This window comes from Staphylococcus sp. ACRSN (genome assembly GCF_022346615.1).
In the GTDB taxonomy this organism is placed as follows: domain Bacteria; phylum Bacillota; class Bacilli; order Staphylococcales; family Staphylococcaceae; genus Staphylococcus.
The window spans coordinates 1-115343 of sequence record NZ_JAKRNS010000007.1 but is presented as its reverse complement, the minus strand read 5'-3'; the positions used below and the strand labels follow the sequence as shown (position 1 = coordinate 115343).

Annotated in this window: 108 protein-coding genes, 1 rRNA gene, 3 pseudogenes and 1 other annotated feature (1 of these 113 running past the window's edge); of the genes and pseudogenes, 24 read left to right on the top strand and 88 right to left on the bottom strand. The window is 33.3% G+C overall.

All coding sequences use genetic code 11. The features are described 5' to 3' along the window. A protein-coding gene (gene tadA, locus MHZ36_RS08325) for a tRNA adenosine(34) deaminase TadA (protein ID WP_239231025.1) crosses the window boundary here: on the bottom strand, positions 1-400 show its 5' portion. Its footprint begins 92 nt before the window's first position; only the first 400 of its 492 coding nucleotides appear in the window; the start codon lies at positions 398-400; its stop codon lies off the left edge, out of view. 62 nt (positions 401-462) lie between these two features. On the opposite strand from tadA, the gene MHZ36_RS08320 reads away from it, so the two are divergent. Next, complete coding sequence (locus MHZ36_RS08320; RefSeq protein ID WP_239231024.1) at positions 463-1080, top strand: deoxynucleoside kinase; 618 nt, start codon at positions 463-465, stop codon at positions 1078-1080. Next, complete coding sequence (locus MHZ36_RS08315) at positions 1073-1735, top strand: deoxynucleoside kinase (RefSeq protein ID WP_239231023.1); 663 nt, start codon at positions 1073-1075, stop codon at positions 1733-1735. Before MHZ36_RS08320 ends, MHZ36_RS08315 begins: the two co-directional genes overlap by 8 nt. Positions 1736-1932: 197 nt before the next feature. Here the strand turns inward: MHZ36_RS08315 and MHZ36_RS08310 are convergent, their stop codons facing one another. The 5 genes from MHZ36_RS08310 to MHZ36_RS08290 form a co-directional block, all read right to left on the bottom strand. Next, positions 1933-2322, bottom strand: coding sequence for a hypothetical protein (locus tag MHZ36_RS08310; protein WP_239231022.1), 390 nt, complete (start codon positions 2320-2322; stop codon positions 1933-1935). A gap of 88 nt (positions 2323-2410) precedes the next feature. Beyond that, complete coding sequence (locus MHZ36_RS08305) at positions 2411-3103, bottom strand: HAD family hydrolase (RefSeq protein ID WP_239231021.1); 693 nt, start codon at positions 3101-3103, stop codon at positions 2411-2413. A gap of 194 nt (positions 3104-3297) precedes the next feature. After that, positions 3298-4374 (bottom strand): branched-chain amino acid aminotransferase, encoded by a 1077-nt coding sequence (locus MHZ36_RS08300; protein ID WP_239231020.1) that lies wholly within the window; start codon positions 4372-4374, stop codon positions 3298-3300. Between the two features lie 249 nt (positions 4375-4623). Next, positions 4624-5664 carry an NAD(P)-dependent alcohol dehydrogenase gene (locus MHZ36_RS08295; RefSeq protein ID WP_239231019.1) on the bottom strand — a complete coding sequence of 347 codons (1041 nt, stop codon included), beginning with the start codon at positions 5662-5664 and terminating at the stop codon, positions 4624-4626. Positions 5665-5957: 293 nt separating this feature from the next. Next, complete coding sequence (locus MHZ36_RS08290) at positions 5958-6917, bottom strand: NAD-dependent epimerase/dehydratase family protein (RefSeq protein ID WP_239231018.1); 960 nt, start codon at positions 6915-6917, stop codon at positions 5958-5960. 503 nt (positions 6918-7420) lie between these two features. On the opposite strand from MHZ36_RS08290, the gene isaB (MHZ36_RS08285) reads away from it, so the two are divergent. Further along, positions 7421-8014 carry an immunodominant staphylococcal antigen IsaB family protein gene (gene isaB / locus MHZ36_RS08285; protein WP_239231017.1) on the top strand — a complete coding sequence of 198 codons (594 nt, stop codon included), beginning with the start codon at positions 7421-7423 and terminating at the stop codon, positions 8012-8014. Between the two features lie 275 nt (positions 8015-8289). Here isaB (MHZ36_RS08285) and MHZ36_RS08280 read toward each other — a convergent pair whose 3' ends face one another. Then, a complete protein-coding gene (locus MHZ36_RS08280; RefSeq protein ID WP_239231016.1) occupies positions 8290-8763 on the bottom strand; it encodes an SRPBCC domain-containing protein in 474 nt (157 codons plus the stop codon). A gap of 96 nt (positions 8764-8859) precedes the next feature. Then, positions 8860-10260, bottom strand: coding sequence for an amino acid permease (locus MHZ36_RS08275; RefSeq protein ID WP_239231015.1), 1401 nt, complete (start codon positions 10258-10260; stop codon positions 8860-8862). Positions 10261-10862: 602 nt separating this feature from the next. Here MHZ36_RS08275 and MHZ36_RS08270 point away from each other — a divergent pair. Further along, a complete protein-coding gene (locus MHZ36_RS08270; protein ID WP_239231014.1) occupies positions 10863-11867 on the top strand; it encodes a fatty acid desaturase in 1005 nt (334 codons plus the stop codon). A gap of 59 nt (positions 11868-11926) precedes the next feature. Here MHZ36_RS08270 and mmuM read toward each other — a convergent pair whose 3' ends face one another. From mmuM to MHZ36_RS08225, 9 genes are all read right to left on the bottom strand, one after another. Then, a complete protein-coding gene (gene mmuM / locus MHZ36_RS08265; protein ID WP_239231013.1) occupies positions 11927-12841 on the bottom strand; it encodes a homocysteine S-methyltransferase in 915 nt (304 codons plus the stop codon). Further along, positions 12842-14152 carry an amino acid permease gene (locus tag MHZ36_RS08260; protein WP_481867130.1) on the bottom strand — a complete coding sequence of 437 codons (1311 nt, stop codon included), beginning with the start codon at positions 14150-14152 and terminating at the stop codon, positions 12842-12844. It lies immediately after the preceding gene. A gap of 943 nt (positions 14153-15095) precedes the next feature. Beyond that, positions 15096-16988 carry a BglG family transcription antiterminator gene (locus MHZ36_RS08255; protein ID WP_239231011.1) on the bottom strand — a complete coding sequence of 631 codons (1893 nt, stop codon included), beginning with the start codon at positions 16986-16988 and terminating at the stop codon, positions 15096-15098. A gap of 38 nt (positions 16989-17026) precedes the next feature. After that, positions 17027-18412 carry a glycoside hydrolase family 1 protein gene (locus MHZ36_RS08250; protein ID WP_239231010.1) on the bottom strand — a complete coding sequence of 462 codons (1386 nt, stop codon included), beginning with the start codon at positions 18410-18412 and terminating at the stop codon, positions 17027-17029. A 9-nt stretch (positions 18413-18421) separates the two neighbouring features. After that, positions 18422-18739: a PTS lactose/cellobiose transporter subunit IIA gene (locus tag MHZ36_RS08245; RefSeq protein WP_239231009.1), complete on the bottom strand. Its 318-nt coding sequence runs from the start codon at positions 18737-18739 to the stop codon at positions 18422-18424. A 6-nt stretch (positions 18740-18745) separates the two neighbouring features. Next, positions 18746-20041, bottom strand: coding sequence for a PTS cellobiose transporter subunit IIC (celB, locus tag MHZ36_RS08240; RefSeq protein ID WP_239231008.1), 1296 nt, complete (start codon positions 20039-20041; stop codon positions 18746-18748). Positions 20042-20054: 13 nt separating this feature from the next. Further along, positions 20055-20369: a PTS sugar transporter subunit IIB gene (locus MHZ36_RS08235; RefSeq protein ID WP_239231077.1), complete on the bottom strand. Its 315-nt coding sequence runs from the start codon at positions 20367-20369 to the stop codon at positions 20055-20057. A 585-nt stretch (positions 20370-20954) separates the two neighbouring features. Further along, positions 20955-21845, bottom strand: coding sequence for a DNA/RNA non-specific endonuclease (locus tag MHZ36_RS08230; protein WP_239231007.1), 891 nt, complete (start codon positions 21843-21845; stop codon positions 20955-20957). A 235-nt stretch (positions 21846-22080) separates the two neighbouring features. Further along, positions 22081-22392 carry an ArsR/SmtB family transcription factor gene (locus MHZ36_RS08225; protein ID WP_239231006.1) on the bottom strand — a complete coding sequence of 104 codons (312 nt, stop codon included), beginning with the start codon at positions 22390-22392 and terminating at the stop codon, positions 22081-22083. A 217-nt stretch (positions 22393-22609) separates the two neighbouring features. On the opposite strand from MHZ36_RS08225, the gene MHZ36_RS08220 reads away from it, so the two are divergent. From MHZ36_RS08220 to MHZ36_RS08210, 3 genes are all read left to right on the top strand, one after another. Further along, positions 22610-23854, top strand: a complete 1245-nt coding sequence (locus MHZ36_RS08220; RefSeq protein WP_239231005.1) for a Glu/Leu/Phe/Val family dehydrogenase — start codon at positions 22610-22612, stop codon at positions 23852-23854. Positions 23855-24079: 225 nt separating this feature from the next. Further along, positions 24080-25027, top strand: a complete 948-nt coding sequence (locus MHZ36_RS08215; protein ID WP_239231004.1) for an agmatinase family protein — start codon at positions 24080-24082, stop codon at positions 25025-25027. A 16-nt stretch (positions 25028-25043) separates the two neighbouring features. Then, complete coding sequence (locus tag MHZ36_RS08210; RefSeq protein ID WP_239231003.1) at positions 25044-26267, top strand: Nramp family divalent metal transporter; 1224 nt, start codon at positions 25044-25046, stop codon at positions 26265-26267. Between the two features lie 227 nt (positions 26268-26494). On the opposite strand, the gene MHZ36_RS08205 is transcribed toward MHZ36_RS08210, so the two are convergent. The 4 genes from MHZ36_RS08205 to MHZ36_RS08190 are packed head-to-tail and all read right to left on the bottom strand — an operon-like array spanning position 26495 to position 31614. Further along, positions 26495-27814, bottom strand: a complete 1320-nt coding sequence (locus MHZ36_RS08205; protein WP_239231002.1) for an MFS transporter — start codon at positions 27812-27814, stop codon at positions 26495-26497. A 31-nt stretch (positions 27815-27845) separates the two neighbouring features. Next, on the bottom strand, positions 27846-29216 hold the full coding sequence (locus tag MHZ36_RS08200) for a protoporphyrinogen/coproporphyrinogen oxidase (protein ID WP_239231001.1): 1371 nt from the start codon (positions 29214-29216) through the stop codon (positions 27846-27848). Positions 29217-29246: 30 nt separating this feature from the next. Further along, positions 29247-30116, bottom strand: coding sequence for a 4-hydroxy-tetrahydrodipicolinate synthase (gene dapA, locus MHZ36_RS08195; RefSeq protein ID WP_239231000.1), 870 nt, complete (start codon positions 30114-30116; stop codon positions 29247-29249). Positions 30117-30120: 4 nt separating this feature from the next. Then, the gene (locus tag MHZ36_RS08190; RefSeq protein WP_239230999.1) at positions 30121-31614 is read right to left on the bottom strand and encodes an aldehyde dehydrogenase family protein; all 1494 of its coding nucleotides are present in this window, start codon (positions 31612-31614) and stop codon (positions 30121-30123) included. A 173-nt stretch (positions 31615-31787) separates the two neighbouring features. Here MHZ36_RS08190 and MHZ36_RS08185 point away from each other — a divergent pair, with 173 nt between their 5' ends. Further along, complete coding sequence (locus tag MHZ36_RS08185; protein ID WP_239230998.1) at positions 31788-32654, top strand: MurR/RpiR family transcriptional regulator; 867 nt, start codon at positions 31788-31790, stop codon at positions 32652-32654. A 264-nt stretch (positions 32655-32918) separates the two neighbouring features. Here MHZ36_RS08185 and MHZ36_RS08180 read toward each other — a convergent pair whose 3' ends face one another. Then, positions 32919-33257, bottom strand: a complete 339-nt coding sequence (locus MHZ36_RS08180; RefSeq protein WP_239230997.1) for a winged helix-turn-helix transcriptional regulator — start codon at positions 33255-33257, stop codon at positions 32919-32921. A 90-nt stretch (positions 33258-33347) separates the two neighbouring features. Between MHZ36_RS08180 and hxlA the strand changes: the two genes are divergently transcribed. Continuing rightward, entirely contained in the window at positions 33348-33980 is a 633-nt protein-coding gene (hxlA, locus tag MHZ36_RS08175; protein ID WP_239230996.1) for a 3-hexulose-6-phosphate synthase, read from the top strand. A gap of 2 nt (positions 33981-33982) precedes the next feature. Next, positions 33983-34531 (top strand): 6-phospho-3-hexuloisomerase, encoded by a 549-nt coding sequence (gene hxlB / locus MHZ36_RS08170; RefSeq protein ID WP_239230995.1) that lies wholly within the window; start codon positions 33983-33985, stop codon positions 34529-34531. Between the two features lie 104 nt (positions 34532-34635). Here the strand turns inward: hxlB and MHZ36_RS08165 are convergent, their stop codons facing one another. Continuing rightward, on the bottom strand, positions 34636-34989 hold the full coding sequence (locus tag MHZ36_RS08165) for a winged helix-turn-helix transcriptional regulator (RefSeq protein ID WP_239230994.1): 354 nt from the start codon (positions 34987-34989) through the stop codon (positions 34636-34638). Between the two features lie 124 nt (positions 34990-35113). On the opposite strand from MHZ36_RS08165, the gene MHZ36_RS08160 reads away from it, so the two are divergent. Then, on the top strand, positions 35114-36070 hold the full coding sequence (locus tag MHZ36_RS08160) for an NAD(P)H-dependent flavin oxidoreductase (protein WP_239230993.1): 957 nt from the start codon (positions 35114-35116) through the stop codon (positions 36068-36070). A gap of 660 nt (positions 36071-36730) precedes the next feature. On the opposite strand, the gene MHZ36_RS08155 is transcribed toward MHZ36_RS08160, so the two are convergent. Next, on the bottom strand, positions 36731-36826 hold the full coding sequence (locus tag MHZ36_RS08155; protein WP_239231076.1) for a type I toxin-antitoxin system Fst family toxin: 96 nt from the start codon (positions 36824-36826) through the stop codon (positions 36731-36733). Between the two features lie 288 nt (positions 36827-37114). Between MHZ36_RS08155 and MHZ36_RS08150 the strand changes: the two genes are divergently transcribed. The 3 genes and pseudogenes from MHZ36_RS08150 to MHZ36_RS14320 all read left to right on the top strand — a co-directional run. Continuing rightward, positions 37115-37963 carry a M23 family metallopeptidase gene (locus MHZ36_RS08150; RefSeq protein WP_239231075.1) on the top strand — a complete coding sequence of 283 codons (849 nt, stop codon included), beginning with the start codon at positions 37115-37117 and terminating at the stop codon, positions 37961-37963. Positions 37964-38180: 217 nt separating this feature from the next. Then, a complete protein-coding gene (locus tag MHZ36_RS14325) occupies positions 38181-38522 on the top strand; it encodes a recombinase family protein (RefSeq protein ID WP_275432181.1) in 342 nt (113 codons plus the stop codon). Between the two features lie 84 nt (positions 38523-38606). Then, positions 38607-38765: pseudogene (locus tag MHZ36_RS14320) on the top strand (helix-turn-helix domain-containing protein); the annotation flags it as partial. Positions 38766-38769: 4 nt separating this feature from the next. On the opposite strand, the gene nfsA reads toward MHZ36_RS14320, so the two are convergent. The 3 genes from nfsA to MHZ36_RS08130 form a co-directional block, all read right to left on the bottom strand. Further along, positions 38770-39510: an oxygen-insensitive NADPH nitroreductase gene (gene nfsA / locus MHZ36_RS08140; RefSeq protein ID WP_239230992.1), complete on the bottom strand. Its 741-nt coding sequence runs from the start codon at positions 39508-39510 to the stop codon at positions 38770-38772. 69 nt (positions 39511-39579) lie between these two features. Next, a complete protein-coding gene (locus tag MHZ36_RS08135) occupies positions 39580-40170 on the bottom strand; it encodes a TetR/AcrR family transcriptional regulator (RefSeq protein WP_239230991.1) in 591 nt (196 codons plus the stop codon). 127 nt (positions 40171-40297) lie between these two features. Beyond that, the gene (locus tag MHZ36_RS08130) at positions 40298-41128 is read right to left on the bottom strand and encodes a LysR family transcriptional regulator (RefSeq protein ID WP_239230990.1); all 831 of its coding nucleotides are present in this window, start codon (positions 41126-41128) and stop codon (positions 40298-40300) included. A gap of 119 nt (positions 41129-41247) precedes the next feature. On the opposite strand from MHZ36_RS08130, the gene MHZ36_RS08125 reads away from it, so the two are divergent. Both MHZ36_RS08125 and MHZ36_RS08120 read left to right on the top strand, forming a co-directional pair. After that, positions 41248-42399, top strand: a complete 1152-nt coding sequence (locus tag MHZ36_RS08125; protein WP_239230989.1) for an MFS transporter — start codon at positions 41248-41250, stop codon at positions 42397-42399. Between the two features lie 622 nt (positions 42400-43021). Next, positions 43022-43705: pseudogene (locus tag MHZ36_RS08120) on the top strand (hypothetical protein). A gap of 199 nt (positions 43706-43904) precedes the next feature. Here MHZ36_RS08120 and MHZ36_RS08115 read toward each other — a convergent pair. The 7 genes from MHZ36_RS08115 to MHZ36_RS08085 all read right to left on the bottom strand — a co-directional run bounded on the left by MHZ36_RS08115 (position 43905) and on the right by MHZ36_RS08085 (position 48695). After that, positions 43905-44000, bottom strand: a complete 96-nt coding sequence (locus MHZ36_RS08115) for a type I toxin-antitoxin system Fst family toxin (RefSeq protein ID WP_107547012.1) — start codon at positions 43998-44000, stop codon at positions 43905-43907. Positions 44001-44189: 189 nt separating this feature from the next. Then, positions 44190-44609 carry an organic hydroperoxide resistance protein gene (locus tag MHZ36_RS08110; RefSeq protein WP_239230988.1) on the bottom strand — a complete coding sequence of 140 codons (420 nt, stop codon included), beginning with the start codon at positions 44607-44609 and terminating at the stop codon, positions 44190-44192. Between the two features lie 4 nt (positions 44610-44613). Continuing rightward, the gene (gene rpiA, locus MHZ36_RS08105) at positions 44614-45357 is read right to left on the bottom strand and encodes a ribose-5-phosphate isomerase RpiA (RefSeq protein ID WP_239230987.1); all 744 of its coding nucleotides are present in this window, start codon (positions 45355-45357) and stop codon (positions 44614-44616) included. Next, on the bottom strand, positions 45335-46036 hold the full coding sequence (locus tag MHZ36_RS08100; RefSeq protein ID WP_275432180.1) for a FadR/GntR family transcriptional regulator: 702 nt from the start codon (positions 46034-46036) through the stop codon (positions 45335-45337). The genes rpiA and MHZ36_RS08100 overlap by 23 nt, the downstream gene beginning before the upstream one ends. A 102-nt stretch (positions 46037-46138) precedes the next feature. Next, entirely contained in the window at positions 46139-46897 is a 759-nt protein-coding gene (locus tag MHZ36_RS08095; protein ID WP_239230985.1) for an SDR family NAD(P)-dependent oxidoreductase, read from the bottom strand. 14 nt (positions 46898-46911) lie between these two features. After that, positions 46912-47859 carry a transketolase family protein gene (locus tag MHZ36_RS08090; RefSeq protein WP_239230984.1) on the bottom strand — a complete coding sequence of 316 codons (948 nt, stop codon included), beginning with the start codon at positions 47857-47859 and terminating at the stop codon, positions 46912-46914. Further along, a complete protein-coding gene (locus MHZ36_RS08085; protein ID WP_239230983.1) occupies positions 47856-48695 on the bottom strand; it encodes a transketolase in 840 nt (279 codons plus the stop codon). The genes MHZ36_RS08090 and MHZ36_RS08085 overlap by 4 nt, the downstream gene beginning before the upstream one ends. 253 nt (positions 48696-48948) lie before the next feature. On the opposite strand from MHZ36_RS08085, the gene MHZ36_RS08080 reads away from it, so the two are divergent. Further along, positions 48949-50292: a gluconate:H+ symporter gene (locus MHZ36_RS08080; protein WP_239230982.1), complete on the top strand. Its 1344-nt coding sequence runs from the start codon at positions 48949-48951 to the stop codon at positions 50290-50292. 148 nt (positions 50293-50440) lie between these two features. Then, a pseudogene (locus MHZ36_RS08075) lies at positions 50441-50784 on the top strand (HTH domain-containing protein); the annotation flags it as partial. A gap of 104 nt (positions 50785-50888) precedes the next feature. Here the strand turns inward: MHZ36_RS08075 and MHZ36_RS08070 are convergent. The 10 genes from MHZ36_RS08070 to eda form a co-directional block, all read right to left on the bottom strand. Further along, the gene (locus tag MHZ36_RS08070; RefSeq protein ID WP_239230981.1) at positions 50889-52322 is read right to left on the bottom strand and encodes a YhgE/Pip family protein; all 1434 of its coding nucleotides are present in this window, start codon (positions 52320-52322) and stop codon (positions 50889-50891) included. A gap of 183 nt (positions 52323-52505) precedes the next feature. Continuing rightward, entirely contained in the window at positions 52506-52928 is a 423-nt protein-coding gene (locus MHZ36_RS08065; protein ID WP_239230980.1) for an Rrf2 family transcriptional regulator, read from the bottom strand. 78 nt (positions 52929-53006) lie between these two features. Next, the gene (locus MHZ36_RS08060; RefSeq protein WP_239230979.1) at positions 53007-53810 is read right to left on the bottom strand and encodes an oxidoreductase; all 804 of its coding nucleotides are present in this window, start codon (positions 53808-53810) and stop codon (positions 53007-53009) included. Between the two features lie 831 nt (positions 53811-54641). After that, positions 54642-54734, bottom strand: a complete 93-nt coding sequence (locus MHZ36_RS08055) for a type I toxin-antitoxin system Fst family toxin (RefSeq protein WP_239230978.1) — start codon at positions 54732-54734, stop codon at positions 54642-54644. Positions 54735-55070: 336 nt separating this feature from the next. Beyond that, entirely contained in the window at positions 55071-56792 is a 1722-nt protein-coding gene (locus tag MHZ36_RS08050) for an ABC transporter ATP-binding protein (protein WP_239230977.1), read from the bottom strand. Between the two features lie 227 nt (positions 56793-57019). Continuing rightward, a complete protein-coding gene (locus MHZ36_RS08045) occupies positions 57020-57841 on the bottom strand; it encodes an SDR family oxidoreductase (protein ID WP_239230976.1) in 822 nt (273 codons plus the stop codon). After that, positions 57841-58872, bottom strand: coding sequence for a mannonate dehydratase (locus tag MHZ36_RS08040; protein ID WP_239230975.1), 1032 nt, complete (start codon positions 58870-58872; stop codon positions 57841-57843). The genes MHZ36_RS08045 and MHZ36_RS08040 overlap by 1 nt, the downstream gene beginning before the upstream one ends. 2 nt (positions 58873-58874) lie before the next feature. Next, positions 58875-60281, bottom strand: a complete 1407-nt coding sequence (uxaC, locus tag MHZ36_RS08035; protein WP_239230974.1) for a glucuronate isomerase — start codon at positions 60279-60281, stop codon at positions 58875-58877. Positions 60282-60419: 138 nt separating this feature from the next. Beyond that, positions 60420-61394: a sugar kinase gene (locus MHZ36_RS08030; RefSeq protein WP_239230973.1), complete on the bottom strand. Its 975-nt coding sequence runs from the start codon at positions 61392-61394 to the stop codon at positions 60420-60422. Further along, positions 61391-62011 (bottom strand): bifunctional 4-hydroxy-2-oxoglutarate aldolase/2-dehydro-3-deoxy-phosphogluconate aldolase, encoded by a 621-nt coding sequence (eda, locus tag MHZ36_RS08025; protein ID WP_239230972.1) that lies wholly within the window; start codon positions 62009-62011, stop codon positions 61391-61393. The genes MHZ36_RS08030 and eda overlap by 4 nt, the downstream gene beginning before the upstream one ends. A gap of 144 nt (positions 62012-62155) precedes the next feature. Between eda and MHZ36_RS08020 the strand changes: the two genes are divergently transcribed. Beyond that, positions 62156-63100, top strand: a complete 945-nt coding sequence (locus MHZ36_RS08020) for a LacI family DNA-binding transcriptional regulator (RefSeq protein ID WP_239230971.1) — start codon at positions 62156-62158, stop codon at positions 63098-63100. A 672-nt stretch (positions 63101-63772) separates the two neighbouring features. On the opposite strand, the gene cidR is transcribed toward MHZ36_RS08020, so the two are convergent. The 3 genes from cidR to isaB (MHZ36_RS08005) form a co-directional block, all read right to left on the bottom strand. Beyond that, positions 63773-64648, bottom strand: coding sequence for a cidABC operon transcriptional activator CidR (gene cidR, locus MHZ36_RS08015; RefSeq protein ID WP_239230970.1), 876 nt, complete (start codon positions 64646-64648; stop codon positions 63773-63775). Between the two features lie 83 nt (positions 64649-64731). Continuing rightward, the gene (gene bla / locus MHZ36_RS08010; RefSeq protein ID WP_239230969.1) at positions 64732-65592 is read right to left on the bottom strand and encodes a class A beta-lactamase; all 861 of its coding nucleotides are present in this window, start codon (positions 65590-65592) and stop codon (positions 64732-64734) included. A gap of 186 nt (positions 65593-65778) precedes the next feature. Next, positions 65779-66339 (bottom strand): immunodominant staphylococcal antigen IsaB family protein, encoded by a 561-nt coding sequence (isaB, locus tag MHZ36_RS08005; protein WP_239230968.1) that lies wholly within the window; start codon positions 66337-66339, stop codon positions 65779-65781. 502 nt (positions 66340-66841) lie between these two features. On the opposite strand from isaB (MHZ36_RS08005), the gene MHZ36_RS08000 reads away from it, so the two are divergent. Continuing rightward, positions 66842-68227: a GntT/GntP/DsdX family permease gene (locus MHZ36_RS08000; RefSeq protein WP_239230967.1), complete on the top strand. Its 1386-nt coding sequence runs from the start codon at positions 66842-66844 to the stop codon at positions 68225-68227. Between the two features lie 62 nt (positions 68228-68289). Here MHZ36_RS08000 and MHZ36_RS07995 read toward each other — a convergent pair whose 3' ends face one another. The 9 genes from MHZ36_RS07995 to MHZ36_RS07955 form a co-directional block, all read right to left on the bottom strand. Then, entirely contained in the window at positions 68290-69132 is an 843-nt protein-coding gene (locus MHZ36_RS07995) for a sialate O-acetylesterase (protein ID WP_239230966.1), read from the bottom strand. Between the two features lie 99 nt (positions 69133-69231). Then, positions 69232-70146 carry a 5'-nucleotidase, lipoprotein e(P4) family gene (locus MHZ36_RS07990; RefSeq protein WP_239230965.1) on the bottom strand — a complete coding sequence of 305 codons (915 nt, stop codon included), beginning with the start codon at positions 70144-70146 and terminating at the stop codon, positions 69232-69234. 199 nt (positions 70147-70345) lie between these two features. Further along, positions 70346-71299: an ornithine cyclodeaminase family protein gene (locus MHZ36_RS07985; RefSeq protein WP_239230964.1), complete on the bottom strand. Its 954-nt coding sequence runs from the start codon at positions 71297-71299 to the stop codon at positions 70346-70348. Positions 71300-71311: 12 nt separating this feature from the next. Then, complete coding sequence (locus MHZ36_RS07980) at positions 71312-71731, bottom strand: hypothetical protein (RefSeq protein WP_239230963.1); 420 nt, start codon at positions 71729-71731, stop codon at positions 71312-71314. An 83-nt stretch (positions 71732-71814) separates the two neighbouring features. Next, positions 71815-72591: a 3-hydroxybutyrate dehydrogenase gene (locus tag MHZ36_RS07975; RefSeq protein WP_239230962.1), complete on the bottom strand. Its 777-nt coding sequence runs from the start codon at positions 72589-72591 to the stop codon at positions 71815-71817. A 9-nt stretch (positions 72592-72600) separates the two neighbouring features. Further along, complete coding sequence (locus MHZ36_RS07970; RefSeq protein WP_239230961.1) at positions 72601-73248, bottom strand: 3-oxoacid CoA-transferase subunit B; 648 nt, start codon at positions 73246-73248, stop codon at positions 72601-72603. After that, a complete protein-coding gene (locus MHZ36_RS07965) occupies positions 73241-73945 on the bottom strand; it encodes a CoA transferase subunit A (protein WP_239230960.1) in 705 nt (234 codons plus the stop codon). Before MHZ36_RS07965 ends, MHZ36_RS07970 begins: the two co-directional genes overlap by 8 nt. 426 nt (positions 73946-74371) lie before the next feature. Continuing rightward, positions 74372-74878: a GNAT family N-acetyltransferase gene (locus MHZ36_RS07960; protein WP_239230959.1), complete on the bottom strand. Its 507-nt coding sequence runs from the start codon at positions 74876-74878 to the stop codon at positions 74372-74374. A 22-nt stretch (positions 74879-74900) separates the two neighbouring features. Next, entirely contained in the window at positions 74901-75476 is a 576-nt protein-coding gene (locus MHZ36_RS07955; protein WP_239230958.1) for a GNAT family N-acetyltransferase, read from the bottom strand. Between the two features lie 282 nt (positions 75477-75758). Here MHZ36_RS07955 and MHZ36_RS07950 point away from each other — a divergent pair, with 282 nt between their 5' ends. Continuing rightward, the gene (locus tag MHZ36_RS07950; protein ID WP_239230957.1) at positions 75759-76220 is read left to right on the top strand and encodes a hypothetical protein; all 462 of its coding nucleotides are present in this window, start codon (positions 75759-75761) and stop codon (positions 76218-76220) included. A gap of 94 nt (positions 76221-76314) precedes the next feature. Here the strand turns inward: MHZ36_RS07950 and MHZ36_RS07945 are convergent, their stop codons facing one another. Next, positions 76315-77505, bottom strand: coding sequence for a glycine C-acetyltransferase (locus MHZ36_RS07945; protein ID WP_239230956.1), 1191 nt, complete (start codon positions 77503-77505; stop codon positions 76315-76317). Positions 77506-77694: 189 nt separating this feature from the next. On the opposite strand from MHZ36_RS07945, the gene MHZ36_RS07940 reads away from it, so the two are divergent. Next, entirely contained in the window at positions 77695-78876 is a 1182-nt protein-coding gene (locus MHZ36_RS07940) for a M20 family metallopeptidase (RefSeq protein ID WP_239230955.1), read from the top strand. A gap of 372 nt (positions 78877-79248) precedes the next feature. On the opposite strand, the gene tuf is transcribed toward MHZ36_RS07940, so the two are convergent. The 28 genes from tuf to MHZ36_RS07800 all read right to left on the bottom strand — a co-directional run bounded on the left by tuf (position 79249) and on the right by MHZ36_RS07800 (position 110722). Further along, positions 79249-80436, bottom strand: a complete 1188-nt coding sequence (gene tuf, locus MHZ36_RS07935) for an elongation factor Tu (protein ID WP_239230954.1) — start codon at positions 80434-80436, stop codon at positions 79249-79251. 200 nt (positions 80437-80636) lie between these two features. Then, complete coding sequence (fusA, locus tag MHZ36_RS07930) at positions 80637-82727, bottom strand: elongation factor G (RefSeq protein ID WP_239230953.1); 2091 nt, start codon at positions 82725-82727, stop codon at positions 80637-80639. A gap of 119 nt (positions 82728-82846) precedes the next feature. Further along, complete coding sequence (gene rpsG / locus MHZ36_RS07925) at positions 82847-83317, bottom strand: 30S ribosomal protein S7 (RefSeq protein ID WP_042737969.1); 471 nt, start codon at positions 83315-83317, stop codon at positions 82847-82849. A 70-nt stretch (positions 83318-83387) separates the two neighbouring features. Then, positions 83388-83801, bottom strand: coding sequence for a 30S ribosomal protein S12 (gene rpsL / locus MHZ36_RS07920; protein ID WP_042737968.1), 414 nt, complete (start codon positions 83799-83801; stop codon positions 83388-83390). A gap of 95 nt (positions 83802-83896) precedes the next feature. Continuing rightward, positions 83897-84151, bottom strand: a complete 255-nt coding sequence (locus MHZ36_RS07915) for a ribosomal L7Ae/L30e/S12e/Gadd45 family protein (RefSeq protein ID WP_239230952.1) — start codon at positions 84149-84151, stop codon at positions 83897-83899. 163 nt (positions 84152-84314) lie between these two features. After that, complete coding sequence (rpoC, locus tag MHZ36_RS07910; RefSeq protein WP_239231074.1) at positions 84315-87911, bottom strand: DNA-directed RNA polymerase subunit beta'; 3597 nt, start codon at positions 87909-87911, stop codon at positions 84315-84317. A gap of 160 nt (positions 87912-88071) precedes the next feature. Further along, positions 88072-91623 carry a DNA-directed RNA polymerase subunit beta gene (gene rpoB, locus MHZ36_RS07905; RefSeq protein ID WP_239230951.1) on the bottom strand — a complete coding sequence of 1184 codons (3552 nt, stop codon included), beginning with the start codon at positions 91621-91623 and terminating at the stop codon, positions 88072-88074. A 199-nt stretch (positions 91624-91822) separates the two neighbouring features. Continuing rightward, the gene (locus tag MHZ36_RS07900; RefSeq protein ID WP_239230950.1) at positions 91823-92431 is read right to left on the bottom strand and encodes a class I SAM-dependent methyltransferase; all 609 of its coding nucleotides are present in this window, start codon (positions 92429-92431) and stop codon (positions 91823-91825) included. A 257-nt stretch (positions 92432-92688) separates the two neighbouring features. After that, positions 92689-93057, bottom strand: coding sequence for a 50S ribosomal protein L7/L12 (gene rplL, locus MHZ36_RS07895; protein ID WP_239230949.1), 369 nt, complete (start codon positions 93055-93057; stop codon positions 92689-92691). 37 nt (positions 93058-93094) lie between these two features. After that, entirely contained in the window at positions 93095-93601 is a 507-nt protein-coding gene (rplJ, locus tag MHZ36_RS07890; RefSeq protein ID WP_239230948.1) for a 50S ribosomal protein L10, read from the bottom strand. 72 nt (positions 93602-93673) lie between these two features. Further along, positions 93674-93821, bottom strand: a sequence feature (ribosomal protein L10 leader region). A gap of 97 nt (positions 93822-93918) precedes the next feature. Then, on the bottom strand, positions 93919-94608 hold the full coding sequence (rplA, locus tag MHZ36_RS07885; protein WP_239230947.1) for a 50S ribosomal protein L1: 690 nt from the start codon (positions 94606-94608) through the stop codon (positions 93919-93921). Between the two features lie 227 nt (positions 94609-94835). After that, positions 94836-95258, bottom strand: a complete 423-nt coding sequence (gene rplK / locus MHZ36_RS07880) for a 50S ribosomal protein L11 (protein WP_239230946.1) — start codon at positions 95256-95258, stop codon at positions 94836-94838. A 282-nt stretch (positions 95259-95540) separates the two neighbouring features. Continuing rightward, positions 95541-96089: a transcription termination/antitermination protein NusG gene (gene nusG / locus MHZ36_RS07875; RefSeq protein ID WP_042737959.1), complete on the bottom strand. Its 549-nt coding sequence runs from the start codon at positions 96087-96089 to the stop codon at positions 95541-95543. Positions 96090-96103: 14 nt separating this feature from the next. Then, a complete protein-coding gene (gene secE, locus MHZ36_RS07870; RefSeq protein ID WP_042737958.1) occupies positions 96104-96283 on the bottom strand; it encodes a preprotein translocase subunit SecE in 180 nt (59 codons plus the stop codon). A gap of 129 nt (positions 96284-96412) precedes the next feature. Further along, positions 96413-96574, bottom strand: a complete 162-nt coding sequence (gene rpmG / locus MHZ36_RS07865; protein ID WP_275432178.1) for a 50S ribosomal protein L33 — start codon at positions 96572-96574, stop codon at positions 96413-96415. Between the two features lie 112 nt (positions 96575-96686). Continuing rightward, the gene (locus tag MHZ36_RS07860; protein WP_239230945.1) at positions 96687-97259 is read right to left on the bottom strand and encodes an RNA polymerase sigma factor; all 573 of its coding nucleotides are present in this window, start codon (positions 97257-97259) and stop codon (positions 96687-96689) included. Positions 97260-97332: 73 nt separating this feature from the next. After that, entirely contained in the window at positions 97333-97860 is a 528-nt protein-coding gene (locus tag MHZ36_RS07855) for an NYN domain-containing protein (protein ID WP_239230944.1), read from the bottom strand. Continuing rightward, positions 97857-98606: a 23S rRNA (guanosine(2251)-2'-O)-methyltransferase RlmB gene (gene rlmB, locus MHZ36_RS07850; protein ID WP_239230943.1), complete on the bottom strand. Its 750-nt coding sequence runs from the start codon at positions 98604-98606 to the stop codon at positions 97857-97859. Before rlmB ends, MHZ36_RS07855 begins: the two co-directional genes overlap by 4 nt. A 4-nt stretch (positions 98607-98610) precedes the next feature. Continuing rightward, positions 98611-99000 carry a Mini-ribonuclease 3 gene (locus tag MHZ36_RS07845; protein WP_239230942.1) on the bottom strand — a complete coding sequence of 130 codons (390 nt, stop codon included), beginning with the start codon at positions 98998-99000 and terminating at the stop codon, positions 98611-98613. Position 99001: 1 nt separating this feature from the next. Beyond that, complete coding sequence (gene cysS, locus MHZ36_RS07840) at positions 99002-100402, bottom strand: cysteine--tRNA ligase (RefSeq protein ID WP_239230941.1); 1401 nt, start codon at positions 100400-100402, stop codon at positions 99002-99004. Beyond that, on the bottom strand, positions 100386-101027 hold the full coding sequence (gene cysE / locus MHZ36_RS07835; protein WP_343237211.1) for a serine O-acetyltransferase: 642 nt from the start codon (positions 101025-101027) through the stop codon (positions 100386-100388). Before cysE ends, cysS begins: the two co-directional genes overlap by 17 nt. 351 nt (positions 101028-101378) lie before the next feature. After that, positions 101379-102833, bottom strand: coding sequence for a glutamate--tRNA ligase (gene gltX / locus MHZ36_RS07830; RefSeq protein WP_239230940.1), 1455 nt, complete (start codon positions 102831-102833; stop codon positions 101379-101381). A 431-nt stretch (positions 102834-103264) separates the two neighbouring features. Next, entirely contained in the window at positions 103265-104323 is a 1059-nt protein-coding gene (locus MHZ36_RS07825; protein ID WP_239230939.1) for a PIN/TRAM domain-containing protein, read from the bottom strand. 66 nt (positions 104324-104389) lie between these two features. Beyond that, positions 104390-105760 carry a DNA repair protein RadA gene (gene radA / locus MHZ36_RS07820; RefSeq protein WP_239230938.1) on the bottom strand — a complete coding sequence of 457 codons (1371 nt, stop codon included), beginning with the start codon at positions 105758-105760 and terminating at the stop codon, positions 104390-104392. A gap of 448 nt (positions 105761-106208) precedes the next feature. Further along, on the bottom strand, positions 106209-108671 hold the full coding sequence (locus MHZ36_RS07815) for an ATP-dependent Clp protease ATP-binding subunit (RefSeq protein ID WP_239230937.1): 2463 nt from the start codon (positions 108669-108671) through the stop codon (positions 106209-106211). A gap of 13 nt (positions 108672-108684) precedes the next feature. Next, entirely contained in the window at positions 108685-109695 is a 1011-nt protein-coding gene (locus MHZ36_RS07810; RefSeq protein ID WP_239230936.1) for a protein arginine kinase, read from the bottom strand. Beyond that, a complete protein-coding gene (locus tag MHZ36_RS07805) occupies positions 109688-110239 on the bottom strand; it encodes a UvrB/UvrC motif-containing protein (protein WP_239230935.1) in 552 nt (183 codons plus the stop codon). Before MHZ36_RS07805 ends, MHZ36_RS07810 begins: the two co-directional genes overlap by 8 nt. A 21-nt stretch (positions 110240-110260) precedes the next feature. Next, the gene (locus MHZ36_RS07800) at positions 110261-110722 is read right to left on the bottom strand and encodes a CtsR family transcriptional regulator (RefSeq protein ID WP_042737947.1); all 462 of its coding nucleotides are present in this window, start codon (positions 110720-110722) and stop codon (positions 110261-110263) included. 156 nt (positions 110723-110878) lie between these two features. Between MHZ36_RS07800 and MHZ36_RS07795 the strand changes: the two genes are divergently transcribed. Then, entirely contained in the window at positions 110879-112093 is a 1215-nt protein-coding gene (locus MHZ36_RS07795; protein ID WP_239230934.1) for a NupC/NupG family nucleoside CNT transporter, read from the top strand. Between the two features lie 43 nt (positions 112094-112136). On the opposite strand, the gene pdxT is transcribed toward MHZ36_RS07795, so the two are convergent. Then, positions 112137-112712 carry a pyridoxal 5'-phosphate synthase glutaminase subunit PdxT gene (gene pdxT / locus MHZ36_RS07790; protein ID WP_239230933.1) on the bottom strand — a complete coding sequence of 192 codons (576 nt, stop codon included), beginning with the start codon at positions 112710-112712 and terminating at the stop codon, positions 112137-112139. 1 nt (position 112713) lies between these two features. Beyond that, a complete protein-coding gene (gene pdxS, locus MHZ36_RS07785; protein WP_239230932.1) occupies positions 112714-113601 on the bottom strand; it encodes a pyridoxal 5'-phosphate synthase lyase subunit PdxS in 888 nt (295 codons plus the stop codon). Between the two features lie 98 nt (positions 113602-113699). Here pdxS and pdxR point away from each other — a divergent pair, with 98 nt between their 5' ends. Continuing rightward, on the top strand, positions 113700-115088 hold the full coding sequence (pdxR, locus tag MHZ36_RS07780) for a MocR-like pyridoxine biosynthesis transcription factor PdxR (protein ID WP_239230931.1): 1389 nt from the start codon (positions 113700-113702) through the stop codon (positions 115086-115088). A 136-nt stretch (positions 115089-115224) separates the two neighbouring features. Here the strand turns inward: pdxR and rrf are convergent. Beyond that, positions 115225-115339 (bottom strand): 5S ribosomal RNA (gene rrf, locus MHZ36_RS07775). Positions 115340-115343 lie beyond the last annotated feature (4 nt).

Genomic DNA, 115343 nt, shown 5'->3' with positions numbered 1-115343 from the left:
CTAATACACCTGATATAACATTTGCCCTATGATTAAATCGTGATTCTTGCAATAAATTCATTAAACTTTCTGCACAACCGCCTTTTGGATCTTGCGCGCCATATACCACTCGTGGTATACGACTCATAACAATCGCCCCTGCACACATTACACAAGGCTCTAAAGTAACGTATAATGTACAATCTTCCAATCGCCAGCTACCTAATTGCTTAGCTGCGCTTTCAATAGCTATGTGCTCAGCATGAGCAGTTGGATTTTGTTCTTTTTCTCTCAAATTATGTGCACGAGCAATAATTTCATCATTGTGCACAACAACAGCCCCTATCGGTACCTCTCCGATAGCACCTGCTTTTTTCGCTTCCTCAATTGCGAAATTCATATAATATTCATCAGTTGTCATGTGTCTCACACCCTATATATGGTACAATACTTATTGTCTATTTTAACATTGGAGCGGTATATATGAAAAAACCTTTTATAGCTATTGAAGGGCCAATTGGTGTTGGCAAATCATCATTAGCACACAAACTTAGTCAGTCACTTAATTATTTCGAAGAAAAAGAAATCATTTCTGAAAATCCCTTTCTTTCGGATTTTTACGAAGATATTTCAAAATGGAGTTTTCAAACAGAAATGTTCTTTTTATGTAATCGTTATAAACAATTTCAAGATATTGCTAAAATGCATTCTGGCATTGTTAGTGATTACCATATCTATAAAAATAAGATTTTCGCGAATAACACTTTAACTAATAAGGAATTCGAAAAATTTTCCAGAATATATGATATTTTAACTGAAGATTTAGAAATGCCAAATGTCATTATATTTTTAGATGCTAAATTAGATATCTTAAAATCACGTATTGCGCATCGCAATAGAAGCTTTGAGCATCAAATAGAAGATGACTATTTAATCAACTTAAAACGCGATTATCAAGCCTATTATGAATCTTTAAAAGCAGAAGGACAACATGTGATACGCATCGATACAACAGATTTAGATTTCGTAAATAATAATGAACATTATCAATATATATTAAACTTAATTGAACCATTGATTGGAGGAACAAATAATGAATAACTATGGAATCCCTCAAGATGCCATCATTACAATTGCAGGCACAGTTGGCGTTGGTAAATCTACATTGACAACAGCTTTAGCAGAACGACTAAACTTTAAAACATCATTTGAAAATGTTGACCAAAATCCATACTTAGATAAATTCTACAGTGATTTCGAACGATGGAGTTTCCATCTACAAATCTATTTTTTAGCCGAACGTTTTAAAGAACAAAAACGCATGTTTGAATATGGTGGTGGCTTTATTCAAGATCGTTCAATTTATGAAGATGTCGACATTTTTGCTAAAATGCATGAAGAACAAGGTACAATGAGTCCTGAGGATTTCAGTACATACTCAGAATTATTTAATGCCATGGTTATGACTCCTTATTTCCCTAAACCGGATGTTCTCATTTATTTAGAATGTGACTATGACGAAGTAATTGAACGTATCGAACGTCGTGGACGTCAAATGGAAATTGAAACAGATCATGACTATTGGAAAAAACTTTTTAAACGCTACGATGATTGGATAAATGAGTTTAATGCGTGTCCTGTCGTTCGTGTAAACATCAATGAATATGATTTACATGAATCACCAGATTCTTTAAATCCAATTATAGATAAAATACGTAATATTATTGAAGCTTATCGTAAAGTCGATCAACGTTAAACCAAAACATTGCGCATAATATAATCCAACTAGGCTGGGACATTACTAATGTCTCAGCCTATATCATTATTTGAGTGGCAAAAAACTGACTTAATAACACTGTTGAATCAATAATTTTTATCTTCTACTCAATGTTTCCAATATCATATTTAAAAACATTTTAATTGAACTCACTTTAAATCCACTCTTTGCCAGTTTTATTCTATATGACTTCGGTAAATAATTTTCTCAATATCAGCTTCATCCACAAATTTGCTAAAATATTCATCATCTGTTTTAGATAAACCAAAAGTACTTGCTTTATCTTCATCTTCGGTCCCTATATAATAAGCACCTTCTGTATCTTGATATAAATCAAATATAGCACCTTCATAACGCGCTTCTTGAAACAACTCATATAACTCATCTAACTCGTCTCTACGTACACGTTTAAAATATAGTGTGTGATTCACATAATTAGCTGTTTGTGCTTCAAATCCTTGTTCAACTGCACTTTCATCTTCTGTTACGAGCATCACCTCGTGACTAACAATTTCCACTACTTTATATGTCTCACCTTTATAATCTGCATACTTACCATCTATCATGTTAACACCCCTTACAGCTAAATCTATTATAAATAAAAAAAGTCATAATATACGTTGTGTATATTATGACATAATTTATGTAATGCGCCTATCTATTTAATAAGGTTGTAACTTCAGTTGCATTTTCCACGATATAATCAGCTTCGGTCAGCTCCTCTTTCAATCCAACACCTGTAAGTACAGCAACTTTTAATCCAAGTTTAGCATTGATACCTGTTTGGATATCATTCGCATTATCTCCTACAATTGCTACATTTTCTGGTTTCACATCATATCTATAGAATAATGGATTGAGTACTTCTGGATTCGGTTTTTCTACTGCGTCTGCTTCAGTTGAAATAATTAAATCAAAAAAGTGATCAAATTTTGTAACTTCTAAAAACTGATCTACTCCCACTTTAGAATCACTTGTTACAATACCTAATTTATAACCTCGTTGCTTTAATGTGTCTAAAGTTTGCTCAATGCCTTCAACAAGTACATTTTCAGGGACACGTTGATCTACTAACGTTTGACTACGTTGTTGTGCCCATCTCGATACATCTTGTCCTGCAATCTCACAAAATGCATAAATCATCTCATCCAAAGCACCAGACGCCATAACCGTCCCCGGTTGTATTTCTCCATCTATAACGCCTAATGATTCATATGCTTGATTAATATCAGCAATATCCGATTTATAAGTCTCCATAAAATCATCTACTAATTGCAATCCTATTTTCATCCAGCTTTTATCAAAATATATTAAAGTACCATCTTTATCGAATAATATCCATTCCATCTAGTTAACAGCTCCCGTATTTTAACTCTTTCAACTAACGCTTACTATTTTAATATATTTGCTATTACTTAAACAAATATTGAAATTGAAATACTATAAAATAGCGATTTCATCTAAACACCTTTATTTTCACACTATAAAAAGACTTCCTAGAGCATCTATTGCTCGAGCAAGTCTTCGTATAATACTACATATTAATATCTTGGAACTACAACTCTCCAACCTTCTGGATCATCTAATTTACCGCTTTGGATACCAATATAATTTTCATATAATTTTTGTGTTACTTCGCCAGTTTCATTATTATTAATGATAATTTCAGTATCTTCATATTTTAGTTTTCCAACTGGTGATATAACAGCAGCTGTACCTGTACCAAATACTTCTGTTAAGGCTCCACTATTATGTGCTTCAATTAATTCATCAATTGATACACGTCGTTCTTCAACTTCGTAACCTAATTTCTTGGCCAATTCAATAATAGTTTTTCGCGTAATACCTGGTAAGATACTACCATTTAATTCTGGTGTTACAAGTTTGCCATTCTCTACGAAGAAAATGTTCATGCTGCCAACTTCTTCAACATATTTTTGTTCCACACCATCTAACCATAATACTTGATCGTAGCCTTGCGCTGCAGCATTTGTTTGTGCAAGTAGACTTGCAGCATAGTTACCAGCTACTTTAGCATGTCCAACACCGCCACGCACAGCACGGACATATTCATCCTCTACATAAATCTTAGTAGGTTGTAATGATTCCCCACCATAATATGACCCTGAAGGTGATAATAAAATAAGTAATTTATAAGAATATGAAGGTCTTACACCTAAGATTCCTTCGGTAGCAAATACAAAAGGTCTAATATATAATGATTGTCCTTCTCCTTCTGGTACCCAATCTCTTTCAACATCTACTAATTGTTTTAAGCCATCTAATACTACCGCTTCATCAATTTCAGGCATATCTAAACGAGTTAATGAATGATTAATACGTTTAAAATTTTCAGATGGTCGGAATAAATCAACTTCTCCATTATGTTTGTATGCTTTTAATCCTTCAAACACTGCTTGTCCATAATGTAGTACTTGCGCTGCAGGTGAAATTTCAATAGGGGCATAAGGCACAATCTTTAAATCATGCCATCCCTGATCAATATCATAGTCGAAACTTAACATATAATCAGTGAAGTATTTCCCAAATCCTAAATCACTTGGATCCGGCTTTTCTTTTAAGTTTTCACGTTGTACGAATTTAATTTTATCTGACATGATTTTTCCTCCCAAGGCTCATTTAAGTATTTATATTAAATTATACCAATAGCAGATACGCTGTTCAATAATTTTCAAAAAATTTAAAATATATCAATTATTAATAAATGAAAATCAATTCAATTGTGTGTAGCGATTTTATATTTAAACATCCAGCTATGTCAATTTGTTTTAAAGTAAAAAAGAACAGGCTGAAACATCAAAAATGTCTCAACCTGTGTCAAAGTTAATCAATAAATGAATTATCGATTACATTGTGCTTGTATCAATGACGAATCGATACTTAACATCAGAAGCTAATACTCTCTCATACGCTTCATCAATTTGATCAGCAGTTATCAATTCAATTTGTGGTTCAATTTCATGTTTTGAACAAAAATCTAACATTTCTTGCGTTTCTCTTATACCACCAATAGCTGAACCCGCGAACGATCTTCGATGTCCAATTAAGTTTGCAACACGTAGTGATATAGGTTCTGCAGGCGCACCAACGTTGACGATTGTGCCGTCTAATGCTAGTAATTTTAGATAATTATCTAATTTCAAATTAGCACTTACTGTATTGATAATTAAGTCAAATGAACTTCCAAGTTGCTCAAATGTCGCTTCATCACTTGTAGCATAATAATGTTTAGCGCCAAGTTTTAAACCGTCTTCCTTTTTATTTAATGTTTGTGATAAAACAGTTACCTCAGCACCCATTGCATGTGCGATTTGAACTGCCATATGCCCAAGTCCACCCATACCTATGACTGCAACTTTTTTACCTTCATATGCTTTCCAATGATTTAGTGGAGAATATGTTGTAATACCTGCACAAAGTAATGGTGCAGCAACATCCAAACCAATATTATCCGGAATACGTAACACAAAATCTTCATGTACAACGATATGCGTTGAATATCCACCTTGTGTCGGTTCTCCATATCTATCTGTACTGGCATATGTGCCTACATTACCTTTTAAACAGTATTGTTCTTCACCATTTTGACAATGTTCACATTCACCACATGAATCCACCATACAACCTACACCAACACGGTCATCGGTTGTATATTTACTTACTTCTGGACCAACTTCTTTTACAATACCTGCAATCTCATGACCTGGCACCAATGGGTAATTAACCGGGCCCCATTCTCCATGTGCAGTATGTATATCAGAATGACATATACCTGCATATTTAATTTCAATCAATACATCATGTTTATCAAGGTCTCGTCTTTTTATTTCAGTAGCATGAAAATCAGTGTCTGGACCATTAACCGCTCTAGCTTTTGCGTTTATCATATTAATTTCCTCCATTACTTAATCAATAGAATATCCTATAATATATTCTTTAAATTTAATAATAAAACCTGGAGTGAACTCTAGGTCAATGAAAAAGACTTTTAAATTTTTATATTTTAAAGCGTATAGAATATAAATACTAAAAAAAGACACTTTCATCCATCACTCTAACGATTGAACTATGGACTACATTCAAGAGAACTAAATGATAGTACCAATCAATATTAGAATGATTGTAAAAGTGCCTTTTATCATACGATTGAGTAATTTCTTATATTACATATAGTCTTATTTTATTGGCTAACTTTTTCCTTTTTTTGAATTGCTGTTAGCATAATTTCAGTCATTTTTTGTAAATCATGTTTTGGATTAAAGCCCCATTCAGCACGTGCACAACTTACATCAATACTATTTGGCCAACTGTCAGCAATGCTTTGGCGAACAGGATCAACTTCATAATCTAAAGTGAATTCTGGTTTAAACTCTTGAATCGCCGCTTTAACCATTTCAGGTTCGATACTCATTGCACTTAAGTTATATGCATTACGATTGATTAATTTCACGCCATCAGCTTCCATCAATTGAATAATTGCATCAATCGCATCGTCCATAAACATCATATCCATATAAGTGTCTTTTGCGATATAACTCGTGTAACGTCCTTCACGAACAGCCTTAAAGTATATATCAACAGCATAATCTGTTGTACCGCCGCCAGGTTCTTTAATATGTGAAATTAATCCTGGAAATCTTACACTGCGTGTATCAACGTTAAATTTATCAAAATAATATTGACATAACAATTCACCTGCAACCTTGTTCACGCCATACATCGAAGTTGGACGTTGAATTGTAACTTGTGGTGTATTCACTTTTGGTGTTGATGGTCCAAACGCTCCAATTGAACTTGGTGTAAAGAATTGTAATTGATATTCACGTGCTGCTTCTAAAGCATTCATTAAACCACCCATATTTAATTCCCAAGCAAATAAAGGATTTTGTTCTGCCGTTGCTGAAAGTAAAGCTGCCATATGCATAAATGTATCTGGTTGAAAAGATTCAACTAATTGAAACATACGTGTTTTGTCTGTAACATCTAAAATTTCGAAAGGTCCATTCATAATTGGTGATTCAGCTTCTGGTTCTCTAATATCGGTTGCCAACACATTATCGTTCCCGTATAATGCTCTACATTTCACAACAAGCTCCGTTCCAATTTGTCCTAATGCCCCAGTAATCATAATCTTTTTCATAGTAATTATCTCCCTTGTATATTACAGAAATCGTATTGTATTTCTCAAGTGCACAAATTCATTATTATTAATCTAATTATAGTATAAAACGTCGTTTTTGTATACTATGAGTGTACAAAAAGATTTATAAGTGTAATATTACTCATTGATTATATATCCTTTTTCCTCTTTTCAACACTTTTTTCTTAATTATAGTTATTAATATTTTATGCCTAAAAATGATAGTTGTTCTTTTGACATTCTTAAAAATAGGTGTATGATTAAGGTGTAAATATACACCTTAACATTTCACGTTTTTCATGTTCACCTTTATGCTAAATTACAGATTATTCAAAGTTTAACTTGTACAGCTTTGTTAAACTAATCAAGATTGAGTTGTTTGATATACCACACTTAGATACAAATCTAGTATTTAGCAGTTAATTTGCAAATAATGTTTCTATTCCATTAACGTGCTTCAATCACTTTGCTTAGCGAAATTCAATAATTCTGGAGTGATTATTATGTATAAAATTGGAAAAGTTATTTCTGCAACTTTCGTAGTATCGACACTTGTTATAGGATCTTCTGTCGCATATGTTTCAACCGACACTCAAAATGTACAAGCGGCTGAAAAAGTACAAAAATGGGGACATGGTGAAGGTGGTTCTGGTGGAGAAAGTAGTGAAATTGGAAAGAATTTAAAAGCAGAAACGCCTTGGTATAAATATGAAGGATATACTACCTACGATGCCTCATTCACGCAAGATTACAACTTTGTTCGAGCACTTAAATATGACAATGTAACGATTGATGGCTATAAAGTGAAAACAAATGTTAAAAACGACAACTTAGACCATACCAAAGAAGTTTACGATACAACTGTTGAATACAATAGTGATAATGAAGTCATAGGTCTCTCATTCTTAACTAAGCCCGATTCAGTATCTAAAGCTACATTTAAAAAGGCTCATACTTCAAATGAAATTATCGATGAAGGTACAATGGAAGGCGAAGACCAACATGGCACATATATAAAATACGCTACCAATGATGGCTCTTATGTGGCATACTTTGACGAAAATGATAATCTAATGCAACTAAGAATTGATCAATAACAAACATTGCTTCTTTACACCATAACAATTATCAAAAAAGTAAATACAACACTTTAGCTATAATAAAGCTCCTTCTTACTTATAATAAGTATAAGGGGCTTTATTATATACGTTCAATTGATAAATTTTTGAAATATATGATTGTCTTTTCACCTACTAAAAGTAAACTAACAAACATTTGATTTAATTTAGTATTAGCTATTTTCACATTAGACAATGTATTATTTTCATTTTGTTTAAACGATTGCAATATGCCCTATTTCAGCTCAAAAAGATCACAAACGTAATTTCCCTTTAATTTCTTGTTGATTTGATTCAAAGTCAAATTCAGATTGTTCAATTATTTCACCTTGCTCAATCAGTTTTTTTAAACTCTCCATTTGATACTGCCATCCTGAAAAATCAATAATAATATGTGGAAACTCATAAGGTAAATATTCCTTTAATGTCAATATAGTTTGATTATGTTTTTCAGCCAACTGAAATCTCACGGTACCTGTATCCCAAGTAAACTCAAATGTTTTAGGTTCATCAAATTGCAAAATATCCATTTTTAAATCTTGGTCGTTTTCTATATGAAAATATAAATTCCCATGTTCGCTACGATTTTCTACATATAATTGAGGAAACCACTGCTGAATACCTTTTGTCGTAGTTAAATAATTAAAGACAGTACTAGGTTGTTCATTTATTAAAATTTCAATTGTTTGATAGACGCCTTTGTCATTCTTAATATAATTTACTACCATATCATTTTCCTCCTTGATATAAACAAGCCAGAAATAGCATTAATTGAGTATCTTCAGACACTTTTAGCGCTATTTCTGGCTCATGGTAGTTATACTCTACCCGTTTTCTTTATTGGATAGTTGGATATTTTGTTTTAAATCTCTACTTTGGTTTGACTTTTGTAACCGCCAATAAAGTAATCCTAAAATAATAAACCAAATCGGTGATAACACAACACCCATTCGTGTGTCTGGCATCACAAACAGTACAACAAGTACAAAAACAAAGAATAGTTGCACTAATCTTGCAGTATGCACACCACCTGGCAATTTATATATACTTTTTTTATGTGCATTTGGATTTGCTTTAATATATTTTGCATAAGAATGCATAATAAACATCCATACAATAACAAGTAAAATCGTTGAAATTGCAGTTACATAGAAAAATACTTGTGTTGCATTAGGTATAAAGTAATTTAATAATACTGTAATGGATAACAATGCACATGTCACAATAATAGCGATGAATGGCACACCTCGTTTGTTTGTTTTCATCATTAATGGATGTGTTTGCTCTTTTTCTGACAATCCAAATAGTATTCTACTATTTGCAAATATACCACTGTTACATGCTGAAGATGCTGCAGTTAACAATACAAAGTTCATTAGACCTGCAGCAAATGGTACGCCTATTAACGCAAACAAACTAACAAACGGACTATCGTCTGCTTTAATGTTTTGCCAAGGAATAATAGACATCATCACAACTAACGCCCCAACATAAAATATTAAAATTCTTATTGGTACACTATTAATAGCTTTCGGTATTGTCTTTTCCGGATTTTTTGTTTCTCCAGCGGTAATACCTAGTATTTCAATTCCAGTAAATGAAAAAACAACCATCTGAAAGGACATTAAAAATCCATTCATACCATTAGGGAAAAAACCTTCTTTTGTTACCATATTTCCAAGTCCTGTCGTACCAAAAGGTGTCTGTATTGCAAAAGTAATCATCACTATACCAATAACAATTAGTGCTACAATCGTTAAAACTTTAATGATTGCGAACCAAAACTCTAGTTCTCCAAACATTTTTGTACTCGTTAAATTAAATGACATTAACAATAAGATACAGGCAAGTGAAGTAATCCAATTTGGTAAATCTGGCACCCAATATTCAACATATTTAGCAACTGCAGTAATCTCTGCCATTCCTGATGTAATCCAAGTCAGCCAATATGTCCAACCAGTCATAAAACCTGCTAATGGACTAATTTGATCATGCGCAATATCTGCAAAAGTTTTATATTTCGTATTCGCTAATAACAACTCTCCCATTGCACGCATAAACATAAATAATACAAAACCTACAATAATGTAAGTCAGTAGAATTGATGGACCTGTTAAACTGATTGACTGGCCAGCCCCTAAAAATAGACCAGTCCCGATAGCGCCACCAATCGCAATCAGTTGAATATGTCTATTACTCAATTCTCTACTTAATGAATTCGACATAACAAATTGCTCCCATTCATTTGGTTTAAAGCACAATCAACATAAAAATTGATTTACATACCCCTTTGTTTTTATGTAAAAAATCAATTAATTTGGATAAAAATGTAATATTCAGATTGAATAGCAAGTAAAAATTCATGGTTATACTTGCTGTCATTATACCTTTGAATCCAATACTAAAACTGCTTAACCACGCCTTTCTCAAGCCTTTAATTAAATAATATATCCATATCCAAATTAAATCTTGATAATGCTTGTTTGTATAATATTCCTTTTATCAGAAAATTACAACTAATTATGCTAAAAAATTTAAATTATATTGCACTCTTTAATTATTCACCATTTTAATGTGTTAAATTATTTAGAAAATAAAAATCACTATCAAAATTATTAAATATACATTTTTTTAAATATTAATGTATTCTTTTTTGTCTTCTTCTATAATCCCAAGTAATATTGTTAAATGTTTTTAAATAAATCAGTTAATTTACACTTTTATTCAAGTATCTTTTGTAATACTACTCGTTTTTATATACAATTGATTAAATGCTTTGTAAATGAATCTTTTGATTTGAATACAAAGTAAAGAAAGTATGGTGAATATGGAAAAAGAAAAAAAGAAATTATTACGCAAGATGGTTAAACCGTTTGAAAAGACAAGCTATACGAAAAGTACAATACAAATTATAAATACTTTGTTACCGTTGTTTGCATTGTTGATAGCAAGCGGATTGTTATATCAAGTCCATTGGTCATTGACAATTATTTGCAGTATATTTGCATCAATATTTTTAATTAGAACATTTATTATTTTTCATGATGCTTGCCATGGATCTTATCTTAAAAAGCAAAAGCATAATGATTTATTGGGAAATGTCACTGGTTTCTTGACGTTCTTCCCCTATAGAAAATGGCGTAGAGAACATTTAATACACCATGCTGGCAGTGGTAACTTAGAAAAACGTGGCATAGGTGATATTTGGGTCATGACTGTAAATGAATATAAAAATGCTTCGAAAATGAAACGTTGCATTTATAAAATATATCGAAATCCTTTAGTTATGTTTGTGTTAGGACCATTTTTCTTAGTTCTAATATCAAATCGTTTCAATTCTAAAGATGCAAAATTAAGTGAAAAACTAAACACTTGGTTAAATAATATTGTCCTTATCTTATTATATGGTAGTTTTATTTATTTATTGGGCGTAGCTCAATTTTTCGCTATTTTTGCACCGATGGTCTTTATTGCTGGGATGATTGGTATATGGTTGTTTTATATACAACACACATTCGAAGATTCTTATTTTGAAGAACCTTCTGAATGGGATTATGTAAAAGCAGCAATTGAAGGTAGTTCATATTACAAATTACCTAAGGTGATTCAGTGGATAACTGGTAACATTGGATATCATCATGTTCACCACTTAAACCCAAGAATTCCCAATTATGCACTTGAAGCAACACATGAAAATGTAACACCTTTACATCATGCTACTTCAATTACATTGTTACAAAGTTTATCCTCTTTAAAATTCAAATTATATGATGAACAGAAAAAATGCTTTATTACATTTAGAGAATTTTCATTACGTTATAAAATGGCATAGTTATTCCAATAAATAAAAGAGGTAAACCAGCTAAAATGCATTCTGGTTCACCTCTTTTTTTATTTAACATTTTTCACTAATTGAGCTATAGATTTAATATCCTCCGGCGTCGTTTGACAACAACCGCCGATGATTTTTACACCTTTTTCTACCCAAGAAGCTATATTTGACAATATCGCACTACTATCTCCATCATCTTTCCAAACTTTATGTTCGGCATCATAAACTGCTCCACCGTTAGGGTATACAGCAATTGTTTGAGGTAATTCTTGCAACCCCTTTTCCAGTGCTTTATTTACTGAGCTTACGCTCGAGCAATTCACACCAAATACTGGAACTTGAGCTTCATGCAAAGCAATATAATTACATACATCTTCAATAGGTGTACCATCTGATAAATTCCCATTGTCGTTGACTGTTACCGATATCCAAAATGTACTATTAGGAAAACTAGGAATAATTTTTTCCACTATCGCTTTAATTTCATCAAAATTAGGTACGGTTTCAAAAACAAAATCTTGTATACCTCTATCGATCAAAGCTAAGATTCGCTCTTGGTGAAAACGTTCATATTCTTTTGAATTTAAAATATAATTGCCCGTATACTCAGAACCATCACTTAAATATGATCCATACGGTCCCAAACTACCCACAACAACTTGTTCTGTTGTCGTCGCTTCATTAATTTTATTTACGGCAGTTGTATATAATGACGCTATTTCATCTCTTGTTAATCCAATATCTAAAAAAGTAGCCACACTTGCTTGATACGTACTCGTCAATAAAATGTCTGCACCAGCATTCACAAAACTTTTATGTGCATTATATATTTCATCCGGTTGATTTCTTAATACTTCACTAGACCATAATGTTGAATTCAAATTACAACCTGCATGTTCTAAAGTAGTAGCCAAACCTCCATCTAATACAATAGCACGAGTGTTTGTAGTATTAATCTTATCTGTTAATCGCATTTAAACAGCTCCTTTCTTATTAAATTTAATAAAGTAGTAGATAAGTGCAATAATTGCAAAAGGTATTCCAAAATACAATGCTGGTGCCTGATTTGAATCAAATATCATACCGATACATGAAACAAAGCACAAACAAAATCCAGTCACTGGAATCCATTGCGAAACTTTTAATGATTTATCCCGACGTTTGGCATTAAAATAAGAAACACAAATACTCATCCAAACTATCACTACAGCTAATCCGGCAATAGACACAAGTACAACATACAAAGAATCTGCTGCATAAACACTTGAAATCAATGCCAACAACCCACCTAACATACTGAACAATGTCGCTCTAATCGGCATTTTAAATTTATTCAAGTGACCGAACCATGCAGGAAACAACCCTTCATTTGATAAACTCCATACCATACGACTCGCTGCATACAAACCAGAATTCGCTGCGGATAATAATGCAGTGATAATTACTAAATTCATGATATCACCTGCATAAGGTATTCCAATTTTTTGAAAAATAACAACAAATGGACTTTCTAATGATTTACCTTGATAACTAGGAATCAATATAGAGATAATAACCATCGTTCCAATGAAGAAAATAATCAATCGCCAGAGTGTTGCTTTAATCGCTTTGGGTATTACTTGCTCAGGATTTTTCGTTTCGCCTGCTGCGATACCTATTAATTCCGTACCACTAAATGCATAATTCACAGCCAACATTGTTAGAAATACAGAGCTTAACCCATGCGGAAATGTAGGATTCATATAACGATTTGTTATAGTCTCAATACCATGATAGCCGTCATAATGTGCCAATCCTACAATAACTAAAATACCTAAAATAATAAAAATAAAAATCGTAAGCACTTTAACTAATGAAAAATAAAATTCAACTTCTGCATAAAATCTTGTAGATATAATATTAAATATTAAAATTAAAATTATTGCCAGTGTTGCAAATACATAAACTGGTATGTTCGGAAACCATTTTTGCATTAATAAGCCTACTGCTGTAAATTCTGAGCCTAATGCTACAGTCCATGTCAACCAATAAAACCAAGCTACGATATAACCTACTGCTGGATGTATATATTCTTTTGCATAAATATGAAAACCACCTGTCTCAGGATGCTTAATCGCAAGTTGACCAAGACATAGCATGACTAAGTATACGAGTAATGAACCCATTACATAAGACAAGACTGTTCCAAAAGGTCCAGCTTGCTGCAAAGTATAGCCAGAACTTAAAAATAAACCTGTACCTATGACACCACCAAAACTGAGTAGCATTAAATGACGTTGTTTCATCGATCTTTTAAATGTAACTTGTTCCAATTTCTTCACCTTATCTCTATGTAGTAAATACAAGTTAATCTTATGTATAATTAATCATTCTATTAATGTCTGAAAATTTAGTCAATGGTAAATTGATAATCCTGATCACCAATATAAGTAAAAATACTATAATTATGTTATTGTAATACAATTTAATAGCTGATATTCAAAGAAACAAACGTTATTACAAAATAGCTTTTATGCCCAATTATTAGTTAGATTTAATTTATTTAGTCCAAAACAAAATTATGATACCTTGTAAAATAAAGAAACTAGATATTAATAACAATTAATGATTGAACTCAATGACAATATAATTTCTAAAATAAAAGTGATTGTGACATGACAAAATAAGAGCGTTTATTCTTAATAGAATATCTCTCCTTTATATTTAAAATATTATGATTGTGAAGTATTTAAGCGAGACTCCTGAGGGTACAGGACAAGCTGAAGACTACAGGCTGAAGCTGTCCCCTAGGAAAGCGAGCCAGCAATATGCAATATGAATAAAAAGACTATAGATTTTATATTCCAATAAAAATTTAAAAAGCAAATTGTAATGCACTTTTTCATAAGTAAGTCCATCATTTTTTGAACCGTATGTTGGCGAGACTCCTGAGGGTACAGGACAAGCTGAAGACTACAGGCTGAAGCTGTCCCCTAGGAAAGCGAGCCAGCAAGAAGAAATATGAATAAAAAGAAGCACTCAGATAAATTCAATTCATTCATCTAAGTGCTTTTTCTAGAATTTATGTCCCAGTTTCTTTCTTCTAGGATAATGTCCCTAACTTTTTATTACTTCTATCTTTTTACTACATAATGTTATTTGCCTTTTAATCAATTCACATAAGTTCTTTAACTCACTTTATATACTTTCTATAAAGTCAAATTATCATACAAGATTAGTAAGAATAAATTATTTTAATATTGATTTATATAATTTATTAAAATCATCAAGACTTCGTTGATTCAATAACTCTAAAACTACATTAAAATCATTAATGATATAACTTAACTTTTTGAAAATTGGTTTCATATCTACAGTAGTGTGCTTCTTTAATCCTAAACAAAATATAAGTTGCACTTCTTTATCATCCCATTTAATCGGTTTATCTAACTTAGTTATATAAATAAAAGAGCGTTTAGCTAATGGTGTTACAGGATGTGGCACAGCAATTAAATTACCATAAGCCGTCGTAGCTACTGCTTCTCTTTCGTATACTTTTTCTAAAAAATCAGACTCAATATAATCTAAAGCCTTTAAATCTGATTCAATAACTGCTAATAATTCATCTTTTGAACTAATATTTGTCTTAAAATCAAATATTTCAACCAACTGTTCTTTTTCATTTTTATTAAAATTATCGAAAAATTTATTCAGTAACGCAATATCTTCTTGAGTCAATATTGTATTAACTTGAATCACTGGTACGGAATAATTCGTCGTTATTGGTACCGTCGCGATGATTAAGTCCGTTCCTTCTAATGAAGATTCACTTAATTCATACATTTGCTGAGAATCAGTCATTGTTAATACCTCTCCAAAATATTCCAATAATTTATATTTGATTAGTTCAGAACTTGCCATTCCAGATGCACATACAATTGTGGTACGAATTTTATCCTTTAAAGGTGCAGTTTTTTGAATGATTAATTGAAAATGTAACGCTAAAAACCCAATCTCACTCTCAGATATTTTTATTCTAAATGCTTCCTCTATAACTTTACTTCCTACTAATGCAATATCAAATGCATACGGATAATTTTTTTTGATATCTGATAATAACGGATTTCTAATGTTCATTTTGTATTTATATCTATTGATTGAAGTAGATAAATGTAATGCTAAATTTTCTTTTAATTCTGATTCAGTAAATAAATTAATATGGAATACATTTTCTATTTTTTCAAATATTTGTTGAATTAATTCATTAATTTCATTATGCTCTAATACTTTATTTGACTTTGTAACGATTCCAGAAGCTAAAATATGTGCTTTAATATATTGCTTCTCTTCCATTGGTAAACACATGTAATATTGACTTTCGATCATCATTACAATTTCTTGAAAAAACCGATCTATTTCTGGCGTTGATTGCTGGTAGCAATCAAAAATATTTTCCTTGTCATCAATCACAAATTGATTCTCCACTCGAAACATTGCAATATAAATATGAACTACTAAATTCTCTAATTTAACATCAGGTATGGTAATTTGAAATTGATGTATCATTTTAATCATTTCACTCTTTAAATCATTAATTTTTTCGGTATCAAATGTTTGATTTTGATATGGTTTTGAGAGTAAAAAATCAGCTATAGCATATCGCTTTTGAAATTCAGAACCTTCTATTTTCAATCCATAATATGGACTAGCAATTAATTGTAATTCATATTTTTCAATTTCATTTCTGATTACCTTCAAATCTTTTTTTATTGTAGTTTCACTCATATACATACGTTCACTTAAACTTTCAATTTTCACATAATTATCTAGAATCAATAGCTTTCCTAATATAAAGTGAATTCTACTTTCTTGATTGTTAAAATTTAATAATTCATCTTTTAAATACTGATTATTTATAAACAAATTAAATTTATTTTTATCCATAATATCAATTTTATAACCTGCTGATTTTTTGGATTCAATATAAAATCCATGTGAATCAGCCATTTCATTGATCATTTTAATATCATTTCTAATTGTTCTAGGAGAGACGCTTAAACTTTTTGCTATAAACTCACCTGACACATAACGATTCGAGTGATTATATAATAGCCTAATGCTTTCTAATGCCCGCTTGTTCATGCGCTCACTTCCAATATATTTTTCTTTTATTATAAATACTATATTCCATAATCAAATTGATTTTGCTCGGTTAACATTTTAAACCAATAACCACTCTTCTTAATCGTTCGTTTCTGGTTTTCAATATTAACAGAAATAAATCCATATCTATTTTTATATGCGTTCATCCAAGACCAATTATCCATAAATGTCCACATATGATAACCATGACAATTCGCTCCTTCTTGAATTGCTTTGCTTAACCAATATAAGTGATCTTGCAAAAATTGAATACGGTAATCATCCTCAATTCTGCCATCTTTAATAAACCTTTCTTCGTTTTCAACACCCATTCCATTCTCTGAAATAAACGATTTAATATTGCCATAATTATTTTGCAAATTAATCATAATATCATATATACCCTTTGGATAAATCTCCCATCCACGATAAGGATTCATCTTACGCCCTGGCATTTCATAATTATCAAAGTAATACTCTGGTTTAAACGGTGCTTTCGGATTAGGTATTTCTGATTTAACTTTAATTCGTCTAGGTTGATAGTAATTAACACCTAACAAATCTATTGTATACTTACTAATTAATTCAATATCTTCTTTTTCATAATCTGGTAACAAATGATGCTCTTTTAAAATTGAGACCAATTTTTGTGGAAATGTTCCTTTTGTCACTGGATCTAAAAAACTTCTATTAAAAAATAAATCAGCAACCTCTGCCGCTTCAGTATCTGCTTTATTTTCACTTCTTGGATAAGATGGCGTTAAGTTTAAAATAATACCAATTTCTCCTTCATAACCACTTTGCTTAAATAATTGAATAACTTTTGCATTAGCTAAAATTGTATGGAAAGCATACTGAATACCTCGCTTAGCATCGTTAATATCAGGATAGTGAAAATTATAGAAATAGCCGCCTTCTACTGGAACAATCGGTTCATTAAAAGTGAACCATTTCTTAACTCTATCTCCATATAATTCAAAACATTTCTTTGCATAATCAACGTAATAATCAACGACCGTTTTAGATTCAAATCCACCTTGTTCTTGTTGTTTCATAGGCATATCGAAATGATATAAATTTACAAATGGTTCAATATTGTTACTTATCAATTCATCAATTACATCACTGTAAAATTGCGCTGCTTCCTCATTAACAGCACCCGTTTCTTGATCTATCAGTCTCGTCCATGAAATCGATAATCTAAATGAATTATGACCTGTTTCTTTCATTAAATTTATATCTGCTTTATAAGTATTATAAAAATTGGAGGTTTCTCCAGGACCAACCTGATTGAAAAATCGATTTGGTTCTTGATCATACCAGAAATCCCAATTCGTTTGATCTTTTATATTCTTTGTTCCTTCTGTTTGTGTTGCACTTGCTGCACTCCCCCACCAAAACTGTTTTGGAAATGAAATTTTCATTATTCTCACCTATCCTTGTATGTTTATTTGTTTATATAAATCAATAAATTCATTTGCCATATCTTTAATTGATATGGCATTCATAAGATGGTCTTGTGAATGTATCAAAATTAAATTAAGTTCATAACCTTTGCCTTGTGCTTCGGCTTGCAATAACTTTGTTTGAAAATTATGTGCTTTATTGATTTCTTGTGCTGCTTCTGCAATTTTTTCATTAGCCGTTTTAAAATCTTTTTCTTTTGCATATTGAATGGCTTCCATCGCGCTCGATCTCCCATTACCTGCAAGTAATATAATTTGAAAAGCAATTTCTGTATTATTTTCCATAATCTATTACTCCTCATTTTGTGTATTTTTCTGTTCTTGCTTAAAGTAACCATTATCTAAAACTTTAAAGAATGGTAACCAAATGATAAAAGTTACTATTAAATTTACTAATTGTAGTACAGCACCTTGCCAAGCATTGCCTGTTGCTAAATAACCACTAATAAATATCGGTGTCGTCCAAGGTACGATAACACCCGATGGCTTAGGTACTAGTCCAAATTGCATAGAAAAGTAAGTGATAAGCGTAACGATAATTGGTGCAATAACCCAAGGTATAACAATAATTGGATTCATAATTACAGGTAATCCAAAAAGTATTGGTTCATTTACATTAAAAATAGAAGATGGCGCACCCAATTTGCCAATTTCTTTATTTTGTTGACTTCTCGCTATAATATAAATAAGTAAAATAACTACCATCGTTCCACCTGTACCACCCATGCCAACTAAGAAAGTATCAATAAATTGTTTGGTAATAATATTAGGAAGTTCTTGATGTGCTTTAAATGCTTCTAAATTTTCATTATTTAACGAATACCAAATTGGATCAAAAACGGTATTTACGATGATTTGACCATGTAATCCAAAAAACCAGAACACTTGAATTAATAACACCGCAACAATAGTGGCAGGTAAACCACTACCAAGTGCAGTTAAAGGTTGTTGTAACACTGTATATATTAAGTTTTGCAATGTTTCAAATGGTGTGAAAGAAACTATAATTCGTATAATAAGTACTATTGTTAATGTTGCAGAAATAGGTATCAGTGCACTAAATGACTTAGATACTTGGTCTGGCACACCATTAGGCATCTTAATCGTTATTTCTTTTTTACATAAAAAACTATAAATTTCACAAGCTACCATCGATACAATTAATCCTAGGAACATCCCTTTTGCTCCTAAAATTTCAACCGGTATGACACCATCCGTTTTTCCCACAACTTGTGGTGTAAGAATCAGCACACTACTCAATGCAGTTACTGCGCCATATATACCTTCAAATCCATTTTTTTCTGTCAATTTATAACCAATTCCTATAATGACAAATAGTCCCATAATTGATAATGTTGACTCTGAAGCTGGACCTACCAATTGTTGCCAAAATTCAAACTGTTGTTTTGATAAAATTTTATCTAAAAATGGAAAATTAGATATAACAATAAAAATAGACCCAAAAATAATTAATGGTAAAGCTACCATAAAACCATCTCTTAAACTCGATAGATATTTATTATTATTTAATTTATCGGCAATAGGTAATAGGATATCTTCAAGTTTTTCCATAAATTTACTTTCCATACCTTCATCCCCTTTACTTCCCAATCAATGTTAATGCTTGGTTTAAAACCCCCGCACCATCAATTCGCCCATACGCTACTGTATCGATGATATCTATAGGAATTTCAATTCCTTGTTCTTTTACGTGCTTTTCAAATTTTCTCTTCATAAATCTCATTTGCGGACCAATCAATAACACATCATAATCTTGTAACATCGAAAAGGCATTATCACTTGAAACTGCATCGATTTGCACATTTAAATCCTGCTTTTCTGCAACTTCGTTCATTTTCGAAACAAGAAGACTTGTTGACATACCTGCCGAACAAGATAATAAAATTTTTTTCATAATCAATCATCCCTCTCTTTATGTTAAATCCATCATACAATGTATACGCTTACATATTAATGTTTACTTTTTCCACTAGTAACGGCAATATTGTTTTAACTGAATAAAAGAAACCACAACAAAATAAAATAACTCTCCATTATTTACGAAGTATTTTAGCGAGTTGCTTAAAGGAATAGGACAAACTGAAGACTACAGGCTGAAGCTGTCCCCTAAGAAAGCGAGCCAGCAATAAGACATATGAATAAAAAGAATATAGATGAAGTATTGTATGTTTGATGATTAACATTATAGATTTTATATTCCAATAAAAATTTAACAAGCAGATTGTAAGGCACTTTTTCATATGTAAATTAATTATTTTTTGAACAGTATGTTGGCGAGACTCCTGAGGGAACAGGACAAGCTGAAGACTACAGGCTGAAACTGTCCCCTAGGAAAGCGAGCCAACAATAAGACATATGAATAAAAAAAGCACTCAGATAAATTAAATTCATCTAAGTGCTTTTTCTATAATTTATGTCCAGTTTCTTTCTTCTAGGATAATGTCCTAAAACTTTATCGAAAATGATTTTATTTCATTAATTAATTCGAGCCACTGTGTGTCCCATCTTTATAATTGATTTTTGCACCCTTTTGGGTATTCGAAACCCAAACATTTAAATTAACTGTTTGACCATCATCGTTAACAGAATAAGCTTGTACATGTGAACCTCTTGGTAACAGTTCACTACCATGATAGACCGGTGTCACCTTATAATACACTTTTGTTTCTGGATGATCATTAATTGCATTGCGAACTTGAGTTTCCGAGTACCCCATTCCACCGCCATTACGATCTCTATTTGTTCCAACATTTTGTGCACGCGTACCAAGCGTAAGATTATGTGTTTCCATATCTCCACCAAGAGACCAAGCTAATGAATGAGATTTGTTGTATATATAACCTCGATAACCACTCAGCTGTATGATTTCATTATTTGACTGTTCACCTTTCCATGCTTGTTTCTGTGGATTATAGACACCATCCTTATATTCACCTGCTATATGTACACCATAATCAAATGCAGGTCTTTTAATTACCTTCGAAGAATGACTTTGTACCGACTGATGTGTAACCAATGCAGTTACCGCCCCTGCTCTACCATATCGATCTAGCTTAGGATAAACTACCCAAAATTTATCTCTGCTATATTTATCCAGTAGCTTATTATCTTTGTTATTTAATACCGTTTCATTATCATTTATAAATGCATAGTTTTCACTATTGGTATTAGAATTGATTAAATTGATATCTGCCTTTGTAACTTCTGGTTGAGAGGTTTTATCTGAATCTTGTTGTAAATGATTCGTAAATGTTTCTAATCCTTGTTCAACTTTATTAAGGTCTGCTTGAGTAAAATTGCCATTACTATCACAAGCAGTTAATAACATAGTAGATAACAAAAACAAACTTATTACTTTAAGTAATTTCATGATAGTTGAACTCCTGTTTATAATTAATATACTCATTTCAATGATAAAGACTATAAGTGATTTTGAAAGAGGCTTAATTACACATTATACATTCATCAACCTTTTTATGGTACATTTATTATTTTTTGTAAAAATTCTACACTCTATAGTGTTATTATCTGTACAACAACGACTTTCATTCTGTTGGCGACGAATTTACATCAATTTATTTCTACATAGGATTTTTCATCTGACATTAACAATGCTTATGGTCCACTCTTGTTTCGATAATTACTGTATCGATGAACGTAAATAATGAAGTAATTCGCTCGTTTGTTATTTTATAGTATACATGTTTACCTTCTTGTCTAGAAGTGACCAATCCACAGCCCCTTAAGCTAGATAAATGTTGAGAAATACTAGATTGGCTTATGTTAGTAGCCATAACAATTTGGTTTACAGTAAGTGCTTCTTCTTTAAGTAATTCTAAAATTTTAATACGTATAGGATTGGATAATACATGTATAAAATCCGCTCGTTCTTCTAAAGTTACAATGTTCAAATTCACACCTCATTTAGTCAATGTTTATTAGTAATCATATTACCATTTTCTAATATGATGGACAAACCCCTTTATAACAGCCTTTTATAAAATTATCGCGGCATTATTTTCTGAATTTTTAGATAAATAACTAAAATTTTATTGATTTTAATTCTCAATAAGGCTAATATGTGTATTTCAAGTATGTATAAATATAAAGGATATTTAATAAAGGAGTAATATTATGACTGAAGAAAGTAATTTAGTATTATCTACACAACAAGTAACTAAAGCTGCTTTACATAAATTAGGTTTTGATGAAGGAATGTATGAATTAATTAAAGAACCATTACGTTTTCTAGAGGTACGTATCCCTATTCGCATGGATGACGGTACAATGAAAACATTTACTGGTTATCGTGCACAACATAACGATGCAGTAGGCCCAACTAAAGGTGGGATTCGCTTCCATCCAGATGTAAATAAAGATGAAGTTAAGGCACTGTCAATGTGGATGACATTAAAATGTGGCATCACTAACTTACCATACGGCGGTGGTAAAGGTGGGATTATCTGTGATCCAAGACAAATGAGTCAACAAGAATTAGAACGTTTATCTAGAGGTTATGTGCGCGCTGTTTCACAATTTGTTGGGCCATCCAGTGATATCCCAGCACCAGATGTATACACAAATCCACAAATTATGTCTTGGATGATGGATGAATATAGTAAAATCAACCGTTCAAATGCTTTTGCATTTATTACCGGTAAACCTTTAGCACTTGGGGGATCACTTGGTAGAAACCGTGCGACTGCGTTGGGTGCTGTTATAACAATTGAAGAAGCTACAAAACGAAAGAATATTAATATTGCTGATTCACGTGTAGCTATTCAAGGATTTGGTAATGCTGGTAGCTTCATCGCAAAAATCCTCCACGAAATGGGAGCAAAAATTGTAGCAATATCAGAAAGTTATGGTGCTTTATACGACCCTGAAGGTCTAGATATTGAACATTTATTAGAATTGAAGGAACAGCATGGCAGAGTGACGCATTTATTTGACGATGTCATACTTAACTCTGATTTATTAGAATTAGATTGCGATATTTTAGTACCCGCTGCACTTTCTAATCAAATTACAGTTGAAAATGCACCAAATATTAAAGCCAATATCATTGCAGAAGCTGCTAATGGACCGACAACTCAAGAAGCTACTGCCATCTTAAATCAACGTGGTGTTTTAATAATTCCTGATGTACTTGCAAGTGCAGGTGGTGTAACAGTTTCCTATTTTGAATGGGTACAAAACAAACAGGGTTATTATTGGTCAGAAGAAGAAGTAGAGTCTAAGCTTCGAGAGAAAATGGTTGAAGCATTTAATACTATATATGATTTAGCTGAAGATAGAAAAATGGATATGCGTTTAGCTGCTTATGTATTAGGTATCAAACGCACAGCAGAAGCTTCTCGTTTCCGAGGTTGGGCATAAAGATTATATCTTTTCACACTTTTTACAAGCCAACTTTTCTACACTAACGGGTCAATCAATGACAATTACACCTACTCAATTCTTTGTTTTTAGTAATTTTTTGTTATTAAAATTCCATAATTCCCCCTTTTCTTAAATAATTATTAATTTCTTATATTTACATTCATTTGAAATACAAAACAATAATTTATATAATTATTTACAACAAAGGGGAGGATTTACATTATGAAAAATAATATTTATGGTAATATACCTTGTTTTTTAAATAGCAAGAATCTAACAAAGACAGACACATTAGATACAGATGTCATCATTTATGGTGCACCATTTGAAGGTGAAAGTACTTGGGGTGATTATACAGGCGTTGAATTAGGTCCTAAGCAAATTAGATCTAGTTCTGCTCGCTATAGTCAGTATTTACCTGAATTAAATCACATTGATATCAGTGAACACTTATCTCTCGGTGATGTCGGTGATATTCCGTTTGTTGCTCATGATAATAAAGAAAGTTATGAAATGATTGAATCATTTATGAAACCTTTGTGGGATAGTGGAAAATTTTTAATCGGCTTTGGTGGTGAACATGGCGTCACATATCCAATTTTGAAATCATTCACAGAAACCACTGGTAAAAAGTTAGGTATCATACATTTAGATGCGCATTATGATAATATGCCTGATTATGAAGGTGAAGTCTATGCGCGTAATACACCATTTATGCATCTATATCATACAGATGGTATTAAAAATGAAAATATTATTCATACTGGTATTCATGGACCACGAAATATGCCAGAAACTGGTAAGTATGCAAATGAAGCTGGTGCGGTCACTATAACTATTAATGACATACGTTCAACTACAAATTTGAAACAATTTGCAAGAGACATATATAAACAAGCGAGTAAAGACGTTGATGCTGTTTATTTAACGATCTGTAGTGATGTATTAGATTTCGCTTTTAATCCTGGTGGACCAGTTGATGGAAACGGCATGACATCCTATGAACTCTTAACGATGATTCATGAATTTGGTGCGCTTGGTTTATGTGGCATGGACTATGTAGAAGTCTATCCAATGAACGATCCAAACCAAAATTCATCACACTTTGTTTCTACTGCAGTACTTTATGTACTTGCAGGTCATATCGCTTATTTAAATCAAACCAAATAATTGAGGAGTGATATTGATGTTTAAGGATACTAAGAAACTTTTCAAGTCAATTGGTCCTGGAATGATAATCACTGCCTCATTCATTGGCCCAGGTACGGTAACAACTATGACACAAGGTGGTGCTGGATTTGGTTATAGCTTGTTATGGGCTGTAGTCTTCTCTATTGTTGCTACAATCGTATTACAAGAGATGATTATCCGTTTAAGTCTTGTCACACGTGAAGGTTTAGGAGAAGCAATACAAGATCTATTCTCTAATAAAATTGGAAAACTGATTATCGTCTGGTTTACATTAATTGCAGTTACACTAGGTTGTGCAGCTTATATTAGTGGCGATTTAATTGGTACATCTCTCGGTGCTGCCTACCTATTACATTTACCTGAAAATGCAGTAGCACCCGTAATAGGCATTATTATTTTATTAATAGGTCTTTTCGGCAATTACCGTTTTTTAGAGAAAATCATGATTTTTCTAATGGTGGTAATGGGTATTATATTTATTACAACAATGATCGTGATTAAACCAGATGTTCTAGGCATATTAAAAGGTATCTTCGTACCTACTATACCTAATGGATCTATTATTACAATTATCGCATTGATTGGTACGACTGTCGTACCTTATAATTTTTTCATTCATTCTACAGCTGTGCATGAACGATTTGGTGATATTAAAGAATTAAAGTTTGCACGTTGGGATACAATTATTTCAATAACTATTGGTGGTATCATATCTGCCGCTATACTTATCGCAGCAGCAACACTCATACAAGGTAAAGAAGTAACAAGTATTATTCAACTTGCCGGTCCTTTGGAACCTGTATTAGGCAATGCGGCCCCATTTGCAATTAGTATTGGTTTATTTGCTGCAGGTTTATCATCAGCGATTGCTTCGCCAACAGGTGCAGCTGCTACTATAAGCAGTTTACTTGGATGGCGTGGTGGTATGGAAAGCAAAAAATATAAGATTGTTTTTACATGTATTATTATTATCGGTATTATTACATCCGCACTTGGATTTGAACCACTACAAGTATTACTTGTAGCACAAGCATTAAATGGAATTATCTTGCCTACTGTCGCTATTTTAATCTTTATTGTAATCAACAAAAAGAATTTAATGGGTCATTACGTTAACACAGTTTGGCTAAATATCATCGGCGGTATCGTCGTTATTGTTGTAACTTTTTTAGGCATCTATAGCTTAATCGATGCAATTAATAGTTTTATTCAACGATAATTCATAATCCAACTATGCACATAACAATTTTTCTTTGATATGTTTTATTGCTTTCCAAAATATCTCAATAAAAATAATAAAGCGTGGCACACCAAAATCCATTTTTATTAACCAGATTTCAGTGCGCTACACTAATAAATAGGATAAGTATTTAAAAAAGCACATGCCGAGACATTATATATCTCTCTTCATGTGCTTTTTATATTTGTATGATACCCATTTATTTTTTAAATTGATCCTGCTTCTTTTAAATTCATACTTTTAGTTTCTGGCGCCATGAAAAATGAAACCATAAACCCAATTAACAATAATAATGAAGCTATATACATTGTCATACTAACACCAAAATTTTCCAAAATAACTGGAAAGAAGAAAGTACTTATCGCAGAAGCAATACGACTTATAGTGGTCGTAAATCCACCACCCGTTCCTCTTACATGTGTAGGGAATAACTCATAAGGGTATATCCATTGATGGCTACCCATTCCTGTATTAAAAATACCATATATGATAAAGATTAAAATAATAAATATAAATGGTGTATTGCCAGCAGATAATACACCTAAAGCAAATAGTGCAATCGCTGTAATTAGAAATGGCCATATTAACGTTGGACGACGTCCATATTTTTCGACTAAATAGAGTGCTGGAAAAATACCTATTAAATAAAATAAATTTATAATAGCAGAACCTAAATATTTTTGTGATCCATCCTGAAAGCCAAATTGACCTAAAATTTCGGGAATATATGTACCTATTGCAAATGTAGTCATTACTTGTAAGGACCAAAATGTAGATACAAAAAACGTCCTTTTCCCATAACCGTTTTTAAATATAGCACTCAAATTTGTTTTCTGAGATGTTTCTATTTCATTAGATACTACAACATTTTCACCAAATACTTTTTGAACGATACTATCCGCTTCTTTGTATCTTCCTTGTTTCATTAGCCAATGTGGTGATTCGGGCATGTTTAATCGAGCTAATAACAATAGAACAATTGGTAATGCGCCACTTATAAGCATCCATCTCCAACTGCCTTGACCTAATGGTAATAAGAAATATCCTATCAAATAAGAAATTGCATAACCTATAAACCAAAAAGCATTAATGCCACCTAATAAGGCACCTCTATGCTTACTAGGGGCAAATTCACTCATTAATGAACCTGCAATTGGATAATCCGTACCTAGTGCAATACCTATTAAAAATCTTAAAATTACTAATTGTGTTGGATCTGTTACAAAAAATTGTAAGGTGGTAAATATACCAAGGAGTAGCATATCAATGATAAACATTTTTTTCCTTCCTAAAATGTCAGTAAAATATCCACCCACTAAACCTCCTATAACCATGCCACCTAAAGTACCCATGCCTAATAAACCAATCATTGTAACCGACATATTGAAATCACTTTGCATCACTGACAAAGCGATTGCGATGATTCCTAAACTGTAGCCATCTACAAATGAACTTCCGCTCGCATAAGCAAAAATTTTCATGTGAAATTTACAAAGGGGCATATCTTCCATTTCTCTCTTTTTCATGGTAAAAGCCTCCGCTCTTTATTGTAAACGCTTACAAAATATTTTGCATTTCTTCTACTTTATTAAACCCTAATAGACTATTTATATTTTGCGCTGCTGTAAAACCTGTTTGTATCGCTGTTTCTGTATAGAACGTGCCAAGATAATCTCCAGCTAAGAATAATCTACCATCAGGTTCAGTCAAAGTCGATTGTATTTGGCCACGACCTGGATATACATAAGCCGATCCATACGGGAATTTATTTACTTTTGCTTCAACCACTAAATCTTTAAATCCAGGAAACATTTCTTCTAAGTCATTTAAATATATTTCTAAAATCTCTTCTTCACTTTTCTCTATTAAATCTTTACCTCTATTTGCAGGTGAAAATGTCATAAAGCTACTTCCTTGCTCTCTTTTATTGTGCAATGCATGTACAACATTCGAATTGTGAATCAATATATCAAATGACTTTTTAGGTGTTGCGAAGGCATATATATCATCCCATACTTGCTTATTCGTTTCATTTGTTAAAAACGATGCGCTCACATGTGGACCATACTTAATTTGTTTTAATGCGTATTCTAATTTCGGACTTAAATTTTTTGTTATCTTTTGCGTTATTGGTGCTGGTGTCGCTAAAATGACATATTTTGCAGTTTCAGTATATTCTGTATCACCTATTTTATATCTTACAGTAACGAAGTCTTTATTTTTTATAACTTCAGATACCTGTGCATTTAACTCAATTTGCTTTTTCAGATGACAGGCAATCGTATTAGTCAATGTTGATGGACCACCCATGATATTTTGTGATAGTCCACCAGCTTTGTTCCAGATCATATGGAAATAACCAATCCCAGCTCCGGCCGATATCTGTTCAGGTTCCCCTGTAGAACGGCTCACTGTCGGTCTAAATATAGCATCTGCATCCAGTGGTAATTCGCCAGTAAAGTCAGTAAATGTTTTATTGTTCATAAAATCTAATATACGCTGCTGTCTAACACTATAATCTTCATGTTCAAGTTGCTTTTCAACCTTCCCATATTTGATCACTGCAGCCCTTACTTTAGCCCCCGCTTTAAGGAGTGATAATCTTGCCTTCCATGACATAGGTACTCTAAAAGGATATAGTTCGACCCTACCATTCAGTAATAGTTTGCCATTTAAATGCATTGCCGATAACTTTCCTGGCACCGGTAACGATTTGACACCAACAGATTTTAATAATTCATCAGTTGCTGATCCTTTGCCTGCATATACATGACCACCCCAGTTCATCCAATAGTTGCCTCTTCTTTCAGACATTACACGTCCGCCAACTCTATTTTCTGACTCTAAGAGTAAAATATCATGATTCTTCAATCTCCATGCTGCTGATAAACCAGCCAGTCCACCGCCTATAATAATTACATCTTTCATTATATGCACCTTCTCACTTTTTAATTTAACTTAATTTAGGTACGCTTTTATCTTTGCTTCAAACTCAGAAGATGCAGGCTTTAATGGTAATCTACATGTTGTATCTGCAATACCTAATGCCTTTAATCCTGCTTTAACAGTGCCAGGAACAGTTTCTTCTTCTAACAATTGATATAATGGCAATAATGTTTTATTCAATTCTGCTGCTTCTTGCAGCTTTTCTTCTTGTATTAATTCATAGAGCTTAGCAATTTTATCCGGTACTAAATTATGCACCAAACCAATTGCACCTGCACCTCCAAGCGATAAGGTCGGTAAAAATAAATCCTCAAAGCCTGTTAACAATGCAAAATCAGGATTATCTTTAACTAGCGCAAATAATTTTGATGTATGGATACCATCTGCAGTATTTTTGATACCAATTACACCGTCTATCTTACTTATTTGATTAATTAGTTCTGGTGTTAATTCTACTCCCGTCGCATCTGGATAATGGTATATTACAATTCCAACATCTGTATTATCAGCAATGTGTTGATAATGTTCTATAATCCCTTTATCACTGGTCACCATATAATATGGATTAATAACTAATGCACTATCTACACCAACGCTTTCTGCATATTGAGTTAACTCAATGGTATCTTTTGTTCTATGACAACCTGTTCCTGCCATCACTTGAACACGTTTGTCCACTGTTTCTGTTACAAATTTAATAATTGCTTTACGTTCATCAAAGGTCATTAATGAATATTCCCCCGTACTACCTCCTACTAAAACGCCATGAATACCACCATGAATCACATGTTCAATAAGCTTAGCGTATGCTACATAATCTATTTCACCATTCTCTAACATTGGTGTTGGTAAAGCTGCAATCATTCCATATGGTTTATACATATACTTACCTCCAATTAATATTTATCATTACGCTTTTTACTTCTGTATAACTTTGAATGCCGTATTCGCCACCCATTTCACGTCCTATACCTGATTGTTTATATCCACCAAATGGCATAGTTTCCAATTCAAGACCAACTGTATTAATCCAAACTGTTCCAGCTTTTAACTTTTTGGAAATATAATGTCCTTGCTTAATATTTTGTGTCCAAACACTAGATGCTAATCCATAATCACTATCATTAGCTCTCGCAATTACTTCCTCAATCTCATCAAATACAAAGACTGCCATTACCGGTCCAAATATTTCTTCACGCGCAATGGTCATTTCATCTTCTACATCTGCAAATATTGTAGGTTCCACATAGTACCCTTTATCAAATTTACTATTTCCACCTGCAACCAGACGTGCACCTTCTTTTCTTCCTATATTAATATACTCTAAAACTTTTTCTTGTTGACGCTTTGAAATAAGTGGACCCATATCTGTTGTTTCATCTAGACTAGGTCCAATCGTTACTTCTTCAGCCCTTTGCTTTAATCCAGTAATAACCTCATCATATATTTCTCTATGCACATAAACTCTTGTACAGGCACTACAATTTTGTCCGTGATTATACATTGTGCCATTAAATGCACCTTCAATCGCTTCGTTCAAATCTGCATCCTTTAAAATGATTGCAGGTGATTTTCCACCTAATTCAAGTGTCACATTTTTTATTTGATCAGCCGCGCCTTTCATTACTGACTTACCTACACCAGTAGAACCCGTGAATGCAACTTTATCTATATTTTCATGGGCTACAATGCGTTCACCAACTGTGCGCCCAGGTCCTGGAATAATGTTCACGACACCGTCAGGAAAACCTGCTTCCTTAAATAACTTCGCTGCATATAATAATGACAACGGCGTTTCAGTTGCTGGCTTAATCACAATCGTACAACCAACAGCCAATGCTGCCCCTAACTTCCATGCAGCCATCAATAATGGAAAATTCCAAGGAATAATTTGACCAACTACACCAATAGGTTCATGCAATGTGTAACTGACTAAATCATTAGAAATTTGTGTTGTTTTACCATTAATTTTTGTTGCAAAACCGGCATAATATTCAAATTGTTGAATCGTGCCATCAATGTCATCTGCTAAAGCAACTTCGTAAGGTTTACCACTATCAATAGATTCTAACTGAGCTAGTTCCTCTCTATGTTCTTTTAGCAAACGTGCAAATTCGTAAATAATATTCGCTCTTGTATGCGCTTCCATTTTTGTCCATAAACCATTATCAAATGCTTCTCTCGCTGCCTGTACAGCTTTATCTACATCTTGTTCATCCGCTTCATGGACTTTGGCAATTACACTTTCATCTGACGGATCTAATACCTCAAACAATTCATTATTACTAGATACCTGATACTGACCATTGATATAAAGTGGTATATCATTTTCTAAAAATGCTTGGACTTCTTTTTTTAACTCACTTCTTTTTACATTCAACACTTTATGCCCCCTTTTGAGTATTTAATGGCATATTACCACCTAAATGAACAGAAGTAAATCATTTTATTGTAAAAAGGAATATTTTTGTTCTTTTTCAGAATTTTTATTCTTTCCACTTCTTTGATATGATATAGAAAATAACGTTGATGACTAGAAATGAGGTGCAACCAATGGATTTTGAATTTGATTTAAAAGCTAAAATTGTTAATACTAAAAAATCACTCCCTAAAAAACAGCAGAAGTTATGTGATTATATACTTAAGCATTTCGAAGACTTAGGTTTGATAACGATAAAAACATTATCAGAAGAAGCTGAAGTCGGCATTTCAACCGTTATGCGTACCATTCATGCCCTAGATTACGATAATTTCAATGACTTCCGAAAAGATATATACAACAGTGCATTGCCAAATGATTCAAAATTCACTCTTAAGAATGCATTTATTGAAAGTGGTAAAGTCAAATCTCATACCTTAACACATGTATGGGATAAGAGTGTAACTTTACTAAATCAATCGTTAAAACCTGATTTAATCTCGTCATTCGATCATGCTGTAAATTTAATTGAACAAGCCAATAATATATATGTATTAGGAACCCGCCCTTATAAAACAACAGCACTTTACTTAGAACATTTACTTAATGAATTCAATTTAAGTATTCATCAACTCAGTTATGATACAGATTCGATATTTGATAAAACTAAAAAAATGGCTAATAATGATCTACTAATCGCATTTTCATTCGAACCTTATACCCATTCAGTAATAAACGCTATAAAGGAAACAAAATTACAAGGCAACGATATTATATTAATTACTGATCATGACACTTCACCTTTAATTGAATTTAGTAACGTGACACTAAAATTATCTGTAAGAAAGGACCATTTCTCTATTCTACCGATTATTGCTTTAATCGATGCTATCGTATTAGAGTTAGGAAAAAGAACTTCCGATACCTCACTCGAACATTTAGATAAATTAGAAGAAGTATTGAACAGAAATCACGTTACTTACAACCCTACTAATAGTTAATCAATATAATTGCTTAACTAAAAATGTAAAAATCTTGGACGTAAATCCAAAAAAAATAGTCTATGCCATCACAAATCATGATCAATTTCCTCCTAATATTGAGACAATAATTGACTTTGAAACGATTAAAGGACATCTTATTAAATAAGTTGTCCTTTTTAATATGACTTATGATAATCATCAATCATGTTAAATCATAATTTAACTGAAAGTAAATTGACGGTTGTGAAGTGAAAATGGCGCAAATAGAACTTAGATACATCATTAATTGTTAAGTAACTTCAAATATTCATCTCCCCATTCACAAATACCATAAACCACATTGTCGAGAGACAAACCAATATCAGTTAATTGATATTCAACTTTTGGAGGCACTACTGGATATACAGTCCTTTTTACTATCATATCCTTTTCAAGCTCTCTTAATTGTCTGATTAACATTCTTTGATTAATATCTGGTAACTTTTTTTCTAATTCATTCAGTCTAAGTATTTTTGATTGTAATAAATGATAAATAATAGGGATTTTCCATCGACCACCAATTACTGATAAAGCTAAATCTTTAGAAGTGTAAAATAATTTATCATTATATTCTATTAACATATTTCTCTCCTTAGTGACAGGTTTGTCAGTATTGTAATTATTAGGAAATGATATCATACTAAATACATAATATATAGGAGGTAATAACATATGGAATTACAACTAGCAATTGATTTATTGAATAAAGAGGAAGCAACAAAACTTGCGAATAAAGTTAAAGATTATGTAGATATAGTAGAAATTGGTACACCAATCGTGATTAATGAAGGTTTACCAGCGGTTCAACACTTAAATGATAATATTGATGGTGTAAAAGTATTAGCAGACTTAAAAATTATGGATGCTGCAGACTATGAAGTAAGCCAAGCAGTTAAATTTGGTGCAGACATAGTAACAATTTTAGGCGTTGCAGAAGATGCATCAATTAAAGCTGCAGTTGATGAAGCTCATAAACATGACAAACAATTATTAGTAGATATGATTGCAGTACAAGATTTAGAAAAACGTGCTAAAGAGTTAGATGATTTAGGCGCAGATTATATCGCTGTTCATACTGGTTATGACTTACAAGCTGAAGGTCAATCACCTTTAGAAAGTTTACGTAAAGTTAAATCTGTAATTAGTAATTCTAAAGTAGCAGTTGCTGGCGGTATTAAACCAGATACTATTAAAGACATTGTTGCAGAAGATCCTGATTTAATTATTGTTGGTGGTGGCATTGCCAATGCTGATGACCCTGTAGAAGCTGCTAAACAATGTAAAGCTGCAATTGAAGGAAAATAATTATGTCAGAAATCACAAACTATCGTTTAATACTTGATGAATTAGACCATACACTATCACATGTTAAAGATAGTGAAGCAAAATCCTTTTTAACACAAGTGGTTGAATCGAATCAGATATTTGTTGCAGGCAAAGGTCGTTCAGGCTTTGTAGCAAATAGTTTTGCAATGCGTTTAAATCAATTAGGCAAATATGCACATGTTGTGGGTGAATCTACGACGCCTTCTATTACCGAAGAAGATTTGTTTATTATCCTTTCTGGCTCAGGTTCGACAGAGCATTTAAGATTATTAGCAGATAAAGCTAAATCTGTAGGTTCAGAAGTCATATTATTGTCGACAAATCCGTCATCAGCAATTGGTGAACTTGCCAATGCAGTGATTGAGTTGCCAGCTGGGACAAAATATGATGCTGGCGGTTCAGCACAACCTTTAGGCAGCCTATTTGAACAAGCATCACAATTATTTTTAGATAGTATTGTTTTGGATTTAATGACTGAGTTAAAAGTTGATGAAGAAACGATGCAACAAAACCATGCAAACTTAGAATAAATATAAAAAGCTATAGAAAAATGATATGAAATTTGATTTTGAAATGATCGAAGAGACTACTTAAAAATAAGTAGTCTCTTTTAATATATTTTTATTAATTTGGATTAAATTTCTCCATATTCCCTTCCATAGGTTTCCATCATATCTATAATTGGCATGAGTGCTTGGCCCTTTTCAGTTAGACTATACACAACTTTAGGTGGGACCTCTGCATAAACAGTTCTGTTAACAATACCATCACTTTCTAACTCTTTTAATTGTTTCGTTAATGAACCTTGAGAAATACTTGTTAAAAATTTTTTTATTTCTCCAAATCTGCGACCATTCTCTTTTAAATACCATAAAATTAAATTTTTATATCTTCCTGACAACACATTTTGTGTATATGCAATACCGTGCATATCACGATGATCTTCCACAAAGGATTCATCAAATCCATAATTACATATTTTAACCATATAAATCCCTCCAAATCCCAATAGTACATTTTTTAATACTATGTCATTATTTATTGCCTACTTCATTAATAGAATTAGATATATTAATATACTATATACACTAAAAATTGGAAAGGATATATATATGAAAAGTAGAGTAACAGAAATTTTTAATATAGAAAAACCTATTATTCAAGGCCCTTTAAATTCATTAACTAATCCTAAATTCATTGCCTCTGTCAGTGAGGCTGGTGGTTTAGGTATAATGGGACCTAATTCTGGAGAAGCAAGGGTTACACGGTCACCAATTGAAACAACAGAACGCATGAGAACTGAAATTAAAAAGCTTAAAAAACTAACAAACAAGCCATTTGCTTCAACGATTATGGTTAGCGAAGATCTTACTTATACAGATTATATCGTTGATATGCTTATTGAAGAAAGCGTGCCTATAGTATTAATTAATGGATTATTAGATCAAGAAATATTTAATAAATTAAAAGCAAACAACATTAAAATTATATTCCGACCTATTACACCAACAACAGAAAATGCAAAGGCTGCTGAAGCTATGGGTGCAGACGTATTTGTAGCTACTGGCTTTGATGAAGGCGGCACAGTACCTGAACGTGTAATTGGTACTTTTTCAATTGTACCGATGATTGCCGATGCAATTAACATTCCAGTCATTGCAGCTGGTGGTATTGGTGATGTCAGAGGTGTAAGAGCCTCCTTCAATTTAGGTGCAGAAGGCGTTTATGTTGGTAGTGTACTTATCCCAACTTATGAAAATCCTGCTGCTGAAAATGTAAAACAATATATTGTTGATTCAAATGCTGAAGATTTAATTCTTTTCAGAACACTTCCCGCTTATTATCGATCTCTACCAGGTAAATTAGCTACCGAATTAGAAACTATGGATAAAAATGGAGATACTAATGAAGCAATCGCTAAGCATATGGGAGCAGGAAGAAAAATGAGGCTGGGTATGGTTGAAGGAGATACCGAAAATGGTTATGTCTCAGTAGGCACGGGTATTAGTCCTATCCAATCTATACGGAGTGTAAAAGAAGTGATTGATGATTTAATGCAAGATTTTTAGAGACATTAATTTGTAATTGTTTATATAAATGAGAAAAAGGAGTGTTATCATGAATGAAACAATGAACTTATTAAAAAATCATAGTTCTATAAGAAAATTGAAAATAAAATTTATGTTATAAAACGAAATAATGATAGTGGTAAAAGCACTCTAGTCAAAATCCTAGGTGCTTTTGAAATTTTTGATGAAGGGAATTTTAAGTCTGACGCTAAGGGTATTTTATTCCTGACAAATGAAAGTTTTGGAGGAATTTTATTAAGTAGTTTTTTGTTTTTACTAGCGAACAAATTTCAATCACATTATCACTTTTTAACTTGCAATAGTTTTCCTTATTAAAATGCAAAAAAGATAAATAGAGTCATAAAATATTAAACTAGATAATAAGGTACTTGTTGCTCGCCCGTTATAAGACCCTTTTATTATTTATAGTTTACCTATAAAAGTTAAAGTGATAATCATTGTATCAAAGAAAATTATTGTTAGAAGTCCTATAACACTCCCTACCTTATTTTATTCTCCTATATAAATACTAATTTTGCATTCCGTTCCACTATGATGTTATAATTTATTTAACGAAAATAAGTATTCACTTATACACCAATCCCCTCACTATGCCAGTAGTGAGGGGATTTTTGTTGGTGTGGCTTAACTTAATGCCGCCTATGATTTATTGCGTTTACTTAGCCAATAAGCAAAATACGCAATGGCACAGCCACTGATGACTGGCGCTATGATGTGAACGAAAATAAGTATTATCACTTTATACACCTCCTCTCTACGTCAAATTGACGCCTGAGAGATAGGAGACACTATAATTATACTCTTTTGGATTGTAATTATCATGGGACTTGTTGCTTTTGCTTTAACGATGATTTTTTCAGAGTTACTGATTTTTGAAGATAAAGACTATAGATAGTTATTTAAAATATAGAATATATTAAATACTATGAAGGACATATTTTTATTGATAGAGTACTAAATAACAAATATAAATTAAAAGATAAATAGCATTAAATGTTAGGGGTGTTTAATAAATTGAATAATGTGTCTAAAAATATCATATATACTATTGAAAGAAAAAATTACAAAGTGCTATACAATTTTTTTAACGATAACCTTAAAAGTAATATAAAAAAAAGAACTGTTAAAAAAATACTGAACTCTTACGTAAAAAGAAATATTGAACATTACTTATATAAAAAAATAGATTTACATTTCTCTACTCAGTATGTGTTTTTTGATAAATCACATCAAGGAGGGATAAGCTTCACGCTTAATTCAGATAATTTAATTGAATATATTCTCTTTAAACCTTTAAATATTGAGGATAATGGAAAAGTTACCCGACTTCAATATTCGATGCCTATAGATAAAACATGGGCTGTTGTTTGGGGAGGGCATAATGAATTATTGAATTATCATTATCCTTATGTAAATCAACGGTATGCATATGATTTGGTCATAAGAAAAGATAACAAAAATTATGTTGGAAACGGTGAGACTAACAATGACTATTTTGCATTTAATCAAGAGCTGTTCTCCCCCCAAGAAGGAGTCATAGTAGATACCCAAAACAGCGAAAAGGATAATATACCTGGTAAAATGGCAAAAGAAAAACCATTAGGCAATTATGTTGTTATTCGCCATAGTGAAAAAGAATATAGCTTAATAGCGCATTTAAAATATCAATCTATAGTGGTAAAACCAGGAGATGTAATAAAAAAAGGACAATTATTAGGGAATTGTGGAAATTCAGGAAATTCAACAGAGCCTCACATACATTTTCAATTGATGGACAGCCCAACATTATTTAATGATTGCCATTCTCTTAAAATTAATTTTTCTAGTGAATATACACCCATTCAAGGTGATTTAGTAACTTGGGATAGTTAAGACAAATATTAATACTAATACAACCAATCGTCTTTGACACAAAACCTCTTAACTATAAATTAAGAGGTTTTCCTTGGACATTAAACTCTATAAACTTGTATTATAATCAATTTATCAAAAAACATGAATTTTTAGACTACGAAAGTCGCATTTATTTACACCGGGAATTAGATTTCGTTAATAAGCACCCATAAAACGATAAAAAGGTAATACTCAAATGGCTAAAATTGGTTATGCGCGTGTATACACACAAGATCCAAATCTTGATGGCCAGATTGATACACTTAGAGAATATGGTTGTGAACGTATCTTTAGCGAGAAAAAGAGTGGTCACAAAACTAAGCGAACGGAAATTGATAAATGCTTAGATTATTTACGTGAAGACGATATTTTAGTTATCTATAAACTAGATCACCTTGGCCGAACAACAAAGCAATTAATTGAGTTATCTCAATGGTTAGATGATAAAAGTATTGATTTACATATTATAGATTATGAACATATCACCCAAGGACGCAATGAGCAAATTGTTCTTTACCATGATGAGTCCATTCGCTGAACTTGAAGCCAATTTATTAAGTGAACGGACGAAAAAAGGACTAGACGTAGCACAGCAAGAGACCAAAAAAGTAGAAGGCCTTCATTACCAGAGCACAAGAAAAGAGAAATCAAATTCTTATATGATGAACAAAAACTTACAGGTAAAGAGATTGCTAAACAGACTGGAGTAAGTAGGTCTACAGTGTACAGAGTTATTAAAAAAAAGAATGGCGAGAGTTTCCCACTATTCTTATTTTTATAGAAAGTTAGTGTTTAGATAATCCTCTTTTATTGAGAAAATCTTTAATAAATGTTCTAGGTAAACGATTCAAACTACTAACTGCTGTTTTAGCCCATGCTCTATCTGATAATTCACCAGAACGTAATGAATAATAAGTTTTCGTATCCTTATTGTATTGTTTTATAACATCCATTTTATCAAGTTTGTATTTGTTTTCATGATATATACCTTCAAATGGAATTCTTGGTTTTTTATCATTTTCTTCTGAAGGATAGCCAACGGCTAAGCCAAATACAGGGTATACATAGTCTGGAAGTTCTAACAAATCAGATATTTCAATAATACCATCTCTTACACCACCAATATAACACACGCCCATACCCAATGATTCTGCTGCTATAACTACATTTTGTGCTGCTAAAGAGGCATCGACAGCACCTACAATTGTTGCATCAACTCCCTGTATAGTTTTTTCTATATCTATATCTAATTCTTCGGACATTAGCTTATTTCTGTATAAATCAGCGCAGAATATCAAAAGGTGCCCTGAGTCTTCGATAAATGGCTGATTACCAGCATACTTAGCAATTTTTCCTTTTATTATTGGATCTGTAACTCCAATAATTGAATAACTTTGTTGATAACTTGCTGTTGATGCCGCTTGTCCAGCTTCGACAAGTTGCTCAATTTGCGTTTCATTTAAGCTAATATTTTTGAATGCACGTACTGATTTATGATTTAAAATTGTTTCAATTGTTTGGTTCATGTTCAATCTCCTTTGAATTTTAATTTTTTACTATTTAGTACAAAATAAGTTAAATAAAATAGCAAACAATCATGGAAAATTTGCCATTATACTTTTAACAGTGACTTTTGCAGTATCTAAATCAGGTATGAACGCGTTAAGCGCCCTCAATCCATAAAAACTACATAAATAATTTCTTGCTAAATCATCAACGGATATATTTGATTTAATTTCCTTAGAATCGATACCACTTTGAATTACCTCTTTTATTATAGATTCTAAGTGATTAGCATGAATACGAGACCAATGTGAAACAGTTGGATCGTTCTTCCAATATTCCATCGAAGCATTGATTAACATACAACCCTTTGCACTTTCTTTAAAATCTTCTTCCACAGCCCAAATAAGCAGATTCTCTAAATTTTGTTTAACTAAATTAGTTTGCTTTAAAATATTCCTCTGTGTTTCTATCCAAAATTCATGATATCGTTTTAAAGCTTCTTCATATAATTTATGCTTACTGCCAAAAGAATTATATAAACTACCACGTCCTAAACCTGTTCTGTTACATAAATCTTCAGTAGAACATGCTTTATATCCTTTTTCCCAGAAAACATCGATTGCTGCGTCTAATACATCTTCTTTACTATATTCAAGTGGTCTGCCACTGTGTTTTTTCATGAAAAACTCCTCATCAATTTATTATATGCTACGTATTATAGATATTTTGTACTAATTAGTCAAAAATGTTACATATACCAATCATCATGAAAATGCGACTGATTAGGATGTACTTTTATTACACTGCTTATTCATTTATAATACTCCATACTTTTTGCAATATTTCTTTATTATATGCTATGAGACCAACTTCCCTTGAATGATTTTCCAATTCTCTGATTAAAAGATTCATATTTTCAACTCGTGTTATTAATGATTGAGGAATGATTGTAATTCCTTGTTCAGCCTTAACATTAGCCAATATGGACTCTAAATCACTTTTGTATTCAATATTCATCTTAAATTTAGAGAAATGTTTTTGTATAAAAGATAAAGTATCACATGGTGGATTAAGAATAAGTATCTTTTCATTTATTAAATTACTAGCAAATATACTATCGGATAGCCTTAAATCGCTAGTTTTTGGAAAGACCACCATATATTTTTCACGATATAAAATTTCACTATAAAGTTGATTAGTTTCTGTAGCAGTTATGTCTCCAATAATTACATCTATATCCCCATTATGTAAGTGATCAAGTAAAATTTGAGTGTTACTTTCAATTTTTATGGAAAGTCTTTGATTTATTAATGCTTCTTTTTGCTCAGCCCATTTATACAATGAAAAGCTTGGTAATAGACCAACTCTAATTGTTGCGTCTCCATTTTTTGAAGTTTCTGCTTTTAATTCGTCTATATCGTTTTTTATAATCTTAACTTTACTCAAAACTAACTCACCATGCTCAGTTAAAAATATGCCTCGAGAGGTTCTATAAAACAGGTCACTTTCAAAATATTCTTCAACATGCTTAATTCTCTTACTAAGCGCTGGGGTACTGATATTAAGTAGCTTAGAAGCATGGTTAAGGCTCTGATGTTCAGCAACTTTTATGAAATCCTCTATGTATTCAATATTCATATATTACTCCCTCTATTAACTTTTCTTTAATACCACTCTTAATGTATTCATTATTCCATTAATTACAATATAATACTACGCTAAAATACATAAATATATTTGTTAGGAATGATTAAATCATGAAGAAAATTTGGATTTTAACATTAGGTATGTTTGCCTTAGGGATGGATACTTATATTGTGGCTGGATTATTACCTGATATGGGAAAGAGTTTTAATAAAAGTAGTGCTGAAATAGGGCAAGGCGTTACTGTTTTTACCTTATTTTTTGCTTTATCAGCCCCTGTTTTTTCAACTATACTAGCTAAGTATTCTGTGAAAAACATTCTTTTACTGGCTTTATTAACTTTTGGATTAGCTAATTTGATTACTATGCTATCTCCAAACTATTCAATATATATCTTATCCAGATGTATAGCTGGACTAGGTGCAGGATTATTCTCTCCTATGGCAGTTAGTTCGGGTGGACACTTAGTAAGGCAAAAAAATAAAGGAAAAGCATTAGCTTTTATAGTAGGAGGTATGAGTGTAGGTACGGTTGTTGGAGTTCCCATAGGCTTACAATTAGCTATTTTAATTAATTGGAGGTTTGCTATAGGTATAATTGTAATTTTAAGTATAGTTGCCTTTATAAGCACCTATTTTTTACTTCCTGATTTTAAACTACCTTCAGCACCTAGCTTGAAAGATAGGTTCTCACTTTTTATAGATCCACATGTATTAAGAGTGGTATCTGTAACTGTATGTGCAGCAATTGCAAGCTTGGGTTTGTATACCTACCTCTCTCAAGTTATAAGCGAAGCCATTTCACCACATTACATTACACTTTTCTTAACTACTTGGGGAATTGGAGGATTAGTAGGGAGTTTTGGAGTCGGTTTAGTCATTGATAAATTTAAAAACACCCAAATTTTGATGCTTATCATTTTAGTCACTCTAGGTATTAGCATAGTGTTAATACCTACACTCATTAAAATACCTATTTTAGGACTTATACCATTCATATTATGGGGAGCTATGGGATGGGCTACCCAAGCACCTCAACAGCATATATTATTAAAAAATCATTCTGAACATGGCAGCACATCTGTGGCTTTAAATAGTTCTCTAAATTATTTAGGAAGTGCGATTGGTGCTGCATTAGGTGGTTTATTACTTGCACAAGGATTATCAACTAGCATATTAATTTATTGTAGTGTTGCTGTAGTTATTCTAGCTATTATTATTCAATTAATAAATATCTTTATTGATAGGAAAAGTATAAAAATTTAAATAAGTAGTATAAAGCCCACTATATCAATAGTAGTGGGCTTTATTTGTAATGGTACTTATCCAATATCTTAAGTTTTAATTATTACATTACATTCTTTAATGTAATTGTTATAGATCACTAATACCAATATTCTATTATGGGAACTAAAGTATCTTAACGCTTTGGATAGTAGTTTTTTCAGGAATAAAAGCATGGTTGGACTTAATATATAATTCAGCTGAACTATCATTTATATTTACTCGATAATAATCCACACTTCCACTTCTTTGATTATCACTTTTTCCCACAACAGATAGATTTTTGCTTTCTTTTAAAAATTTATAAGTTTTTTCATCTTGAGAAATTTTTTTAGTTTTTTATCCTCGTGATTTTCAATATAATTATTTATTTGCTTTTCACTTTGGTGTAAATTCCACTTATCAAAGAGCAAAAAGTTCAAAAATAAATACATAATAATTATTAATAGTAATGCAACACTAAAATATATAATTTTTTTCAATATTTTTATACTTTTTCTTTAAATAGCTGACAATATTTTAACATATGTGATAAATTTAAAATACATAAATATTATAATGCATTTAAAATTTTAAAATTAAAGGAAGTGTTAAAATGTAATTCATCTCTAAAGTAGTAGTGATTAGTTTATCTATTTTGTTCTGTGGCTTATATCCATTATCACTACATACTACAGAAGCTAAGGAAATGCACCATACAGAACCAGATAATATTAAACTCTTCGCTAAATACGATAAAAATCAAGTTGACGAAGAAACAATGAATAACTTTAAAGAGATTAGTAAAAATGATCCACATGTATTTATTAAACAAGAACAAGGTAATGTAATTGTTGAAGATTATGTACCCAATCCTGATAAAAAGTCAGAAACCTTAAAAAGCGACGATAATAGTAATACGAAAGTTATAAATTTTTCAGACTTTGTTGGAAATATGGACGATAATAATGAAAATCATATGAAAGATGGTACAACTTTAGAAAGTATGTCATACAAGAGGCAAAATGACGGGCAAAAAGTAAAAAAAGGTACGCATACACATTGTAATAGATTCAACGGAACTAAATCAGATCATAGATATTGGTCTAAGAAACACCCAAGGGCGTTTACAGACTTTTACAAAAGTGATTGTGATTACCATGCTATGGCTTACGGCTGTAGTTCTATAGGTTCAATGACTAAATGTGATGGATGAAACATTAGGAAAAAAGGCATTAAAGACTGTTCTTCTTGGAAGGGCACCCCAAAACATAAAAATTGGTCTAAAACTGTATGGTATAGAAATTAATACATACTAATAATTTAAAAAGAGCAAGGTTAACATTTTTGCAACAGCTCATCTCAAGAACACTATTTTGCATTACCAACCACTATGATGTTATAATGTAATTAACAAATAGAGTGTTTACATGGTAAACACCGAGCCCGATAACTATGTCAGTAGTTATCGGGCTCTTTTTTGGTGTATTGGTTATGTCGTCGTCGGATTATTTATCACGTTTGTTTAACCAATGTGAAAACAACGTAATTATAACTCCTACTATGATAGGAGCTACAAGTGCTACAAATAGAGTGTTTAACATGGTGTCACCTCCTTCCATGTTAATTAAGACACAGAAGTAAAACGACGACTTTTATATTATACCATCTGTAAATTCACAAACCTATCCACTTCTGATAATCATTGATTATGCAAATTAAAACCTCGACCTTTGGTAAGAGGTCGAGGTTTTGTAGATAAAATCATCTACAAGTAGCAATTAATGGTTTAATTATTCTGTTATAACTTTTAAATTTACATCTATGTTATTTCGTGTAGCTTTTGAATAAGGACAGAAATCATGTGCATGTTTTAGATGTTTTTCTGCTTCTTCCTTAGATATATTACTTACTTTAGCTGCTATATCTACTTCTAATTTAGGACTTTCAGCTTCAGGATCATCAACTAAACGTACAGTTAATGTCACTTCCGGATTAGCATTTTTGATTTTATTTTGTTTTAAAATTAAGTCAAAAGCACCATTAAAACATGAAGCATAACCTGCTGCAAATAACTGTTCAGGATTCGTCCCACTATCCATATTTGTTTTGTCTGGTGGAACTATGGTTAAATTTAACGTTTCATCATCTGTTTTAACATGACCTTTTCGTCCACCCTTATTTGTAGCACTCGTTTCATATTGAATTGCCATAATATCACCTCCTTTTACTTTTATTGAATATTGTTTTAACAGTGTTTTCATCACTTACGAAAACTTTATCTGCCATATTAATAAATAGCCCTGAATCTATAACTCCTACTATTGAATTTATAGATTTCGTTAAAGATAGTGGACTGTGTATAAAACCGAAATTGCAATCAAGAATATAGTTTCCATTATCTGTAACATAAGGTTTATCATTAATTTTTCGTAATTTACTTGAAGCGCCTAAGTTTTGTATGTTTTTAGAAGTAATTTCCCATCCAAAAGGTATTACTTCTACAGGTAATGGAAAAATCCCTAATTGTTCTACGAGTTTCGTTTTATCAATTACAATAATAAATTTATCAGCTGCATCACCTATAATCTTCTCTCGAATTAAGGCTCCGCCACCTCCTTTAATCAAATTAAAGTTAGCATCAACTTCATCAGCACCATCTATAGCTATATCTATATGCGTTGTTTTACTAAACGATGTAAGTGGTATGCCTAATTTGTGAGCTAATTGGGCAGTTTGTACAGAAGTTGGTATTCCTATAATATCAAGCCCATTTTTAATTTCCGAACTTAAATATTCTAGAACATATTTCATGGTAGATCCTGAACCTAAGCCTAGAGTCATACCGCTATCAATTTCCATAATTGCCTCTTTAGCAACTCTTTTTTTTAATTTATTATTATTCAATAGACCATCTCCGTGTAAAAACACAAACCAATTATTTTTTCCAATATCGTTCAAATAAATTATTCATGTGCATTTTCATAAGATTGTAAGCTTCAAGTTCATTATGAACTTCAATTGCTTTAATAATTTGTTTATGTTCCTCAAAATTTATTTGTCTATAATCAGAACGTGTAACTGTTCTATCTCTTAAGAATTTCCACATTTTTTGATGTTCCATAGCCTCACTAATGTCATTCATAAATTTAATTAATAATTCGTTTTTAGTTGACTTGGCTATAATTTGATGAAATTCGTCATCAGTGAGAGGGTTATATATGCCGCTAATTGTTTCCTCTTCCATTTTAGTTATTATTTTATTCAAATGCTCTATATCCACATCAGTTGCTCTTTGCGCGGCATATCTGGATATTATAGGTTCAATTTCCATTCTTGATTCAATTATTTCTTCTGGTGAAATACTATTTAAAACATTAGATGAATCATCTTCGGTTGTCTTAAGCTTTGGTTTTTGAACATATGCACCTTCACCTTGTTTAGATAAAACAAAACCATTTAATTCTAAAGCACTGATTGCTTGTCTTACCGGCGCTCTACTTACACCAAATTGTTCACATAAAAATTTTTCAGAAGGGAGTTTATCTCCTACTTTAAATGTTCCTATTTCTATTTCATGAAGAATTTGTTCGTAAATTTGGATGTATAATTTATTACTAGATACACGATTAAAAGGCATAAATAACACTTCTTTCTACTATATTTTGGTAATTATTATTTTATCATGTATCTTGCTATCTAACATACTTAGTATGCATTTTGAGCATCAAGTATTATTACACTAGTCCATATGTGATCCGCCATTAATATCTATATCTTCACCGGTGATATAAGATGCCTCTTTGGAAGATAAAAATGCAATTGTTGTAGCAATTTCTTGTGTTTCTCCTGGTCTGCCACTTGGAATAGTATCAATCACTTTTTTTGCTTCATCTTCTGGTAAAGATTTCCAAATATCAGTATTAACTAGTCCAGGAGCAACACAATTCACAGTAATTCCATGACTAGAAACTTCACGTGCAAGATTTTTTGAAAAACCTAATACGGCTGCTTTAGATGCAGAATAGTGGGCGCCACCAAAAACACCCCCCCCTCTTTTTCCAGAAACAGAGGATAAACTAACAATACGACCGTAGTTTTGTGTTTTCATCGGTTTTAATACAGCTTGAGTTGTTAAAAATAATCCAAACATATTTACCGTGAAAATCTTTTGCATATCTTTTAAAGTCATATCTTCTACTGTGACTTTTTGAGATATACCTGCATTATTAACTAGTATATCTATTTTCCCATAATACTCCATAACGCTTTCTATCATATTATCTACAGATACTTTATTAGTAACATCTAATTCAATACCAAATGCCACACCACCTTTGTTCTCAATTTCATTAACTACTTCATCTACACCCTCTTTATTCAAATCTGCAATAACTAATTTTGCACCCTGTTCAGCAAATGTTAATGCAATTTCTTTACCTATACCTTTTGGTGAGCCACTTCCTGTGATAATTGCTACTTGATCATCTAATCTAAACATTTTATTGTCTCCTTTTACTTCTTCATTAATTTTTTAGCAGTATCTATAATATTTTCTGCAGTAATTCCATTAATTTCTAATAACTTTTCATAAGGTGCAGATTGCCCAAACTGATCTTGTACACCTATTCTTCTCACTTTACTATTACCTTCTTCAGCAACAATTTCACTGACAGCACTTCCTAAACCATTGATAATATTATGATCTTCTACTGTTATAATTTTTCCGATGTTTATACATTCTAATACGGCGTCTCTATCTATTGGTTTGATTGTATGCATGTCCAGTAATTTAACTGAGATATCTAATTCTTCTAATTTTTCTGATGCTTCTATTGCAATGTTTAAAGTATCTCCATTAGCTATAATCGCTATGTCTGTACCTTCTTTTAAATACTTGGCCTTACCGATTTCAAAACTTTCATTTTCATCATAAATAATGGGTATTGGTCCGCGTGTAAATCTTAAATAAACAGGGCCATAAATTTTAGAAGCTTCACGAATTAGTTTTCTTGTTGAATGATAGTCTGCACCCATAATAACTTTCATATTAGGGAATGTGCGTAAAACTCCCATATCTTCAATAGCTTGATGGCTCCCACCATCTGTAGCAGGCGTTAGTCCACCGTGTGAACAAGCAATCTTAACATTTAAGTTAGGGTAACAAATTTCTTGTCTTACTTGCTCTCCCATTCTAAGGGATCCAAAAACAGCGTAAGTACTTACGAAAGGTATTTTGCCAGTTGTTGAGAGACCTGCTGCCATACCAGCAGCATTTTGTTCAGCAATTCCCACATTTATATGTTGGTCAGGTAATTCGGTCATAAATTTCCCTGTTTTACAAGAACCTCCTATATCTGCATCAACAACTACTATATCTTTATTTTCTTTACCTAATTCTAATATTTCATCTCCAAATGCTTCTCTTGTTGCTTTAGCTTTTTGGTTTTTAATTAAATTCATATACTAGCACCCGCCTTCTCCAATTCAGCAATCGCTTTATTATATTCTTCGTCATTAGGAGCTTTACCATGCCAACCTACACTATTTTCCATAAATGAAACGCCCTGGCCTTTGGTCGTATTACAAACAATACATTTAGGTTTATTATTATTTAATTCTCTTATTTCATCTAAAATGCTTATTACTTGTTCCATATCATTACCGTTGATACGTTTTGTATAAAAACCCCAGGTTTTAAATTTTTCTTCTAAATCACCATTAGGCATAATTTCATCTGTAGGACCATCAATTTGTAATCCATTGTCGTCAACAAAAACAATTAAGTTATTTAATTGATACTTAACAGCAGATTGTGCTGCTTCCCATATTTGACCCTCTTGGCATTCGCCATCTCCAAGAACCGCAAAAACTCTATAATTTTTGTCATTCATTTTTCCAGCCAATGCCATACCTACAGCACAAGACAAACCTTGTCCTAAAGAACCTGTAGATATATCTATTCCAGGACATTTTTTGGAATCTGGATGTCCTTGGAAAGGTGATTTGTATTCTCTTAAAGTATGAATAGTATCAAAAGGAACAAATCCTAAAGTAGCTAAAGCTGAGTACTGTATAGGGGCAACATGTCCCTTAGATAATACAAAGCGATCTCTATCTTCCCAATCTGGATTATTCGGGTCTATATTCATTTCACCAAAATATAAAGCACTCATGAAATCAGCAGCTGATAAAGATCCTCCCGGGTGTCCAGATTGAGCATCATAAACCATTGTTAAAACTGTTTTTCTTAATTCATTTGCAGTTTTTTTAAGTTTTTCAACATTTAAATTAATCATTCTATCACCTTTTCTAAAAGAAATATCCTAACTTGTATACTAAGTATCTTACATCACAAGATTACAATAAAACGTTTTCATTGTCTAGTAATAATTTCAAAAAGCTCTTTATTGACAGATAATATGTATAAATATATACTACTCGTATACTTAGTATACAAGATTACAAAAACCAATGCTTATTTTGTTTAAGCATTGGTTTTTATTCAATGCATTTTGTAAGCGGTATCAATTTTATATAAGGAGCTTGTTTATGCCATTAATTACTACAAGTATAGGTATTTTAATTCTTTTAATTTTAATAATGAAATTTAAGATTAACACGTTTATAGCATTAATTATTGTTGCTTTTTTCCTTGCTTTATCACTTCAAATCCCACCTGATAAAATTGCTGATTCTATTGAAAAAGGATTAGGTGATACTTTAGGGCATATAGGTCTAATTTTTGGATTAGGTGCTATGCTAGGTAAATTGTTGTCACATGCAGGCGGGTCACATCAAATAGCAGTCACACTAATTGATAAATTTGGTGTTAAAAAAATTCAATGGGCTGTTATTGTAGCTTCGTTCATAGTAGGTATTACGTTATTTTATGAAGTAGCATTTATATTATTAATACCTATTATTTTTACAATCTCAAGAGAAATTAATATATCTGTACTAAAACTAGGATTTCCAATGGCTGCAACTTTACTTGTTACGCATTCATTTTTACCTCCACATCCTGGTGTTACAGCTGTAGCACTTGAATATGGTGCTAATGTTGGACAAGTTTTACTTATCGGTATAATTATTTCAATACCTACCGTCATTATAGGAGGTGTGTTTTATCTTAAATTATTACAAAAGATAAACCCGTTATTATTAAATAAACCTCGAAATATTTATCAACTTGAAGATAATTCAATTCCGGAAAACATACCAAGCTTTATTTCAAGTTTGTTAACAGCACTTTTCCCTGTTATTTTAATGGCTTTAGGAGCTATTACTTTAGCTATTAAAGATTTTATTGGAATTAACAATAATATTTTCTTTGAATTTATAAGTTTTATTAGTAATGCTTCAGTAGCTATTTTAATTTCATTGTTATTAGCTATTTATACTATGGGTATAAAAAGAAAAATTGCTGTTTCTGAGTTAATGGACGTATGTACTACTGGTATTAACACTTTAGGTTTTTTATTTCTTGTTATTGGTGGTGGCGGTGCTATCAAACAAGTTTTATTAGATGGTGGTGTAGGAGCTTATATTGCTAAAATTTTTGAAGATTCTACAATAAATCCTATAATATTAGCTTGGATTATTGCTGCTCTTTTACGTGTTTCTTTAGGTTCAGGAACAGTTGCTACACTATCAACAGCAGGTTTAGTTATACCTATAGTAAGTCAAACACCAGATGTGAATTTAGCACTTGTTACTCTAGCTACCGGAGCGGGAAGTTGTATTCTTTCTCATGTAAATGATGCTATGTTCTGGATGATTAAAGAATATATGGGTATGACAATAAAAGAAACTTTTGCTACATATACCGTTATTTCAACAATTATTTCAGTGGCAGGATTAGGATTTATATTAATATTAGATATCTTTATGTAAAAATATTGTATTCATTTTCATACTGAGTGTATAAAGTATTATAAACAATCATTTATTCGTTTTTAGATGATGAAAGACGTATTTATTTGTACCGAGAATTAGATTTCTTAATAAGCAACCATAAAACGATTAAAAGAGGCGTATTCAAATGGCTAAAATTGGTTATGTGCGTGTATCAACACAAGATCCAAATCTTAATGGCCAGATTGATACACTTAGAGGATATGGTTGTGAACGTATCGACTAAAAATGCGATGGCAAGATGTTCTTTACAATGATGAGTGTATTCGCTGAACTTGAAGCTAAAAGTGAACGAACTAAAAAAGGGTGGAAACAGCAAGATCAAGAGGACGTAAATGTGGGCGACTTTCATTACCTAGCCACAAGAAAAGAGAAATAAAAATCTTATATGATGAACAAAAATTCACAGGCGAAGAGATTGCTAAACAAACAGGAGTAAGTAGTTCTACCGTATATAGACTTATTAAAAATAATAGTACTTTAATGTTAAAAGAGACTCCTTACTTCAATAAGGAGTCTCTTTATTATTTAAAATCAAATTGTTTTTTCCATTATAAATAACTGGAATAAATTCTTTACTTAATTTCCATTGCGAAAGGAAGTTTTTCTTTAGTATTAAACCACAATAATACTAAAAATTGTAGTAGCATCATCACTAATATAATTATAATGATTATTGTAGTTGCAAATGTAAAACTATAACTTCCAGCATGAGTGAACATTGCTTCTCTATAGCCTTGAATTACATATGACATTGGTGAAAATGGATTAATTATTTGAAAGAACCTAGGCGATAATTCAATTGGGAACATACCTTCACTAGAACTTAACTGGAATACAAGCATAATCATTGATAAAAACAATCCAATTTTATCGAGAAGTAAACCTAAGAATGAGGTAATTGATATAGCAGCAATCCCCCACAGCATACTAATCAAAATAAATTGACCTACATTATCTACATTTATTTTAAACACAAATATAACAAAACAACTCATTAAAAGTGCTGCCAACGATCCTTCTGCTATGTAAAATAAAAATTTACCAAATAATTGATTTATTACAGAAGTTTCTTTAGTGATTGTCTTTCTGAAAGGATAAACTGCACAAATCGAAATTGCAGCAACAAATAAACTAACCCCTGCCATATAAGGGACTATTGTTTCGCCGTATTGATCAACTTGAGTTGCATTATTTTCAGTTACTTTAGTGACATCATTAAGTGTTTTTTTATTATTACTTTCTAAATACGTACCTTCTTGTTTAGAAATAGAGTTATCTAATTTTAATTTCAACTCATCATTATTTTGTTGTAGTTGATTGAGTCCATTAGTTATTTGTTGATTACCTGAAATTACTTGCGAAACAGTTTGACCTTCACTTGACGTTATTTGATTTAATCCACCTGTTACTTGATTATTACCTGAAATAAGCTTAGATTCTGACTGTGACATTTTATCTAATGCATCAGATATATCCTGATTACCTGATTTTGATTTATTAACATTATTGAATATTTCATCTAAGTAGTTATATCGAATATTTTGTTTGATTGAATTCGAAACAACATCAAGAGCTCTTTTCGAAACCTGACTTCCTGTATAACTTGCTCCTGGATTGACCTGTATTTCTAAATTGATTTTTTTAGGATGTTTATTTAACAATGTTGTCGCATTTTTCGATGCGTTTTCAGGTATAATAATTGTTCCTGATGATTGACCTGTTTCTAATTGTTTCTTCGCCATTTTCTCGGAAACTTCTTGAAATTTAAAACTATCCTTATTTTTCAATTTATCAACTAAGTCATGACCTATTGCAATCTTTCTATCATTTAAACTTTCTGATTTATCATGGTTAACGATTGATATCTTTAAATTTTCTGTTCTTCCATAAGGATTGAAAACCGAACCTACAAACATCGCGACATAAATTGTTGAAACCAATGAAATAGCTAATAATGAAATCATTAACTTTCTATTTTTTAAAATTAACTTAAATTCATTAAGCATTTGAACAACGTCCTCCTAATTTAGTAACCTTTTATACATTTCATTGGATTTTCAATACTTTTAAAGCTATATGCAATAATCAGACGTTAAAGTAGACCATTTTCAAATCAATAATCCTTCCTGTACTATATAAATTTGAAAAATATGTCTATGGTAACTTCAAACAAAGTTGAGCTATTAAAGTTATATACTTGGTTGTTTATTTAAAATTTCATTGATAATATCTTCTAAAGTTTTGTTTTTTAAATACTTATAGAATTGTTCTTCTATATTATCGAAGGCAGGTATCAATACATTTTCAATATGTTTTCCTACCGGACAATTTTGATTTGCTTCTTTATGAACGTCTAGTAGTTTTTTATTTTCAGGTTGTACGGCTATATATATATCGAGCAAAGTTAATTCATTTTTAGGAATGTTTAAAATTATACCGCTTTTGCCTTGATAAGTTTTAATGATATTTGCCTTTTTTAAAAGAGCTACAATTTTTCTAATATAACTCGAATTAGTTTTCACACTGTTTGCAATGTCTTCAGAATTGATAGTTGAAGTATATTCAGAGACCATAACTAAAGTATGAATGGCTACAGAAAATTTTGAGTCCAAATTTAAAATCCTTTCTATATATGAATAAAATCATTTTTAGTAATTAGATATACAACGTTTTACTTAATCAAGATAAACTTATATCTTAGATATAAGTTTATCGAACGTACGTGTTGGTAATATTGCATTTAAGAAGATCAAAAGTTTAGCTCCTCTTCCAACTATATATCGAGTTCTTGGTTGTTTTTTATTTACAACCTTAGCTATAGACTTGGAAACCACACTAGGTTTAGATAATATATTAGAGCTATAAGCTTTTTTCATTCTATTTGAAGTTTTAAGCGCTTGTTTTTCATAAGCACTTCCTTTTGCTGTTTCAGCTAATTTATTCGCTGCAATAATACCCCAATCTGTTTTTATAGGTCCCGGCTCAATAATCGATACTTCAATACCATATTGCTTAGTTTCTAATCTTAAAGTATCACTTAGTGCTTCAACAGCATGTTTAGTAGCGTGATACCATCCTCCAAAGCTAGATGACAAGCGTCCATATACTGAAGATAGATTTATAATATGACCACTTTTCTGCTTTCTCATCACAGGTAATACCAATTGAGTTAAACTCACCAAACCGAAAACATTTACATCAAATTGGTTTCTTGCTTCTTGTAAAGGAACATCTTCTATAGAGCCATAAGAACCATAACCTGCATTGTTGATTAATACATCAATACGTCCTTGTTCTTTTAATATACTATTCACGGCATTTCTTATTGATATATCATCAGTAATATCAATATAAAGAGGATGCACACTATTTAATTGCTGTAAATTTTCGATATGTCTTCCGGCCGCATAAACTATATTTCCTTGATTAGCTAAAAGTTTTGCTGTTTCATAGCCAATTCCACTTGTCGCTCCAGTAATTAATATAACTTTCATTGTATCTTCCTCCTATACATGTACATGTACTAGATGCATGTACATGTTGTATCTAAAAATTTCTAATGTAATAAGTTTAAGGTATAAATATAGCACCTTTTAACTTCACTGAAAAGATAAATGACTTCCCGCTATCACCAAAGTACATATATCTATTTTCTACAAGTAGAAAATGCCGCCACCCCATGTTTAGTGAACATTGAAAAGAGGGCTTTCCAAGCATTGTTATGATATTTAGATTTTAACCCTTTTGCTAATCTTAATATTTGTTGCTCATAATATGCTAAACCAACAACAGAACCGATTTGTTTGTCTAATGATTTAATTCTAGTTGATAGTGTTGGTAACTGAACTTCACTAAAAATATCTTGTTCTTAATGTGAGTGGATTTAATAGTTCTTTATTTATCATTTTTACCTACATCTTCTCAATTTTCTCAGATACAAATTCATTTCTTCTGACATTCAAATACGTAGTTTCAAGTAATTGGAATTGTTGCATCAAAAATATCTTACCTTCAGTTACAAATATTTTTATTTGTAACTGAAGGTAAGATATTTTTCATTCTATTTTAACTATTAAAGACTCATAATGTCATAACTTACTATAATTCCTAATCAATATGCTTAGTTGAGTTTACTCAATTTTCAAATGAAGTTTGTAACTTGTTTAGATTACATAAACAAAAAATGCTTCCTAAATTAACTATTTTGCATTACCAACCACTATGATGTTATAATGTGTTTAACAAAAAGTAGTTCCATTGGAACACCGAACCCCCAACCTACTGGAATAGGTTGGGGGTTCTTTTTGGTGGGCTATGTCGCCTTATTATTTATTGCGGTTGTTTAGCCAAAACGTAAAACCCGCAATTATGCATCCTGATACAATAGGTGCAATTATACTAACAAAAAGTAGTTCCACTGGTCTCACCTCCTCCCTACGTCAAATTGACGCCTGAGAGATAGGCGACACTATAATTATAGCACCTGTAAATGTACAAACCTATCCACTGCCGATAAACCAATTCAAGTTTAAAATGATTTAAAACACTACTATTTCTACTTTAATAAGTATCATCAAAATTATAAATCAATATTAACGTATTAACGTGTTATTAAATGATTTTTTGCCTTTGAGTAAAATACTATTTTAATAATATGAACCTCTCACCTTAAATAGGATTTGATTGGTTGTGCATTTCTTCATGAACATAGAACTTCATTACATTCATTAAATTCGGATTGTTACGCTTTTATGTTAAAAGGTATCTATCTCATGAAATTGTGATAAATATAATTGCTTATATGGTCCGTCTTGTTGCATCAAGGTTTCATGACTACCTTCTTCAAGTATTCTACCTTCTTTTATAAATACGATACGATCTACATCTTTAATCGTCGATAAACGATGTGCAATAATCAATGAAGTTCGATTTTCCGATAATTTTTTGAATGCTGCTTGTATTTTATTTTCTGTTTCGATATCTAGCGCACTTGTCGCTTCATCTAGGATAATAATAGATGGATCTTTTAAAAACATGCGTGCAATCGCAATACGTTGTTTTTGGCCACCAGATAATTTAGTACCTCTTTCTCCTACCAATGTACTTAAACCTTCAGGTAAACTCATTACAAATTCTTCAAGTTGTGCATGTCTCACTGCTTTAAATAACAATTCCTCACTTGTATTTAAATTACCGTAAACGATATTTTCTCTTAATGTCCCAGAAAATAAAAAGACATCTTGTTGAACAACACCGATTTCTGCACGTAACGCGCTTAAACGAATATTTCTAATATCTACCCCATCAATCATTATAGCGCCCCTATCTACTTCATAAAATCTTGGCAATAAAGCGCTGATTGTTGTTTTCCCACTACCGCTTGGACCTACTAATGCAATTTTCTCTCCATGTTGAACTTTTAAATTCAGTCCATTTAGAATCTTTTCCTCTCCATAACCAAACGTAACATCTTTATATTCAATTTCTTGAAGTTGAGTAGGCATTTGTACAGCATCAGATTTGTCTTTAATTTCAGGATCTACTAATAAAATTTCTCTGAAATTTTTAAATCCTGCAATGGCTTTTGGGAAAAGTTCAATAATCATATTAATTTGTTCAAGTGGTTTAAATAATACGTTTGTAATCATGATAAACGCTACAATACCACCATATGTTAAATCTCCATGTAATACGAAATAACTTCCGACAACTAACACGACAATCAAAGTGACTTTTTGAGCTATATGACTAATCGTAATATTCCAAGACATATAATTATATGCTTTTAATTTAGTTGCCCTAAAGCTATCATTAATGCTTCTAAACTTGTCATTTTCATAACGTTCATTTGTAAAAGCTTGTACTAGTCTAATGCCACCAACATTATCTGCAATTAATTCGTTAAAACGTGACACGTTGGCAAAAAGTTTCTTAAATGCACGTGACATTTTTTGACTAAAGAAAATTGCCAAAATAAAGACAATAGGCACCACACAAAATGTTATCAATGCTAATTTAATATCAATGGTAAGCATAATGATAAACGCACCAATTAATGTCATTACTGATAAAAAGACATCTTCAGGACCATGATGCGCCGCTTCACCAATATCCATCAAATCATTTGTTAATCTTCCGATTAATTTACCTGATTTTTGATTATCAAAAAACTTAAAATTCAACTTTTGAATATGTCCATATAAATCATTCCGCATATCTCGTTCAATATTCGTTCCTAATTTATGTCCCCAATACGTCACTATAAACTTAAGTACTGCTTCTACAGCGAATACGAATAATAATAGTAATCCGAATATAATAATTAGGTTCCAATGATTTGTAGGCAATAATTTATCTATATAAACACTGGTAATTAATGGAAAAATAAGTTCTAATAGTCCAACAATGACAGCAGAGCTAAAATCTAAGAAAAACAACCCTTTATAGGGCTTATAATATTTAAAGAATTCCTTCATTCTGATTCACCTATTTTCTATTTCTATCTTTGTCAATCAACCTATATTATGTATTAAATATTTTTCATTTTCAATTAAATGTTGATATTAATTTATTTATTTTTTCATTAAATACAAATGATTGCATTTCACTATTTTGATATGTAGTCTATCAAGTTCTATAAAATCATTTTGATAGATATAAAAAAGCAATTGAAATATAAATATTTCAATTGCCTCATTCAATATTAAACACCCGAATATGAGTTAAATCCGCCATCAACAGGTATAACAACTCCTGTCACAAAGCTACTCGCGTTATAATCCATCAACCAATATAATGTACCTAGAATTTCTTCTGGTTCACCAAAACGATTCATTGGTGTTTGAGAAAGTATTTTGTTTGCTCTATCAGAATAGGAACCATCTGCATTTCTTAATAGCCCTTTGTTTTGATTGGTTTCAAAGAATCCAGGAGCGATTGCATTAACTCGAACCTTACCTGAAAAATAAGTGCTTAACCATTCAGTGAAATTACTCACGGCTGCCTTAGCACCACTATATGCTGGAATCTTTGTCAGTGGTGTAAAAGCATTCATAGATGAAATATTAATAATTGAACCTTGCTTTGCGGTTACAATATCTTGCGCAAAGACTTGTGACGGTAAGAATGTTCCGACATAATTCAATTTAAATACTGTATCTATACCCGGTTCAGTTAAATCAAAGAACGTATTTTCTCCTTGGGCATCAAAAAATTCATCACTTGTAGTTGCATTTGGATGATTGCCACCAGCACCATTAATCAGAATATCAATCGTACCAAATGTTTCGTTAAATCTTTGCTTTGCGCGTTCTAATTCTACTTTATCTAATACATCGGCTACTAAATCCACTGTTTGTGCTTTAGCTTCACCTAATTCATTCTGCAATGCAGTAATTTTTTCTTCTGAACGGGCTAATATTCCAACATTCGCACCTTTGGTAACCAATCCTTTAACAAAGGTACTGCCAATCACACCTGTTGCGCCAGTAATCACGACATTCAAATCCTTAAATTGTGCATCCATTATTTACTCACTCCTTCTATTAAGCCGTTAATATATGTTGCACCTAAAGCTCTATCAAACAGACCATAGCCTGCCTTACCTGTTTCTCCCCAAATCATCCGACCATGATCTGGACGAATCGTGCCTTGATATCCAATTTCAAGTAAAGTCGACGTCACTGCTTTCATATCTACTGATCCTGATTTAGATAGATGACCAGTTTCTACGAATGATTGTGTATCTAACCTTTTTACATTGCGCATGTGTACAAAATGTATATGTTTTCCAAATTCTTTAATCAGTTCGGGTAAGTTATTTTCAGCAAGAGAGCCAAGTGATCCAGTACAAAAGCAAATTCCATTATTCGCTGAATCATTAATTTCTTTTAACCGTAAGTAGCTTTCTCTATTTTTAATAATTCTTGGGATTCCAAAAATGGACCATGGTGGATCATCCGGATGAATTGCTAGGTTCACATCATGCTCGATAGCAGTTGGTAATACGGCTTCTAGGAAATATTGCAGATTATCCCACAATTGATCCTCTGACATGTCACGATATTTCAAAATGAGTTTATTCATTTCTTCACGTGTATAACTTTCATCCCATCCAGGTAAGTTTAAATCGGTCATTAACGGATCAACATCTTTAATTTGTTCGTGATCATATATCAATGTATTCGAACCATCTTCAAGTTGATAGTCTAGTTGTGACCTCGTCCAATCAAATACTGGCATAAAATTATAAGTAACTGTCTTAATGCCACAATCAGCTAAATTTTTAAGTGATGTCTTATAATTTTCAATTAACGCATCGCGTTTTGCAGTACCTAACTTGATATCTTCACTCACTGGTAAACTCTCAACCACTTCAAATTTCAAACCTGCAGCTTCAATAGTTTCTTTTAATTTTTGAATTCGCTCTTTCTCCCAAATTTCACCAACAGGTACATCATATATTGCTGAAACGATATGTTTCATATTGGGAATTTGTCTAATATTATCCAACGTTACAGGGTCATCTTTTCCATACCAACGAAATGAAAGTTCCATCATTATACCTCCTTAATTCCTTCTATTTTGAATAACTTAACCGCATTGTTAAAACAGATATCTTTTAACATTTGTTCAATCGTGGAATTTGATAACGTAATTTCACCTTTTTCAATTTTTTCACCTACAAAATTACATAAAATTCTTCTGAAATATTCATGTCTTGTATAAGAAATCATACTTCTTGAATCTGTAAGCATACCAACAAACTTAGATAATAGACCAACGTTTGAGTAATCCACTAAATGACGTTCCATACCTTCTTTCGTATCATTAAACCACCATGCAGCACCTAATTGTACTTTGTGTTCACTATTACTAAAATTACCTGCAGCAGCTTGTACCATTAAATGATCATTACCATTATTTGGATAGATAATCGTATCTGACAATGCATTATGTTGTTCTAGGTGGTTCAACATCGCATTTAATGTCTTCGCATTAAGTTGGTTGCCAACACTATCAAAGCCACTATCTGTTCCTACAATGTCTAGCATTTTCGTATTATTATTTCGTATAGGACCTAAGTGGAATTGTACGACCCAACCTAGTGTTCGATATACTTTGCTTAATTCAGTCAATATATAGCCTGCTAATTCGTATTGTTTTTCCTCAGAAACATCATGACCATCTGCCAATTGATTAAATATTTCTTGTGCCTCATCCTTAGTTGCAGTCATTAATGGTACTTTTTCAAAGCTTTGGTCCGAGCTTTTTGCTCCTTCTCTATCAAAGTAATAAATACGTGCTTTCAAAGCTGCAATATACGATGTTAAATCTTTTACTTCTTTATCAGATACATCGTTTAATTTAGCTAACTTTTCCTTAAATGTATTGTTATTTAGTAATACATAACTATCTGGTCTATAGGTAGGACAAACTTTAAACGTTACTTTTTTATCCTGTCTTAACAATTTATGATATTTCAAATCGTCACATGGGTCATCCGTCGTACATACTACCGATACATTACTTGCTTTAATCAATGATTGAGGTGTATGTGTCGACTTAGCTAATTTCTTATTTAAAGCTTTATATAATTTCAAACTATCCACTTTATCTAAATCTGTATTTTCATTGAAATAGCGATTAAGTTCCAAAGCACACCAATGATACATTGGATTCATAGCAGCATATGGTAACATCTCCATAAATGCTTGAAACTTATCAAGATCTTCTGCATCACCAGTAATATAATCTTCATCAATACCGAATGCTCGCATCAATCGCCACTTATAATGATCACCTGATAACCATAATTGTGTAATGGTTTCATAATTTTTATTGTCATATATTTCTTTAGGATCTAGATGACAATGGAAATCATAAATAGGTAAATCTTTAACTTTCTGATAAAGTTTAATTGCTGTCTTGCTGTTCAATAAAAAATTGTCATGGATTAATGTCATAATTTAACCTCTTTCCTATTTCATAAAACACTATATTTGTTGAAGTTATTTAACATATTGCTAAAGTAACTACTTTTTAAATCTTAAAAATACTTTAGATGTATCCGTTTTCATAAATATCGAAAAATTTTTATATAATCATCTTTTCAGTTCACCTATATGCGTTGATAACCCTAATATATCCTCCTCACTACATGTTAAAGCATCTTCTCTCGTCGTGTGTTGTAATACAGAACATTTTGTTGCAAAGTCGATTATTTTTTCATATTCATAATTTGATATTAAACCATGAATGATACCTGCCATAAAAGCGTCACCCGCACCAATTCTATTTAAAACAGTATAAGGATAACTTTGTCCTATGATATAATCTCCTTTGTTTAACATAATACCTTGTAGCGTACTTGACTCAATATCTCTATTACTAGATGCAAGCATTGGAATATTATATTTTTGCTGTAACGTTCTAGCACAAGTTTCCATTTCATCAATTTCATTATTTGTATTTAATAAATGTGTTGCATCCATTTTCCCAAATAGTAGTATATCTACATGAGGTAAAACAGATTCAATCGTTGTTTTTGCTATATCTTTATTCCATAAATTACTTCTATAATTAATATCAAAAACAATCTTCACACCACGTTGCTTTAATTGAGTTAGTATATTTACAATTTGTTCGCGAACCATAGGATTAACGGCTAATGTTATACCTGTAAACACAAAATAATCTCCACTTTCAAACTGTATACCCTCCAAAATCTGTTCACGATATTCTGAAAATGTAGAATGGGATCTATCGTATATTATCTTTCCACTTCTAAATCCAAAGCTCTCTTCAAGATAATATGTTCCTAATCGACCATCAGTATATTTTATATTGTGAGTAGCAACATTTGCTTGAGTCATCTTTTGCAAAGCAATTGTTCCAATCGCATGGCGAGGCAAGACTGTTAACATATCTGTTCTCTGTCCAAAATGAGATAGAGTGATGAGCGTGTTTAATTCAGCACCGCCTACTTGAACATCAAAGCTATTAGCGTCTTTTAGTTGCGTATAATTGTAGGGGGTATATCGCAACATGACCTCTCCTAAACCATAGATAGTCATCATTGCACCTCGCTCTTTAAATCTAAGACATACTGTTCTAAAGCAGATTTCCCTTGTTCTTGAAAAACTTTAGTAATTTCACTACCTATGCCTACTGCAAAGCTACCTGCATCTAACCATTCTCTATGATTTGTTTTATCGATACCTCCAGTTGGTACAATTTCAATTTGTGGTAACGGACCTTTAAAGTCTTTGATTGTCTTTGGTGTAAACTGTGTAGCAGGAAATAGCTTTAATACTTTACAACCATATTGGAGTGATTCAACCATTTCCTTAACTGTCATACATCCTGGAATATAAGGAATATCATACAGGTTTGCAATTTTTGCTGTTTCTTTATCAAATGATGGACTGACAATAAATCTTGCGCCACTCATAATTGCATTACGCGCAGACACAGCATCAAGTACTGTTCCCGCACCTATTAAAGCATCTTCTCTCTCAGATAATTTCTCAATGATGTTTAAGGCATTCGGTGTTGTCAAAGTTACCTCGATTATATTTAATCCTTTTTCTATAATCGTTTGCGCAATTTCAATAAATATTTCAGCCTCTTCAGTGCGCATGACAGCAATGTGTTTACCATCATGTATTGCTTTTAAAATGTCGCTAGATTTCATAATTACAGCCCCTTACCAGAGATAAATTTATTATTTCCTCGAAAATAACAACGTTGTTATTTTTATTCAAAAAAATATTGTAACGCTTACCTCTATGTTATAATTAATTCTATCTTAAATCAAATAATTTCAAGGAGACGTTCTATGGCTGTAACTTTAAAAGATGTCGCCGAAGCCTGTGGCGTCAGTTATTCTACTGTTAGTAAAGCATTGAAAAATTCACAATTAGTGAAGCCGCAAACCAAACAAATGATCCAGCAAAAAGCACTTGAAATGAATTATATCGCAAACCAATCTGCTCGATCTTTGGTTTCAAAAAAAAGTGGGACAATTGGTTTAATATGGCCTTCTGTTGATAGAATAGCAGTGACACATCTCATATCTGAAATTAACCACGCTATCAAATCCTTTGGCTATGCCATGTTTGTTTCAATTGATGATGTTACTACAGCTTCAAAAAAATTTGTTGAGTTCGGTTGTGATGGTATCGTCATATTCGATGAAGGTGAACATACCAATTTACCGCCAGAGATATACAACAATATTTCCGTCGTAGCGTATGGCGCAGATAGAAAAACGCCTTATCCTATAATAAATGTCAATCATGCTGAAGCAATGGTTATGGCAATTCAAGCATTACAAGCACAAGGTATCGATGCAATTGATTATATAGGTGATACAGATACAAACGATGTTCGTCAGATCACTAAAAAACAAGCTATCGCATCTTATTGTGAAACACAAGGTATTACCTATCGCCTCATCAATTCAAAAGGTTTAAATTCAATCGAAACAGAATCATCGTTAAAAACATTCTTGCAATCAAATGAGTTAGCACCAGGCGTTATATGTGGCAGTTATGATATTACAGTTGGTACAATAAATGCACTAGATGACCAACACCATCCGATAATCTATTCCTATGACAATATACCTCAAATCAAAAAACTAGATTATCCAGTAAATGCTATTGGTGTACCCACTTCTGAAATTGCATCAAAGATTGTTGAAATATTAAGTAAAGTAATCAATCATGAAGCAATAGAAATGTCATATGATTTACATCCAAAATTACAAAACAATATGTAATTTTCATAAATGAATAATAAAACGCCTAAATTACATTGGACAGATGTAACTTTAGGCGCTTTATTTTGAGAGAGATAGTTATCTAGAGGGTCAGAATAGTTTCATAATTTCAACGCATAGATAAATGTGTTTCTGTTTGATGTTATATGCTTAGATAATATTAAAATACACAATTCGAATGTAACGGCTCAAATAACTTTCGAATCACACAATCTTATTCACTTAGCACCATACTAATGATTGCGCTTACATTTAGTACTTCATATCTACATTACAACACTAAAACATACAAACATTCTAGTTATGAGTTCTGACTATTTAGCATAAGTCTTGTTTAAACTTAGGTGTGTATCCAATAAATGAATGAACGAATGAATACTAGTAACTGACTTATTGATGAATCATCATGAATAAATTATCATTACTCATAACCCTCTACATTTCATATTATATATCTTTACTAATCATGATTAAAATACATAGTTGGAATACAAAACATTCCTAAAAGGAATACTTTGTAAAGAATATACCCCTTTTATAATCATAGTATACTTAAATATCTATTAGATGCCCTTCACTTCTCAAAGTAATGAATTTAATAGAAATGCGCAACTATTCGAAATTAGCTTGGTATACGCACCCCTCTTGAATTCTAACTTTATCTTTAGTTTTCTATTTAATTTGAGAAATAAATGTAATCCATTCATTTGTAACATAATTCATGTAGCTATCTTTTTTCCATACGATGCCTAAATTCCATGAAACATCCGCTTCATCTAATTCCACGCCTACAACATTATCGCTTAATATATTTACAATACTTTCAGGTAAAATACTTATCCCTATACCATCACGAATCATATTTTCAATAAAAGTTATTTGGGACATCTTTGCTACTGTTTTAGGATGAAATCCTACTTTACGACAACTTTCTATAATTTGATCTTTTAAATAATAATCATCATGAAACATGATAAAGCTTTCTCTTTTCAACGCGCTTAAATGTACCATTTGTTCTTTAGCAAATGGTGAGGCTTTATCGACGACCAACAATAATTTTTCTTTATATAGCGGGACGGCATTATAAATATCATCATCTACTGGCAAGGTTGTAATACCAACATCAATATCATCATTGTTGAGATAAAATTCAACTGCCTTCCCCCCACCTTCAATCACTTCATAGGTAACATTCGGATATTGTTGGTGAAATCGATTTAAGCTTTCCGTAAAAAGTCTGACATTCATAATAGCTGATATACCAATACGAATATGACCTCTTTCAAGATTTGTCACGTCGCCCATCTGTAGAGATAAATCATCAATCACTGCTAATGCCTCTATACATTTTTCATAAAAAATTGCCCCTACATCTGTTAAAACAATATGCTTTTTTGTCCTATCAAATAATTGAATATTAAATTCACTTTCAAGACTCTTAATATTTTTACTGATGGTGGATTGTGCGATAAATAAATGTTCCGATGCTTGTGTCATCCCACCGTGTTTTACTACCTCTACAAAATACTGCATCTGCTTAATTTCCATTTTGCACTTCCTTAGTCATTCACTATTAGTTTATTACTATAAGCTTGGCAATAAATACTATTCACAGTATTGCTATCCATGAATTATTTATCTAACGCATGGATAGCAACTTTAGCTGCTTTTTCAATCACTTCATCATTCGGTTTGCCATTTTTATCATGTTGCTTCGTATAAATTGCTAATATAATTGGTTTATCTTCCCCTTTCGGATATATAAATGCTAAATCATTACGCGTTGCATACGTTGTACCTTGACCACTTTTATCCCCTACAACAAAATCATCACTAATACCTGCTTTGATTAAACTGTCCCCAGTTTCATTTTCAATCATAAGTTTCTTCAAGAATTGTAAGTTTGATTTATGCATATTAGATTGTGTTAAGATTTGATTCAAATTTTTAGCCGCTGCACGTGGTGTTGTCGTATCAGCTATATTATTAGGATTATAATTGTTTAAGTCTGGTTCCAACCTTTGAGGTTCTGATACACCATCCCCTAGTTGACGTAATGCATATTTAAAACTACTTATGCCACCCAGTTCTTGTATAATTTTATTATTTGCCGTATTATCGCTTTTTAACATTGATGCTTCGATCAATGATTTAATAGTCATTGATTTACCTACATATTTTTCAGTAACTGGAGAATATGTAACAATATCTGATTGATGAATAGCGATTTTTTTATTTAATTCTTGAGGTGTCATTCGCTCTAATAATATACCACTCGCTATTGCTTTGTATGTTGATGCAAATGCAAATCGATCATCTGAATGATGATTAATCTCAATATCATTTTTTGTATTAATTCCATATACACCAATAGTAGTATCATATTTCTTTTCTAAATCATTTAACGATTTATCCCCACTTGCTTCAGCGCTTTCCGTTTTAAATAAAATTGTTAAAATGGCTAATAATAATATGACTAAAATTCGTTTCATAAAAATCCCCCTTTAATATACAGTTTAAATACAAAATCTTTCTAATATATTAATTATAATTCTATGAATATTATAAGACAATAATTTAAGAACACATTCATACATAAAGGACCCTTACCAAAATGGTTATGATAAAGGCCCCTCTAATCTTTAATCGATTATAATAATTTCAAAAATCCTACTCAATTATTGACCAATAGTTATTTCCATTAAGTTATCTTTAGTATCAAAGAAAGCTGTATATGAACCATCGTTTGTTGCATATTTAACAAATGTGCCATCACCATTACCTAGTTTACCTTCTTCTACAATTTTGTTAGAACTATGTGCATCTTTAAAAGTAGCTTTAGATATAGAATCTGGTTTTGTAAAGAACGTGATTTGAACAACTTCATCATCACTATTAAAGCCTACACTCGTATCGTAAATTTTTTTCGTATGATCATATTCTGCAGTAGCATCTGTATCTACTTTATAACCATTCATCGTTACGTTGTCATATTTTAATGCTCTAACAAAGTTATAGTCTTGTGTGAAATTTGCATCATAAGATGTGTAACCTTCATATTTATACCATGGCAATTCAGCTTTAGCCGTTACACCACTCGTTCCATAACCCCAAGTTGCTTCTTTACTTGCTTTTGCCTGTATTTCAGGTCCATTAGCTGTTAAATACACCGTAGACGTCCCTAATAACAATGCAGATACGATTGCTGTGGAAGATAAAAATTTGCCTATTTTCCGCATAATAAACACTCCCTGAATTGTAATTACGCTATTGGCAAGATATATAGCTACTTTATTCACAATATAGATACGTCATTATGTTGAACTATATCCTACATGCTATAGTGACATGTAACACATAGCATCAAGTCTTAAGATAGCGAATCAACACGAGTGGCAAGTTACCGAATTTATAATAATGCGGGAGAACCAATACTTGAAATCAAAGCGGCATATTATAGAAATTCTTCACCTAACTTTAAATTAACTCACTCCTTCTTTAAGTCCCCAATCAAAAGTGTAATTATCCACCTTTCATCTTACTCTGATTTTAACTAAATTCAAGTAATAAATTTTAACTTTATTTTTATAAAAATTTCTTTCTATGTTTAAAATTTGGAAACGTTTTCTTGAAACATTTATATATTAGGATTAAAATATCTTTTATGGTTGTATATAATATTGATTCTTTAAAAAAATAATTAATTGTATTCATCAACCTTCAAACAAAGGAGGCATTGTTATGACATCGCATGATTATCAATTATTAATCATTACGGTAGTAAGCATTCTATTATTAATCTTTTTAATAACTTCCAAATTACGCTTTCATCCACTACTGGCTTTACTATTAACTGCTCTTTTTGTTGGGTTCACTTCTGGATTAGACATTGATAAAATCGTTAAATCTATCGAAACGGGTGCCGGTTCAACATTAGGTGAAACTGGTGTTACCATTGCACTCGGGGCAATGTTAGGCAAGATACTTTCTGATTCAGGTGCTAGCGATCGTATTGCAACTGCTATACTAAAAAATGCGACACCTCAACGTTTACCATGGCTCATGGCACTTGCAGCATTTATCATTGGTATTCCAATGTTCTTTGAAGTAGGACTAATCATGCTCTTACCACTCATATTTACCATTGCGAGAAAGCTTGAAGAAAGTAATACTGTGAAGGGTTCTGCATATATAGCAATTGGTGTACCTGTAATTGCCGCACTATGTACGATGCACGGTATGGTACCACCTCACCCTGGTCCACTGATTTCTGTGAATCAATTTGGTGCTAATATTGGTTTAACTATGTTTTATGGTATGATTTGTGCCATCCCAACCATCATCATTGCCGGTCCTTTATACGGTAAATTTATTACACCTCGTTTATCAGTAAAACCGAGTAACGATTTGTTACAACAATATACCAATGACTCAAATCTCACAACACGTCAACCCATCTCAACAGCACTTGCTTTTTCAACAATACTCGTTCCTGTTGTTATGATGCTCTTACATGCTATTGCCGGTGTTTGTTTCAGAGAACAATCACTTCAATACAAAGTATTCGAATTTCTAGGCAGTCCAATTATTGCAATGTTCATCGGTGTACTTTATGCATTGTTTACCCTAGGTTATCTTAGAGGACAAGATACTCAAAAGTTAAGAGACGCATTAGGCAGCAGCTTAAAACCAATTGCAGGTATCATGTTGATTATTGCAGGTGGGGGTGCATTCGGACAAGTACTTGAAGACTCCGGTGTAGGTACTTCAATTGTACATTTAGCTGATCAATTTTCACTTTCTGCATTACTGATGGGCTGGATTGTTGCAGCACTGCTTTCTATTTCAACTGGTTCCGCAACAGTAGGTATTGTTGGAGCTACAAATTTATTATTTCCATTAATTCAAGCAGATTCCTCTATCAATGTCGAGTTGCTGACGATTGCTATTGGATCAGGCTCTTTATTCTTTAATTACGTTAACCATGGTGGTTTTTGGTTAGTTAAAGAATCTTTCGGGATGTCCATGGGAGAAACCTTTAAGACTATTACAATCGTACAATCCATAGTCGGATTATGTGGATTAGTCATGGTGTTACTACTAAATGCTGTTATCAATTTATTCTAAATTTCATTATGTAAAAGGTGTCACATGTACAATTCGATACAGTACATATGACACCTTTTATTTTATGATTGCAATTTAGTCATTTCAGCTGCAAATGTTTCAAAGTTGATTTCACCCTTTGAAAATGATTCAACTAACTGATACATTTGCTCATTTTTCGTATATTCAGTTTTATATAACAACTTGTCTGCGTTATCTTCCTTTATCAACGGTTCAGTAATATGCGTTTGTTGATTAAATGCTGTAAAATAACGTATACCTAATAAACGTTGCGATGCTGCATCGATATGAATGCCATCTGGGTTGGCCTGTAGTCCAGAACCTGTAACATAATAACAATGAGCTACATCATTTGCCACATCCCTTAAGCACTGATTGATTTGGCTATATTCATTAGCACTTAAACCAAATCCTGATTTTCCTAGATAATCTCCGAGCCCACCTATAATAAACGGTAACTGTGGCAATGCCAATTCAGAGCGGTAAGCTTCAATCAATTGTTGTAACTTAGAAGCATATGTTCGATATTTTTCACCAGAACTATCACTTTCACCTTGATGCCATAAGATACCGATTAACTCACTCGTTTCTAGCGCAAATCGTGTTTCCATTAAAGCATGTCTCGTCAACAAACCATCTTCAGACCATTCATCAATAGATGTACCTCCATCGGCACAAGGAATTAAACCAAGCGTTTCACCAGGATGTGCATCAATCCACATCTTTGCAAAAGACGCAGCAGGTCCTATACCTGCAACTGATCTATCACCATGGATAGGTTCAGCCATCATCTGCCAGCGACCATTCTTTAGCACTTTTATACGCTCATCAATAATTGGTGGCACACTATCTATAAAACCTCGCCCAGCCATATTAGATTGACCAATTAATAATATTGATTTCATTTCTCTTAACCACCTTATATACATTTAACTTCCGTTAACCATTTACTAGTCATATTATATTGGACTATTGTCCCATTTTAGTGTTTCTACCTGCAAATATTAATTGCTATTTGTTGTCTGACCTTGCTTAATTTCACTTGTTTCAGGATCAAAGTATTGGATAGATTGCTTACGTAATTGATCCTTTTTAACATCAGATTGACTGAAGTCATTATTATACAAGGTTGATTCCCAACTACCGTACATAGGATTAGGGAAAATAATATACTTCTTACCAAAATCCTTTTGGTGTTTATTTACCAATTGTTCACGTGAAGCTTGTGTCGGTTGTTGTGGATCATCAAAGTCCAATAAATTATCACCAAATAACATAACTAATTTATGATTTTTTCTAACTTTATCGCGACGCTCTGCTTTATTTTTGTCATTCTTACCTTTTAGCATAATATGGTTATCTGTTGCTTGTGGTAATCCTTGCGCATTTAAATTTTCTTTAGTCGCTTTAAAATCTTTGTCTTGATCTCTATCAGAAATATAATAAATATCTACACCTTTTTTATCAGCATATTGCAGGAAATCTTTAGCACCATAAACTGGTTTAGCTTTAGCTGCTTGAATCCATTCATGCCAACCATCTGGATATGATTTATTATGTAATGCAGAATAACCTTGATACGGTGAGTTATCCAATACTGTTTCATCAATATCTAATGCAATCGCTAATTTCTTATGTCCATTATTCTTTTTATGTTTTTTCAATTCTTGATCTAAATTCGTCTTTGCAGTGTTATACCCCTGTAAATATAATGCTTTAGCTTCAGCAGAATTTTGATACCATGAAACTGCCATGATATTCTCAGCACCTAGATTAACCTGTTGCTCAGTTGATGCTTGTTGCTTTACTTCCGATTGTTTCGTTGCTGTAGTAGTGTTTGCATCTGCAGTCACCGTTGTCGATAAAGTCATAGTACTTGCTAAAGAAAAAACTGTTAAATACTTTGCGATTTTATTCAATTACGCCACCCCTATTTATTATGTATATTTCTTATCACTATCTTACTATGCTATAAAATAATTTTAAACATTAATTTGGTTACACAATAAAAATTTTTATATAGTAAAAAAAGAGGCCCCATCGCTGTTATGACGCTTTAAATATTGCATTCGCAAAATAAAGCACATTAATGGTCAACCTCTTCTTAATATATCAATATTATACATTTAACTTTTTACGGTAAAAATAATCTGCCACAACAATATCTACAATAGCAACACCTACTGATTTAAACACGGTAATTTCGTCATCTGAAACTCTACCTTTCAAACGCTCAGCAACGATGTCACCTAATTCACCATATAAAGCTTCGGCAGTAAACTTTCCTTCTGACATAGGTGTAATCAAATCACCAGTTTCTTCTAAAGCAGCAGATTCAGCTTCTACAACAACTTTATCCGCGTTCGCAATTAATTGTGATGGCAATTCTTGCATATCCGGTCTAAACGATCCTACTGCATTCACATGTACACCAGACTCTATCAATTGGTCAAATACTGGTGTCTGAGCATTAGTTGCAGTAACAATCACATCAGCACCGGCAATAGCATGCTCTACTTGCTCATATACTTCAACCTCCACTTCTTTATGTTGTTGCTGTACAGACTTAGCAAATTTCACTGCTTTATCATACGTACGATTAAAGCACTGGATTCGCTCAATATTTCTCACTGCAAGTACCGCTTCAATAAGACCTTGCGCTTGATCACCTGTGCCAACAACACATAAAGTCTTAGCATCTTTACGTGCAAGGTACTTTGTTGCCACACCTGAAATTGCACCAGTTCGAATCTTGGTTAAATAAGAACCTTCCAATACCGCCAATGTTTCACCTGTTTCATAATCCGATAGAATAACCGAACCAACAATCGTATTCTTACCTTGCATCGAATTATTCGGTGCAACCGTCACCGTTTTCAAACCAACTAGCTTTAATTCATCTGATAATGCTGGCATCACTAAATAACGATTATCATTGTTAAATGGTAATACATAACGCAACGGTGTATCCGTCTTTCCTTCCGAATAAGCGCGCAATGATTGTGCGACCGCTTCAACGACTTCTTCCATATTTAACATTTTTGCTTGTTCTTCTTCATTTATATAAAGCATAAAACACCTCTACTATTCATTATCGTCATCATCAAAGACAAATGAGCGTTTACCCAAGATATTTTCAATAAATATTAGTAGGCAAATCACTCCCACAATACATGCTATAATTACAATATTTACTGGCCACTGCCAAAACATTATCGTATAAATAATACCAACAAAGCACATAACAGCACTTATGTATAAAATAAAAGCCAACCACAAATCTACCTTCACCGTCATAAACGCAGGTTGCCTTGTATGTCGATATCTATCAATAGCCTGTACCGTAGTAATCAGCTTTCTAATTACTACGTACCCAAAAATGATTAAATATAGTGTCATTAACACCCAATGATATGACAATTTATCTATATAATTTGATAACAAGACCAGAATAACTGGTACTAATATATAAAGTATTTCTGATTGTGCTTCATACCTCTTCATGTTTATTACACCTTATCTGAATACTATTTATTCCAACATAACATAAAATAGTCCTCGCCTAAACAACACTTATTTAACGGGGCTTATTGTGCAGTATATCCACCATCAATTAAAATAGATTGACCCGTCACACTTTTCGCACCATCACTACAAAGAAATAAAGCATAGTCTGCCACATCAGCGATATCAACTAAACACTTTTGCGGAATCAATGGGTATAATACATCTTCTAATACCGATTCAACGTTAACGCCTCTATCTTTTGCTAAATCAGCCATTTGATTTCTAACTAATGGCGTATCTATATAACCAGGACAAATCGCATTCACAGTGATACCATCTGTCGCAGTTTCCAATGCAGTCACTTTTGTCAGACCAATAATGCCATGTTTCGCACTATTATAAGCCGCCTTTCCAGAAAATCCTATCACGCCATTAATAGAAGCCATATTTAAGATTCTTCCGCTCTGTTGCGCCTTCATAATTGGTAATGCATATTTTGTACCGATAAAGCTCCCCGTCAACATAATATCAATCATTTGTCTAAATTTATCCGTTGGAAATGACTCTATCGCTTCAACATGTTGAAGACCAGCATTATTAAACAATACATCCAAACGACCATATTGTTCTACTGTTTGTTCTATCATTTGTTGTACTGCTGTTTCATCCGTAACATCTACTTGAATTCCAATACAGTCATAACCTGTCGCTTTTAATTTTCTAACTTCACTATCTAATTGATTTTTATTCATATCTGCCAATACCACTTTAGCACCATGTTTAAGAAAAACCTTAGCAATACCTAAGCCAATACCACTTGCTGCACCCGTAATTATCGTTACTTTATCCTTGATCATTATTCACACCTACTTTAAATGATTTTCAAAGTACGCGTCAGTACTTGCTTCAATTTGCTCTAACGTCGTACCCTCTTGTAGTTCTACCAACTGCATCACACCACGTTCAAACTGAAATACTGCCAAATCAGTAATTAACGTATTGACCACTTGTGCACCAGTTAACGGTAAATCACACTGCGCCTTAATCTTAGATTCACCATGCTTATTCATATGATCCATTATCACAACCACTTTCTTAGCACCAACAACTAAATCCATGGCACCACCCATACCTTTGACTAATTTCCCAGGAATCATATAATTGGCCAAATCCCCCTTCTCAGAAACTTCCATACCACCTAAAATTGCCAAATCGATATGGCCACCTCGAATCATGGCAAAGGATTCCGCATTATCAAAGAATGATGCACCTTTAGCAGCAGTAACCGTCTCTTTACCCGCGTTGATTAGATCCGCATCTACTTCATTCTCCGTTGGATAAGGTCCAATACCTAACAAACCATTTTCAGATTGGAAGTAAACATTCTGTACATGATCATTAAGCTCATTTGCAACTAATGTCGGCATACCAATACCAAGATTAATAACCATATTACTTTCAATTTCTTTCGCTGCACGTTGAATAATCTTTTGCCTTTGGATTTGTTTACTCATGATTAACCTCCTTTACAGTGCGTTTCTCTATTCTCTTTTCAAAATGCTTCCCTAAATAAATATAGTCCACATAAACACCAGACAAATGTACCTCATCTGGGTCAATTTCACCAACTTCTACTAATTCCTCAACCTCAACAACTGTAGTCGTTGCTGCCATAGCACAAAGTGGATTAAAGTTTCGCGCAGTCTTCTCAAAGACTAAATTGCCGAATGTGTCAGCCTTTTTCGCCTTAACAATGCCATAATCACCTGTTATCGCACGTTCCATAAGATACGTTTCACCATCAAAGTCACGTGTTTCTTTACCTTCTGCAACAAGCGTACCGACACCCGTCTTCGTATAAAATGCTGGAATTCCCGCACCACCTGCACGCAATTTCTCAGCTAACGTGCCTTGTGGCGTTAATTCCACATCCAATTCTCCATTAATTAATTGTTGTTCAAATATTTTATTTTCACCCACATAAGAACTGATCATCTTATCTATTTGTTTATTTTCTAAAAGTCTCCCTAAACCAAAATCATCTATTCCACAATTATTACTAACTACTGTTAAGCCTTTTGTTCCTTTCGAACGTATCGCTTCTATTGCATGTTCTGGTATGCCACATAGTCCAAAACCACCTGCTAATACCGTCATACCATCTTTAAGACCGTCAAATGCCTCTGTGATATCTTGAATTACTTTAGACATCATATCCCTCATTTCTATATTCGATAAATACATATTTCATTTAGGTATTTAGTACCTAGTACTAATCGCTATTATACGTTATCGATTATCGAAAGTCTTTTTATAAGAATTCAAGAAGTTATTTTATATTTATTCTCAACTTAATAGCATCGTTTTATTAAAACAAATTCAATCAAACCATACGTGGTCAATATTATTTGATAATAAATAACAAATTTTAAAGTATTTTATATTATCTAGAGTAAAAATTCTAAATAAATATAAATAAATGAATATTACAAACTTTTATTTTTCCCTCTAAAAACCTCAATGTATGATAAAAAACCTCAAATGAAATTTAAATTTCATTTGAGGTTCATTTAATCTAAGCTATACATCCTAGCTATTTCATTTTAAAATTTTTTAATTTTGAGCATTTGCTATGCCTTAACTAATTTCAATTTGGAATCTGCGAATCACTGTGCCATCATCTAATAATGAAGGTTCAATTTCTTCGCCTCCATTATGCTTAATCACTGCTGCTGATGCTTTGTTCGTTTCGTCACAAGTAACTAATGCCTCTTGAACGCCGATACGTGACAGATAATCTAATGATTTCTTTAAAATCTTATTTCCATATCCTTTACCACGATATTTCTTACGGATACCATACCCAATATGGCCACCAATACGTTTCAATTTATCATTTAAATCGTGACGAATGTTTGCTGCCCCAATAATTTCATTTTCATCAATTAAAAACAATGTCGTATTATCAATTTGAGTATCACGAGATTTGTTATCAGCTAATTCGTGTACCAATGCCTCAAAGTTTTCATACCTAGTAATATTCGTTGCTACTGGTACAATTTCCTCATCATGATCAATCCATTCACTCATGTAATCACAGTATAAAGATTCATCACCCATAGTTAACTCTCTAAATTCAACCATGTCAACGCTCCTTTCCACACCTTTAAATATTTAAGGACGCATCATGCAAGTTTTGATAATAAACCTGTTGATCAGTCCATTTCCCGTTTTGGAATATAAATCCTTTTCGAACACACTCAAATTGAAAACCTAACTTTTCAACTAATCTTTGTGAAGGTATATTACCTAAGTCAATATGTGCTTCTAATCGATGAAACTTAAAATTATCTCTAGCTTGTTTAATTAACTCAGACACTGCTTCTGTCCCATATCCCTCACGCCAATATTGATTATGAATAAAATAGCCAATCTCTGCCCATTGAAATTCATCTCTACTTAATTTCTTTAAATCTAGCATTCCAATATGTGCTGAAGTGGCTTTGTCAAAAATTCCGAAAATATACAAATCGTCTTCAAGTATCGACTGTTTCTGTTTCTCAACAAGAGCAGCAAACCATGGTAACGTTGCTTCAGACATATCTATTTGACCATCATCAAATCTATGTTGTGCTGGTCTTCGATTTGTAAATCCAGACAGCCAAGTTTCGTAATCTTTTTCTTCCAACGGTCTTATGATAAGCCGTTGTGTTGTGAATTGCAACCTTAAATTTTTCTTCAATTATCATCAGCCTTTTCCCGCGATATTATCACTTTAAATTCACAAGCATTAACTGTTATTATCTTTTTTCTATAATGACTTTGTACATATCATAATACATATAGATACTAAAAGAAAACAAAGCTCCCTTTAATTTATATTTGCGTTAAATATTTGTAATGCGGGTATATAAATTAATGAGAGCGCCATCATAAAATCCTTAAACAAAGTGTCCCTTTAGCATACAACGACAGTAGTTGAAACTTTAACAAAGTGGTTGGTATATGAAGGAGGGTGTTACTTATGAACAGTAATACATCTAAAATATTTTTTGTATTCTTTGGCATATTATCATGGCTATCGACAATGTTTTTATTTATCTTACCAATGTTGACACCATACCAAAAACATATCGAAAGTCAGAGTGGTCTTTCAGCAGGATGGATTATCGGCCTTTTGATAATCATTACTTTATTCTATATTGGTATTTTAATACTTGATATCTTTAGCACAACAGCAACACAGGTATTACAATTTGTGTTGTTAACCGTTGTAGTTGTAAGTGCCTTACCTTCGATTACAGCATTTGTCATTATATCTTTTATCGTAGATATTAGTATTATTGAAGTATTTATACCAATTATTGTAATTATTTTGGCAAGTATGTTGCATATCTTATGGTTTGCAATTCCATTTCTACAAAATAAGCAACGACGTGCAGAATTATTAGAAAAAAATAAAGCAACTTACGATAAATATAAATAATATAAAAAGCAACTTGTAGCATCATTAACGATGTACAGGTTGCTTTTTTAAATCATTTAATTATTAATTAACCATGACTCAATGATTAAATTTGTTATTTAATAATACCTATTTCTTTGCCTACTTTTTCAAATGCAGCTAAAGCATCGTCTAACATTGCTTTGGTATGTGCAGCAGTTGGCATATTACGCACACGGCCAGTACCTTTTGGAACTGTAGGGAATACGATTGATTTAACATATACGCCTTCTTCTTTTAATCGACTACTAAATGATTGTGTTTCCTTTTCATCCCCAATAATCACTGGTGTGATTGGAGTTTCTGAAACACCAATATCAAATCCTAATTCTTTCAATCCTGCTTTAAGATAATTTGCATTATCCCAAAGTTTATCATGTAATTCCGTTGATGCCATTAGTTTCTTAACTGCTTCAGTGATTGCCTTTGTATCACCAGGAGCTAAAGAAGTTGAGAATAAAAATGGTCTTGATTGTGCTTTTAACCAATCAATCAATGATTGTGTGCCAGCCACATAACCACCGACAACTCCGATTGCTTTAGATAGTGTACCTATTTGGAAGTCAATCTTATCTTGTAGACCGAAATGTTTCACCGTACCAGCACCATTGCCCATCACACCAGAACCATGAGCATCATCAACATATGTGATTAAATCAAATTCTTCTGCAATTTCAACAATTTCTGGTAATTTAGCAACATCTCCATCCATACTAAATACACCATCAGTGATATACATTACTTTATTATATTGACCAGATTCCACTGCTTCTTTTGCTTTCGCTCTCAAATCATCCATGTCTGAGTGATTAACACGAATAATCTTTGCTTTAGATAAACGACAGCCATCAATAATTGAAGCATGGTTCAATTCATCTGAAAGTATAGCATCATTTTTATTCATTACAGCTGAAATTGCCGCCATATTACAATTGAAACCTGATTGATAGGCTATAGCTGCCTCAGTACCTTTAAACTTTGCTAACGTTGTTTCTAATTCATCATGTAAGTCTAATGTTCCATTGATCGAACGTACTGCACCAGCACCTACGCCATGTGTATCAATTGCATCCTTAGCCGCTTGTTTCAAAGTCTCATCTGTTGCTAGTCCTAAATAGTTATTTGAAGACAAGTTGATATATGATTTCCCGTTGATATTAATTTCTGGTCCATTTGCACCTTCGATTGTATCAATTTCATTGTATAAACCGTTATCTTTCAAATATTGAATATTTTCATCTAAAAAGCCATGTAGTGATTGTACCACTGCAAGTCCCCCTTTGAATTGTCTTTGTGTTAAATCAATCATAACCTATTTTTTATGTTGAGGGAAGTAGAACAATGCCTTTACATACTGTATTTAAACACGTCTTATTTACCCATAAATTAATTGTAACTATTGCTTGTACTTTTTAAATGGTATACTAGATAAAAAGTAATGGAAGAAGGGTTGAAGTTGTTTGATTGGTTTCAACTAGCAAACGAAAAAGAAAATAGAATGGTACAAGTACGTCGTTATCTGCATCAATATCCTGAATTATCTTTCGAAGAATATCACACACATGATTTTATAATGAACCAACTTAGTCAATTATCATGTGAGGTTCGAACACCTGTGGGACGAAATGGTATCGTCGCAAAATTCAAAGGTCATGGTGATGGCCCGACAATTGCATTAAGAGCTGACTTTGATGCCTTACCTATAGATGAATTGACGGATGTTGAATATAAATCAAAGAATCCAGGTGCAATGCATGCATGTGGGCATGATGGGCATACAGCCATCTTACTTGCAGTAGCTGAAATTCTAGAAGCCCATTTAAATAAGTTAAATGGTAACGTTGTTTTAATTTTCCAATACGGTGAGGAAATCATGCCAGGTGGATCTCAAGAAATGATTGATGATGGTTGCTTACAAGATGTAGATAGAATATATGGAAATCATTTATGGAGTGGTTACCCAACTGGTACAATCTATTCTCGTCCAGGTGCAATGATGGCCTCCCCGGATGAATTTAATATTACAATTCATGGTCGCGGAGGACATGGCGCTAAGCCTCATGAAACAATTGATCCGGTCGTAATTTTGGCTGAATTTATCATGAGTTCACAAAAAATTATTTCTCGAACTATTGATCCTGTTAAGCAAGCTGTGCTTAGTTTCGGAATGATTCAAGCAGGTTCTGCAGATAATGTTATCGCTGATTCTGCTTATTGTAGAGGTACTGTTCGTACTTTTGATACAACAATACAAGATCATATTATCAATAAAATGGATAAATTACTTCAAGGATTAGCCGTTGCAAATGATATAGAATATTCATTAGATTATATCAAAGGCTATCTGCCTGTACACAATAATCCAAGTTGCTATGAAGTCGTGAAGCAAGCAGCAAACGATATTAATTTAAGATACAATGAATCTGATTTAATGATGGTTGGTGAAGATTTCTCACACTATTTAAAAGTTCGTCCTGGCGCGTTTTTCTTAACAGGCTGTGGAAACCCTGAAAAAAATTCGGATTACCCACATCACAGTCCTTACTTTAATATCGATGAAAAAGCAATGAAATATGCAGTCAGTGAATTCTTGAAAATTTTAGAGTTAGAAAATGTATTTAAAACTGGTGAAAAATAATACAGAACTATATTAAATATTGAACAATACAGCTTATTCACATTTAGTAAGCAATTGAAACCTATAGATTGAACTGCACCCAGTCAACTAGATAAATGAATAATTCAATTTTCGGCTAATCTCATTTATGCGAGATTAGCCATTTTTAATGTAATTCTTTCAATAAGATAAAACCATCTCTCGTTACGTAATTAATCACTTTTAAGCAATTATCTCAAACGTAAAAGGTTCAATAGTTACACATATTAAAAATATATTTATGTTTATAAAAGCTTTGCTATTGTATTAAGACCCCCACCTCTATTGAGGTAAGGGATTCAATAAAAAAAAGAGCCTCCCTTAGGAGACTCTTAAAACACTATAAAATAGTGATTATTCGTTAATTACAGTAACAACGCCTGATCCTACAGTACGTCCACCTTCACGGATAGAGAAACGAGTACCATCTTCGATAGCGATTGGTGAAATTAATTCAACATTCATTTCAACGTTATCGCCAGGCATAACCATTTCAGTACCTTCTGGTAAATTAACAACACCAGTTACGTCAGTAGTACGGAAGTAGAATTGTGGGCGGTAGTTAGTGAAGAATGGAGTATGACGTCCACCTTCATCTTTAGATAAAACGTAAACTTCCGCTTTAAATTTTGTATGTGGTGTAATAGTACCAGGAGCAGCTAAAACTTGACCACGTTGGATATCTTCACGTGAAACACCACGTAATAATGCACCAATGTTGTCACCAGCTTCAGCGTAGTCTAATAATTTACGGAACATTTCTACACCAGTAACAGTTGTTTTGCTTGATTCTTCTTGCATACCGATGATTTCGATTTCTTCACCGACTTTGATTTGACCACGTTCAACACGGCCTGTAGCAACAGTACCACGACCAGTGATTGAGAATACGTCCTCAACTGGCATCATGAATGGTTTGTCAGAATCACGTTCTGGAGTTGGAATATAGTCATCAACAGCTTGCATTAAGTCTAAGATTTTTTGCTCATAGTCAGCATCGCCTTCTAAAGCTTTTAATGCTGAACCAGAGATAACTGGTACATCGTCACCAGGGAAGTCATATTCGCTTAATAAGTCACGAACTTCCATTTCAACTAATTCTAATAATTCTTCATCGTCAACCATGTCAACTTTGTTTAAGAATACTACTAATGCTGGAACACCAACGTTACGTGATAAAAGAATGTGTTCACGAGTTTGTGGCATTGGACCGTCAGCAGCAGATACTACTAAGATAGCTCCGTCCATTTGTGCAGCACCAGTGATCATGTTTTTAACATAGTCAGCGTGTCCTGGGCAGTCAACGTGAGCATAGTGACGTTTTTCAGTAGTGTACTCAATGTGAGAAGTATTAATAGTAATACCACGTTCTTTTTCTTCTGGAGCGTTGTCAATCATGTCATATGATTGTGCTACAGAGTCACCATTTTTTGCTAATACAGTTGCGATAGCAGCTGTTAAAGTAGTTTTACCATGGTCAACGTGACCGATAGTACCAATATTGGCATGTTCTTTTGAGCGATCAAATTTTTCTTTAGCCATTATAAAATCTCTCCTATTCTTTTAGAAAATTAATATTAAAATTTATCTCTCATGACAGTTTCTCACCATCATGAGAAAATAATTTATGTTACGGGATAAGTACTATCCATATAGTACCTTTATAATGCATTTTTCCCAAAAAATCAATTGATAAAACCACAGAGTACACAATGTACTCTAATTCACTGAAAGTGAATCAATTATTCAGATTTGTTACCACTGTTTTTCTTGATGATTTCTTCAGAGATTGATTTAGGAACTTCTGCATAATGATCGAAGTACATAGTGTAAGTACCACGACCTTGAGTGTTTGAACGTAATGATGTTGCATAACCAAACATTTCTGAAAGTGGTACATAAGCGTTAACAACTTGTGCATTACCACGAGGTTCCATACCATCAACACGTCCACGACGAGATGTTACGTCACCCATGATATCACCCATGTATTCTTCAGGCATTTCGATTGTTACTTTCATCATTGGTTCTAAGATAACTGGTTCACATTTTTTAGCAGCTTCTTTAAGTGCTAAAGATGCAGCAATTTTGAAGGCCATTTCTGATGAATCGACATCATGGTATGAACCATCATATAATTTAGCTTTAACATCGATTAATGGATATCCAGCTAATACACCATTATCCATAGCGTCTACAAGACCAGCTTCAACTGATGGAATGTATTCACGAGGAACTACACCACCAACGATAGCGTTTTCGAATTCAAATCCTGCACCAGTTTCGTTAGGTGAGAATTCAATTTTAACGTCACCATATTGTCCACGTCCACCTGATTGACGAGCAAATTTACCTTGAACTTGTGCTGTTGATTTGAATGTTTCACGATATGAAACCATTGGTGCACCAACATTACATTCAACGTTAAATTCTTTCTTCATACGGTCAACTAAGATATCTAAGTGAAGTTCACCCATACCGCCGATGATAACTTGTCCAGTTTCTTCATTTGTAGAAGCGTGGAAAGTTGGATCTTCTTCTTGTAATTTAACTAAAGCTGTAGTCATTTTATCTTGGTCAGCTTTTGATTTAGGTTCTACTGATAAGTGAATAACTGGTTCTGGGAATTCCATTGATTCCAAGATAATGTCATTCTTCTCACCACATAAAGTATCACCTGTACCAGTATCTTTAAGACCAACTGCTGCAGCGATATCTCCAGCGTATACAGTATTTAACTCTTGACGAGAGTTAGCGTGCATTTGTAGTAAACGACCTACACGTTCACGTTTACCTTTCGTAGAGTTCTTAATATAAGAACCTGAAGTTAAAGTACCTGAATAAACACGGAAGAAAGTTAATTTACCAACATAAGGGTCAGTCATAACTTTAAATGCTAAAGCAGCAAACTCAGCACTGTCATCAGCTTTCGCGATAACTTCTTCGTCTGGTGTTTCAGAACGATGACCAACAATAGGCTTAACATCTAATGGAGATGGTAAGTAGTCAATTACTGCGTTAAGCATTAATTGAACACCTTTATTTTTAAATGCTGTACCAACAAGTACTGGGTAGAATTCTACATCAGTAGTCGCTTTACGGATAGCAGCTTTTAATTCATCATTACTGATTGCTTCGTCACCAAGATATTTTTCCATTAATTCGTCGCTAGTTTCAGCAACAGCTTCGATTAATGTTGAACGAGCTTCTTCAGCTCTTTCTAAGTGATCAGCAGGAATTTCAATCTCTTCGATTTCAGTTCCTAAGTCATTTGTATATTTGAAACATTTCATTTCAACTAAGTCGATGATTGCTTCAAATTCGTCCTCTGCACCAATAGGTAATTGAATTGGTTGTGCATTTGCTTGTAAACGGTCATGTATAGTGCTTACAGAATATTCAAAGTTAGCACCTAATTTGTCCATTTTGTTTACAAAAACAATACGAGGAACACCATAAGTTGTAGCTTGACGCCAAACTGTTTCAGTTTGTGGTTCAACACCTGATTGTGCATCAAGTACTGTTACCGCTCCATCAAGTACACGTAAAGAACGTTCAACTTCTACAGTGAAGTCTACGTGTCCTGGTGTATCGATAATGTTTACACGGTGGTCATTCCATTGAGCTGTTGTTGCAGCAGATGTAATTGTAATACCACGGTCTTGCTCTTGTTCCATCCAGTCCATTTGTGAAGCACCTTCGTGCGTTTCACCAATTTTATGGATACGTCCAGTATAGTAAAGAATACGTTCAGTCGTAGTTGTTTTACCAGCGTCGATATGAGCCATGATACCAATATTACGCGTTTTTTCTAAACTAAAATCTCTAGCCATGTATTTTTCTCCTTCCAGTATTACTGCGAATAAATACTATAAATATGGCGATGCCCTAAGCACATACCACTGATGGATAACCATCCTTGCGGAACATACTCAGGGAGAAAGCTTCTATCCTACCAACGATAGTGAGCGAATGCTTTATTTGCTTCAGCCATTTTGTGAGTGTCTTCACGTTTCTTAACTGCGCCACCTGTGTTGTTAGCTGCATCTAAGATTTCGTTAGCTAAACGCTCCTCCATAGTTTTTTCACCACGAAGACGTGCATAGTTAACTAACCAACGTAGACCTAATGTAGTACGACGTTCTGGACGAACTTCTACTGGTACTTGATAGTTAGAACCACCAACACGACGAGCTTTAACTTCTAATACAGGCATGATGTTGTCGATAGCTTCTTCAAATACTTCAACAGCTTCACGACCACTACGTTCTTGAACTAGGTCGAAAGCAGAATAAAGAATTCTTTGAGCTGTTCCACGTTTACCATCTAACATGATTTTGTTGATCAATTTTGTAACTAATTTTGAGTTATGAATTGGATCTGGTAATACGTCTCTTTTTGGTACTGATCCTTTACGAGGCATAATGTATATCCTCCCTTCCTATTATAGTATATTTTTAAATTGTGTTGCGAAAATTTACGCAATCTTAAAATTAATTTTTAGGTTTTTTAGTTCCGTATAATGAACGTCCTTGTCTACGTCCATCAACACCTGAAGTATCAAGTGCACCACGAACGATGTGGTAACGTACACCAGGTAAGTCTTTTACTCGTCCACCACGTACAAGTACAACACTGTGTTCTTGTAAGTTATGACCGATACCAGGGATATACGCATTAATTTCGATGTTGTTTGATAAACGAACACGAGCATATTTACGTAACGCTGAGTTAGGTTTTTTAGGTGTCATTGTACCTACACGAGTACAAACGCCACGTTTTTGTGGAGAATTTAAGTCAGTAAATTTCTTTTGTTTACTGTTAAAGTTTCTGTTTAATGCTGGTGAATCAGATTTCTTTGATTTGCTTTGTCTTGGTTTGCGTACCAATTGATTAATAGTTGGCATTGAATGTTTCCTCCTCTCCTGTTTTATAATCCCACACATCCAGGTGGTTCATTTTAAGGGTAAATAAAATTTAGTAAGAAATATTCTTACTAATCTCATTTCAAACATGCAACAATTGTTGCACTCACACTGATACCTACATATTCTCCTAAAGCGCGTTTGCCTTTGAAAAATGAGACAGGTATTGTTTTGTGATTGATTTGGCTTAACACGCGAGTCAATAAATGAACTTCGACGTCTTGAGCAATTATCAATGATGTAACTTGATCTTTATTCAAAGCTTTAAGCGTTTGTTTAAGACCAACAACATATTGTTGTTTGTTAAAGCGTGCAACTTTTTCATTAGACATTAATATATCCTCCAAAGTTCTGCTTGCATCAACCTTTACAATAATAACATCTTCTATATCATTCAGTCAACGTTTTATCACATAATTTATTTAAGAAAATAGAGAAAAAACAAGCGACCGAAATATTATATTTCGGTCAGCTTGTTTGAGTTGAATCATTAAATTACATTTCCGTAGTTTGAACTGTTTCAACTTCCTCTTGTGCTGGTACAGATTTGTCATATTGAACATCTCTATAACGTCTCATACCAGTACCTGCAGGAATTAATTTACCGATAATAACATTCTCTTTAAGACCAAGTAAGTTATCACGTTTACCTTTAATCGCCGCATCTGTAAGTACACGAGTTGTTTCTTGGAATGAAGCTGCTGATAAGAAGCTTTCAGTTTCAAGAGAAGCTTTCGTAATACCTAATAATACTGGTTTAGCTGTTGCTGGGCGTTTACGCTCTTTAAATGCGTCACGGTTTGCATCAGTAAAGTTATGAATATCAACAAGTGAACCTGGTAATAATTTTGTATCTCCAGCTTCAATGATACGAACTTTACGCAACATTTGTCTTACCATAACTTCAACGTGTTTATCATCGATTTCCACACCTTGCATACGGTAAACCTTTTGAACTTCTTTTAGTAAGTAGCTCTCAGTTGCATTTAAACCTGATACAGATAAGTAGTTCTTAGGCTCAATAGAACCTTCTGTAAGTACTTCTCCGCGTTCAACGCTTTGACCGATTTCAACTTTTAATCTAGATGTACCTGAAGCAAGATAAGATCTTGTTTCATTTGCACCTTTAATAACGATTTCTTGTTGACGATCTTTTGCAAGTTTGATGTCATCCACAACACCTTCGATTTCCGTAATGATCGCTTGTCCTTTTGGATTACGCGCTTCGAAAATCTCTTGGATACGAGGAAGACCTTGCGTGATATCACTACCTGCTACACCACCTGTATGGAATGTACGCATTGTAAGCTGTGTACCTGGCTCACCAATTGATTGGGCAGCAATTGTACCAACTGCTTCACCAACTTCAACTTTTTCACCAGTAGCAAGGTTTTTACCGTAACATTTTTCACATACACCATGACGTGTGTTACAAGTAAATGCAGAACGGATATACATTTTTTCAAGACCTGCATCAACAATTTGTTTAGCAATGTCTGCAGTGATAAGTTCATCTGGACGAATAATAATTTCATCAGTTTCTGGATGACGAACTGTTTCTTTAGAATAACGTCCTTCGATACGTTCGATAAATGGTTCAATCATTTCTGTACCTTCTTTAATATCAGAAACGAGTAAGCCTCTATCCGTACCACAATCTTCTTCACGGACGATAACATCTTGTGCCACGTCAACAAGACGACGAGTAAGGTAACCTGAATCGGCAGTCTTAAGTGCTGTATCGGCAAGACCTTTACGCGCACCATGGGTAGAGATAAAGTACTCTAATACTGTTAAACCTTCACGGAATGATGAAGTGATTGGTAATTCGATAATCTTACCTGATGGTGCAGCCATCAATCCACGCATACCAGCTAACTGTGTAAAGTTAGATGCGTTACCACGGGCACCTGAGTCACTCATCATGAAGATTGGGTTTGTTTTATCTAGTGATTGCATTAATTCACCTTGAATTTGATCTTTAGCGTCTGTCCATATTTCTACAACAGCATTATAACGTTCAAATTCTGTGATTAAACCACGGTTGAATTGTTTTGTTATTCGATCAACAAGTTTTTCATGCTCATCTAAGATATCTTTCTTGTCTGGTAATACCACGATATCAGATACACCCACTGTGATGCCTGCTTTAGAAGAGAATTTGAAACCTAAATCTTTCATTCTATCTAACATCATTGAAGTATCTGTAATGCTGAAACGGTTGAAGACTTCAGCAATGATGTTACCCAAGAATTTTTTGTTGAATGGTTCGATTAGTTCTTCATTTTCGAAGTATGCTTTAAGTCCACCTTCGCCTAATTCCGTTGCAGTAACGAAATATTTATCAGGTGTTTCACCTTCTAAGTTAGCTTGAGTTGGTTCGTTAATGAAAGCAAATGAATCTGGAATAATTTCATTGAAGATTACTTTACCTACTGAAGTTGTTAAAATCTTGTTGTTTTGTTCTTCAGTGAATGTTGGATTGTTAAATGATTTTGCATGAACACCAATACGAGTGTGTAAGTGTACATAACCATTTGCATAAGCTTTCAATACTTCGTTTGTATCGTTATATATTGTACCTGTATTTACTGCTTCTTTACGTTCAAGTGTTAAGTAATAGTTACCTAATACCATATCCTGTGATGGCGTAACAACTGGTTTACCATCTTTAGGATTCAAGATGTTTTGAGCAGCAAGCATTAACATACGAGCTTCAGCTTGAGCTTCTTTAGATAAAGGTACGTGAACAGCCATTTGGTCACCATCAAAGTCGGCATTATACGCTGTTGTTACAAGTGGATGTAAACGAATAGCACGGCCTTCTACTAATGTTGGTTCAAATGCTTGGATACCTAATCTGTGAAGCGTAGGCGCACGGTTAAGTAATACTGGGTGTTCTTTAATTACATCTTCTAAAACATCCCATACTTCATCGTCCATGCGTTCAATTTTACTCTTAGCATTTTTGATATTTGTAGCAATCTCACGTTGAACTAACTCTTTCATAATGAATGGTTTGAACAACTCTAGCGCCATTTCTTTAGGCAATCCACATTGATACATTTTCAAGCTTGGTCCAACTGCGATAACTGAACGACCTGAGTAGTCAACACGTTTACCTAATAAGTTTTGACGGAAACGTCCTTGTTTACCTTTAAGCATATGAGAAAGTGATTTTAATGGGCGGTTACCTGGTCCAGTCACTGGACGGCCACGACGACCATTATCGATAAGCGCATCTACAGCTTCTTGTAACATACGTTTTTCGTTTTGTACGATGATACCAGGTGCACCTAAGTCTAATAAACGTTTCAAACGATTATTACGGTTGATAACACGGCGATATAAATCGTTTAAATCACTTGTAGCAAAACGGCCACCATCTAATTGAACCATTGGTCTGATTTCAGGTGGTATGATAGGAAGTACATCTAAAATCATCCAAGCTGGATTATTACCAGAATGTCTAAATGATTCAACAACTTCTAATCGTTTAATTGCACGTGTTAGTCTTTGACCAGTAGCTGATTCTAACTCATCACGTAATGATTTTAATTCAGAATCTAAATCGATTTCTTCAAGTAGTTCTTTGATTCCTTCGGCACCCATTTTAGCAGTGAATTGTCCTGGGAATTTATCGTAGTATTCTCTGAATTCAGCTTCAGAAAGTAATGTCTTTTTCTCCAGACCAGTTGGTCCTGGGTTAACAACAACATAAGATGCAAAGTATATTACTTCTTCTAATGCTCTTGGTGACATGTCTAATAAAAGACCCATACGACTTGGAATACCTTTGAAGTACCAAATGTGTGAAACAGGTGCTGCAAGTTCAATGTGTCCCATTCTTTCACGGCGCACTTTTGATTTTGTTACCTCTACACCACATCTGTCACAAACCATACCTTTATAACGTACGCGTTTGTATTTACCACAACTACATTCCCAATCTTTTGTAGGTCCGAATATTCTTTCACAGAAAAGACCATCTTTTTCGGGTTTTAAAGTACGGTAATTTATTGTTTCTGGCTTTTTAACCTCACCAAAAGACCATGAACGGATTTTTTCAGGTGAAGCAAGTCCTATTTTCATATAATGGAAATTATTTACATCAATCAAGGAGCCTACCTCCTTCAATTTAGATTAGCTGTGCAAATTGATTGATTGCTCTATATTGATAAATGGCAAGACCATAATCGAGTGCCATTACGGCTACTCGATATGGATATTACCTTTATAAACTTAAATGCGATTAGTCAGTGATTTCTTTTTGTGATTCTGGAGCATCTTTTTGTTGAAGATCAACTTTACGCTCAACCACGTCTTCATCTTCAGTATCGTGCATGTCAATTTCATTGTCATGCTCGTCCATAATCTTAACGTCTAATCCTAAACTTTGTAATTCTTTCATCAATACTCTGAATGATTCTGGAACACTTGGTTTAGAAATATTTTCACCTTTAACAATAGATTCGTATGTTTTAACACGACCTACTGTATCATCTGATTTATAAGTTAAGATTTCCTGAAGTGTATATGCAGCACCGTATGCTTCAAGTGCCCATACTTCCATTTCACCGAAACGTTGTCCACCAAATTGTGCTTTACCACCAAGTGGTTGTTGTGTAACAAGTGAATATGGACCAGTTGAACGTGCGTGTAATTTATCATCAACCATGTGTGCAAGTTTCAACATGTACATAACGCCGACAGAAATACGGTTATCAAATGGTTCACCTGTTCGTCCGTCGTAAAGTACAGTCTTACCGTCACGAGCCATTCCAGCTTCTTCAATAGTTGACCAAACATCTTCGTCGCTGGCACCATCAAATACTGGTGATGCAACGTGAATACCTAAGTTTTTAGCTGCCATACCTAAATGTAGCTCTAATACTTGTCCGATATTCATACGTGATGGTACACCTAATGGGTTTAACATGATATCAATTGGTGTTCCGTCTGGTAAATAAGGCATATCTTCTTCTGGAACAATCTTAGAAATGACACCTTTGTTACCGTGACGTCCACACATTTTATCACCTACGTGTATTTTACGTTTTTGAACGATATATACACGTACTAATTGGTTTACACCTGGAGATAATGTGTCATCTCCTTCTTCACGGTTAAAGACTTTAACATCTAGAACAATACCGCCTGCACCATGAGGTACACGTAATGATGTATCACGTACTTCACGTGCTTTTTCACCGAAGATTGCATGTAATAAACGCTCTTCTGCAGTTAATTCTGTTACACCTTTTGGCGTTACTTTACCTACTAAGATGTCACCATCATTAACTTCAGCACCTACATATACAATACCACGGTCATCTAAGTTTTTGAGTGCACTCTCAGAAACATTAGGAATGTCTCGAGTGATTTCTTCAGGCCCTAATTTTGTATCACGTGCTTCTGATTCATATTCTTCGATATGGATAGAAGTATAAACGTCATCTTTAACAAGACGTTCGCTCATGATTACAGCATCCTCATAGTTATAACCGTCCCATGTCATGAAACCAACAACTACGTTTCTACCAAGTGCCATCTCACCAAGTTCCATAGATGGACCATCTGCTAAGATTTCACCTCTAGTTACAACGTCGCCAGAGCTAACGATTGGGCGTTGGTTATAACAAGTACCTGTATTTGAACGTTTGAATTTAGCTAATGGATAGCGATCTAATTCACCTTCATATTCTTGTCCATCTTCTTCGATAAGTTGACGTACAAGAATTTCATTAGATTCAACGTGTTCAACGCGACCTTTACGTTTGGCAACTACCGCCGCACCAGAGTCACGAGCAGCTACATGTTCCATACCTGTACCAACGAATGGTGATTCAGGATTCATCAATGGTACTGCTTGACGTTGCATGTTTGCACCCATCAATGCACGGTTAGAGTCATCGTTTTCTAAGAAAGGAATACATGCTGTCGCAGCAGAAACAACTTGTTTCGGTGATACATCCATATAATCCATTTTTTCTTTAGCCATAACAGTGTTATTACCACGGAAACGACAAACAACTTCATCTTCTACGAAACGTCCGTTTTCATCTAATACAGAGTTTGCTTGTGCTACTACATAGCTATCTTCTTCATCAGCTGTTAAGTAGTCAATTTGTTCTGTAATTGATTGTGTTTCAATATCAACTTTACGGTACGGTGTTTCAATGAAACCAAATTCATTCACACGCGCATAACTTGATAATGAGTTGATAAGTCCGATATTTGGACCCTCAGGCGTTTCGATTGGACACATACGGCCATAGTGAGAGTAATGTACGTCACGCACTTCCATTTGAGCACGTTCACGTGTTAAACCACCAGGTCCTAATGCTGATAGACGACGTTTGTGCGTCAACTCAGCTAATGGGTTCGCTTGGTCCATGAATTGTGATAATTGTGAACTACCAAAGAATTCTTTGATAGAAGCAATTACAGGGCGAATGTTAATTAATTGTTGTGGTGTGATTGAATCTGTATCTTGAATTGACATTCTTTCACGTACAACACGTTCCATTCTTGATAAACCAATACGGAATTGGTTTTGTAACAATTCACCTACTGAACGTAGACGACGGTTACCTAAATGGTCGATATCATCAGTGAAGCCAATACCACTTAATAAATTAAAGAAGTATGACATAGACGCAATAATATCAGCAGGTGTAATACATTTCACTTCAGAATCTGGGAAAGCATTACCAATCACTGTAGTTGTACGGCCCTCTTCATCATTAGGCACGTAAACTTTAATTGATTGAATTTCTACAGGTTCATCAATGATGCTACCTTCTAATTCAAATACTTCACTGTTTGCATTTGATTCTAATACATCCATGATTTCGTCTAAATTACGACGGTCAAGTACTGTACCTTCTTCAGCTACAATTTCACCAGTTTCTGCATTAACAATTGGTTCAGCTAATTTTTGATTGAATAAGCGATGTTTTAAATGTAACTTTTTGTTCGCTTTGTAACGACCCACGCTAGCTAAATCATAACGTTTTGGATCGAAGAAGCGTGAATACAATAGACTCTTAGCATTTTCTACTGTTGGTGGTTCACCAGGACGTAGACGCTCATAAATCTCAAGCAATGCTTGATCTGTATTCTCTGTACCATCTTTTTCTAATGTATTACGTAAGTATTCACTTTCACCAAAAAGATCAACGATTTCTTGATCTGTTGAGAAACCTAAAGCTCTTAATAATACTGTTAATGGTAATTTTCTAGTTCTATCAATACGTACATAAACAACATTTTTTGCATCAGTTTCATATTCTAACCATGCACCACGGTTAGGAATAATTGTTGCATCAAAGTTTGTGTTTCCGTTTTTGTCTAGTTTTTCATTGAAGTAAACGGATGGAGAACGAACTAATTGCGATACGATTACACGTTCAGCACCGTTAATTACGAATGTACCTGTATCTGTCATTAATGGGAAATCACCCATAAACACTTCTTGCTCTTTTACTTCGCCAGTTTCTTTGATGATTAGACGTACTTTAACACGTAGAGGTGCTGCATACGTTGTATCACGGTTTTTCGATTCCTCTAAATCATACTTTGGTTCACCAAGTCTGTAATCTACAAACTCTAAAGAAAGATTTCCAGTGAAATCTTCAATTGGAGAAATGTCTCTAAACATTTCTAATAAACCTTCTTCTAAGAACCAATCGTAAGACTTAGTTTGAATCTCAATTAAATTTGGTAATTCTAATACCTCTGAAATTCTCGCATAGTTTCTACGTTTACGATGTCTTCCATATTGGACAAATTGACCTGCCAAACAGATTCACCCCTCAAAAATTGTGTGTTTACTTTTAGTAAAATAGCAAATATAATAAGACAAAAAGAAAACGGTAGCACTCCTGATGACACCATTTTCTATTTCATATTATATACAATGTTATTTCGAACGTAAAAGTACACACTTATTGAACATAAATTTTTACATTCTATAACTATATCAGAAGCAGACATTTTAATCAACCTTTTACACTTCTTAAAATGTAATAACCTTTACTTTTTTCTACTACTTCAACGTTACCGAATGTATCTTCCATTTTTTTCTTTGCTGACGGCATGCCTTGCTTTTTCTGTATAACAACATACAGCGTACCATCTTGTTTTAATTTACTAAAAGCGTCATTTAAAATACCATGTACTACTGTTTTCCCTGCTCTTATCGGTGGATTCGTTAATATAAAATCAAATGATTCATCTGCAACGTTCGATAATCCATCGCTTTCTGCAACTTCCACATTTTCAATTTGGTTTTTCTTTTTATTTTTTCTCGCCAATGCTAACGCACGTTGATTAACATCTATCATCGTAATTTCATGATGTGGGGAGATTTTTGCAATCATCAAACCAATCGGTCCATAACCGCAACCAACATCTAAGATGCTTTTTGTGGGGCCTGGGGGATGTGCATTTAAAAAGGTTCTTACCAATAAATCAGATCCGTAATCAATTTTCCCTTTCGAAAAAACGCCTGCATCTGTTATTAGTTCAATGTCATGGCTGTTGTAGGAGTACGTAAAAAGCGTTTCGTCACTTTCTACTTCAGGATTTTCATCATAATAATGACTCATGACTACACCTCATTCAATCTTTATTCTTAGATTAATTCTATACCCATTTCAATGAGTATAAATGCGTTCACAGTATCCTCGCAATTTACAGATATAGATAAAATAAGATAAAACCCCGTTATTACAATAACGGGGTTTTCATTTCTCAAAGATTTCAAGTTCATAGTGCAACTTAAACTTCTTCACTATAGCAAGCGATAATTTAAGATACCTTTTGAACTTGCAATATATAATTATTAACTGTTAGCCAGCAAGAATTATTTTAATTCTACTGTAGCGCCAACTTCTTCTAAAGCTTCTTTAAGTTGTTCAGCTTCTTCTTTAGCTAAACCTTCTTTAACAACTTTAGGAGCTCCGTCAACTAATTCTTTAGCGTCTTTTAATCCTAAACCAGTTGCTTCTTTAACAGCTTTAACAACTTTGATTTTAGATGAACCAGCAGAAGTTAATTCTACGTCGAATTCTGTTTTTTCTGCTGCAGCGTCTCCGCCACCTGCTGCGCCTGCTGCTGCTACTGGAGCTGCTGCAGTTACACCAAATTCTTCTTCGATTGCTTTAACTAAGTCGTTTAATTCTAAAACTGACATTTCTTTAATTGCTTCAATGATTTGTTCATGATTAGCCATTTTAATATTCCTCCATTTTTTTAATTGTTATGCGCAATTATTCAGCGCTTTCTTCGTTTTCTTTGTTTTCTCCAACAGCTTTAACTGCATAAGCGAAGTTGCGGACTGGAGCTTGTAATACAGATAGTAGCATAGAAACAAGACCGTCGTGTGATGGTAAAGTACCAACTGTGTTAACTTCTTCAGCTGAAATAACTTCGCCTTCCATAACACCAACTTTAATTTCTAAAGCTTCATGTTCGTTTGCAAATTTAGCAAGTACTTTAGCTGGAGCAACTACATCTTCAGTTGAAGTTGCAACTGCTGTAGGACCTACTAAGTGCTCATCTAAACCTTCGATACCAGCTTGTTGAGCTGCACGACGAACCATAGTGTTTTTCAATACTTTGTATTCAACACCAGCTTCACGTAATTGTGAACGTAATTCAGTTACTTCAGAAACAGTAAGACCACGATAGTCAACGATTACTGTTGAGACTGAATTTTTAAGTTGTTCAGTAATTGTATCAACTTCTTGTTTTTTTGATTCGATGATAGCAGACATTTAGACACCTCCATAAATTTTATTTGGTGCTTTTAATCTTGAGCAACCTTAGATTATACAATCTATTGACTACACTCAATAAAAAAAGCACTTTCTACCCATGGCAAAAAGTGCTTGAAAGTTCTAAAATAATCACGTTCAAGTCAATTTTAGCCTCGGTAGGATCAAATTTTAAGTTATCACTAACTCCTACTGTCTTAGGTAAAATAATACATTAATCAATATAAACCTTATACTAATTAAAGTCAATATTAAATTTCAAGACTATTGCAATCTGCGATAGCCTTGAATTTTTTTATTATAATATGAGTCGGAAATTAGAAAGTTGAACCGTCAACTTTAATTCCAGGTCCCATAGTTGTAGTTACTGTGATTGATTTGAAGTAAGTACCTTTAGATGACGCTGGTTTAGCTTTAGCTAATACGTCTTGTAAAGTCTTCAAGTTTTCAACAAGTTTGTCAGTATCAAATGATGTTTTACCAATTGATGCATGAACAATACCTGATTTTTCAGCACGGTATTCAACTTTACCAGCTTTAATTTCTTCAACAGCTTTTTTAACGTCCATTGTAACTGTTCCAGTTTTAGGGTTTGGCATTAAACCTTTAGGTCCTAATACACGACCTAATTTACCAACTTCACCCATCATATCTGGTGTAGCTACTACTACGTCAAAGTCGAACCAACCTTGTTGGATTTTTTCTACGTATTCACCTTCGCCAACGAAGTCTGCACCAGCAGCTTCTGCTTCAGATGCTTTATCACCTTTTGCGAATACTAATACACTTTGTGACTTACCAGTACCATTTGGTAATACTACTGCGCCACGGATTTGTTGATCATTTTTACGAGTATCAATCCCTAAACGGAATGCAACTTCAACTGATGCGTCAAAGTTAGCGATACTTGTTTCTTTAGCTAGTTCAACAGCTTCTTCAACAGAATATTGTTTTTGGCGGTCAATTTTGCTAGCTACTTCTTGATATCTTTTGCTTTTTTTAGCCATTTCATGTTCCTCCTTTAGTGGTTTTAGCGGAATTTCCTCCCACGTTTACTTGCTTTTGCAAGTTAAGAGCAGATAACAGTGAGGTTTAAAAGTGTATTTTATCGTAGGAATCACTTCCCAAATAAATGACATTTCACCTCATATTACGACAATATTGAACGCTGTCATCATGTTTGTCATTTTCTGTCATCTGCTTCTATACGTCTATCTATAAATCATTTAATTTATTATTGAACTGTAATACCCATGCTACGTGCAGTACCTTCGATAATACGCATAGCTGCTTCTTCGTCAGCAGCATTTAAATCTTGCATTTTTGAGTTAGCAATTTCACGTACTTGATCTTTAGTTACTGTAGCAACTTTATTTTTGTTAGGTTCGCCTGAACCTTTTTCAATACCAGCTGCTTTTTTAAGTAATACTGGAGCTGGTGGTGTTTTTGTGATAAATGTAAATGAACGATCTTCATATACACTGATTTCAACTGGGATGATTAAACCTGCATCCTCTTGCGTACGTGCGTTGAATTCCTTACAGAATCCCATAATATTCACACCTGCTTGACCTAATGCTGGTCCAACTGGTGGTGCTGGATTTGCTTTACCTGCAGGAATTTGTAATTTAACTACTTTTTCTACTTTTTTAGCCACGATGTGCACCTCCTTGATATCGTGATGTGGTCACAGGACTAAGTTTTGCCCTCCCACTCTTCTACATTTCGTGACGAAATGAACGCTCTAAAAGCGCGACCACAGTATTATAACATCTAACCATATATTAAATCAATAGTTAATTTTTAGAACAACTTAGACATTTTATGTCTTAGGTGTTCTTATGCAAGAGCCTGCTCTTGTATTCCTTCTTCTACCTTAGACATTTTATGTCTTAGGTGTTCTTATGCAAGACCTTGCTCTTGTATTACAGCAATTACTTTATAATTTTTCTATTTGATCAAATTCGACTTCTACTGGTGTCTCTCTACCAAACATGTCTACAAGTACAGTTAATTTGTATTTTTCAACTTCAATTTCTTGAACTTCACCAACTTGGTTCGCAAATGGACCAGATTTGATTCTCACTTGTTCACCTAAATCAATTTGCACATCAACTGTTTTTTCTTTCATGCCCATTTGTTTTAAGATAAAACGAGCCTCTTCTGGCAACAGTGGATTGGGTTTTGAGCCAGCACCAGCTGATCCAACAAAACCAGTAACACCTGGCGTATTTCTTACGATATACCATGATTCATCGGTCATAACAAGTTCAACCAATACATAACCAGGGAATGTTTTTTTAGTCAGTGTCTTTGCTTTACCTTCTTTTACTTGTGTTTCTTCTTCTTCTGGTATCACAACTCTGAATATTTGTTCAGTCATATTCATAGATTCAACACGTTTTTCTAAATTTTGCTTAACTTTATTTTCATACCCGGAATAAGTATGCACAGCATACCAACGCTTTGCGCCAACTTCTTCAGACATGTCGTCACTCCTATCTATTTAATTAACTCTATAATTTTACCAATTCCTAAGTCTAAGGCATAGAAGAACACTAAGAAAAATACTACTGTAGCTACAACAATGACTGTGTACTTAAATAATTCTTCTTTGGTTGGCCAACTTGTCTTTTCCATTTCTGACTTAACGCCTTGGAAGAAATTCTCTTTTTTAGCCATCTATAAGACCTCCGTGTGATTTCTTTATTCCTTATTTGCTTATTCCTTACTACAAAACCAAGCAAATACAATACCTCAACTTAGTTGGTATGATATATTCACTCGATTAAACTTCGTCACATCACTAATTTACTTCGATTCCTTATGCAACGTATGCGCATTACATCTTGGACAATACTTTTTCAATTCCAATCTTGATGTAAGGTTACTTTGTTTTGGAACATTATAATTCCTATTTCCACAAACTTCACAACTCAATGGCACTTTTTTCATTTTACTCACCTTACTCATTATAATACCAATCTACTATACATAAAATACAAGTCAATTGTCAATTGTCATCCCTATAGGAAAAACGCTTGAACACTCTTTTAATGCCTTATATGATTTACGATTTGCTCTGCTAATCATTATCTTTAATACTTTGCTTAAGTTTCATTTTACAACGTTGAATTGCATTGTAAACCACTTTAACTTCTATCTTTAAAATTCTGGCAATTTCTTTAGGTTTATAGTCTTGTAAAATATACTGCATTATTGTGCGTTCTAAATCTGTAAATTTTGTTAGCATGCTATAAACGCAATCAATTTTCTCGTTTACTAATAAATTTGTTTCAAGACAAGAATCTAATAGCGCCATTTGATGCTTTGTTGTATATGTTTGTATCAAAGCATCTTGCCGTTTAATTCTATTGAATTTCGCTCTTACATAATCACATTTAACATGCTTGATGATTCGATTAATATAATGTTCAATAGGCGTACTTTTTTTAAAATCAAAATAATTTAAAACTAAAAATAATTTCAAAAGGACTTCCTGACACATATCTTCACGATCATTAGGATGTATAGAATAATGGTTCATCCTTTTTGAAATATAACTTTTCACCTGTTCAATAAAAATAGCAAAATCTTCTTGTGTTATCTTGCCCTTTTGCCATTGTCCAACATTATAATCTTTGATGTTTCTAGACATTTATGCATCCTTTCATGATTAGTTAAGTAATCATAGAATACACAGCATACCTAAGACAAATCAACTTGCACTATTAGTCTTTATCATTATCGCCACGTCTTAATTTTTCAAATTCTTCAAGTATTTCATGAGACAGTTCGATTCTTGTACGAGGTTTTTGTTCATTAAAGCCCTCAAGCTCTTTTGAAACCGTGATTTCATTTTCCCTTAGGTCTCGCCACATTTCTCTTGAAGAAATACGATAAGCGCCTGCTCCAAAAATTGCATGTTGTTCACTCATATCACTTGTAACAACTGTAATATGACGTGTGTGCTTGTCATACAAATCATAAACATAACGTTCAATATAGCTATCCGCTGTTTCTTTTTCCTTTGTGAAAATCACTTTAACGCCATGGTACATATACTCTGAATGCGCGCCTGCTTGCTCATAAGCATCAAACACACACACCACTTCATCAGCAATTACTGCATTATAGTTCGCAATGGCAGTTAGTAATTGCTCACGCGCTTCTCCTAAATTTTCTTTAGATAGACGACTGAGTTCCGGAGACTGTCCTATCATATTGTAACCATCGACAATTAAGTAACGATCTTTCATGCCTTATCTCCAATCTGGTTACGCTTACGATATACTTCATACATCATTAGACTTGCAGCTACTGATGCATTCAAACTGTTCACATGTCCCACCATAGGAATCTTGATATAAAAGTCGCATTTATCTTTAACAAGTCTGCTCATGCCCTGACCCTCACTACCAATTACGATTGCTAAAGGCATGCCAGCATCCATTTCACGATAATCGGTTGCATTTTCAGCTTCTGCGCCGACTACCCAGTATCCACTTTCTTTCAACGCTTCTATTGTCTGCGCTAAATTTGTTACTCTCATGACAGGAACATGTTGTATTGCTCCAGTTGAAGCTTTTGCTACTGTTTGTGTTAGAGCTACTGAACGTCGCTTAGGAATAATAACGCCGTCAACACCTGATGCATCAGCCGTTCTTAATATAGAACCTAAGTTATGTGGATCTTCTAGTCCATCTAAAATTAATACTGTAGATAACGTTTCTTTTTCTTGTTGTTGTGCTAAAAATGCATCAAAATCGGCATATTCGTAAGGTGCAATATATGCTGCTACCCCTTGGTGCGGCGAGTCAGACAAGCTATCGATTTTAGATTTTGGTACACTTTGAACGATAATTTTCTTACTATTCGCTTGTTTTAAAATTTCATTAATTTGACCTTTTTTAATCGTGTCTTGGATTAAAATCTTATTAATTGTATGTCCTGAGACTATGGCCTCTTTCACTGCGTGTCGCCCTACGATAACGATATCTTCCACAGTATCACTTCCTTTCGTCTACGCATTGAACAATATATTGTAATAATGCATATAATCTATCATTTTCTTTCTCTAAATATAAATACCCGATTACCGCTTCTAAACCTGAACTTTTTCTATAAGTCTGTATATCTGTATTTTTAGCTTTCGTATAACTTTTGGCATTTCTACCTCTACGCACAACATCTTTTTCCACTTCACTAAACCAATTTGCTTCCATGAGTCGTTCTAATGTTTGTGCTTGACTCTTCGCCGAAACATATCGCTTTGCTTCTTGATGTAAACGGTTTGGTTTAGCTTTTAATTTCAAGACGATATATTCTCTTACATGTTGATCTAATACTGCGTCTCCCATATAAGCTAAAGTTAAAGGGTTTAATAATTTATTGTCCATATTAGCCTCGCTTAAATCTCACACCTTGTGCCGTGTCTTCTAAAATAATATTTTGCGCTTTTAACTCATCACGAATCTCATCTGCACGTGTAAAATCTTTATTTTTTCTTGCATTATTTCTTTCTTCAATCAATGCTTCGATGTCTGCATCTAATAACACATCTGCTTCTTTACCTTTTAATGGCACGCCTAGTACATCACTGAAAATTTGATATACCGCTTTAAAACGTTCTATTACTGCAACTGATGTTGTGTTTTCCAAAACGTATTTATTAGCTAACTTCGCAAGATCATACCACGCAGTAATTGCATTTGCAGTATTAAAATCATCATTCATGACTGTTTCAAATTGCACGAGCACTTTGTCTATGGCCTCAATATAATCCGTTTGTTCTTTAACATCTGTTGCTATAGCTTCTCTTTCTATAATCGCTTCATAGCTATTTCTGATACGTTCTAAACCACTTTTAGCCGCTTCTACAAGCTCCATATTATAATTAATAGGACTTCTGTAATGTACGCTAATCATAAAGAAACGTAATACATCAGGGTCAATTTGTTTGATGATATCATGTACTAACACAAAGTTACCTAATGATTTACTCATTTTTTCATTGTCAATATTAATAAAGCCATTGTGCATCCAATATGTTGCAAATGGTTCATGGTTATGTGCTTCAGATTGTGCAATTTCATTTTCATGGTGTGGGAATTGTAAATCACTACCCCCAGCGTGAATATCAATCGTTGCACCTAGCTCATGATAAGCCATAACTGAACACTCGATATGCCAACCTGGTCTTCCTTCACCAAATGGACTATCCCAACTAATTTCACCAGCTTTAGCTTTTTTCCATAGTGTGAAGTCTAATGCATCTTCTTTCTGTTCACCTTGCTCAATGCGCGCACCAACTTTTAGATCATTTAGTGATTGATGACTTAATTTGCCATACCCTTCAAACTTTCTAGTTCTAAAGTAAACGTCGCCTCCGCTTTCATAAGCATAACCTTCATCTACTAAATCTTTAATAAATTGAATAATATCGTCCATATGATTCATAACACGTGGATTAGAAGTTGCCTTCTTCACATTTAATGCACCAACATCTTCATGGAATGCTTTGATATAACGATCAGCAATATCTGGAACAGGTTCGTTCAATTCTTTTGAACGCTTAATTAATTTATCATCAACATCCGTGAAGTTTGAAACATAAACGACTTCATAACCTTGATATTCGAAGTATCTTCTTACTACATCATAATTTATAGCCGGTCTAGCATTTCCAATGTGTATATAATTATATACAGTAGGTCCACAAACATACATTTTAACCTTACCTGGTTCAATAGGCTCGAACGTCTCTTTTTGACGTGTTAGCGTATTATATAATGTAATCATCTTGTATCTCTCCATTTCTCGTTTTCTCAAGTTGTTTCTCTAACTCTTTTAATTGCTCATAAATTGGATCTGGTAAATTTCTATGATCGAACGTTTTACCGATGCGTCTACCGTCTTGTTTTACAATATGCCCCGGTATACCTACTACAGTTGAGTAACTTGGCACCGACTCTAACACAACCGAATTCGCTCCAATATTCACATCTGATTCAATTTTAATATTTCCTAATACCTTTGCACCAGCAGCGATTAAAACATTATCTCCAATATCTGGGTGGCGCTTACCTTTCTCTTTACCCGTACCTCCTAATGTCACACCTTGATAAATCGTAACATTATCTCCAATACGGCAAGTCTCCCCTATCACTACACCCATACCATGGTCAATAAATAGCCTTCTGCCAATTTGAGCACCAGGATGAATTTCAATACCTGTAAAAAATCTCGTCACTTGAGAGATTAATCTTGCTATAACATATTTTTTCTTTTTATATAACTCATGTGCGATTAAATGACTCCAAACTGCATGTATACCCGCATAAGAAGTAATGACTTCTAATGTACTACGTGCTGCCGGATCTTGTTCAAACACCATATTCACATCATCTTTTACTCTTTTTAAAATCTTAAACAAGATTGCTACCTCCCTACCAAAAAAAGCACCCCTAACTCAACTGTTAGAGGCGCTTTTGCACGGTTCCACTCTCATTTTCTATAAGATAACGCCTTAAATCATTTATCAAACTCAATAAAATAAGACAACTTATATTCTCATCAATGCTAATTCAATTCTTAACCTAAAGGTGCATTCAATAAATACAATGATGCGCTCACAGCACCGCACACTCTCTTTACATTGTTCAATATCTACTAATCCTTTTGGTAATTCATTTTAATAATATGCCGTTTGATGTAATTTTTCAAGTATAATATTCACATTATTCACTATCAAACTACAGCTTTAGTACAGTTACATTTAGACGTATTGTTTCAATCTTGATAACACTTTATCTTTTCCTAATACTTCAATAGTATTCGGAAGTTCTGGACCATGCATTTGACCAGTCACTGCCACACGAATTGGCATAAATAATTGTTTACCTTTAATGCCTGTTTCTTTTTGAACAGCTTTAATTGTTTGTTTGATTTCCGCAGCTTCAAATGGTTCTAAAGCTTCTAATTTACTATATAAATGTGACATCAATTCAGGTACTTGTTCGCCGTTGATAATTTCCTGCTCATCATCACCTAATATTTCTTCGTCACGGAAAAACAGCTCAGATAGTGGTACAATTTCACCAGCATAACTCATTTCTTTTTGATATAGTTCAACAAGTTTACGGCCCCAAATCAAGTCTTCTTCACTTGGATTTTCAGGTAGTAATTCTGCTTTAATTAAATGAGGTAAAGCTAACTCAAATACTGTATCTGTATCTTTTTGTTTCATATATTGGTTGTTTACCCATGCCAATTTTTGTTTATCGAAAAATGCTGGAGATTTTGATAAACGTTTTTCATCGAAAATTTTGATAAATTCTTCAGGTGAGTAAATTTCATCTTCACCTTCAGGAGACCAACCTAATAATGTTATAAAGTTAAACAATGCTTCTGGTAAATAACCAAGGTCACGATATTGCTCGATAAATTGTAGAATTTGTCCATCGCGCTTACTTAATTTCTTACGTTCTTCATTAACGATTAGTGACATATGAGCAAAACGTGGTACTTCCCAACCGAATGTTTCATATATCATTATTTGCTTAGGTGTATTAGAAATATGGTCATCACCACGAATTACATCAGAAATTTCCATAAAATGGTCATCAACCGCAACGGCGAAGTTATATGTTGGTACACCATCCTTCTTAACGATTACCCAATCCCCAATATTGTTTGAATCAAATGAAATTTCGCCTTTCACCATGTCATCAAAAGAGAATGTTGTATCTTGAGGTACACGGAAACGAATCGATGGTTTACGCCCTTCTGCTTCAAATCGTTGACGTTCCTCTTCTGTTAAGTGAGCATGTTTACCACCATAACGAGGCATTTCACCACGTTCAATTTGTTGTTGACGTTCTGCTTCTAATTCTTCTTCCGTCATATAACATTTATATGCTTTATCTTCATCTAACAGTTGTTGAATAAGTGGATTGTAAATTTCAGCACGCTCAGACTGACGATAAGGTCCATAACCTTTATCTTTGTCTATAGATTCATCCCATTCAATACCTAACCATTTTAAATTTTCAAATTGAGATGATTCACCATCAGTAAGGTTACGCTTACTATCTGTATCTTCAATTCGAATTACAAAATCTCCGTCATAATGTTTTGCAAATAGATAGTTAAATAATGCAGTTCTTGCATTACCAATATGCAAATAACCTGTTGGACTTGGTGCATATCTGACTCTTACACGATCACTCATTATGTTCACTCCTGTTTAATAATTTAGTATTTGGTTAAAAACCGCTTGTATCCTAGTATTTGTTATGAACACACAATAAAAAGAGTTAAACGCAAAAGAAGCATTTTGAAATTTCAAAACTTCCACAAAACGTTCAACCATTATCAATTTGTTTATTCATTCGCTTAATTATCATAGCATGATGAAATTCAAAGTGCCACTACACAATAAGCTCATGGTCCATATCACGTTAAATAAACACTACATAATATAACAATACAATTTCGCTATCTATTGTAGCACTTTCACACGTATTATGGTATCTCTCTGCTTAAATTCAATATATAAATACACTTTTGCTTTGGTTATAAAAAGTTTATAACCAAAGCAAAAGGTTTTATGTGAAATTGTAACATTCAATGCTACATTTTCACATAAAACCTTTATTTAAATTAATTTACTTTTTTAGCAAATATAATTCTTCCAGATGATGTCTGTAACAAGCTAATGACTTCTATCTCTACATGTTCCCCTACGTATTTTTTCGCATTATCAACAACTACCATCGTACCATCATCTAAATACCCTACAGCTTGACCAGCTTCTTTACCCATCTTAGTCAATAAGAGACTAAACTGATCACCTTGATGTACAGAAGGCTTAATTGCTTCAGATAAGTCATTTACATTTAAAGCTTGAATCCCATGTACATGACACACTTTATTTAAATTGAAATCAGTAGTTATGATATGTGCTCTATAATGTTGTGCTAATTTAATTAGCATTGCATCGATATCACTGTGAGACTTAGTTGGATGAATAATTCTCGTCGGATACTTTGTATCATATAAACTATTCAGAATATCTAATCCACGTTGTCCCTTTTCTCTTTTCACACTATCATTTGCATCTGCTATCACTTGTAATTCGTTGATTACTCCTTGTGGAATTAATATTTCTCCATCAATAAATCCACATTCAATAATATCTAGAATACGACCATCAATAATTGCACTTGTATCAATTACTTTTGGCACGGCATTCCGGGCATTAATCGACATGGATCTCGCCATGTTTTCCGGTAAAAACAACAACATTTCATCGCGCTTTCTAAGTCCAAATTGAAATCCTAAATATCCTAGGATAATCGTTACTATGACTGGTACAAAGTGATTTAATACTGTATTACCAATAATTTGGAATATAAATGAAATCATTACAGAAATTAATAAACCAATAATCAATCCGATTGTTGCAAACAGTATTTCAATTGCACTTCTTCGCATAATCGCTTGCTCGAGTTCTTTTAGTGCTAACGTTGCTTTACCGATAAACCATCCGAATATTAAAAAGAAAATAACAATACCTAACAAACCATTAAAATAGTTGTTAGAGAGTAGTGTGATGTCACTCAAGCCTGCATCTACAATGATTTCAGGTATGAGATACACGCCTAAACTTGCACCGAGTATAATGTAGCACAAGAAAATAATGAGTCTTAACACATTCAAGTTTAACTCTCCTCTCTTAAGAAAAGCATACAGATTCCGACTAGGTTATCTGTATGTTTTACAAATTTACTGTTTATTTATGGCATACTTTAAAGCTTCGTGTACACTTTTAACACCAATTACTTTTATACCTTCTGGAAATTGCCAACCACCTATGTTTGTTTCTGGAATTACCACTCTTTTAAACCCTAATTTAGCGGCTTCTTGAACACGTTGCTCTATACGTGATACACGTCTTACTTCACCAGTTAAACCTACTTCACCAATAAAACAATCCAAACCGTCTACAGCTAAATCTTTAAAACTTGAAGCTGTAGCAACTATGATACCCAAATCAACTGCAGGTTCTGTTAAGCGTACACCACCTGCCACTTTAATATACGCATCTTGCTGCTGTAATAGATAATTTTCTTTCTTTTCTAAAACAGCCATCAATAAACTAAGTCTATTGTGATCAATACCCGTTGCCATCCGTCTCGGATTATTAAAAGTTGTTGGTGTTACTAACGCTTGCACCTCAATTAACAATGGTCGTGTCCCCTCCATTGTAGATACAATTGTTGAACCTGGCACATTGGCAGACCTTTCTTCAAGAAACATTTCTGAAGGATTTTTAACTCCCTTTAATCCACTCTGTTTCATTTCAAAGATACCCATTTCATTTGTAGAACCAAATCTATTTTTTACTGCTCGTAAAATACGATATGCATGGTGTTCGTCACCCTCAAAATAAAGTACAGTATCTACCATATGTTCTAACAAGCGTGGACCTGCAATCTGACCTTCTTTAGTCACATGGCCTACAATAAATGTCGCAATATTCATCTGCTTTGCGATATTCATTAAGCTTTGTGTACTCTCTCTAACTTGAGAGACTGAACCGGGAGCTGAATTAATTTCCGGATGAAAAATTGTCTGTATCGAATCTACGACAAGTAAATCCGGTTTAAGTTGTTTTACAGTCTCATGTATAATTTCCAAATCAGTTTCAGCAAATACATTTAACTGACTAGAATCCTCTTCCAATCTTTCAGCTCTCAATTTCGTTTGATTTAAAGATTCTTCACCGGTAATATACAACACGTTATAATTTTGAGATAATGCCGCACAAACTTGGAGCAACAATGTCGATTTTCCTATACCAGGATCTCCTCCAATTAACATCAAGGAACCGTTAACAATACCACCGCCAAGCACTCTATTAAACTCAGTTGATTTGCTAATAATTCTTGGTGTATTCTCATGTTGAATATCGTTTAACTTTTGTACTTTAGCAACACTATCCCTGCTACGCACGCCATGTTTTGGGCTCGCTGCTTTTTGTTCAACAACTTCTTCCATTTGATTCCAACCACCACAATTCGGACATTTCCCCATCCACTTTGGTGATTGGTAACCACATGCCATACATTCAAAAATTACTTTCTTTTTGGCCAAATTTGCACCTCCAACTTTCTATGAACAAATCTATTTTAAACTTCTCTTTGTCTAAAGACAAACTTTATTCACACATAACTGATTATTTTAACAATTAACATTATATCGATAGAAAACTTAATTCTTATATTTTTTCTCAGGAAAAGTTATTTTAATAAGTTACCATGTATCACATATATGTGCCAACTAAATATAATACCATCGTATGAAATATTTTAATTTCAGAAAGCTAGTGCAAATACATTTTATAAAGCTAACACTTTATTATATCAGCATTTCATCAACTATTACGCTCATTTTAAAATTCACAATTTTGTGCATTTTCTATCTAGTTTTCAAAATACATGTACTTTGAAATAACAAAAGTGACCAGTCAATTTCTTTATAAATTGACTAGCCACTTCCTATTTAGCTACAAACCATATATACACTTTTCAGTGAAAATCATTTACGATTCTGTTGTTTCTTTATCTTGCTCTGATTGTACTCTTTCAGTTATATCATATTTGTACTCTTTACCATCATGATCAATATTTACGTTTTTACCTTCGATTTGGTTACCATCTAAGATAAGTTCACTTAAATTATCTTCAACAGTCTTTTGAATTGCACGAATCAGTGGTCTTGCACCATATTCTGGGTCATAACCTTCTTCAGCAATTTTTTCTTTAGCCGCTTCAGTAACATGAATATTGATATCTTGTTCTGACAAACGATTTGTAAGTTTATTAACCATCATTGTAACAATTTCTTTTAATTCATCTTTAGACAGTTTGTGGAATACAATAATATCATCGACACGGTTTAAGAATTCTGGACGGAAAGCATTTTTCAATTCTTTCATCATCGTCTTACGAATTGTCTCGTAGTCTTCACCTTCAGATGCACCACCAAAACCAGCAAAGCGTTGGTCTTGCAGTTCTTGAGCACCCACGTTAGATGTCATAATAATTACCGTATTACGGAAATCTACTCGACGTCCTTTTGTATCTGTTAAATGTCCATCATCTAATACTTGTAATAAGATATTGAACACATCTGGATGTGCTTTTTCAATTTCATCAAATAAGATAACAGAATATGGTTTACGTCTTACTTTTTCTGTTAATTGTCCACCATCATCATGACCAACATAGCCTGGAGGGGCTCCAACTAGACGACTCACTGCGTGTTTTTCCATAAATTCACTCATGTCTACACGTATCATTGCATCATCTTCACCAAACATTGATTCAGCCAAGGCACGAGCAAGTTCTGTCTTACCGACACCAGTAGGTCCTAAGAAGATAAAACTACCAATTGGACGTTTAGGATCTTTTAATCCAGCACGTGCACGTCTAACGGCTTTACTGATAGAATTAACAGCATCTTTTTGACCGATAACTCTTTCATGAAGCGTACCTTCTAAGTTTAATAAGCGATCAGATTCAGTTTCATTAATTTTAGTCAATGGAATACCTGTCCAACCAGCAATTACTTCACCGATATCCTCTTCTGATAACGAAGTATTTTCACCGTTTTGAGTATTTTTCCATTTATTTTTAGCGTCTTCATATTGTTTTTCTAATTTAGTTTGTTTATCGCGAAGATTTGCAGCATTTTCAAATTCTTGAGCATGAACTGCAGCATCTTTTTCATTTTTCACCTGTTCAATTTCTTGTTCGATTTCTTTTAAGTTAGGTGGCGTTGTATGACTCTTAAGTCTTACTTTAGAACTTGCTTCATCAATTAAGTCAATCGCTTTATCTGGTAAGAAACGATCAGATACATAACGGTCACTTAATTTTGCTGCTGAGACAAGCGCTTGATCAGAAATGTTGATACGGTGATGTGCTTCATAACGATCTCTTAAACCTTTTAAGATTTCAATTGTATCTTCTACATTTGGTTCATCAACTTGTACAGGTTGGAAACGACGCTCTAACGCTGCATCTTTTTCAATGTTTTTACGATACTCATCTAAAGTTGTTGCACCAATACATTGTAGTTCTCCACGAGCTAGTGCTGGTTTTAAGATATTAGATGCATCGATTGCACCTTCTGCACCACCTGCACCAACTAATGTGTGTAATTCATCAATGAATAAAATAACATTCCCTGCTTGATGGATTTCTTCCATTACTTTTTTTAAGCGTTCTTCAAATTCACCACGATATTTTGTACCAGCAACTACAGTACCCATATCAAGTGACATTACACGCTTACCCTTTAATGTTTCTGGCACTTCATTATTAACAATGGCTTGTGCAAGACCTTCAGCAATTGCTGTTTTACCTACACCTGGTTCACCAATTAATACAGGATTATTTTTAGTACGGCGACTCAATACTTCAATCACTCTAGTAATTTCTTTATCTCTACCGATAACAGGATCTAATGTACCATCCTTCGCAATAACTGTTAAATCACGTGCAAGACCATCCAGTGTTGGTGTATTATTTGATTTATTTGCTTGCGCATTTTTATTGCTCATTTCAGGGCTGCCTAACGCTTTGACGACTTGTGCACGTGCTTTAGTAATATTTAAATCTAAGTTTGCAAATACACGAGCTGCAACGCCTTCATTTTCTCGGATTAAGCCAAGTAAGATGTGCTCTGTACCGACAAAGTTATGGTGTAGCTTTCTCGCTTCATCCATTGATAATTCAATAACTTTTTTAGCTCTAGGTGTGTAATGTAAAGCACCCATTTGCTCTTGACCTTGACCAATCAATTTTTCAACTTCTTCAACTACTTTTTCTTCAGTAATATCAAATGATTCTAATACTTTTGCAGCAATGCCTTCAGGTTCTTTCATTAAACCTAAAAGTAAGTGCTCTGTTCCTATATTTGAATGATTTAATCGAATTGCTTCCTCTTGTGCATGTGCTAAAACGCGTTGCGCACGCTCTGTCAATCTACCAAATAGCATATAACATGACCTCCTAAACGATATGTTCTCTCAATATATCCGCTCTTTTTTCATTGACGGTTCTCTCATCTTCTTCATCTAATAAGAATGGTGATTGTATTGCAATCATTAACTCATTAAATTTGAAGTCTTTTAATTCAATATAGTCTAAATCAATGCCTAGTTTCACTTCGCTTAATCTTAACGAGGCTTCCTCCATTGATATTAGTCTACTATATTTTAAAATGCCTAACGAACGATAAACTCTATCTAACGTTTCCGTATGATTGTGCTCGTTTAATCGTTCACGAATTTGCATTTCCTCATTAATAATTTGTTGAACAACTTCAGTTAAACTCTCGATAATTGCTTCTTCATTTTTACCTAGCGTTAATTGATTTGAAATTTGGTATATATGACCATAAACTTGAGAGCCTTCCCCATATATACCCCTTATTGTAAAACCAAATCTATTAATTGTTTGTGCTATACGATTCATCCTTTTCATAATTGATAAACCTGGTAAATGTAACATCACACTGGCTCTCATGCCTGTTCCAATATTCGTAGGACATGTGGTAAGGTAACCCAAGTGTTCATCAAAGCTAATATCGACTGCCTTATCAAGTTCATCATCTAAATTCGATGCTTTCTCGAAAAGTGATTTTAATGATAAATCATTACCCATCGCTTGTATACGAATATGATCTTCTTCGTTCACCATTACACTGAGTGATTCATCATCATTTAACAACACTGCTGAAGCAGGTTGCTTTATCAATTCTGGACTTATAAGATGTTTCGCAACAAGTTTATACTTGCTCTGTTGATCCATCGTATCTAAACGTTGAATCGTCAGATCTGGAAGCGCATCTTGTACTTCATTAATTACTCTAAAGCCATCTTGTTCAGTTGGAAACATTAAAGGGTGTACGTGGTTTTCCAAATTTCTTGCCAAGCGAATGCGTGATGACATAACTACCGGACTTTCTTCCTTATCACGCATCCACTCACTCATGTAAGGGCTGATATAATCTTTACTCATCACGATTCACCTCACTGTCTACCTTTAATGCTTTAATCTCATCACGAACAATTGCAGCTTCTTCAAAATTCTGTTCCTCAATCAACTTATTAAGATATTCAGATTTTTCTTCTATTTGTTTCTTTAATGCTAACTTTCTATATGAAGAACGAGGCGTTTTTCCAGTGTGCTCAATTTGACCACCCTGTACACGTCGAACTATATCTACAATGTCATCTTTAAAAGTGGCATAACAATCGGCACACCCGAATTTCCCGACATGTGCAATATCTTTTAGCGTCATACGACAGGTAGGACACCGCTTCGCTTCTTTAAAAGCTATTTCATCAAATTCAATTCCGTGTTTAGCTGCTAAATGTTGTAGTATTTGCTTTACAACAAATGCACCCTCAATATCATCTTGTGATTGAAGTTGCTGATTCTGCGTCCAAGGATTACCACCCTGTGCACATGTTGAACAAACCCATTTTTCATTTACGCCATCCTGTCCTTTAACAGCCAACTTTACTTCCGCTTCATTTAAATGACAATTCTCACATAGCACGACCAAACACCTCACTTAATTTTAATAATAATTAATCACAGGTAATAAACGTTTTAAAATATTTGCTCTGATGATATCTCTTGCTATAACATCCATCTTCAACGTTTCCCTATCAATTACAGCTTGAATCATTTTTGCTTCTCTCTCATTGATGTAGGATTTATCTAATAATCCATCTATAATATAATACGCTTGTTGTTGTGAAATTGAAGGTCCAATAAGTTGAAGTAGATGATTAATATACCCAGTTTCATCTTTATTTTCAATTTTAGTGATTCGGATATATCCACCACCACCTCTTTTACTTTCAATTTCATAACCATGTTCATTTGTAAAACGTGTTTTTATAACATAATTCAATTGCGAAGGCACACAGTCGAAGCGCTGTGCAATATTTGCACGTTGGATTTCCACCACGTCTTCATTCGCGTCTTCAAATAATTTTTTAATGTATTGTTCTATGATGTCAGACATGTTGTGCATGATTATCACCTCTTTTGACCTTCTTTGACTATATTATATGACCAACTTTGACCTTTTTCAACCAATATGTTCAAAATTTTTTTGATTAATGATGTTCAGAGACTGATATTTTATTGTATTATAGGATATAAGAAAAAATAAAAGGGATGAAAAATTATGCACATTATCATAGGATTAATAGGAATCGCAGTATTCTTAGGACTAGCCTTCCTTTTTAGTTCTGACAAAAAGAACATTCGATGGCAATATGTTGGACTGTTACTCGTCATTCAACTTGTTTTCGCGTTTATATTACTTAAAACAAAATTCGGTATTACAGTTATCGGTGGCATATCAGATGGCTTTAACTATTTATTAGCCAAAGCAGCGGAAGGTGTTAACTTTGTCTTCGGCGGATTTGAATTTGTAGATCCTAAGAATCCACCATTCTTCTTAAATGTATTATTACCAATTGTATTTATTTCAGCTTTAATCGGTATTTTACAATATACTAGAATATTACCTTTGATCATTAATGTTTTAGGTTTAGCAATTTCTAAGATTAATGGAATGGGACGCCTTGAATCTTATAACGCTGTAGCCGCAGCAATTTTAGGTCAATCAGAAGTTTTTATCTCATTAAAAAAAGAACTTGCACACATTCCTAGTCAACGTCTATATACTTTGACTGCATCAGCAATGTCTACCGTTTCTGCTTCAATTATCGGTGCGTACTTCACATTAATTGAACCACGTTACGTTGTTACAGCTGTAGTATTAAATTTATTTGGTGGCTTCATTATTGCTTCAGTAATTAACCCTTATAAAGTTGATGCTAAGGAAGATAAATTAATCGTAGAAGAAAGTGAAACTGGGAAACAATCTTTCTTTGAAATGTTAGGTGAATATATCCTTGATGGATTTAAAGTTGCAATTATCGTAGGTGCAATGTTAATTGGTTACATTGCGATTATTGCATTATTAAACGGTGTAGTAAGTGCAATCTTTACAGCAGTAAGTGGTGGCAGTATCACATGGGATTTCCAAACTTTAATTGGATTTGTTTTTGCTCCATTTGCATTCTTAATTGGTGTGCCATGGCACGATGCTGTTCAAGCTGGTTCAATCATGGCAACTAAATTATTGTCAAATGAATTCGTTGCAATGCAAAGTTTGAGCAAGACTAAAGAAATTAGCGACCATGCTAAAGGTGTGATTTCGGTCTTCGTTGTTTCTTTTGCCAACTTCAGTTCAATCGGTATTATTTCTGGCGCTATTAAATCGCTAAATAGTGAAAAAGGTGATGTCGTTGCTCGCTTCGGATTAAAATTACTTTTCGGTGCAACATTAGTATCATTTATTTCTGCTGCAATTGCCGGATTCTTCATTTAATAAATAAAAAAGCAGTTTGGTTTATTAACCAAACTGCTTTTTATTATACTTTTTCAACTGTCGTAGGTGCCACGATATGGTCAATAAAATATTGTGTCACTCTATAATCATCTGTTAATTCAGGATGGAATGAAACACCTAAATAGCGTCCTTCTTGAACTGCCACAATTTTTTCACCTACAACACTTAACACTTTTGTTTCTCCGTGAGCTTCTACAATATGAGGTGCTCTAATAAATACACCTTCAATATCCTTAGCAATACCTTCTACAACTAACTCACTTTCAAAACTATCTACCTGTCTACCAAAAGAATTACGCTCTACCGTAATATCTAATTTACTTAGGTACCCTTCTTCACCTACAATATCTTGTGCCAATACAATCAAACCTGCACATGTACCAAACATAGGTAACTTCGATTGTTGTAGTACTTCTTTGAACCCATATAAATTCATTAGTCGACGCAATGTAGTTGACTCACCACCGGGCAAAATCAATCCATCAATTTCTTCTAATTGATCCACACGCTTTACAGCTACACCTTCATGTCCACTTAGCTCAATATGCCTAATATGCTCTCTCACAGCGCCTTGTAATGCTAGTACGCCTATTTTCATATTACCATCCACGCTCTTGCATACGTTCTTCTAATGATAATTCATTGATGTCTAAACCTTTCATCGCTGTACCTAATTCTTTAGATAAACGACCAATCAATTCATAATCTTGATAATGAGTAGTAGCTTGAACAATTGCTTTAGCAAATTTTTCAGGATCTTCTGATTTAAAAATACCTGATCCAACAAACACACCGTCTGCACCTAATTCCATCATTAAAGCAGCATCTTGTGGTGTTGCAACGCCACCTGCAGCAAAGTTAACTACTGGTAAACGACCATTATCTTTAATTGCTTTTAATACATCATAAGGTGCACCAATATTTTTAGCCTCAGTCATAATTTCATCGTCATTCATTACAGTTAAACGACTTACTTCAGCGTTCACTTGACGCATGTGTCTAACTGCTTCAACGATATTACCAGTACCTGGTTCACCTTTAGTACGTAACATCGCAGAACCTTCACCAATTCTTCTTGCTGCTTCACCTAAGTTACGACAACCACATACAAATGGCACTGTAAATGCATCTTTACGCAAATGATACTCTTCATCTGCTGGTGTTAAAACTTCTGATTCATCTATATAGTCAACGCCCATTGATTCTAATACGCGTGCTTCTGTAATATGACCTATACGTGCTTTTGCCATTACTGGTATTGAGACAGCATTCATAACTTCCTCAACAATTTTAGGATTAGCCATACGTGCTACGCCACCTGCTGCTCTGATATCAGATGGTACACGTTCTAATGCCATTACTGCAACAGCACCTGCTTCTTCAGCAATTTTTGCTTGCTCAGCATTAACAACGTCCATAATAACGCCGCCTTTTTGCATTTCAGCCATTCCTCTTTTTACTCTTTCTGATCCGGTAACTTTAGACATGAATATTTACCCCTTTACTTAGTTGATTAAATTCATTTTAAAAGATAAACTGGTAGTTAAAAAGGTTCAATTTCAAAATATTTTAAGGGGTCAGTTATATGTCTAACCAACATCTTTATCTCAATTTGTACGAAAATTTGAAGCAACAAATTATAGAAGGTCAATATCAATCTGGAGATAAATTTCCATCAAAAAGAGTACTAAGCCAACATTTATCCTTAAGCAATACAACTGTAGAACACGCATACCAATTATTGTTAGATGAAGGTTATATCTATTCAAAACCTCGCTCAGGATATTTTGTTTCAGATATAGAAACATTGCCAATCATTAATCGTAATTCGACACATACGCCTTATTCACATTCACAAGAACCAATATCTAAGGAACAGAATATTCCAGAAAACACTCACTGTGAATTAGCATTTAATTTATCTGAAATAGATGCAGAATATTTTCCTATGCAACAATTCAGAAAATATGCAAGAGATGCATTTGAAGATGACCAATTATTGCTATTACAGCGGGTTAATGCCAAAGGAGAATGGCAATTGCGACAAGAAATCGCTCATTATCTTTTCAATAGCAGAGGTGTTACTTGTCATCCTGAGCAAATTATAATAGGTTCATCAACTGAACAATTAATAAATTTAGTAACCGATATTCTCAAAGAACCACAATTTTTCATAGAAAATCCTAGTTATCCTCCAATAAAAAAAATACTGGATAAAAAACAAATCAAATATAGCCAAATTCCAGTAGAGAAAACTGGTATTGCCTTAGATAAATTTGGTGAATTCAACCATAATATCGCATATGTAACACCTTCACATCAATTCCCTACTGGTTATGTAATGAACTTAAAAAAAAGAACCCAACTCATACAATGGGCACAACAAAGTGAAGATAGATATATCATTGAAGATGATTATGACTCAGAATTTAGATACTTTGGTAAACCAATACCTGCATTACAAAGTTTAGATACAAAGGATAAAGTAATTTATATCAGTACTTTTTCAAAATCACTTTACCCAAGTTGCCGTATGGCATATCTAGTCTTACCTAAAAATTTGAGTTCAAGATACGATAACCTTTCAAACAAAGATGGCAATACGGTCCCAACACATCTACAAAAGATGGTTGCAAATTTTATGGAATCAGGTAGTTTTGAACGTCATTTAAATAAGATGAGGAAGGTATATAAAGAAAAATTAAAATTCATCATAGAAAAATTAAGCCCTTATGAAGATCAATTAGAAGTAAATGGTGCATTAGCTGGCATGCATTTTACATTAACAGTTAAAAATGGTCTCAGTTTAGAAGCGTGTTTAGATAGAGCAAAAAAAAATAAGCTAAAAATTATTCCTTTTAGCCAATACGATCAACAATTAACAGAAGTTAAATTTATATTAGGTTTTGGTGGCATACCTTTTTCTACTTTAAAAAATCATACCAATGCATTAATTAAAACTCTCACATTATAAAGAACTACTTCTCAATTCATTGAGTTTAGTAGTTCTTATGCAAAAGCTTTAGCTTTTGTATTCCTTTTCTTTATGTCAGCTTATTTGAAGTTAAGCTCCTTTTTCTCAAAAAAAAGAGACCTTACGGTCTCAAATTGCCTGGCAACGTCCTACTCTTGCGGAACGTAAGTCCGACTACCATCGGCGCTAAGGAGCTTAACTTCTGTGTTCGGCATGGGAACAGGTGTGACCTCCTTGCCATTGTCACCAGACAAT

Coding starts and splice junctions, on each gene's coding strand:
- MHZ36_RS08320 (WP_239231024.1), top strand. CDS start 463: ATGAAAAAACCTTTTATAGCTATTGAAGGGCCAATTGGTGTTGGCAAA.
- MHZ36_RS08315 (WP_239231023.1), top strand. CDS start 1,073: ATGAATAACTATGGAATCCCTCAAGATGCCATCATTACAATTGCAGGC.
- MHZ36_RS08310 (WP_239231022.1), bottom strand. CDS start 2,322: ATGATAGATGGTAAGTATGCAGATTATAAAGGTGAGACATATAAAGTA.
- MHZ36_RS08305 (WP_239231021.1), bottom strand. CDS start 3,103: ATGGAATGGATATTATTCGATAAAGATGGTACTTTAATATATTTTGAT.
- MHZ36_RS08300 (WP_239231020.1), bottom strand. CDS start 4,374: ATGTCAGATAAAATTAAATTCGTACAACGTGAAAACTTAAAAGAAAAG.
- MHZ36_RS08295 (WP_239231019.1), bottom strand. CDS start 5,664: ATGATAAACGCAAAAGCTAGAGCGGTTAATGGTCCAGACACTGATTTT.
- MHZ36_RS08290 (WP_239231018.1), bottom strand. CDS start 6,917: ATGAAAAAGATTATGATTACTGGGGCATTAGGACAAATTGGAACGGAG.
- isaB (WP_239231017.1), top strand. CDS start 7,421: ATGTATAAAATTGGAAAAGTTATTTCTGCAACTTTCGTAGTATCGACA.
- MHZ36_RS08280 (WP_239231016.1), bottom strand. CDS start 8,763: ATGGTAGTAAATTATATTAAGAATGACAAAGGCGTCTATCAAACAATT.
- MHZ36_RS08275 (WP_239231015.1), bottom strand. CDS start 10,260: ATGTCGAATTCATTAAGTAGAGAATTGAGTAATAGACATATTCAACTG.
- MHZ36_RS08270 (WP_239231014.1), top strand. CDS start 10,863: ATGGAAAAAGAAAAAAAGAAATTATTACGCAAGATGGTTAAACCGTTT.
- mmuM (WP_239231013.1), bottom strand. CDS start 12,841: ATGCGATTAACAGATAAGATTAATACTACAAACACTCGTGCTATTGTA.
- MHZ36_RS08260 (WP_481867130.1), bottom strand. CDS start 14,152: ATGAAACAACGTCATTTAATGCTACTCAGTTTTGGTGGTGTCATAGGT.
- MHZ36_RS08255 (WP_239231011.1), bottom strand. CDS start 16,988: ATGAACAAGCGGGCATTAGAAAGCATTAGGCTATTATATAATCACTCG.
- MHZ36_RS08250 (WP_239231010.1), bottom strand. CDS start 18,412: ATGAAAATTTCATTTCCAAAACAGTTTTGGTGGGGGAGTGCAGCAAGT.
- MHZ36_RS08245 (WP_239231009.1), bottom strand. CDS start 18,739: ATGGAAAATAATACAGAAATTGCTTTTCAAATTATATTACTTGCAGGT.
- celB (WP_239231008.1), bottom strand. CDS start 20,041: ATGGAAAGTAAATTTATGGAAAAACTTGAAGATATCCTATTACCTATT.
- MHZ36_RS08235 (WP_239231077.1), bottom strand. CDS start 20,369: ATGAAAAAAATTTTATTATCTTGTTCGGCAGGTATGTCAACAAGTCTT.
- MHZ36_RS08230 (WP_239231007.1), bottom strand. CDS start 21,845: ATGAAATTACTTAAAGTAATAAGTTTGTTTTTGTTATCTACTATGTTA.
- MHZ36_RS08220 (WP_239231005.1), top strand. CDS start 22,610: ATGACTGAAGAAAGTAATTTAGTATTATCTACACAACAAGTAACTAAA.
- MHZ36_RS08215 (WP_239231004.1), top strand. CDS start 24,080: ATGAAAAATAATATTTATGGTAATATACCTTGTTTTTTAAATAGCAAG.
- MHZ36_RS08210 (WP_239231003.1), top strand. CDS start 25,044: ATGTTTAAGGATACTAAGAAACTTTTCAAGTCAATTGGTCCTGGAATG.
- MHZ36_RS08205 (WP_239231002.1), bottom strand. CDS start 27,814: ATGAAAAAGAGAGAAATGGAAGATATGCCCCTTTGTAAATTTCACATG.
- MHZ36_RS08200 (WP_239231001.1), bottom strand. CDS start 29,216: ATGAAAGATGTAATTATTATAGGCGGTGGACTGGCTGGTTTATCAGCA.
- dapA (WP_239231000.1), bottom strand. CDS start 30,116: ATGTATAAACCATATGGAATGATTGCAGCTTTACCAACACCAATGTTA.
- MHZ36_RS08185 (WP_239230998.1), top strand. CDS start 31,788: ATGGATTTTGAATTTGATTTAAAAGCTAAAATTGTTAATACTAAAAAA.
- MHZ36_RS08180 (WP_239230997.1), bottom strand. CDS start 33,257: ATGTTAATAGAATATAATGATAAATTATTTTACACTTCTAAAGATTTA.
- hxlA (WP_239230996.1), top strand. CDS start 33,348: ATGGAATTACAACTAGCAATTGATTTATTGAATAAAGAGGAAGCAACA.
- hxlB (WP_239230995.1), top strand. CDS start 33,983: ATGTCAGAAATCACAAACTATCGTTTAATACTTGATGAATTAGACCAT.
- MHZ36_RS08165 (WP_239230994.1), bottom strand. CDS start 34,989: ATGGTTAAAATATGTAATTATGGATTTGATGAATCCTTTGTGGAAGAT.
- MHZ36_RS08160 (WP_239230993.1), top strand. CDS start 35,114: ATGAAAAGTAGAGTAACAGAAATTTTTAATATAGAAAAACCTATTATT.
- MHZ36_RS14325 (WP_275432181.1), top strand. CDS start 38,181: ATGGCTAAAATTGGTTATGCGCGTGTATACACACAAGATCCAAATCTT.
- nfsA (WP_239230992.1), bottom strand. CDS start 39,510: ATGAACCAAACAATTGAAACAATTTTAAATCATAAATCAGTACGTGCA.
- MHZ36_RS08135 (WP_239230991.1), bottom strand. CDS start 40,170: ATGAAAAAACACAGTGGCAGACCACTTGAATATAGTAAAGAAGATGTA.
- MHZ36_RS08130 (WP_239230990.1), bottom strand. CDS start 41,128: ATGAATATTGAATACATAGAGGATTTCATAAAAGTTGCTGAACATCAG.
- MHZ36_RS08125 (WP_239230989.1), top strand. CDS start 41,248: ATGAAGAAAATTTGGATTTTAACATTAGGTATGTTTGCCTTAGGGATG.
- MHZ36_RS08115 (WP_107547012.1), bottom strand. CDS start 44,000: ATGTTAAACACTCTATTTGTAGCACTTGTAGCTCCTATCATAGTAGGA.
- MHZ36_RS08110 (WP_239230988.1), bottom strand. CDS start 44,609: ATGGCAATTCAATATGAAACGAGTGCTACAAATAAGGGTGGACGAAAA.
- MHZ36_RS08100 (WP_275432180.1), bottom strand. CDS start 46,036: ATGCCTTTTAATCGTGTATCTAGTAATAAATTATACATCCAAATTTAC.
- MHZ36_RS08095 (WP_239230985.1), bottom strand. CDS start 46,897: ATGTTTAGATTAGATGATCAAGTAGCAATTATCACAGGAAGTGGCTCA.
- MHZ36_RS08090 (WP_239230984.1), bottom strand. CDS start 47,859: ATGAATTTAATTAAAAACCAAAAAGCTAAAGCAACAAGAGAAGCATTT.
- MHZ36_RS08085 (WP_239230983.1), bottom strand. CDS start 48,695: ATGATTAATTTAAATGTTGAAAAACTTAAAAAAACTGCAAATGAATTA.
- MHZ36_RS08080 (WP_239230982.1), top strand. CDS start 48,949: ATGCCATTAATTACTACAAGTATAGGTATTTTAATTCTTTTAATTTTA.
- MHZ36_RS08070 (WP_239230981.1), bottom strand. CDS start 52,322: ATGCTTAATGAATTTAAGTTAATTTTAAAAAATAGAAAGTTAATGATT.
- MHZ36_RS08060 (WP_239230979.1), bottom strand. CDS start 53,810: ATGAAAGTTATATTAATTACTGGAGCGACAAGTGGAATTGGCTATGAA.
- MHZ36_RS08050 (WP_239230977.1), bottom strand. CDS start 56,792: ATGAAGGAATTCTTTAAATATTATAAGCCCTATAAAGGGTTGTTTTTC.
- MHZ36_RS08045 (WP_239230976.1), bottom strand. CDS start 57,841: ATGGATGCACAATTTAAGGATTTGAATGTCGTGATTACTGGCGCAACA.
- MHZ36_RS08040 (WP_239230975.1), bottom strand. CDS start 58,872: ATGGAACTTTCATTTCGTTGGTATGGAAAAGATGACCCTGTAACGTTG.
- uxaC (WP_239230974.1), bottom strand. CDS start 60,281: ATGACATTAATCCATGACAATTTTTTATTGAACAGCAAGACAGCAATT.
- MHZ36_RS08030 (WP_239230973.1), bottom strand. CDS start 61,394: ATGATGACTATCTATGGTTTAGGAGAGGTCATGTTGCGATATACCCCC.
- eda (WP_239230972.1), bottom strand. CDS start 62,011: ATGAAATCTAGCGACATTTTAAAAGCAATACATGATGGTAAACACATT.
- MHZ36_RS08020 (WP_239230971.1), top strand. CDS start 62,156: ATGGCTGTAACTTTAAAAGATGTCGCCGAAGCCTGTGGCGTCAGTTAT.
- cidR (WP_239230970.1), bottom strand. CDS start 64,648: ATGGAAATTAAGCAGATGCAGTATTTTGTAGAGGTAGTAAAACACGGT.
- bla (WP_239230969.1), bottom strand. CDS start 65,592: ATGAAACGAATTTTAGTCATATTATTATTAGCCATTTTAACAATTTTA.
- isaB (WP_239230968.1), bottom strand. CDS start 66,339: ATGCGGAAAATAGGCAAATTTTTATCTTCCACAGCAATCGTATCTGCA.
- MHZ36_RS08000 (WP_239230967.1), top strand. CDS start 66,842: ATGACATCGCATGATTATCAATTATTAATCATTACGGTAGTAAGCATT.
- MHZ36_RS07995 (WP_239230966.1), bottom strand. CDS start 69,132: ATGAAATCAATATTATTAATTGGTCAATCTAATATGGCTGGGCGAGGT.
- MHZ36_RS07985 (WP_239230964.1), bottom strand. CDS start 71,299: ATGCTTTATATAAATGAAGAAGAACAAGCAAAAATGTTAAATATGGAA.
- MHZ36_RS07980 (WP_239230963.1), bottom strand. CDS start 71,731: ATGAAGAGGTATGAAGCACAATCAGAAATACTTTATATATTAGTACCA.
- MHZ36_RS07975 (WP_239230962.1), bottom strand. CDS start 72,591: ATGATCAAGGATAAAGTAACGATAATTACGGGTGCAGCAAGTGGTATT.
- MHZ36_RS07970 (WP_239230961.1), bottom strand. CDS start 73,248: ATGAGTAAACAAATCCAAAGGCAAAAGATTATTCAACGTGCAGCGAAA.
- MHZ36_RS07965 (WP_239230960.1), bottom strand. CDS start 73,945: ATGTCTAAAGTAATTCAAGATATCACAGAGGCATTTGACGGTCTTAAA.
- MHZ36_RS07960 (WP_239230959.1), bottom strand. CDS start 74,878: ATGGTTGAATTTAGAGAGTTAACTATGGGTGATGAATCTTTATACTGT.
- MHZ36_RS07950 (WP_239230957.1), top strand. CDS start 75,759: ATGAACAGTAATACATCTAAAATATTTTTTGTATTCTTTGGCATATTA.
- tuf (WP_239230954.1), bottom strand. CDS start 80,436: ATGGCTAAAGAAAAATTTGATCGCTCAAAAGAACATGCCAATATTGGT.
- fusA (WP_239230953.1), bottom strand. CDS start 82,727: ATGGCTAGAGATTTTAGTTTAGAAAAAACGCGTAATATTGGTATCATG.
- rpsG (WP_042737969.1), bottom strand. CDS start 83,317: ATGCCTCGTAAAGGATCAGTACCAAAAAGAGACGTATTACCAGATCCA.
- rpsL (WP_042737968.1), bottom strand. CDS start 83,801: ATGCCAACTATTAATCAATTGGTACGCAAACCAAGACAAAGCAAATCA.
- MHZ36_RS07915 (WP_239230952.1), bottom strand. CDS start 84,151: ATGTCTAATGAAAAAGTTGCACGCTTTAACAAACAACAATATGTTGTT.
- rpoC (WP_239231074.1), bottom strand. CDS start 87,911: ATGAAAATAGGACTTGCTTCACCTGAAAAAATCCGTTCATGGTCTTTT.
- MHZ36_RS07900 (WP_239230950.1), bottom strand. CDS start 92,431: ATGAGTCATTATTATGATGAAAATCCTGAAGTAGAAAGTGACGAAACG.
- rplL (WP_239230949.1), bottom strand. CDS start 93,057: ATGGCTAATCATGAACAAATCATTGAAGCAATTAAAGAAATGTCAGTT.
- rplJ (WP_239230948.1), bottom strand. CDS start 93,601: ATGTCTGCTATCATCGAATCAAAAAAACAAGAAGTTGATACAATTACT.
- rplA (WP_239230947.1), bottom strand. CDS start 94,608: ATGGCTAAAAAAAGCAAAAGATATCAAGAAGTAGCTAGCAAAATTGAC.
- nusG (WP_042737959.1), bottom strand. CDS start 96,089: ATGTCTGAAGAAGTTGGCGCAAAGCGTTGGTATGCTGTGCATACTTAT.
- secE (WP_042737958.1), bottom strand. CDS start 96,283: ATGGCTAAAAAAGAGAATTTCTTCCAAGGCGTTAAGTCAGAAATGGAA.
- rpmG (WP_275432178.1), bottom strand. CDS start 96,574: ATGAGTAAGGTGAGTAAAATGAAAAAAGTGCCATTGAGTTGTGAAGTT.
- MHZ36_RS07860 (WP_239230945.1), bottom strand. CDS start 97,259: ATGTCTAGAAACATCAAAGATTATAATGTTGGACAATGGCAAAAGGGC.
- MHZ36_RS07855 (WP_239230944.1), bottom strand. CDS start 97,860: ATGAAAGATCGTTACTTAATTGTCGATGGTTACAATATGATAGGACAG.
- MHZ36_RS07845 (WP_239230942.1), bottom strand. CDS start 99,000: ATGGACAATAAATTATTAAACCCTTTAACTTTAGCTTATATGGGAGAC.
- cysS (WP_239230941.1), bottom strand. CDS start 100,402: ATGATTACATTATATAATACGCTAACACGTCAAAAAGAGACGTTCGAG.
- gltX (WP_239230940.1), bottom strand. CDS start 102,833: ATGAGTGATCGTGTAAGAGTCAGATATGCACCAAGTCCAACAGGTTAT.
- MHZ36_RS07815 (WP_239230937.1), bottom strand. CDS start 108,671: ATGCTATTTGGTAGATTGACAGAGCGTGCGCAACGCGTTTTAGCACAT.
- MHZ36_RS07810 (WP_239230936.1), bottom strand. CDS start 109,695: ATGAGTAAAGATTATATCAGCCCTTACATGAGTGAGTGGATGCGTGAT.
- MHZ36_RS07800 (WP_042737947.1), bottom strand. CDS start 110,722: ATGCACAACATGTCTGACATCATAGAACAATACATTAAAAAATTATTT.
- MHZ36_RS07795 (WP_239230934.1), top strand. CDS start 110,879: ATGCACATTATCATAGGATTAATAGGAATCGCAGTATTCTTAGGACTA.
- pdxT (WP_239230933.1), bottom strand. CDS start 112,712: ATGAAAATAGGCGTACTAGCATTACAAGGCGCTGTGAGAGAGCATATT.
- pdxS (WP_239230932.1), bottom strand. CDS start 113,601: ATGTCTAAAGTTACCGGATCAGAAAGAGTAAAAAGAGGAATGGCTGAA.
- pdxR (WP_239230931.1), top strand. CDS start 113,700: ATGTCTAACCAACATCTTTATCTCAATTTGTACGAAAATTTGAAGCAA.